The organism is Longimycelium tulufanense, assembly GCF_014645795.1.
GTDB lineage: Bacteria > Actinomycetota > Actinomycetes > Mycobacteriales > Pseudonocardiaceae > Longimycelium > Longimycelium tulufanense.
This window is the reverse complement of record NZ_BMMK01000015.1, coordinates 1-115,343: the sequence shown is the minus strand read 5'-3', so window position 1 is coordinate 115,343 and position 115,343 is coordinate 1. Positions and strand designations below refer to the sequence as shown.

Genomic DNA, 115,343 nt, shown 5'->3' with positions numbered 1-115,343 from the left:
ATCACCCGCATGACCTCGTCGTAGATCAACGGATCCCCGGCCTCGATCGCCTCGCGCACGCACCGCTCCAGGTAGTTGCGGGTGACCCGCTCCCCCACCGCGTCCAACGCCTTGTGGATCGCGCTGATCTGGTTGAGCACGTCCACGCAGTACCGTCCCTGCTCCAACATCCGGGCCACGCCCTGGACCTGTCCGGCGACCTTGGCCAATCGACCCAGGCAGTCGGCCAACGTGTCCTGATCCATCATCTCCCGGCCCTGCGCCTGGTTACCCGGCGTCGCCGGCCGCACCTCGCGTCCCATGCCTCCCCTTCGCGCCGTTGACCCAAGTCTACTTCGGGGTAGGACTCACATTTTTCTCTTTTGCCTGCCACGATGACAGCTACGGCTACGGGGTAGAGGTATTTTGGGCCAATGGGCGGAAGGGGCGCCCACCCCTGGAGAGTCAACATGACCGGCCCGCGCCCGCCGCCGTCCGACAAGCTCCACCGGGTACGCCAGGGTAATGGGGGAACCGTCGAAGGTAATGGCTCGACGCTGTGTCCACTCCGCTGCGACGACAGAACCGTTCATCGGGGCAGGCGCGATGGAGCAAGCCCGCAAACATCGCGGTGATGGGGCGGGTCGACTGGTCCGCCCCAACCCTGACGTCAGGGCTCCTGGAGGCGGGCGGTGTATCCGGCCTCGGCGATCGCAGCGATGACCTCGTCGGGGGTGCATGCGGTCGTGTCGATCTCGACGACGCTGTGCCCCTGCTTGACCGAGGTCTGGGTGCTGTGCACACCGGGCAGGTCTTCCAGTGTGTCATCGATCAGCAGCCCACAGCTTCCGCAGTGCATGCCCTCGACATCGAAGGTGTGAGTCGTGATGCCGGACAAGAATCGCTCCTGCTGGTCAGGCGACAGTGATGGTGCCGGTGTACATGCCCATCCCGCACGAGTAGGCGATCGTGCCGGACTGGAGCACACCGAGATCGATGCGGGTCTCCCCCTCCACGGGCAGGATTTTCTCGACGTTGTACTCCGGGACCAGGAACGCTCGCACGCAGCCCCGAGCATCCTCGGAGTGCACCACCAGGGTGGTCGGCAGGCCCCCACTGACCTGAACGTTCTCCGGGGAGTAGTAGCCGGTGCGGGCCGTGATCCGCACGGTCTGCTTTCCCTCCACGACCGAGACCACGGACTCATCCCCCGGGGACTCCCCCGCCACGGTGTGCGCAATGTGGCTGGCGGCCAACGGTGACCCGGCCAGCTCCAGGCCACCGTTGAAGGTGTACAGCCCGGTCGCCAGGACGACGATGCCGGTGAGAACCGAGAGCCGACCCCGCCAGGCGGCCGCGGCCTTGCGCGCGGCATAGCCGAGCACGACGAACAACGGGCTGGTCCCCAGGACGAACATCGCCATGATGGCCACCCCCACCAGGGCTGAGCCGGAGGCAAGCGCCAACGCTTCCACCGACAGCGTCACCCCGCACGGCAGCAGGACCGTGGCCACGCCGAGGACCGTCGGCGCGAAGGTGGCCCGCGACCGGGAACGGTTGCGCACGAACCGCATCCACGACAGAGGCGGCTCGACGGTGATGTTGCGAAACCCGGGCACCCCGAGCTGGGCGAGCCCGAACACCATGATCAGTCCGCCGGCCAGGAGCTGGAGCCACGTGCGGACCCCGGCGGACAGCTGCACCACACTGCCCACCGTGCCCAGCAACGCACCGAGCAGTGCGTGCGAGACGAGCTTGCCGACCAGGAACCCGGTCACGGGGGCAAGGTCATCGCCCAGGTGCGCCAACGTCCCACGCCGAGGTGCGTGTGACGTGATGGTCCCGGCGCGTGCCACACGAGAGGGTGGCTTCTGCGAAACCGTGGTGGTGGCGGCACGTTGCCGCGAGATCAAGCCGGCAAGGAGGCCACCCTGGACCGCAGCGCACGAGACGCCTCCAGCGAACAGACCGGTGACCAGAACAGCAAGCAGATCCACGGACAAGCCTTCCCACACAATGGAAAGAGGAGCGTCGACAGCGCGCACCGGGCGAGCTGATGAGTGCGAACCGGGAGCACGGCGAGAACTGGTCGTGCTCCGGGCAGACGTCTCCTACGTCCGCATCACGCAGAGTTCAGCGAGGCTCACCGGACGGCGGAACGCCATCCGCGAGGCAGCGACACGGGCGGCAGTCAGCACGGTGATGCCCCGAGCCAGTGCCGAACGCAGCCCTACCACGGCGACGAGCACGAACATTACGAACACCAGGCATGCGGTGAGGACCCCGCCAAGGTCCCCGCGATCGGAGGCACGCCCACCCGCGCCGAGGGCGGCTTCCGTCAGCTGTCCCGTCATGCACCCGGCGGTGTGAGCCTGGACGGCCTGTCCGGGACAGGGCACGACGGGCACGGCCACCACCATCGGGGCCGTCCCGGCATGCTCGGACTGGCTGGTCGTCGTGGGCTTGGCCGGGTGGGGCGTCGCGACGCTCATCCCGTCGGCGCAGGACGGAGCGTGCAGTAGCGCGAAACCTGCGATGGCGGCGAAGACCACAACAAACCGCGCGAGGAGTCCTCGCGCGGTCCGGACACAGCGGCTCGCTCCCGCCACGGCGCCACAGATTACGACACTCGTGTGTGGACGGTGTGAACGGAACTCCGGCAGCGCCTAAGGTCGCCCGGAACGGGTGACGCCAGCACGGAAGCCTCGTCGACATCGATCTTCGTCGTCGCGGCCCGGGCGATCAACGCCGAGCACGGACCGATTGTCGCCCACCCAGGCCCGGCATTGAGGTTTTCCTGGATGCACGAGCGGCTACGCAGCTGTCAGCACAGCTCCGGCGAGGCGGCGAGTGCCTCTCCCCGCGGTGCGTCTGCGTACGATTGGACGCGAGCGCGCCATGCGGGCACGCGACCAGCTCACCTATCCAGACTGGCCCCGTCCGGTTTCCGGCAGCAGGGGCGTCGGGGCGAGACAGATCCAGGGCTACGAGGAACGGGGCCGTGTGGCCTCGTCCTCGAGGGTGATCCACTCCAGCGCCCACTGGTTGAGTGTGAACAACACGTCGCCGAGCGACCGCCCCTTCGCGGTGAGCCGGTACTCGATGCGCACCGGCCTGGTGTGGTGGACGTGTCGCTCGACGAGCCCATCCGCCTCCAGGTCCTTCAGCCGCTGGGACAGCAGCCGGTCGGTCATGCCCGGGATCGCGTCGGCGATCTCGTTGAACCGGGTCGCTCCGGTCCACAGCGCGCGCAGCACGGCACCCGCCCAACGGCGGCCGATCATCTCCATCGCCCGTGCGTAATAGGGGCAGTACGGCCTGACCTCCTCGGCCACCGCACACCTCCCGTCCTGGGACCGGCCATCACCACAGCGCGATAGCTATCCAACCGGTAGCAGCTATCCCTTCGAATGATACCGGTCACAGTGCTTGACTTCCCCAACCTTCGTTAGCCTACTTGAGAGTAGCTATCAATTGGATAGCTTCCAGCGGCGCCCAGGGGTGAGCTATCCAACCCGGTGGGCCGTTGGCCTCCAGCCCGGGATCGGCAAAGGCTGATCCGGCGGCCTGCACGGACGCGGCAAGGACGCGCCCCCGGGGACAGATATGGCAGCGGAGCGGCAAAGCGATGACATCCGACCTGACCACGATGCGCAGCGAGTTCGAACGGAACCTCGGCCCCGCCCTGGGTAGCGCCTTCACCTCGTGACCGGGTCCTCGATCGGGTGTGTTGTTCCCGATGCGAGGACCTCGAACAACTGCGGCACAACGGATGGGGCTGCCGGACCCCCACGTATCGGTGCTCCGTGCCCCGGGGCGCCTCGTCCCGTGAGCACACTTGACGACGACTGCCTGAAACGCGGAGGTGCGCTGTGGCGGAGCTGATGCGGTCCCTGTGGTTCGTCGGGCCAGGGCAGCTGGAGTGGCGGGAGAAGCCTGTTCCGGTGATGCAGGGCGCCGAGGATGCCTTGGTGACACCGATCGTGGCGGGGCGTTGCCCCTTCGACGTGCCCGTGTTGGACGGGCGGAGCCCGCTACCGGGCGACTTCGCCTTCGGACACGAGGCTGTCGCGAAGGTGGTGTCCGTGGGTGAGTCCGTTACCAGCGTGCGCCCGGGCGATGTGGTGGTGGTCGCTCCGGCGATCTCATGTGGACGGTGTGAACGATGCCGGCGAGGGTGGACCGCCCACTGCACGTCGGTTCTCTACGGGGCCTTCTACGGGCTGGCGATAAACAGCGATTGGGGTGGACTGTTCGACGACGTGGTCCGGGTTCCCTACGCGGACGCGATGTTGACCCGTATCCCGCCAGAGGTCGATCCGTACGAATGCATAGCGGCGTACGACGTTCTGGGCACCACGCATGATGTCGCGGTACGGCAGGTTCGTGATGCTGGCCGCCGGAAGGTGCTGGTGTTGTCCTGGGGTGCAAGCGGGCTGTACCAGGTTGCTTTCGCTGCCGCCTATGGTGCCGAGCAGGTGGTGTATGTCGACCGCAACGCGGACAACCGAGCGCTGGCCGAAACGCTGGGTGCGACCACGGTGCTCGACTCTCCACCAGATCCCGCCGGAGGACGCTTCGAGCTCGTGATCGAGGTGTCCGGAGGCAACGCCGAGTGGCTGCGTCGCGGGATCGACCTCGCGGCACCGGAAGGTGTCGTCGAGAGTCTTGGCGGGCTCTTCGGCGACGTGTCCGTACCGACCTACCAGATGTTCTACTACGGAATCACCCTTCGTATCGCACGCGCCAACAACGCGCCATACGTGCCCGATGTCCTGACTGCGATCAGGCGCGGCCTGGTCCAGCCCTCGGTCGTCTACTCCCACGACGTCGCATGGCAGGACCTGCCGGAAGCGATGCTCGAACCCGGCCGCAAGCTCGTCGCCACCCGCGACCAGGCATGACATGTCGGCCCGGCAAAGTTTCCAACCTTTCCCCGACCACTCGTGTTGGTGACGCGTGTCCGCTTGCCGGCCCGGGTGTGGATGCCTAGCTTCGAGTCATCTGACCTCGCCCTCGTGAGCACAGCCAGGTACGTGTGTGCTGCTGACGAATCGGATGGTCCACATGAAACCGGGATCCGAAGTGTCTGCCGTTCAGCACGAGATCGGCTCGAGCGACCTGGTTCCGGAGCGGGGCCGGTACATCGTCGACATCGAAGGGACGACGATCGGCATCTTCCGCCTCGACGGCGTGCTGTACGCCTACGAGAACATCTGCGCACACCAGGGCGGCCCGGTCTGCCAGGGGCGCATCGTCCCCCGGGTACGAGAGCGGCTCGACGACGCCAAGCAAGCCATCGGTCTGACCTTCGACGAGACCGACATGCACATCGTGTGCCCCTGGCACGGCTTCGAGTACAGCATCACCACCGGAATACACGCCGGTGACCCGAGCTTCCGGCTCCGCGCGTTTCCGGTCGAGGAGCGAGAGGGAACGATCTATGTCACCTGCTGAGACCAGGACCGGCGTCGACGCCGGCACGCTCGCCCGGCAGCTGCGGGACTTCACCGAGGACGTGCTCGCCAAGGGCACGGCCAACCAGGTGGCCCCGGAGAACCTCCGAGAGTTGGTGAGCAGCGCGGTCCGGCTGTACGCCGCTGCCACGGAGCAGACCGGCCAGGAGATCCCGCCAGTCACCGAGCAGGTTTCCACCACCGAGTGCGTGGTGCTGGCGTGTGCCCTGCTGCGGGCACAGAACCTGACCCCGTTCGAGATGGCGGTCTGGTTCTCCCGCAGCACCCCTGTCCACCACTAACCGGATCCCGTCGCACCTGCCCGAAGGGCGCCGAGCCGAACCCGAGGACACCATGCCGCCGACTGACGGGGTCACACCACATCCCACCCAGGAGATCACCACACGCACCGACACCCGGGACATCCTGGCCAACGCGCGTCGGGACACCGAGTACTACGGCCTGGACGACTATCTCATCGTCGACGTCGACTCCCACCACGTCGAACTGGACTCCTGGCCCGAAATCGTCGACTACCTGGAGGATCCGGTGGTGCGCGACATCGCGCACCAGCTCGTCCTGAACTGGCCGCAGGCCAGCCACCTCGCACTGCACAACCACATGGCCGGGCTGACGCTGCAGGACGTGGCCGGGCGCATCCCGCACCAGGCCGCGCTGGCCGAGCCGGTCGCCGAGACCGACGTGCACCGGGACGTGACCCTGGTCCGCCGGGCCATGGACGCGATGAGCATCGACGTGCAGGTGGTGTTCCCGCAGCCGATGCTCGAGATCGGCCTGCACCCGCACCCGCGGATCGCCACCCAGCTCATGCTCGCCTACAACCGCTGGTTCACCGAGAACATCCTCGGCACGGACAGTCGCATCAAGACCATGCTCGGGTTGCCGTTCGAGGATCCGGACGCCTGCCTGGAAACGATCCGGCGATACGCCGACCACCCCGATGTCATCGGGTTCCTGGTGACCAGCCAGCGGCACACCGGAGTACACCGCAACCAGTACATGAAGGTCTACGGCGAGCTGGAGCGGGTCGGGATGCCGATCGGGTTCCATGCCGGTCCCACCTGGGGCGACTTCATGACCAGCACCATGAACCGCTTCCTGTCGGTGCACGCGATGTCGTTCGTCACCTGCAACATGACGCACCTGACGAACTGGATCATCAATGGGATTCCCGAACGTTTCCCAGGGTTGCGGACCATCTGGATCGAGAGCGGGATCGCCTGGGTCCCGTTCATGATGCAGCGGCTGGACCACGAATACCTGATGCGCCAGTCAGACGCTCCCCTGTTGACGAAGCGTCCCAGCGACTACATGCGGGCGATGTACTACACCGCCCAGCCCCTGGAGATCACCGACATGGGGCTGTTGGAGTCGACGTTCCGTGCCATGGACGCCGAGCACACCCTCATGTACTCCTCGGACTGGCCGCACTGGGACTTCGACGTGCCGGGCCGCATCATGGGCATTCCCTTCCTCAGCGCCGAGGGCAAGCGGAACATCCTCGGGGAGACGGCTCGCCGGGTCTTCAACCTGTGACGGGCCGCTCGGGCGCTACGTGGACTGTCTGGTGGACGGATCCAGGGGGCCCACAGCCGGGTACCAGGCGGCCGCGATTACCGAAGGGCGCGCCACGGTTACCGAGAGCAGCAATTCCACTCCGGTTGATCTCACGCCGGCGGGGGAGTTTGATTGGGGAAACACTGCGGCACTGTGGGTGATGCAGGCTGAGCTGCCCGCGCCTCGACGCCGACGTTGTCATGGAACTGTGGAGAACGTGAGTGGGCAACGTTCCACTTCGGGTCGAGGCGGCCTGCGCTCACAGTGCACCCACCGGATCGAGGTTGGTGGCCAACGGTGAATAATCGCTGTGACAAGTCATGCCCAACAACCCTGTCCAGGTCTCGGCCCCGAACGTCGTGAGATGCGGGTCGGAGCAGGGGACGTGACGCAATCCAACGCCAGACCAAAACGTGAAGGCCGCTGTCTTTTCGGTGGCGGGGGCCGGCGGGCCGGCACCGGTTGGCACCCGGTCGTCACCGGACGTGACCACGGGAGATACAGCCCGAACGGCGGCAGACAGCGTGCCGTCCGGCCTGCCCGTGACCTGCACGTATGGCTGGCAAAACGCTGTCGTTCGGCCCCTGGCCGAGCCACGGTTCCCCCGCTTCGCCCCGTGGTCGTCGTCGGGGCACAGCGGTACGAACGTACCGTTGCCCGACTCCGCCTTCTCGTTGCGGCGTTGGGTGTGTCTCCGCAGTCGTGGTTCCACGAGACCGTTGAGAGGGGAAACGGACGCAGTCACCGAAGGAAGTGGTCCGCAATACGCTCATCGCGGCGACCCGCCTGGGCGAAGATGTGTTGCAGGACCCACCGGATTGGATGAGCAGTTCGACGGGTAGACGGTGACAACGGACTGCCGCCACACCCAGACTCCGTCCACGAGGCCCGAGGGACGAGCGGGCCCAGCACCGGGGAGCACTGATGCGATGTCACATGGACGACACCATTTCCCGGCACACTTCTCACTGCCGAACCAATACGCAGCTACCGGGAAGTGGCCAGCATCCACCAGGTCCGACGCAATGGTGGCTGCGACATCGGACTACCCAGGGGAGTAACATATCCAGGGAACCTACCCCAAAAGCCTGTGGCACCTGTCACAACCGCCTGCCGGGCTGGGGAAGGTTCCGCCCAGCAGATGGAGGATGATTCACAACGTGTCCGCAAAGCCCGATCTCATCGAGCGCTGGTCGACCCTGCCCCGGGAGGAGCTGGTCGACGCGGTGCGTCACCTCGTCAAGCAGCACGACACCGAGGCACGCCGGACCTGGGCCGAGGTCCGCGAGGACGCGGTGCTGGCCGCGCGCGTGCGCTCGGCGTTGTCCACCCTCCGCGCGGAGGTGAACGGCAGTCGCGACGAGGCCATGTGGCTGATGTGGATCAAGCAGGCCCGCCGGGCGCTGGAGCCTACCGAGGCCAGCGACGGCCAGGCCGCGGAGTCCACCGCGCCCGCTGCGACGGCAGAGTCTGGAGAGCCTGAGGAGACACCTGAGCACCGCGTGACCAATCGGCGGGCGGACGAGGCCGAGCCGGCCCCTGCCGTCCACCAAGTCATGTTCCGCGCCCCCGGCCAGTGACGAACCCGCCTCATTGCGGGGCAACCGCACCGGAAAGGCACGAGCACGACAACGCCAGTCGAGGGAAGCCCGACCCGGACGATGTCCGACGCGACTTCCCTCGAGGATATTGCATTGCGTACGACGAATGACGACGGGGTCGCAGCAAGCCCGGCCCTTAGTCGCATGCGGCGATTCAACCCGCCACAAAGGAACGCAGAAAACGACAGGGTGTGCACGAGGCGGGATGTCCAGCACAAGACACGTCAGTGATTGCCACTCACCGGATCGATTCGTATCCTGCGCGACCACCCCTACAACGGCACCGTATCCCTGAGACAGACCGGAACCACCACCGCCTTCCGCTCGGCGCTGAGCAGAATTACCCGATACGCCAAGGGATATCTGCTGGAGCAACCGTACCGCCTGCGGGACGGCACCCGCGACGGTCGCGAGTGGACGCCACAGCTCCCTCGTGTCTCCGGTCTCGCCAGCAGCCCCGAGCTGTCTGGTAGGGGCCGTCGCGGTTCCACGTTGCATCGGCAGTACGGACGGTGTCGTGTGTCTGCCCGCGCACTGCGGTGGTGAGGCCGTTGTCCCGGCCTGGTCCAGCGCTCGAAGGGAGTTTCCGGTCTCGGCTACCGCTCTGTGCGGGTCTGCGAAGACACCGAATGGGACCACCATATGACCTGGGGCATCATGACGTGCCGAAATTCGCTGGCCGGGCGATGCTGGCAGGGTTACCCCTCGCCCGTCCAGGTAGGTGGTCATGGTTGTGGAGCGTCCGTCAGTCATCGCGTTCGACGTCATCGAGACGTTGTTCCCGTTGGAGCCGCTCGGCGAACGACTCCAACAAGTGGGACAGCCACCCGAGCTGCTCCGGCCGTGGTTCACCAGGCTGCTTCGGGACGGCTTCGCGTTGTCCGCCAGCGGGGCCTATCGCCCGTTCGCCGAAATCGCCGTGGACACGCTGCGGGCGCTGGCAGGGGATGCGCTGTCCGCGGAGGACGCGCGTGAGGTGGTGACCGGTTTCGCCGGTCTGGAGCCGCATGCCGATGTCGCGGAGGCGATGCGGGTCGCCCGGGATGGTGGCGTCCGGGTCATCACGCTCACCAACGGTTCCGCGCAGACCACGAGCACGCTGCTGCGCCGCTCGGGCTTGGACGAGCTGGTCGAGCAGGTGGTGTCGGTGGATGCGGTGCGCCGCTGGAAGCCGGCACCGGATCCGTACCGGCACGCCGCGACGGCTTGTGGGGTCGCTCCCGAACGGTTGGCGTTGGTGGCCGCCCACAACTGGGACGTCCACGGTGCCCACCGCGCCGGCCTGCTCACCGGCTGGGTGAGCAGGTTGGAGAGGCGGTGGAGCGAGCTGTTCGACCAGCCGGATGTCACCGGGCCGGATCTGGTCAACGTGGTGCGTGGGCTGCTCTCGCTCGGTGACCCTGGCGCGGCCTGGTAGCCGCGGGCCGTCACGGCCAATGTCGGGGCGGCGAGCTATGGCGTGCCGCTGCTCAACCGACCTCGGTCGAGGTCAGCTGCCGGTGATGGTGAGCCCCTGGCGGAGGGCGCCGCGACGATTCAGGACGTCGACGACGCGCTGGTAGGAGGCGGCGTGTGCGGAACGTTGCGGTGTTGTGGTGTCATCGCGGCCGACCGCGGTGTTGACGATGGTGGCCGGCCCGCCCGACAGCTGGATCCAGGTCGGGATGGCCTCGGCCTTCGTGGTGGTGTAGCGGCCATCGGGGCCGCGGGTGAGGGTGAAGCGGGCCAGGAGTGAGTCCTCGGTGGGGCCGCGGCCCTGTTCGGCGACCTGGTTGCCCAGACCGTAGATGACCCATTTGCCGTTGATCCGTTCGAACGGCTGGACGACGTGCGCGTGGTGGCCGAGGACGAGGTCGACATCGGGTGATCCGAGGAGTCCTCGGGCGATGTCCAGCTGGGCCGGTCCCGGGTCGTGGGTGTACTCGGTGCAGCAGTGGACGCTGGCGATGACGATCTGGGCCCCGGCGCGACGGGCCCGGGCGGCATCGGTGAGCAGGCCGCTGAGGTCCGGCGGCCCGGCGTCGAAGACGTTGACCGCCCACTCCTTGCCCTCGGGCTTGGGGATGCCGTTGAGCCCATAGGTCCAGGAGATCTGGGCGACCTTGACCCCGCGGATGTCGAGCAGCAGCGGCCTTCTGCTGTCGGCCTCGGTACGGAAGCTGCCGGTGTGTCGCAGCTGCTTGGCGTCGAGGATGTCCAGGGTCCGGGTCAGGCCGGCGAAGCCGGCGTCGAGGGTGTGGTTGGACGCCGTGGAGCAGGTGTCGTACCCGGCGGCACGGAGGGCGTCGACGATCTGTGGCTGCACCGAGAAGGTCGGATACCCGGTGAAGGGGCCATGGGCGGGTGCCAGCGGGGTTTCCAGGTGGCAGATCGCGAGGTCGGCGTCCCGCACCAGGGGCGCGATCTGCGCGTAGACGGGATCGAAGTCGTAGCCGGTTCCCTTCTGCCGGCCGGCGGCCGCGGCCTGGCGAACCAGCACACCGCCCTGGTGGATCAGGACGTCACCGCTGGCCACGATCGTGATCGACTCGGCGGCCCCGCGCAGTCCCGGGGCGGGGACGGGCTCCCCCATCTCGCTGGGCCGGGGGGCGGGAGCGCAGCCGAGGAACAGCAGGGCCACCACCATCGGCAGACCGCAACGTGCTCGGCGCACCCGTCTGGCCGGACGCATGAGCCAGGGATAACTCGAATGCCACTCATCCCTGCGGACCGTCGCTGGAACACGCCGAGGTCTTCCCTCGGAAGAGTGAGCTCTGTGCCCGATCAGACGCTCTCGTGTCGGCGCTTGGGCGTTATGGGACGTGGCGGAACAGCAAGGCAGGCGCCCGCTACTCCGCCACGTTGTGGAGGATGTCGGATGGTGTTCCTGCCGGATTGTTCCGGGCCTACTCCACCGAGCCGTTGCGGATTGAGTGCGCGTGAGTAAGTACACCCGCTCCACAGTCCACCGTTACCAGTGGATGGTCCCCGTCTGATGCGCTGACGCGCTGCGGGGTGGACGCGTCAACGCCGTCTGCCCCGCATGGCGGGGTCTTACGTCGGCTCCGTCGTCCGTTCGACACTTGCGTGTCCGGGTCTGCGGCCACTCCGGTACCCGACCCGCCCACCTGCACGAGGCGGGCGAGGTTGCATGCGGCGTTGACGTCCCGGTCCAGGACCAGGTCGCACTGTTCGCAGTGGAAGGCACGGACTCGCAGCGGCAGCTTGGCTTTCACCGCGCCGCAGCCCGAACACATTTTCGAGGAAGGAAACCAGCGGTCGGCCACGTGAAGTCGGCCACCACGCCACCGGGTTTTGTAGTCGAGCTGACGCCTGACCTCGCCGAAACCCGCGTCGGCGAGGTGTCGCGCCAAGCGCCGGTTCTTGAGCATCCCGGATACGTTCAGGTCCTCGACCACGACCGTGCCGAACCGGGACGTCAACGCGGTGGTGAGCTTGTGCAGGCCGTCCCGACGCAGGTTCGCCACCCGGTGCAGGAGTCGGTTGCGGTCGTGGTTGGCCTTGCGCCACCGGTTCGACGGCTTTCGTCCGGTGCGTGTGTCCGGGCCACAGCGGCGGGATACCCGCCGGCTGGCGCGACGCAGCCGCTTCTGCGCGGCGTCCAGGTGTCGCGGGTTCGCGACGAACCCGTTCTCGTCGGTCACGTCGGGCACCGGTGTGGAGAGCACCGCAAGGTGGGAAATGCCCAGGTCCACACCCACCGACTCGCCCGGACGTGCCGGGACAGGGTCGGCGCGTTGGACCTCGACCTGGAAGGACACGAACCAGCGACCCCGCTCGAACCGCACCGTCGCCGACAGGACGCGCGGTGGGCGGGAGCCCGCCGCCGCCACGCACCACGAACCCGGTGATGGGTGGCGGCCAGAACACCGCAACCCGAAACTCGGGCGGCTGCGGCGGATCGGCCGCCGCCGGCACCGCGGCGCTCCACGGCAGCACGAGCGCCATCAGCACGGTCATCACGCGGGCGAGCAGGCCGCCGACTCCTGTTCGTCTGTGTCGCATCGGTGACGCCTTCTTGTCGTGCGAGGACCTCACGGAACGGCGCTTGCCGTCCACCGCCGCGACAAGCCGCGCGTCTGCGCGCAGCAGGTCCTCACCCGCCGGCTGAGGTGTTCGAGCGATATTCCTTGTTCACGAAACCCACTGGCGCGCTGGGGAATTCCCTCTTGGCGGCAACTGGAATGGTCGATCGAGTCGATCGCGAAGTCATTCAGCAGCAAGGAGCGGGGCCGTGGACGTGCCCGACCTCGCTCGCCGTACGGTACCGGTATTGCTGCGTTGGCTGGCTGTCCGGGCCTGCCCTCTCAGGCCGCGACCATCGGCGTAACGTCGAGGCGTGTCTTGAGCATCCCGAAGTCCCGCATGAGGTCGGCGACGCGCTGGAGCCGGGTCACGCTCGTTGACAGGGGAAACTCGCCGATCTTCATCAGACGCGTGATGTCCTCGTCGATGTTGATGCGTTGCTGCATCGCCTCTTCGACCTTGACGCGCTTCTCGTTGGCCACCTGCCCGGCCCGCATGAGCGCGCGTCGGAACGCCACCAGGGTGCGAGGGTTGTCCTTGACGAACTCCTCACCGCTGATGTAGCCGACGATCGGCATGCCCTCGGTGGGACCGCTACCCGGGTCCAGGATCGGGATCACGCCGAGCTTCATCCGCGCGCCGGTCAGGAACGGTTCCGGTAGCCAGGCCGCGTCCACCACGCGCTTCACCATCGCCCCGGGCATCTGCGGGAAGGGCACCTCGACGAAGCGCACGTCGCGGTCGTCGACGTCGTAGATCCGCAGCAGCGACTGGATGGTCAGGGTGCCGATGTTGTTCAGTTGGTTGACCGCGATCCGCTTACCCGCCAGCTCGGCCGGTCCCCGGATCTGGGAGTTCGGCAGGACCACCACGGGCGCGAGGTTCGGCAGCGCCTGGTAGGCGTCGGCGACGATCCGCAGTGGGGCGCCCTTGCTGTATGCCTGGAACGCGCTGACGTAGTTGACGAAGGCGAGGTCGAGACCTCCCTGGGTCAGCGGCTTGAGGGCGTCGGCGCCACCATCCATGGGCAGCAGCTCGACCTCCAGCCCTTCGGTGGCGAAGAGGCCCTCGCTCACCGCGAGGTACATCGGCACCACCGCGATCACCGGAACGACCCCGACCTTGAGCTTAGTCCGCTCCAACCGCTCGCCGGAGGCCGCGGGTTCACCCTCACCGCACCCGCCCACCGTTGCCGCGGCCCCGAGGGCCATCGCCGCCTTCATCAACGCCCGGCGGGACACCACGGACGTCTCACCTCCGAACCTCGCACGAAAGCCTGGGGCGCGGCGTGGTACCGCCGACAGGACCAAATCGTCTGGTTCGGACGGGCTCCGGGCGATGGATACGGCGACAAGATCGCGTCGCCACCGTTGTCCGTGCGGACAATATCCCCGGCACGCTCAGGCGTGCCGACCACCCGGCTCGCCGACCAGCCCCGGGAACAGCCGTAGCGCGTGCAGCGCCGCCGCAAGCTCGGCGACGGCGGTCGGCCGTTCCAGGGGACGTCCGGTCTCCCTCTCGATGCGCCGCAACCGATAGCGCACCGTGTTGGGGTGGCAGTAGAGCCGGTGCGCGGTCTCGGTGGCCGAGCCCCCGGTGTCCATCCACGCCTGGAGAGTGTTGAGCAGGCTGGCCCGGTCGTGGTCGGGCAGCTCCAGCAACGGGCCGAGCACCACCTGGGCCAGTCGTTGCGCCGCGTCCGGGGCCGCCGCGGTGAGGGTGGCCAATGGCGTGGCGTCGAACTCTGCGACCTGCGGCTGCCCCCCGGGGACGCTGGCCATCGCCACCCGCGCGTAGTGCACCGCCTGCACGGTCTCGCGCAGGGCACGGAAGATCGGGCTGAGCCCGATACGGTCGGCCGTGGACCGTTTCAGCAACGGGATCGCGGCCCGCAGGTCGGGGCCGCGCAGGGACAGCAAGCCGAGCTGCACGTCGGGAAACCACCGCCACGCGGAGGTGATGTCGTGGGCGCGCAGCATCGACTCCAGGCGGGGCAACGCGTCCTGCCGAATCCCGGCGGGCTCGGCGGCGACCGCCACGAAGGTGCCCTCGTAGGGCAACCGCAGCAAGCGGGCGATCTCCCAGAGCGTTGCGGTATCGGTGATGCGCCCGGTGAACAGCAGCTCGACCAGTGCCGAGCGTTCCTGTTCCTGCTGCAGCACACGCTCGGTGGCGGCGGCCCGGTAGGCGGTGCTCAGCGCCTCGCTGTGCAGGTCGCACAGCCACCAGACGACGCTGGCGGCCGAGGCGAGCGTCTCCGGGGCTCCCCCGACCCGGGCCGCCTCCCCAGCCAGCTCGCTCCACAGGAACGAGAAGCCGATGCGGAAGGCGCGCACGACCTCGGTCAGCGGCGCGCCCTGCCGGGCCCGCAACCGGCCGGTCTCGGCGGGTCGGGTCAGGTCCGGAGGCCGGGTCTCGCCGAGGTGGTCGATGGCCAGCCCCAGGTTGGCCCGGACCGACGCGTGCAGGTCGTCGGCGGCCACGATGTCGCCGGTCCGGTAGAACTCGACCTCGCTCAGGATGCGGTCGGTCAGCCGTCCGGACAGCTCGGGCAGCCGGTCCTGCAGCGCCGCCGCGAACCTGGCCATGTCGTCACACTGCAGTTGCGAAGTCATAGCACGATGCACCAGCTCGAAGGGTGTCCTGTTTGCCGTACCGGTGGTCGTGGGCACCACGTCCAGCCACTGCCACTTTTCGCATCGCGTCACCATTGACCAGGGTCGTGTTCGCCCGACGCGGGTGGCGCGTGCGTGCCCGTGCCGGCGCCGCGGGAAGGTCGGGCGTGACGGTGGTCCCCACCCGCCGTCCGTCGTGGCCCCACCAGGCGAACTGGTTGCTTCGACCGGTGGAACATGGCCGCGGCTAGGCCGCGGAACTTACCAGCGAGTTCACCTGGCCGGAACCCACTGGGCCGCCTGCATTGATGCCGGTCGCCAGCGGCGTTACCGGCGAGTTGGGATGCTTCCTTTCGTGCAGCTGGCGGACCACATCAGGGGACGCCGGGATGCTTCTTGATGCGTGCTTGTGTCCTAGCGGCACGGCGTGCCTTACGACCGGGCCCGGGGTGACCACGCTGTCCGGCGGTGAGCAGAAACGGCTCGTCCTGGAGGCGTCGCTGCGTGGCCCCGAGCAGGTCCTGCTGCTCGACGAGCCGGACAACTACCTCTACGTCCCGGGCAAGCGTTGGCTGGAGGGCAGCCCGTCCGCACCGGCAAGGGCGTGCTGCTGGTCAGCTCCGGTTGATCGGGCTGACCGAGGCGTTCGACCTGGAGTTGTTTTCGGTGACCGCTACCTGCTGTTCCGGTCCGACGGGCGCGTGATGGAGACGGAGGCTCCGGTCTGGGACGAGCCGCGGGTGCAACGCGCGGGTTGACCCCGGCTCGTCCCTCGTGCCGGCTGCTAACGGTTCTGCGTGACGTCGCCGGTGCGGGCGTCGATCTTGACCTCGATTCGGGCGCCGTCCTGCCGGACGAGGTCGACCTCCCACACCAGGGTTCCGTCGCCGAGGGTGTCGAGGTCGACATCGGTCACCCGGCCACGTTCCCGCTCGGCGGCGGACTCCGCCGCGGTGGCGGCGTCGACCTGGGTCTGGGCGACCTTCTGCACATCGTCGTCGGGGTCGTTGTCCTCGTCCCGGGACACCACCTGGGTGCCGTCGGCCGAGACGTCGAGGGTGAACTCACGGCCCTCGGAGGCGACCTTGACCTCCCAGACCCGCTCGCCGTTCCGGGTTTCCTGCTCCAGGTCGAACGCCCGGCCGTTGGGGAGGGCGCCGGCGGCTGTGCGGAGCGCCCGCGCGACCTCGACGGCTCCGTCGTCCTGCCCGCGGGTCCTCGTCTCCGGGGTGGTCGTGGTGACGGTGGGTGGGGGTGGCTGGTCCTGCCCGGCGGGCGGCGTCCCGCCTCGGTCGCACGCGGTGGCAACGGTGGCCACGGCGGCGACGATCAACAGGCTCGCACGGGTTCCCTTCCTCATGATCCAGTCTTACCCCCTCAGCGCCCCGAGCATGTGTCGGGTTGTGTCGGTGATCCCCTGCCCGGGTGACAGAAACGGACGGGCTCCGCTCAAAGTGTGAACTGCCGAATCATGTCGTGCGAGGACAGGATCGATGGGGAGAACGATCTTCGGGACTAGACTGAACGAGTGAATTCGGAAAGTTACGAAGCATTCGAGATCCCCAATTTCGAGTTCGAGCACGGCGGTACCCTGCGTCCAGCCCGACTGGCCCACAAGACCTGTGACCCGCCCGCGCTTCCGTAGACCATCCGCAGAACCGCACGTTGCGGCGGCCTTTGTTGTCCTTGTTCTGCTTGGTCTCGAGCCGCTGCGCCGAAGAAGGTTATTCTTGTCATCACTGAAACTATAGGCACAGAAGATCCCACGAACTGTCCGCTCGCACGCGACCTCGGCCTCGCCCCCGGCGCCGTGGCGCGGGCGTCTTGCGAGCTGGCGACCACCGGCGTGCTGCACACTGCTCGTTGCTGGGGAACCCGCGCCGCCGCGTCCGAGACGCTGGGCCAGCCCGATCCCCTTACCGGGGCCACGCACGATTTCGCGGGCCGGGCGCGGGGGCTCGGCGTCGACGTCGACACCGCGTTGGCCGCTGTGCGTGCGACCTACGCCGAGCAGGCCGCAACGCCACGACCGTTCATCCCGACACACTCGACGACACCTGGTTGACCGGGTCGGGCCGGCTCATACCTCCCGCCGTGGGACTTGTCGTGCGTCGGTCGGAGCGGTGGGGAAAGCTGGGCCGCGGGCGTGTTCCAGGTCGTCGAGCCGAGGGAGGCGTTCGTGGGCAGCGACGGTTTCGAGTACCTGTGGCTGATGGCGGGCTGCGTCCTGATCACCCTGCCGCTGGAGTTCTTGGGTGCGGGCGTCTACCGGCGTCCCGAGCGCCTGGCGCGAACGTTGCTTCCGGTGATCGGTGTCTTCCTGGCGTGGGACCTCATCGGCTTCGTCCGCGGCCACTGGGGTTTCAACCCACAGTTCGTCACCGGTGTCACCCTCCCCGGTGGTCTCCCCGTGGAGGAGCTGGTCTTCTTCGTGGTCATCCCGCTATGCGCGTTGCTGACCTACGAGGCTGTCAGTGGCCTGTTCGACCGGCGTCCGCAACCGCTGACCGGCTTCGGCGTGGGCGGAACGTCATGAGCCCGGAGTACCTCATTGCCGCAATCGTCGTCGCGGTGCTGGTCGTGCTGCTCGAGCTGCTGGTCCTGCGCACCGGGTTGTTCCGCCGGCGGGCCTACTGGCTCAGCCTCGGCATCGTGTTCGCCTTCCAGGTCCCGGTCGACGGGTGGCTGACGAAGCTGAGCGCGCCGATCGTCCAGTATGCCGACTGGGCCATCCTCGGTGTCCGCGCCCCCTGGGACATCCCGGTGGAGGACTTCCTGTTCAGCTTCGCGATGGTCACCGCCACGCTGGTGTTGTGGGAAGCCTCCCGGATCCGGGAGGACGCACGGTGACCGCGGCGAAGGTCCCCCGGGCCTGGGTACCAGGTGCCTTCGACGCCGCGGCACGCGGCTACGACCTTCTCGTCGGGGCCAACCCCGGCTACCACCGCCACCTGAGGATGTCGGCTTTGCGGGCCCGCACCGGCCCCGGATCCGGGCTCCGGATCCTGGATCTGGGCTGCGGTACGGGAGCTTCCACGGCGGCTCTACTCGCGGTGGCCCCGGCCGCCCAGATCGTGGGGGTGGACGCTTCGGCGGGGATGCTGGCCCGCGCCCGGGCGAAGACGTGGCCGGACAATGTGCGGTTCGTACACGCCAGCGCCGGCCAGCTCGCCGAAGCCGACATGGACGCCCCGTTCGACGTGATCTTTGCCGCCTACCTGGTGCGCAACCTCGACGATCCGGACAGGGCATTGCGCCGGCTGCGCGGGATGTTGCGGCCGGGCGGGCAGCTGGTGGTGCACGAGTATTCGGTCCGCGACTCATGGTGGCACCGTCTGGTGTGGACTGTGGTGTGCTGGTCCGTGATCGTCCCGCTGGGAACGGTCGTGGCGCGCGATCCTCGACTCTTCGTCTACCTGTGGCGGAGCGTGCTCAGCTTCGACGGTGTGCAGACATTTCGAAATCGATTGTTCGGCTGTGGATTCGACCCGGTGGACGTCTCGCCGGTGACCGGGTGGCAGCGGGGCATCGTGCACACATTCGTGGCGTGCCAACCACAACCGGAGGTGACGCGATGAGGTGGTGTCGCGGACGCGGCGGGACGCTCCGACCGGGCCGGGATCGGCGTGCGGTGCATCTGCCCGGCCCCGAGGGGCGTGCCGACACCGAGCATCTCGACCGGCGGCCCCGGGTCGTTGTGGCCGGTGGCGGGATCGCCGGTCTGTCGGCGGCCACCGTCCTGGCCGAACGTGGCGTCGAGGTCGTACTGTGCGAGCGCGAGTCCTATCTGGGCGGACGTGTCGGGAGTTGGTCGACGCGACTTGCCAGTGGCAGCACTGTCACCATGTCCCGCGGGTTCCACGCGTTCTTCCGTCAGTACTACAACCTGCGTCGCCTGCTGCGCCGTGCGGATCCCGCGGCGGCCGGTTTGATCGATCTGCGGGACTATCCCCTACTGCACGCCGACGGCCACCGCGACAGCTTCTCCCGCGTTCCGCGCACTCCTCCGTGGAACGCACTGGGATTCCTCCTGCGCACACCAACGTTCCGTTGGCAGGACCTCGCCCGGGTGGACACTCGGGCAGCCCTTCTGCTGCTGGACGTCGCGGTTCCCCGCGTCTACGACAGGCTCGACGGGCTTGACGCCGACAGCTACCTGCGCGCACTGAGGTTCCCGGCCACCGCGCGCCACCTCGCGCTGTCGGTGTTCTCCCGGAGCTTCTTCGTCCCGCCCGAACAGCTCTCGGCCGCCGAGCTGGCCACCATGTTCCACATCTATTTCTTCGGTTCCGCCGAAGGGTTGGTCTTCGACACCGCCGCCGGCCCGTTCGGGCAGGTGTTGTGGGACCCGTTGCGTCGTCATCTGGAGAACAACGGCGCGGTTGTCCGCAGTGGCACCGTCGTCTCCGCGGTCACGCACAGCGGGCCACGCCGTTACCAGGCACGGACCGCAAACGGCGAGGCGATCGACGCGGACGCGGTGGTGCTGGCACTGAACGTTCGCGGGCTTCAGGCGGTCTGTGCGGCGTCCCCGGACCTCGGCGACCCTGAGTGGCGAGCCCGGATCGCGGCGCTGGGCTCGGCTCCACCGTTCCTGGTCTCCCGGTTGTGGTTGGACCGCCCCATCCGCGCCGACCGTCCCGCGTTCCTGGGGACCGCCGGTTTCGGAATCCTGGACAACGTCAGCGTGCTCGACCGCTACGAGCGGGAAGCCCGGGAATGGGCGAGGCAGCATCGAGGTTCGGTCGTGGAACTCCACGCCTACGCCCTTCCCGAGGGAACGGACAAGGCGTGGGCGCGCCGGGAGTTGGTCCGGCACCTGCACCAGGTGTATCCGGAGACCGCCGGCGCGCACACCATCGACGAGCGCCACGAGTGGCGCACCGACTGCCCACTTTTCCCTCCGGGCAGCTATTCCCGACGGCCCGATGTGTGTACCACCGAGGACTTCCTGGTCCTGGCCGGCGACCTGGTGCGCGTGGACCTGCCAGTGGCGTTGATGGAGCGCGCGGCCACCAGTGGTGTGCTGGCCGCCAACGCGTTGCTGTCGCGCTGGGGCGTCCAGGGTGAGTCGGTGTGGAGTGTGCCCACCACGGGCCGGGTCCGGCTGCTGCGGACGCTGGCGTCCCGGCTGGGCCGGGTGCCACGGTTCGGAGCGGCTCAACCGGGCCAGCGTCCGGTGGTACGTAGCTCGTAGCGACGTTCGGCGTAGGCAAGGTCGTCCCGCCACAGCCGCCGGGCGGCCCAGCGCATGACGGGTCGTAGCAGCGGGCTTGCGTGTCGGGCGAGAGCGAAGCCGCGACGCTCGGAATGTGCCACGCTGGCCTCGATCACCGCCGTCCGCGGCGTGCCGTCGGGTGTGGGCCCCAGTGGCGTGGCGTGGGTTTCCACCACGCTGCTCTGGCCTTCGCCTTCCACGATGCGCATCACGACGGTGCGTGGTTCGGGACAGGTGAACTCCGCGACCACCGGTACCCCCACCCGGCCGGCGAGCCGGAAGGTGACCCGCACCAGCATGCGGTCGGCATCCGCCGCCAGGTCGGATTCCTCGGGTGGGGCGGAAAGTACCGTGAGGTTGGCGAATGAGTACGGGTGGAACCAGGCGCCGTGCCACGGATCGAGCCGGTTCGCCACCACGTCCTCCGGCTCGCAGCGGCCGATCATCGTGGCCACGGCGGCGATCGCCCCCGCACCCGGACGCTTCGGCAGCAGCGGTTGTGGTGTGGGCTGCTCGGCACCGACCTGGTCGAGCCGGATCCAGGCCAGCACGCCGTCATCGTGGGTTGGGAAGGGCTGCCAGGAGGCGATTCGCCGCTCCCCCAACGCCAACCCGTGCCACCGACACACCAAACTTCCACTATGGACAACTGCGTCGCACAGCGGCGCGCCTAGATGGGGGCAGGCGCCCGGGCCGGCGCGCAACGCGCCTTCGGTGTCGCGCCAGGCCACGATCTCGTGGCCGGCGACGGTGCGGGCGAAGGGCCGTTCGGCGCGGATCTCGTTGCTGGCGGCCAGTACGAACCAGTTCCCGGACGGTCGTGCCTGGGCCCGTTTGAGTGCCGCCTCGATGAGCGAGGGTTTCGCGTCCCGCCAAGTCGGCCGCTGTTCCGCCCAGGGCGCGGCGGTGAACCACCGCAGCGGCCAGTGGCGGCGGAGGGAAGGGGAACCGAACATGGGCGACTCCCTTCGGCGAAGGCTGCGCGCATGCCCACCGTAGGGCTGATCGCCCGATCCCACCGGCCACACGCCGGTGGCCCCGTGATGGCTTCACGGGGATGATCAACAAAGCCCACCCCCTAAGTTTCCAGTCTCATTGATCTTGTGGCGGGCGAGCAAGATCACGAAAGCGGGGTCTCGGTGACCGGTGGGTGGGGGGCGGTAAGCGGATCCGCAGCCGGCGGACCCGGGCGTCACTCGTGGAAGGCGGCCAGGATGCGCTGGGCGGCCAGGGCCGGGGTGAGGCTGCCCTCGGCGACCTGCTGGTCCAGCTCGGGCGCGAGCGCGCGCACCGTGGGGTGCTCGTGCAGCTCCTGCAGCAGCCAGTCGTGGGCCATGGCCCAGGTCCAGCCGTGCAACTGGCGACGCCGCTTGTCGGCCAGTTCCCCGGACGCCGACAGCTGTTCCTGGTGCCGCACGACGTTCTCCCAGACCCGGTCCACGCCGACGTTCTGCAACGCGCTGCAGGTCAGCACCGGGGTGTGCCAGGTGGCGTCGGCCGAGCGCAGCAGCCGCAGCGCGCCGGCCAGCTCGCGGGCGGCGCGGGTGGCGTCGCGCTCGTGTGGCCCGTCGGCCTTGTTGACGGTGATGACGTCGGCCAGCTCCAGCACGCCCTTCTTGATGCCCTGCAGCTGGTCGCCGGTGCGGGCCAGGCTGAGCAGCAGGAAGGTGTCGACCATGTCGGCCACGGCCACCTCGGACTGGCCGACGCCCACGGTCTCGACCAGCACCACGTCGTAGCCGGCGGCCTCCATGACCACGATGGTCTCCCGGGTGGCCTTGGCCACCCCGCCGAGCGTGCCGGCGGTCGGGGACGGCCGGACGAAGGCGTTCGGGTCGGTCGACAGCCGGCTCATCCGGGTCTTGTCACCGAGAATGCTGCCGCCGCTGCGGGTGGACGAGGGATCCACGGCCAGCACCGCCACCTGGTGGCCCCGGCCGGTCAGCAGCGTGCCGAGGGTGTCGATGAAGGTGGACTTGCCCGCCCCGGGCACGCCGCTGATGCCCACCCGCCGGGCCTTGCCGGTGTGGGGCAGCAGCTCGACGAGCAGCTGCTGGGCGGCGTCGCGGTGGTCGGGGCGGCGGGACTCCACCAGGGTGACGGCGCGGGCGATCCAGGCCCGCGAGCCGGCGCGCACCCCGTCGGTGTACTGCTGGACGTCGATGGTGCCCGACATGTCAGACGGTGTGTCCAAGCCGGCCGGACAGGGTCTGCAGCAGCTTCTCCGCGGCATCGGGGATGACGGTGCCGGGCGGGAAGATGGCGGTGGCGCCCGCGGCGAGCAACGCGTCGTGGTCCTGCGGTGGGATGACCCCGCCGACCACGATGAGGACGTCCTCGCGGCCGAGCGCGGCCAGCTCCTCGCGCAGCGCCGGTACCAGCGTGAGGTGGCCGGCGGCCAGCGAGGAGACGCCGACGATGTGCACGTCGGCCTCCACGGCCTGCCGCGCGACCTCGGCCGGCGTCTGGAACAGCGGGCCGACGTCGACGTCGAAGCCGAGGTCGGCGAACGCCGAGGCGATCACCTTCTGGCCGCGGTCGTGCCCGTCCTGACCCATCTTGGCGACCAGGATGCGGGGACGCCGACCCTCGGCGCGCTCGAACTCCTCGGCGGCCTTGCGGGTACGTTCGACGGTGTCCACGCCTGTTGCTTCCTGTCGGTAGACCCCGGAGATGGTGCGGATCTGCCCAGTGTGTCGACCGTAGACCTTCTCCAGGGCATCGGAGATCTCGCCCACGGTGGCCCGGGCGCGGGCGGCCTCGATCGACAGGGCGAGCAGGTTCTGCTCCAGCCCGGGGCCGCGGCGGCCGTGCTGGGCGGCCTCGGCGGCGCGGGTCAGCGCCTCCAGTGCGGCCCGGCAGGCCGGCTCGTCGCGTTCGGCGCGCAGCCGCCGCAGCTTGTCGATCTGCTGGGCGAGCACGGTCTTGTTGTCGACCTTGAGCACCTCGATCGCCTCGTCGGCGGCCACCTGGTACTTGTTGACACCGATGACCGGTTGCCGGCCGGAGTCGATGCGGGCCTGGGTACGGGCGGCGGCCTCCTCCACGCGCATCTTGGGGATGCCCTCGTCGATGGCACGGGCCATGCCGCCGGCCGCCTCCACCTCCTGGATGTGCGCCCAGGCACGGCGGGCCAGGTCGTGGGTGAGCCGCTCGACGTAGGCGCTGCCGCCCCACGGGTCGATGACCCGGGTGGTGCCGGACTCCTGCTGCAGCACCAGCTGGGTGTTGCGGGCGATCCGGGCGGAGAAGTCGGTGGGCAACGCCAGTGCCTCGTCGAGTGCGTTGGTGTGCAGCGACTGGGTGTGGCCCTGGGTGGCGGCCATCGCCTCCATGCAGGTACGCACGACGTTGTTGAACACGTCCTGGGCGGTCAGCGACCAGCCGGAGGTCTGGCAGTGCGTGCGCAGCGACAGCGACTTGGGGTTGGTGGCCCCGAACCCCTTGACCAGCTTGGCCCACAGCAGGCGGGCCGCGCGCAGCTTGGCGACCTCCATGAAGAAGTTCATGCCGATCGCCCAGAAGAACGACAGCCGCGGCGCGAAGGCGTCGATGTCCAGCCCGGCGTCCCGGCCGGCCCGCAGGTACTCGATGCCATCGGCCAGGGTGTAGGCCAGCTCCAGGTCGGCGGTGGCCCCGGCCTCCTGGATGTGGTAGCCGGAGATGGAGATGGAGTTGAACTTCGGCATCCGCTGCGAGGTGAAGGCGAAGATGTCGGAGATGATCCGCATCGACGGCTGCGGCGGGTAGATGTAGGTGTTGCGGACCATGAACTCCTTGAGGATGTCGTTCTGGATGGTCCCCGACAGCTTCTCCGGTGCCACCCCCTGTTCCTCGGCCGCCACTATGTAGAGGGCCAGAACCGGGAGCACGGCGCCGTTCATGGTCATCGACACGCTCATCTTGTCCAGCGGGATGCCGTCGAAGAGCTGCCGCATGTCGTAGAGGGAGTCGATGGCGACCCCGGCCATCCCGACATCGCCGGTCACCCGCGGGTGGTCGCTGTCGTAGCCGCGGTGGGTGGCCAGGTCGAAGGCCACCGACAGGCCCTTCTGGCCGGCGGCAAGGTTGCGCCGGTAGAAGGCGTTGGACTCCTCGGCGGTGGAGAAGCCCGCGTACTGGCGGACCGTCCACGGCTGGGTCACGTACATCGTCGGGTACGGCCCGCGCAGGTAGGGCGCGATTCCCGGGTAGGTGCCCAGAAAGTCCAGTCCGGTGAGGTCATCGGCGGTGTAGAGCGGTTTGACGGCGATGCCCTCCGGGGTGTCCCACACCAGCTGCGCGGGGTCCTCACCGGTGGTGTCCCGCAGCGCGGCACGCCAGCGGTCGGGATCGGTCGTGCCGTGCGCCGGGCCGAGCTCGACGTCACCGAAGTCGGGAATCAGGCTGTGCGGCATCAGGCCACTCCCAGGTCGTGCAGGGTCGTGCGGAGGATGCCGAGAGCGTCGCATCCGGTGAACACGTAGTCGTCGACGCCGGCAGCCGCGTCCGAGGCGGCCCGGTCGCCGGGCTTGCCGGCCAGCCAGACCCGCTGGGCGCCGGCCTCGGTGAGCGCGCGGGCGACCGGGGCAGCCAGTTCGGCGTAGGTCTTCGCCGCTCCGCACAGGCAGGCCACGGTGGAGCCACTGGCGGTGAAGGCCGCCGCGATCTCGGCCGGGTCGGTGGCCGGGCCGCTGGTGGGGGTGGCCAGGCCCGCCGCCTGGAACAGGTTGGCGGCGAAGGTGGCGCGAGCGGTGTGCGCGGCGATCGGGCCGAGGGTCGCCAGGAACACCGCGGGCCGGCTGCCGGTGGTGGCCGTGTGGGCGTCGACCCGATCGCGCAGGGCCTCGAAATCCTGGGCGTAGCGCAGGCGGGGCAGCCCACCGCCCGGGGCGGGCGGGGCAGGGGTGCGTGCCGGGAGTTCCTCGTCGAGGTTGGGGAACTCGCTGACCCCGGTGACTGGGTCGCGGCGGTGGGCCAGTTCGTCGGCGCGGCGGGCGGCGGTGGCGGCCAGCCGGCGCGCCACCAGCCCGTCGGCCAGGGCGCGGGCCAGGCCGCCGGCCCGCTCGATCTCGGTGAACCACGCCCACGCGGCGCTGGCGAGGTCCTCGGTGAGCCGCTCGACGTACCAGGAGCCGCCCGCGGGGTCGATCACGCGGGCGACGTGGGATTCCTCCAGCAGCAGGGACTGGGTGTTGCGGGCGATGCGACGGGCGAAGTCGTCGGACAGGCCCAGGGCGGTGTCGAACGGCAGCACGGTGACCGCGTCCGCCCCACCCACACCGGCGGCGAAGCAGGCGACCGTGGTGCGCAGCATGTTCACCCACGGGTCACGACGGGTCATCATCGCCGGCGAGGTGACCGCGTGCTGACGTTGGGCCCGGTCGCTTTCCTCGGCGCCGCACACCTCGCCGACGCGGGCCCACAGTCGCCGGGCAGCGCGCAGCTTGGCGATGGTGAGGAACTGGTCGGCGGTGGCGGCGTAGCGGAACTCCAGTTGCCGCAGTGCCGTGGTGAGGTCGAGTCCTCCGTCGGTGAGGGCACGCAGGTAGGCGAGGCCGGCGGCGAGGGTGCAGCCCAGCTCCTCGGTGTCGCTACCGCCCGCCTCGTGGTACGGCAGCCCGTCGACCGTGAGGGCGCGCAGCCCGCCGAGCTCGGTGGCACAGCGGGTGGCCCAGGTGGTGGCGATGGCCACGTCGGGTTCGCCGCCGGTACGGGCGGCCAGCCCGAGCGGGTCGAGGCCGAGGCCGCCCCGCAGTTGGGCCGGGTCGGCGCCGCGGGAGCGAGCCAGCTCCAGCAGGGCCTCGGCGGCGGCCGGGCCGGTCGTGCCGCCGTCCAGCACGACACCGGCCAGGTCGAGGTAGACCTCGGCGAGGACATGGGGCAAGGCGGTGGCGGGAAGGCCACCGTCGCCCACGGCCAGCCACAGCGAGCTGACGCCGTTCTCCAGGTCGGCGAGCACCGCCTCCCGCGTCACCTTCGGGTCGGGGTGGGCGTGCCGTTGCCGGACGTCCCAGCCGCCGACCACGGCGCCCTGCGGGCGGCTGCCGCGCACGAACGGCGCCAGCCCGGGCAGCCCGGTGGTGGGCAGCGGATCCTCGGCGGTGTGGAGCGGGGCGACGGTGACCCCGTCGTAGGTGGTGGTGGCGAGCAGCTCCTCGGGCTCCCGCGGGGTGTCGGTGCCGTCCGGATCGACCGCTCCCGACTTGCGCAGCACGCCGAGTACCAGCTCACGCCACTGGTCCCGGCTGGCCGCCGGGAAGTCAGCGGCCAGGGTGAACTCGTCCGACGACACCGTCATGTCCCGGATAGTCCCATGCCCTCACCGGGTGAGATCGTTCAACGTGTCGGTGGTCACTGCCAGCGATGAGTAGTGGCTGCCGGTGAGGACCCACTCCCCCGTGGCGGGATTCTGGAGGTGGTCTCCATGATGGAGGTGCACCTTCACATTTCGGGGGAGCCGGGGGGAGCAACCGGGATGGCACTACGGACGATCGCTCTCGAAGAGCACTACGCGACCCCGGCGTTTCTGGCCGGTCCCGGGCGTCAGCTCACCGGGCAGTTCGAGGCGGCTCGCGCGCATCCGGTGGCGGCGGGCTTGACCGGGCTCGTCGAACATTTGTGCGACACGGTGTAGTGGACGTTCTCCCTCAGGGAGGCGCCGACCCGGCGATCCAGCCCTGTCATCTCCCTCGGGAAGGTCAGCTCCGTTCCTCGACCTGCTGCTTCAGGTCGGTGCGGACCGGATCATGTTCTCCACCGACCACCTCTACGGATCGACGCAGCAAGCGCGCACCTTCTTGGATCAGCTTCCGGTGAGCACCCGGACAAGGAGCGGATCGCGCACCACAACGCCGAACGGCTCCTGCCACTGTGAACGGCGGTGCGGCTGTCCCGGCGAACGAGAACGCCACGACCGGCGCCCCGCCAGGTCCACCACACCCGGTAGGAAGGCATGGCGGGGCGGCGCGGTCGTAGCCCGGAGCCGAGGAGTGGCATCGCAGGGACGTCAGGGTGGAACGCTCCCCGCGGCTCACGGTCTTGCTGACACACCCTGGTTGCCGTGTCCCTGCGGTGTTTCCGTGTCACCGCAGGGTATTGCGATCGTTACTGGGTGGCCAGGGTGAGCCCGAACGTCTGCAACGCCTTGCCGACGGGCTGGAAGAACGTGGTACCGCCGCGCTTGCAGTCCCCGTCGCCGCCGGAAGTCATGCCCTGGGCCTGGTTTCCGCTGATGAAGGAACCGCCGGAGTCGCCCGGCTCCGCGCACACGCTGGTGCGGGTCAGCCCGCTGACGACCTTGCCGTTGCCGTAGTTGACGGTCTGGTTGAACGCCTGGATCTCGCCGCAGAAGAAACCGGTGGTGGAGCCCGACCGGCACACCGAGGACCCGACCGGCGCAACCTGTGCGCCGCGAACGGCGATCGCTCGCCCGTCGTAGTGGTTGACGCCCGGCATCAGCCGGGAGGACCTGTTGGTGACGTCGACCAGTCCGAAGTCCCCGAGCCGGTTGAAGACGCTGCGGCTGATCCGCCCGATCTCCTGGCCGTCAGCGCCGATGGCCGGGCCGCCGGTCTCGGTGCAGTGGCCGGCGGTGAGGAAGTGCCGTTGCCCGTTGCGGCCGGTGGCGGCGAACCCGATGGAGCAGCGGCCCCCCTGGCCGCCGGCCGCGCCGAAGGTGAAGGGATTACCGCCGACGACGTCGGACAGCGGACGCGGTGCGTGATCGGTCTCCACGATGCGGACGGTGGTGCCGCTGGCCCGTGCCTTGGCCAGGAACCGTTGGGTGGCCTGGTCCTTGCGGGCGCGGTTGACCTCCACGACGACGCTGTTGGTGCGGGGCTGGACGTACCAACCGGTGACCGCGGACGGCGCCTCGGCGGGTCCCCACTGGTCGATCTTGGTCTTGGCGGTGTTCAGGCTCGCCATGGTGTGCTGGACGACCTTCGGCTCGGCGCCGGCCGAGCGCACCTTCCCGGCGAGGTCCGCCTTGGTGATCGCCACGACCGGGCGCTTGCGGCCGGCGTCGAACCATGCCCCGGCGTAGGCGTCCCCGAGCGTGCCGCGCAGCGTGGAGACGGTGGCACCGGCCCGGTCCTCCTCGTCCAGCCGCTGACGGGCGCGCTCGGAGGTCAGGCCGAGATCGCGCTGCAGGGCGGAGAGCATCTCGGCCGGGACCTGGGCCCGGTGCCGGCTCGCGGCGTTGCTGGGCTGGTGGCTGGACCCGCTGGCCACCGGCGCGGGCTCGGCGTTGCCCCATTGCGGCACCGCGACCGCCACCGCGATCCCGGTGAGCATGGCGAGCGTGCCCGCTAGGGGCACGACGGCCTTGCGGTTGTACCGGTGTCGACCCACCCGGCTGCCTCCTCGACGCGACGTCACGAATCCGACCCCGCGGGTTGTCGCCGGTGCATCGCTTCCGGTGCACCGCGCCCACAGCAGGTCACGTTTTGGTCTACGGAACAGGGGCGGATTCGGTTCAGTGGTTGCGGCCCGGGATCGGTCCCCGGCGGTCGCGGTGACGCCGCGCCCGGCCGGCGGCGGAGCATATTTGCGTTGATCACTGGCCATCCGCCGGGTACGGTCGGGTCCATGCGCTAGCTGTACTTCTCCGCGACTTTCCCGTTATCCGCGCACGGTCGTGCGCCGCCCTGCCGCCTTTCCCTTCCGTGGCATCAGTCCAAACCGGTGGAAAGGCGTTGGAAGTCATGCCCGATCACGTGCGCACGCTGCGGACCTTGCCGTCGACGGAGACGGTGTCGTGGGTGTGTCGGAGTCTCGGTGGGGCGCGAATTCTGGCCAGCGAGTTCCTCCCGGGCGGGAACTCGCACGCCAACCATGCCCTCCTGGTCGACGGGCCGGTGCCCTACCAGGTGGTGTTACGGCGTTGGGTGCGCCCGGGCTGGTGGGTGGCGGACCCGGACTTCACCGTGGAGCGGGAGGTGGCGGCGCTGGCCCTGCTGGAGCGGGCCGATGTGCCGGCACCGCGGGTCATTGCCGCGGACCCGACCGGCGAGCACGGGGACGCGCCGGCGTTGCTGATGACGCGCCTACCGGGGTCATCCCCTGACGGCAGGACGGCGTGCTCGCCGGAGTTCCTCCCGCGGCTGGCCCTCGCCGCGGCCGCGATCCATCGGATCACCCGGCCCTGGCCGGGGATTCCGGACTACCGCCCGTACAATGATCTGCACCACCCCTGCCCGCCGGCCCGCAGCAGTCGGGCCTGGCTGTGGGAGCGGGCCTTCACCGCCCTGGCCGGTACGGCACCGGCGGGGCAGGAGGCGTTCGTGCACCGGGACTTCCACCCGGACAACACGTTGTGGCAGGGCGCACGGTTGACCGGCGTGGTCGACTGGACGACCGCCTCCCGCGGCGTGGCCGGGGTCGACCTCGGCCACATGCGGTGGAACCTCGTGTTGGACCGCGGGGAGCGGCACGCCGACCAGTTCCTGACGCACTACGCGCGGGTGTCGGAGGTCGACCTGGGCTGCCAGGCGTACTGGGATGTGCGCACCGTGGTGGATCTGCTGCCCGACGACGGGCTGACCGTCGCGGAGCTGGCCTTGCTCGAGCCCTACCTGGCCCGGTGTCTGGCCGAGTTGTGAGTCCCACGACGGCAGTCGGGGTGCCGTGTGGCTGACCGTCGAACGGGGGGTGCTGTTACGGGGTGGTCGTGCTGCGGGACCGGGTGGTCCGGCAGGCCCATCGCCCCACGGCCCGCAGGGTCAAGGCCAGGACCACGAACAGCCCGATCAGCACGAGGGCTGTGACCATGTCACTCATCGACGGAACTGCTTCCTGGGAGGCTCATCGGTACTTCGCCGGCGACGCCGGATACCCCAGCATCGGCACGAGGAGCCCGGTTGCACAGGGTGGGCCACGGAAGGTTGACACCGAAGCACCTGGTTGTTGACGCGGTCTTGACGTCTGCGTGCATCTTCCGGCTTCGTACAACAGGAGCAAGGGTGATCCGAGTCACGAAAGCGTAGCAGTCGAGTGGTGGCCGACATACCGATTTCGTGCGAACTGGGCGGCCGGGAAGGAAAGGAGCGAAACGAACCGCCGAACGACCCGCGTCGCACAGCCCATGCCATGAGTAAGACCAAGACGCAGTGTGACCGGGTGACAGGTCCGCCAAAACCAGGGTTGTAACGCTCGGGCGAATGCGGACCCGATGCCGGGGTACCGGTTCGGTGCGCAGGAAACGCCCTACCCGAGCGAGAAGTCGCCGTGCCGGCCGGCGCCCCCGGCGAACCGGGCGGCGCCGGGAAGCGCGTCGGTCGCCAGGGACGTCAGGCCGTGTCGCAGCTCGTTGGCCAGTGCCGCCGGCTCGGTCATTCCCTCCTGCTCCAGCAGGGAGAGCCGGTCGTGCCGCAGGCACGTCTGCGGGAACGCCGCGATCCGGGTGGCCAGTTCCTCGGCCTCGGCCCGTGCCCGGCCGGTGGGGACGACGCGGTTGACCAACCCCATCTCCAATGCCTCCGACGCCGGGACTCCGCGCCCGGTCAGCACCAGGTCCATCGCCCGGCTCGAGCCGATCAACCGCGGCAGCCGCACGGTCCCGCCGTCGATCAGCGGGACCCCCCAACGCCGGCAGAACACACCCAGCACGGCGTCTTCCTCGGCTACCCGCAGGTCGCACCACAACGCCAGTTCCAGCCCGCCGGCCACGGCGTAGCCGGAAATGGCGGCGATGACCGGCTTGCCCAGCCGCAGCCGGGTCGGGCCCATCGGCCCGTCGCCGTCCTCGGCGACCCGGTTGCCCCGTTCGGTCCCGATCGCCTTGAGGTCCGCGCCCGAGCAGAACGTGCCGCCCTCACCCCACAGCACCGCCACCGCGGCGTCGGGGTCGGCGTCGAAGGCACGGAGGGCCTCGGCCAACTGCTCGGCGGTCGGCCCGTCCACCGCGTTGCGGGTCTCGGGCCGGGACAACACCACCGTGGTGACCGGGCCGTTGCGTTCGCTGCGTACCGCCATGGCTCTCGCCTCCCGGACCGGGCGGATCGGCACGCGGGCGCCCGGTGTGACGACGAGTAACACGTTCGTGGGGTGCACGGCAAGAACTCCCGGCTCCACCGTCCGGCCCAGCGGCGACCTCTTGCCACAAGTGGTGAACCGTGGTTCATTGCTTGCGTGCCCTATCGCCGCACCCCCGCCGTGCAGGCCCGGCTCGACGCGCTCCGTGCCGGGATCCTCGCCGCAGCCACCGCCCAGATCGCCGAGCACGGCTACGCCGGCTGCATCGTCGCCGCAGTCGCCCGCCGCGCCGGGGTCGCCACCGGCACCGTCTACCGCCACTTCCCCGCCAAGGCCGACCTGCTGGCCGAGGTCTTCCGCAGCGTCGTCACGCGCGAGGTCGCCGCCGTGGCCGAGGCCGCCCGCCGCCCCACCGGCACCCTCACCGAACGCATCACCGCCGTGGTCGAGACCTTCGCCGGCCGCGCGCTGAAGGCCCCCCGCCTCGCCTACGCCCTGCTCGCCGAGCCGGTCGACCCGGCGGTGGACACCGAGCGCCTCGCCTTCCGTGAGGCATTCCGCGACGTCATCGCCACCGCCGTGGCCGAGGGCGTCCGTACTGGCCACCTGCCCCCACAGAACGCCCGACTCACCGCCGCCGCGCTGGTGGGCGCCATCGGCGAGGCCCTCGTCGGCCCGCTGGCCGCCGGCACCCCCGACGTCGACACCCTCCCCGCTCTGGTCACCTTCTCGCTCCGCGCCCTGGGAGTTCCCGATGCCCACCCATGAGGTCACCAACCAGGTTCCCCCGCTCACCGGTCACGACGTCGCCGCCGACCCCGCGCTCGGAGAGTCGCTGCACCGCGAGGGCGCCGGCTGGGCCTCCGAGGAGCTGCACACCCTCGGCCGCCTCGCCGGCACCGAGCAGGTCCAGGACCTCGGGCGCCTGGCCAACGCCTACCCGCCCGTCCTGCGCACCCACGACCGCTACGGCCACCGCATCGACGAGGTCGAGTTCCACCACGCCTGGCACGAGCTGATGACCACCGCCGTCGCCCACGGGCTGCACGCCGCGCCCTGGCGCGACACCCGGGCCGGTGCGCACGTGGCCCGCGCCGCCAAGGTTCTGGTCTGGAGCCAGGTCGAGCCCGGCCACATCTGCCCGATCTCCATGACCTACGCCGCGGTGCCCGCACTCCGGCACACCCCTGACCTCGCCGCTCGGCTCGAACCGCTGCTCGCCGCCCCCCATTACGACTTCGGCCTGCGCGAACCCACCACCAAGCGCGGCCTCATCGCAGGCATGTCCATGACCGAGAAGCAGGGCGGCTCCGACGTTCGTGCCAACACCACCACCGCCACCCCCACCGATGACGGCGCCCACCTGCTCACCGGGCACAAGTGGTTCACCTCAGCGCCGATGTCCGACGTCTTCCTCACGCTGGCCCAGGGCCCCGAAGGGCTCACCTGCTTCCTGCTCCCCCGCGTCCTGCCCGACGGCACGCGCAACCGCATCCACCTGCAACGCCTCAAGGACAAGCTGGGCAACCGCTCCAACGCCTCCGCCGAGATCGAGTACGACCAGGCACTCGGCTGGCTCGTCGGAGAGCCGGGCCGCGGCGTGCGCACCATCATCGACATGGTCAACATGACCCGCCTGGACTGCATCCTCGGCGCCGCCGCCGGCATGCGTTGGGGCCTCGTTCAGGCCGTCCACCACGCCACCCACCGCCGGGCCTTCGGCCGCCACCTGATCGACCAGCCCCTGATGGCCAACGTCCTCACCGACCTCGCCGTCGAGTCGGAGGCCGCCACCGTGCTGGCCCTGCGCCTGGCTGGCGCCACCGACCGCGCGGCCCGCGGCGAGGAGGCCGAGGAGACCTTCCGCCGGCTCGCCCTGGCGGTCGGCAAGTACTGGGTGTGCAAGCGCGCACCGGCGCACGCCGCCGAAGCCCTGGAATGCCTGGGCGGCAACGGTTACGTCGAGGAGTCCGGCATGCCCCGGCTGTACCGGGAGGCGCCGCTGGTCTCCATCTGGGAGGGCTCCGGCAACGTCGCCGCCCTCGACGTCCTGCGCGCCATGGCCACCCGCCCGGACACCGCCGAGGCGTTCCTGGCCGAGATCGACTTGGCCGCCGGCGCCGACCACCGGCTCGACGCGGCCATCGGCCGGCTCCGCGCCGAGCTCACCGATCTCGAGCACGTCGAAAGCCGCACCCGCCGCCTGGTCGAGCTCATGGCCCTGGTGCTGCAGGGCGCCCTGTTGGCTCGGCACGGCCACCCGGCTGTCGCGGACGCCTTCTGTGCCTCCCGCCTCACCGGCGACCACGGACTGGCCTTCGGCACCCTCCCACCCACCGCGGACACCAAGTCCATTGTGGACCGTGCTCGACCGGAGCCGGCCTGACGGAAGGAACCCGGCGATGTCCGTTCCCCTGCGCTCCGAAACCGAGGCGGGCGTCCGCTCGATCATCCTCTGCCGCCCCGAGCACTACAACACCATCACGCTCGAGCTCCGGGACGCGCTGGGCACCGCCATCGACGAGGCCGACGCCGACCCGGAGGTCCGCGTCATCCTGCTCCGCGCCGAGGGTCCGGCCTTCTGCGCCGGATACGGGCTGGACTGGTCCACCGAGTTGCAGGCCACGGAGTCCACAATGGACCGCGTCTGGGACTCCGAACTCGACATGCAGGTCATGTCGACCTTCGTGAACACCTATCTGAAGCTCTGGTACGCCGCCAAGCCCACCATTGCGGCCGTGCACGGCTGGTGCATCGCCGGTGGAACCGACATGGTGCTGTGCTCGGACATCATCGTCGCCGGGGAGAGTGCCGTCTTCGGCTATCCGCCGGCCCGGGTCTGGGGCACACCCACCACCGCGATGTGGGTCTACCGCCTCGGTTTCGAGAAAGCCAAGCGCTACCTGCTCACCGGCGATGAGATCCCGGCCCGTACTGCCGCCGACATCGGGCTCGTCGCCGAGTGCGTCCCCGACGAGAACCTCCTCGACCACGCCACCGGGTTGGCCCGTCGGATGGCGATGTTGCCGGGGAACCAGCTACGCATGCTCAAGCTGTTGTGCAACCAGACCGCGGAGAACATGGGACTGTCCTCCAGCCGGGTCCTGGGCACGTTCCTCGACGGCGTCGCCCGCCACACCCAGGAAGGGCGTGACTTCGTCGCCAGGGCGACCGCGGTCGGTTTCCGGCAGGCCGTCCGGGAGCGCGACGATCCCTTCGACGACTATGGATCGCGTCGCCGCTGACCCCGCGCGAGGCGGTTCGCCCCCGCTGCGGGCTACGCGGCGGCCTCGGCCATGGAGGGGTAGACCAGGAACAGCCCGTCCAGTCCGCTGGCCACCAACGCCCGGGCCACCGCACGGCCGTTGTAGACCAGGCACAGTTGACAACCCAGCCGCTCCGCGTCGGACTGCCCGGCCACCAGCACGGCGAGCCCGGCGGAACCGAGGAACTGCACCCCGTCCAGGTCGAGCACCAGCCGCTCGCACCCGTGGCTGAGCTGCTCGGCCATCACCGCGCGCAACAGCGGTGCGGTCAGGAGGTCGATCTCGCCGTCGACCACGACGGCCCGCACCCCCGGGCGGGGACACTCGATGCAGAACTCGATCAGCTCACCCGCTTCGTAGCTCCGCCGTGGTTGGCTCTCGACACCCACCACCCCACACACCTCACGGTCCCGCTGTGGGCGGGCGCGGGTCTCCCCGACTCCGGCAGCCCCCTCCGACCGGCCACGGTAGGCCGGCTGCCCGCAGCTCGGCAACGCGGCACTCACCTCTTCGGGGCATCGCACGTGCCTGACCTGGACGGGGCACACCGGGTTTGGTGGTCCTCGGGCACGGGCAGACCCCAAGCACCGTGGTGGGAGGAGCGATGGCCCACAGACACCTGGAGAGACGCCCGCTGGGCCTGGTCAGCAGCATGGTGACCGCCCTGCGGACCGGGGACGCCGACGGCCTGGCCGACGGGCTCGTCGCGCTGGCCCGCGCCGACCGAACCGCACCGGGACGCTCGCTGCGCGCCTGCTCCGCCATGGTGCTGCGGGGGTGCGGGATCATGCTCCTGACCCTGGCGGCGGCAAACCGCGGGGACGCCGTCCACGTCCGGGTGCGCGCGCCGGACGGCACGGCGATCCGGCCGCGGCAGGCCCCGCCGATGCTGCGTCACCTCTTCCGCGCCCTGGTGGCCGAGTCCGAGGGCAACCGCGAGGCGGCCGACAACGCGCTGGACGCGGCGTTCCTCGCAGCGCCGCCGCAGGAACGCACCGCGGTACTGCTCACCCTGCTCGAGTGGGCCGTCGAGCTCGTCGAGTCCTGCGAACGGCACGGCCTGCCCCGGCCGCGCTGGCTCGTCGACTCGCCGACCGGGCGGCACCACAAGCCGGACGGCCTGGTCCCCGTCTGACCTGCGGTGGTCTTTGCCGGAGCGCTCCTTTGCCGAGGACGGCGGCGCGGGCCGTCCAGATCGCCGCCGTCCCCACGGGCCGGTATCCGCAACGACCCGCCTTCCCCGCTGACGCAGGAACCCGAACGTTCCGTGTGTAGCTCGCCGATCAGGGCCGTCGCGTTTCCGGGCGCGCTCCAGCCGCGGATCGAGGTCATCGTCGTACAGGGGGAGAACCGCTCGCCGAACCTGCTCGATCCCGTTCCAGGGCACCCACTTCCGGATCAGCTCACCGGTGGTGGTCCCAGTCGCCCGCCGAGGAACCCCAACAGCCCGACGGCCGCGCCGACACCGATCATCCCGAACAGGACGGCCGCGCCGTTGGACACCATGATCCCCAGGAAGAAGGACAACACCGCCATCACCAGAAACGTCCAGGACAGCCGTCGGCCCAGCCGCCAGCCGAACCCGGGCAGACCCTCCCGCAGGTCCCGGGCCAGCTCGGGGTCGTCCTCCTGGAGCCACCGCTCGATCTGCTCCAGCTGGTGCTTCTCGTAACGGCTCAGCATCCCGAACCTCGCCACGTCCGACCGCCCCGGCCGACGCCCGCGCCGCTCCGCCGACGTTGCCGCGCCCCGGCCGGGGTTGTTCTCTCAGGACACGGCGATGCTGCCGCTGACTACCTCACGCGGTGACCTTGCGGCCCGCCGTACGGGTCGCGAGCAGCCCGAGCAGGACCATGCCGACACCGAGCACCAGGTGCAGCCAGTTGTCCGCGTCGTTGACGGGGACGAAGTTGGCCGCGGCGTGTCGGTCGACGATCAGGCCGTACACCCACAGCACCAGGTAGATGACACCGCCGCCGATCAGGAATGTCCGTGCTGCGGTGGCAGTACGGGCCATCGCCAGGCCGGCCACCCCGAAAGCCAGGTGCACAATGTTGTGCAGCACCGACACGGCGAAGACACCCAGCAACAGGGCGTTGGACTCGTGCCCGGCGAACGTCATCTGGTCGTAGTTGGTCGTCACGCCGGGGATGAACCCCAGGATGCCGACGACAAGGAATACCGCGCCGACAATCGCCGCCGAGCCACGGGCGAGTCGGTTCACGTCGGTCGTGGTCGCTCGCGGTGTCGTCATCGCTGTTCTCCCACGTTGTGGCGAGCGGTTCGGACACCCTTGGTTACCCAGCCGCGGGAACCGGGAAAACGGACATTTAAGTCAACCGACTTGGCCGAGCTCACTCTTTTGAGTGAGTGTGCTGTTGGGCCACCGGCCTCCCCAGATCCGCGACGGTGGTGTCGCCTGGCGTTCCCGCAGCGCACGGCCGGCACCGTGAACAACTGGCCGACGCCCAGCACCCGCGACCGCGGCGAGAACACCCTGCGGGCAGGTGCGAGCACGGGGAGCACACGGCCTGGTACGCATCGTCGCCGAAAGTTGCGGCGCGCATGGGGTTGGCCACCCCCGCGTGAAGGCGCCGGGCCCGGCCAGGCACGATCGAGGGTGCCATGACGCTCACCGACCATCTGCCGGACACCCCCGACCCCGACTCCCTCTTCGACGCCTTCGCCACCTGGGCCGCCAGCCACGACCTCGAGCTGTACCCGCACCAGCAGGAAGCGCTGATCGAGGTGGTGTCGGGCTCGAACGTCATCCTCAGCACCCCCACCGGGTCCGGCAAGAGCCTGGTGGCCACCGGCGCCCACTTCACCGCGCTCGCCGAGGGACGGCGCACCTTCTACACCGCCCCCATCAAGGCGCTGGTGTCGGAGAAGTTCTTCGACCTGTGCGCGGTGTTCGGCCCGTCCAACGTCGGCATGATGACCGGTGACTCGAGCGTCAACCCCGGTGCCCCGATCATCTGCTGCACCGCCGAGATCCTGGCCAACATCGCGTTGCGCGACGGTGCCGACGCCGACGTGGGCCAGGTCGTGATGGACGAGTTCCACTTCTACTCCGAGCCCGACCGCGGCTGGGCCTGGCAGGTGCCGCTGCTGGAGCTGCCGCGTGCCCAGTTCCTGCTCATGTCGGCCACCCTCGGCGATGTCACCCGCTTCGAGGAGGACCTGACCCGGCGCACCGGTCGTGCCAGCGCGGTGGTGCGGTCGGCCGAGCGGCCGGTGCCGCTGCACTTCCGTTACGTCACCACGCCGATCCACGAGACGATCGAGGACCTGCTCTACACCCGTCAGGCGCCGGTCTACGTCGTGCACTTCACCCAGGCCGCGGCGCTGGAGCGTGCCCAGGCGTTGATGAGCGTCAACGTGTGCAGCCGCGCGGAGAAGAACGAGATCGCCGAGATGATCGGCGGGTTCCGGTTCTCCGCCGGGTTCGGCAGGACGTTGTCCCGGCTGGTACGGCACGGCATCGGCGTCCACCACGCCGGCATGCTGCCGAAGTACCGGCGGCTGGTGGAACGGCTGGCCCAAGCCGGGCTGCTGAAGATTGTCTGCGGCACCGACACCCTGGGTGTGGGCATCAACGTGCCGATCCGCACCGTGCTGTTCACCGCGCTGAGCAAGTTCGACGGGACAAGGGTCCGGCATCTCAAGGCGCGTGAGTTCCACCAGATCGCGGGTCGTGCGGGTCGCGCCGGCTACGACACGGTCGGCAACGTGGTGGTGCAGGCACCCGAGCACGTCGTCGAGAACGAGCGGGCGTTGGCCAAGGCCGGTGACGATCCGAAGAAGCGGCGCAAGGTGGTGCGCAAGAAGCCGCCGGAGGGCTTCGTCTCCTGGAGCGACAAGACGTTCGAGCGGCTGATCGCCGCCGAGCCGGAGGCACTGACCTCCAGCTTCGCCGTCAGCCACTCGATGCTGCTCAACGTCGTCAACCGGCCCGGGGACGCGTTCACCGCGATGCGGAAGCTGCTGACCGACAACCACGAGGAGCGGGCGGCGCAGCGGCGGCACATCCGGCGTGCCATCGCCATCTACCGGGCCCTGCTGGCCGCGGGCGTGGTGGAGCGGCTGGACTCCCCGGACGAGGAGGGCCGGACCGTCCGGGTCACGGTGGACCTGCAGCTCGACTTCGCGCTGAACCAGCCGTTGTCGCCGTTCGCGCTGGCGGCGATCGAGCTGCTCGACCCCGTCTCCCCCGGCTATGCGCTGGACGTGCTCTCGGTGATCGAGGCAACGCTGGACGACCCGCGCCAGGTGCTGTCCGCGCAGGAGTTCAAGGCCAAGGGCGAGGCCGTGGCGCAGATGAAGGCCGACGGGATCGACTACGACGAGCGTATGGAGCTGCTGGAGTCGGTCACTCACCCCCGCCCGCTGGCGGACCTGCTTCAGGCCGCGTTCGAGACCTACCGGCGCGGGCACCCGTGGGTCGCCGACCACCAGCTGGCGCCCAAGTCGGTGGCGCGGGACATGTACGAGCGGGCGATGACCTTCACCGAGTACGTGGGGTACTACGGCCTGGCCCGCTCCGAGGGCCTGGTGCTGCGGTACCTGGCCGACGCCTACAAGGCGCTGCGGCAGACCGTGCCGGAGGATGCCCGCACCGAGGAGCTGGCCGATCTCACCGAGTGGCTGGGCGAGGTCGTGCGGCAGGTCGACTCCAGCTTGCTCGACGAGTGGGAGCGGCTGCGCAACCCCACCGACGAGCCGGAGACCGCTGCAGTCGACCAGACCCCGCCGGCGGTGACCGCGAACAAGCGGGCGTTCCGTGTGCTGGTGCGCAACGCGCTGTTCCGCCGTGTCGAACTGGCTGCGCTGCGCCGCTACGAGGAGCTCGGTGTACTGGATGGTGACTGCGGCTGGGACGCCGACCGGTGGGAGGAGGCGCTGAACGCCTACTTCGAGGTGCACCCCGACATCGGAACCGGACCCGACGCGCGCGGGCCCGCCCTGCTGATCATCGACGAGCAGCCGGGTAAGTGGCTGGTCCGGCAGATCTTCGACGACCCGGCCGGCGACCGGGACTGGGGCATCAGCGCGGAGGTCGACCTCGCAGCCTCGGACGAGACGGGCACCGCGGTGCTCACCATCACCGCGGTCGACCAGCTCTGACGCCCCGCGATCTGTCGGCCCCCACGCACCACGCCGGGCGAGGGCCGGACACGCCGGACTACTTCCCGGGGTTCCTCACGGTGGGAGTCGATGATCGGCGGGGCCGGCAGCGGCCGGTGCGCCGGCGGAGAATGACGCCGGCGGAAGTGGACCAAGGAAGCGGAACAGGAACGTGGCAACGTCTCTCTACCAGCGGATCGCCGACGAGCTCGGTGTGCGTGAGCGGCAGGTGAAGGCGGCCGTCGAGCTGCTCGACGGCGGGGCGACCGTGCCCTTCATCGCCCGCTACCGGAAGGAAGCGACCGGAATGCTCGACGACGCGCAGCTGCGCGCGCTCGAGGACCGGTTGCGTTACCTGCGGGAACTCGAGGAGCGGCGCACCGCGATCCTGGAGTCGATCCGCGGCCAGGGCAAGCTCGACGACGAACTCGAGGCACGAATCATGGCCGCGGACTCCAAGGCGCGGCTGGAGGACATCTACCTCCCATACAAGCCCAAGCGGCGCACCAAGGCGCAGGTGGCCCGGGAGGCCGGGCTCGAGCCGTTGGCCGACGGCCTGCTCGGCGATCCCACGCGGGAACCGCGGGAGGCCGCGGCCGACTTCGTCGACGCCGACAAGGGGGTTCCCGACGCCGCCGCGGCGCTGGAGGGGGCGCGGGCGATCCTCGTGGAGCGCTTCGCCGAGGACGCCGACCTCATCGGCACGCTGCGGGAGCAGGTGTGGGCCCGCGGCCGCCTGGTGTCGCGAGTGCGGGAGGGCAAGGCGGACAGCGGCGGCAAGTTCGCCGACTACTTCGACTTCGCCGAACTGTTCACCACGCTGCCCTCGCACCGGGTGCTGGCGTTGTTCCGCGGGGAGAAGGAGGAGGTCCTCGACCTCACCTTCGAGCCGGAGGAGACCCCAGCGGACCCGACGACCACCGGGCGGAGCGACTTCGAGCTGCAGATCGCGCAGCGCTTCGGCATCGCCGACCAGGGGCGGCCCGCCGACCGCTGGTTGCTGGACACGGTGCGCTGGGCATGGCGCACGCGCCTGCTGGTGCACCTGCGCATCGACCTGCGCATGCGGCTGTGGCAGGCCGCCGAGGACGAGGCGGTGCGCGTGTTCGCCGCCAACCTCCGCGACCTCCTGCTGGCCGCGCCCGCCGGCACCCGCGCCACGATCGGGCTGGACCCGGGCTACCGCACGGGCGTGAAGGTGGCGGTGGTCGACGGCACCGGCAAGGTGGTGGCGACCGAGACGATCCACCCGCACGCGCCGCAGCAGCGGTGGGACGAGGCGATCGCGGTGCTGGCGAGGCTCGCCCGCGAGCACCGCGTCGAGCTGGTGGCCATCGGCAACGGCACCGCGTCCCGGGAGACGGACAAGCTCGTCGTTGACCTGGTCAAGCGGCACCCGGAGCTGAAACTGACGAAGGTCATGGTGTCGGAGGCGGGCGCATCCGTTTACTCGGCCTCCTCCTACGCCTCCCAGGAACTGCCGGGCCTCGACGTGTCGCTGCGCGGCGCGGTGTCGATCGCGCGGCGGCTGCAGGACCCGCTGGCCGAGCTGGTCAAGATCGAACCGAAGTCGATCGGCGTCGGCCAGTACCAGCACGACGTCTCGGAGACGAAGCTGTCCCGCTCGCTGGACGCGGTCGTGGAGGACTGCGTCAACGCGGTTGGAGTGGACGTCAACACGGCCTCGGCTCCGCTGCTGACCCGGGTGTCCGGCATCACCGAGAGCCTGGCACACAACATCGTCAAGCATCGCGACACCAACGGGCCGTTCCGGACGCGACAGACCCTGCGGGACGTCTCTCGGCTTGGCCCCAAAGCGTTCGAGCAGTGCGCCGGCTTCCTGCGGATTCCCGGTGGTGATGACCCGCTGGACGCCTCCAGCGTGCACCCGGAGGCATATCCGGTGGTGCGGCGGATCCTGTCCGCGACCGGCACCGACATCACCGCCCTGATCGGGGACACCAAGGCGCTTCGCGCGCTTGATCCCGCGCGGTTCGTCGACGACACCTTCGGCCTGCCGACAGTCACCGACATCCTCGGGGAGTTGGAGAAGCCGGGGCGGGACCCGCGGCCGGCATTCCAGACGGCAACCTTCGCCGAGGGCGTGAACACGATCCAGGACCTCGAGCCCGGCATGGTCCTGGAAGGTGTGGTCACCAACGTCGCCGCGTTCGGTGCCTTCGTGGATGTCGGCGTGCACCAGGACGGGTTGGTCCACATCTCGGCCATGTCGCGGTCGTTCGTCAAGGACCCGCGCGACGTGGTGAAGCCGGGCGATGTGGTGCGGGTGAAGGTGCTCGACGTCGACGTCCCCCGCAAGCGCATCGGCCTGACGCTACGGCTGGACGACGACTCCAACCGCCAGCCCGAGAAGCGCGTGGCCGGCAACGGCTCCCGGCGGGACCGCAACAGTGGTGGCCGTCGTGGGGACCAGCAACGATCGAACCGCGGTGCGCCCTCCGGTGGTGCGCTCGCCGACGCGCTTCGCCGCGCCGGGATCGACAAGAAGATCGGGCGCGGCTGACTGTTCCTGCTCGAATCCTTGGCTGAACTCGCCGGGAGGAAGCGCTGCGCAGTGCGGCACTTCCTCCCGGCCTCGCCACCCGAGCCCAGCTCGATGTGGGTGAGCACAATGGAGATCATCAGTCCCAATCGACACCCCCGTCGACCTCGCGCTACCCGCGATGATGCGCGTCGCGGCTTCGATGTCCGTGGTGTCTCACTGTCGTGCTGGACGAGCGGTGACGCTGAGGATTTCTGTTACTGGAAGCTCAAGCCGAAAGGCGTGGGCTACGTCTGCGTTGCCGTCCTGGCGGCCTTCTCGATGGCCCGGATGGTGGCCGCCACCGCCGGAACGCGGAGATTGTCCGGCCAGGTGACCATCTCGATCTTCCGATGGGTGGCAGGTTGCAGTGGCCGCACCACCAGATCGTCCCGGCGAACGCTGCTGAGCAGCAGCCGGGGTACCACCGCGACCCCCAGACCGGCGGCCACCAGACTCTGCACGGCAAGACTGTCGTCAGTGGCGAACACGATGTCCGGGGTGAATCCGGCGGCACCGCACACCTGGACCAGGTGCTCGCGGCAGCGTGGACAACCGGCGACCCAGGAGTCCCCCGACAGCTCGGCCAGCCCGACCGCGGCGCGTTCGGCTAGGGCGTGGTCGGCCGGGAGCATCGCGGCGAACGGGTCGGACAGCAGCGGGATCCGTTCCAGCTCGTCGAGATCGTCGCTGTCCTCGGGGTAGGCGAAGGTCAACGCCAGGTCGCACTCGCCGTGCCGGACCAGCTGGACGGACTCGGGTGGCTCGGCCTCGGTCAGCGACAGCCGGACCCCGGGATGCCGGCGGTGCAGGTGGGCCGCGGCGGCGGGCACCAGCGTGGCGCTGACACTGGGAAACACCACCAGCCTGACGTGGCCGGCCTGCAGGTTCGCCACCGCGGTCACGGCGGCCTCGGCCTCGGCCACGTCGCGCAGGATGTCCTGGGCGTGCCGGACCAGCTCAGCACCGGCCTCGGTGAACCGGATCCCCCGCCCCGCGCGGACCACCAGCGGGGTGCCGTACCGCCGCTCCAGCGCCTTCATTTGCTGGCTGATGGCGGGCTGGGTGTAACCGAGATTGCGCGCGGCCGACGAGTAGGAGCCGGTGCGCGCGATCTCGCGTAAGACCCGCAGGTGGCGAAGTTCCAGCACGTTCTGATGATTACCACGGTTGGTAGGCCATCCGGCAGCCGTCAGCCGGAGCAATGCGTTCGCTGCCGGGAGCGAAACATAAGCGGTTCTTGGGGAAACGGTTCCTGATCGTCATTGGACGGCCGATCCCGCGGGTTTCATGCTCGGAGTCGGCCGATCTTCGCCTAGCCCAGGGATTCGGGATGTTGACTGAACCGATGCGGAACTTCGTCCGGGAACTCGACCGGCTCCACCGCGAAGCCGCGGACCCGCAGGCGCGTGCCGAGCGGGTGTCGGAACGGCTCCGTTCCCTGCTCGCGGCCGATGACGTGTTGGATCCCCGACACACCGAGCCCGATCCCCGTGCGTACCGGCAGCACTTGGTGCACGTCGATGCGCAGGGACGTTTCTCGGTGGTCGCGTTGGTGTGGCTGCCGGGGCAGGAAACGCCGATCCACAGTCACGTGTGTTGGTGTGTGGTGGGAGTACTGACCGGCCTCGAGGCGGAAACCCGCTACCAACTCGATCCGGTGACCGGAGAGCTGGCCGAGACGGAACGGGCGATCAACATGCCCGGAGACGTGTGTTGGCTCGTCCCACCCGACGAGGACATTCACAAGGTGCGCAACGACGGACAGTCGATCGCTGTTTCGCTGCATGTCTACGGTACTGATATCGGTCGTCTGGGTTCGAGTATCAACCGGACTTACCGGGAGCCGATTCCGGTCGCTTCCTCGAAGGCGTGAGGAGTTGGCGCCGGGTCCACCGGGCGTCGGGCTGCGGCGCCCGTCATACTCACGGGCATGCGGAGCCGCGAACCGTCGCCCACGCTTCGGGAGATGCTCGGGGTCGCGCTGGCCGAGGCGCGCGCGGGCCACCAGGAGGGCGGGATCCCGATAGGGGCGGCGTTGTTCGGTCCAGGTGGCGAGCTCCTCGGCCGCGGACGAAACCGGCGGGTACAGGATGGTGATCCGTCGCTGCACGCCGAGACCGCGGCGTTCCGGGCGGCGGGGCGACGCCCGCACTACCGGGACACCACGATGGTCACCACATTGTCGCCGTGCTGGTATTGCGCAGGGTTGGTGCGGCAGTTCGGTATTCCCAGGCTGGTCGTGGGTGAGGCGGACACGTTTCCGGGACAGCACGAGTGGCTCGCCCGGCACGGGGTCGCGGTGACGGTGCTCGATGACGAGACATGCCGCGACCTGATGGCTACCTTCGTGCGCGAACAGCCGCAACTCTGGAACGAGGACATCGGAGCCCTGGCCGACAGTTGACTCGAGTCCGAGTGTTCGCCCGGTATGTGGGTGGTCCGCCTTGCGCGCGGGATGGTGAGGCCAACCGGGATGGCCATACGCAGGGAGGGGCCGCCCCGAGAAAGCCGTCGTTGGTTGCCGCCCAGCCATGCCGCAGAATTTCCCTCCGCTGTTGAGGCCGAAGGGCTGGGGCTCGGACAACGCCGAGTGCGCCTCGTCACCGTGCGGCTCGTAACAGAGACAAGCATCGAGCGATTACGGTGGGGCTGCGAGGCCCCGGGAAGGAGAGGAGGGTGCGGTGCGACCGTTCAACGGCTTCGGCACGATGCTCGTCGTCGCCGTCCCCGGCCTCTACACCGGCGCGGTGGAGGCCCTCGGCAACCCGGCCAACCTGGTGGCCCTGGCGTCGTTCCTGGTCGCCGGGCTGGTCGTACTGGCCGTCTGCCAGGGCTGGGTCGTCCGGCTCGGGGCGAGCCCGGTCCCGGCCCGGGTACGGGCCGCGGCGATGCGGGCGCGGTCCCGCCGCGCCGCCTTCCTCCGCCAGCGCGACCCCGGTGCTCCGGGCCGCTCCCGGCCCGCGCTCCCTCGGTGAGCACCCAGGCCGCGTGAGTACACCAGAGCTGCCCTCGGTGGGCGTCTGGTCTTCCCTCCGTTCTGGCATCAGCCTGTCTGCTCGCTGACCGCTCGTCGGCTCCTCGCCGGTGCGACACAGTCGCTAGTGCTTCACGCGGCCACCAGTCCTGCCCGATTTCTCTTTCCCAGGCCGGAGTGTGCTCGTGTTCACCCTTCTCGAAACGCCGGTCGTCGGCGCCTACCACCTGGTCACCGCGCTCGTTCATCTCACCCAGCCGCTTCTCGGGCCGGCCGGCGCCGGGGCGGCCATCGTCCTGTTCACCGCCGCCGTGCGGCTCCTGCTCCTGCCATTGGGCAGGGCCGCCATCCGGGGCAGCGACGCCAAGGCCGCACGGATGCCGGAAGTCCGCGAGCTGCAGGAACGACACAAGAAAGATCCGCACCGTCTCCGCGAAGAGGTGACGGCGCTCTACCAGCGGTCCGGCACCAGCATGTACGCCGGGTGCCTCCCCATGTTGCTCCCAGTCCCGGTCTTCACGCTGATGTACCAGCTGTTTTCCGCACCGACGATCAGCGGTGCGCCGAACACCCTGCTCGGGCAGGAGCTGTTCGGCGTACCGCTGAGCCAACACTGGTTCGAGCTGTTGCGCGACGGCGCCGTGGGCGGCGGCGGAGTCTTCCTCCTGCTGTTCGCCCTGCTCGCCGTGACGGCTTGGCTGTCGTCGCGGCGGCAGGCCCGACTGATGCAACACTCGGGCACCCAGGTTCCGGGGTTGGCACTCCTTCGCTGGTTGCCCTACGGCACCGTCCTTGCCGCGGGGGTGATCCCGCTGGCCGCCGGGGTCTACCTGCTCACCACGACAACCTGGACCCTCGTGGAGCGGATGCTGTTCAGCCCGGCTCCAGCACCGGAAGATCGACAGCGCGACGCCTCCCGGTCCACGTGAACATCCGAATGTCCTGGCCCTTCAGGATTGTGTCGTCGGGGCGTGGAGGTCAGCGAGTGCGGATTGCACCTCGGGGAAATATGGGCCGTAGAAGCCGAGTTCGGTCGCCCTTGCGAAGTTGGGGTGATCGACAAAACGATGCATCTCCCCGAGCTGGGCCATCCCGTAGTAGCCGCTGGTCGACTGGTTCAAGGTCCTCGGGGCGACCGTGCCCGTGGCAACGGCGTCCAGATTCTCCTCGAAGAGGCGCTGGCAGGCCCGAAGCCCTTGGGACATCACCTCGTAGTAGGTCGCCGCCGAGGAAATCGGGTACGTCGTCGTAGCGACTACTTGGCCCGTGTCGATCCCGGCGTCCACCTCGTGCAGTGTTGCGCCGTACCCGGTCTCCCCGTTCAGGATGGCGAAGATCATCGCAATCGATGGAAGCCCTCGGTAGGCGGGTAGGGGTCCGTTGTGGACGTTGTAGACCCGCAACCCCGATTCCAGCACCGGTGCCCGGAAGATCATCGGGTTGTTGATGGACCACACCAGGCCGTCGCTGCTTCGGTCGACCATCGTCCCCGCCGCATCGTTCACGTTGCCGGTCACCGCCACTGAGTAGCCGGCTCCGTCGCGTTCCACCTGCCGGTCATTGCTCACCACGAGATCAACCGGATACCCCCTGCTGTCGGCAAACCGCACGGCGCGCCACAGCAACGCACCCTGCCCGACGAAGATCACGCGGGCCGTCCCTTCGTTGTCGATATGGCGCGCCGAGCGGCATGGCATACCTGGCCGAGGGTGGGGTTGCGGATCACGTGCTGCAGATCCGACATGAACGCCGCCTCCCCGGCGGGGCCGACCACCGTGCGTGCCACGGCGGCGAACATCTCCACCAACGCAAGGGAGTCCCCACCCAATCGATGGAAGTCGCTGTTGTCGTCGAGCCCCGTGTCCTCGACCGACAGCAGATCGGCCCAGATGTGGGAGACCGCCCCGGTCACCTCGTCCCGCTCCACGGCATCGGCGGCAGCCTGCTCCTGGTCCGGAGCCGCCTCCGGCAGTGCCGCAACGTCCACCTTGCCGTTGATCGTGGTCGGAAACTCCGGAACCAGGCAGATCGCCGACGGCACCATGTAGTCCGGGAGCCGTTCCACCAGGTACTCGCGAGCCTGCCGCACCGAGAACTCCGGCTCGGCGACGACATAGGCCCACAGGGCCTTCTCCCGACCGTGCCCACGTGCCACCACCAGCGCACCCCGCACCCCGGGGTGCTCGGCCAGTACGGACTCCACCTCGGCGGGCTCGATCCGGTGCCCCCGGATCTTCACCTGGTCGTCGACCCGGCCCACGAACTCCAGCACACCGGTGGGCAACAGCGTGGCCAGGTCTCCGGTGCGGTAGACGCGGGTCCCGTCGGCGAGCCGCACGAAACATGTCCGGTCGAGGTCGGTCCGCCCCAGGTAACCCCGGGCGAGCTGTGCTCCGGCCAGGTGGATCTCCCCCACCTCACCCTCGGCAACGTGCCGGTGGTCGGGGTCGAGGAGGAAGACCCTCATGTTGTCGACGGGGACTCCGATGGGTACCACCGCCGACGTGGCGTCCCGCTCCGGGTCGAAAACATGTGCTGTGCAAACGATTGTGGCCTCGGTGGGGCCGTAGACGTTGACGATGCGGCAGTCCGGGCCGAACGCCTCTTGTGCACGGGCGGCGATCGTTCCCCGGAGTTGCTCGCCTCCGACGGCCACGATGCGAACACCGCGCGATGTGAAACCGAGCCGCAGGATCAGATCGAGGTGCGTCACGGTCACCAGAAGCGCGTTCGCTTCCGAGCGGTCAAGAAGGTCGCGCAGTTTCACGTGGTTGAGGTGCCCCGGTGCCAGGGCCACGCTGCCGCCCGAGACCAGCGGGACGAAAACCGAGTGCCATGTCCCGTCGAAGGCGAACGACCCGATGACACCGAACCTCATCGTGGTGTCCACGCCGAAAAATCGGCGCGCCCACAGCACGTAGTTGACCAGGTTCCGGTGTTCGATCTGCACTCCCTTAGGCTTGCCGGTAGAGCCCGAGGTGTAGATGACGTAGGCGAGATCCGTCGGAGTCACGGTGTCGTCGGGTATGGGGGCGGAGGCTGGCAGGTCCTCCAGCACAATCGGCGTGCAGCCCTGTCCGGACGGAACACGTCCCCGATATTGCTGTGTCACCAGGCAGAACACGACCTTGGCGTCGTCGAGGACGTCGGTGATCCTGCGGTCGGGATGGTTCGGGTCGACCGGAACGAAGGCCGCACCCGCTTTGAGCACGCCCCAGATTCCGACGATGGCCGCGGTGGTCCGCTCCGCGAGGAGCCCGACGACGTGTCCCGCGCCTACTCCCCTGCTGATCAGCTCGTGCGCGACCGCGTCGGAGCTCCGGTCCAGCTCGGCATAGGTCAATGTCCGGTCGGGATCAGTGAGCGCCACCGCATCCGGTGTGCGTGCGACCTGTTCACGGAACAGGCCGGTGACGGTCAGCCCGGTAGGAAGCGCGGTCGTCGTGTCGTTCCCGCTCCACGTCCGCGCCGTGTTCCGGTGCAGGCTCTCCTCGAGATGATCCAGGAACCCCTCGGCTCGTCGGGCCACCTGCATGTCGCCGCGACAGGCGAGGATCAACTCCGTCCGGTCACCACACTCCACCGCGGCGAGCGACACCGGCGTGACCGGGTCGTGCACTGGAAGGGCGTAGACGGTTGTCGGCCGGAACGAGTCGGTACGGAACTCGGTGCGGTCAACCTTTCCGAGGTGGGAGACGATCGCCGACATTGCGTAGCGGCCACGCAACGTCGAGCACGCGCCGAGTGCACCCACCATCGCGCGTACGGCGACGAGGGGCAACGCGGGGACGAGCCGCTCGGCCCCGCCCCAGGTGACCTCCTGATGCTCCGCGAGTGCCGCGAGTAGCCGCTCGTGGATCTGCTCCCATGTCTCTCCCCGGCGCGCGTCGAGGAAGATCGGTAGGGTGAGGTTCGCGGTGGAGGCCAGGCCGGGGTCGTGCCGGCGCAGGTCCACCGGCACCATGACCCGGCACGCCGGCCCGGGCGCCAGCTCGGCGACCGCGGAGGCCAGCCGGGCGACCAGCCCGGGATGGTGCCCGTCGACGGGACGCCGCCGCCACATCATCCCGGGGGCGCGGGTTCCGTTGCCGCCCAGTGGTGATGGCCAGCGGAAGCGGAGCCGGGGTCGCCGGCCTGGGGCCGCCAGGCGCGAGACCATGGTCTGATCGGTCGTCGGTGACATCGCACCCACGGGTTGCGCACCGCGCAGGACGCGGAACACGTCCGACATCCACGTGAGCACTCCCCTTCCGTCCATCACGCCGTGGAACGCGCGGAACACCACGGTGTGTGGGTCTCCGTCCAGCAGCAGTACCTCGCAGGTGGGTCCGGCGAGGGGGTCCAACCGTCGCCCCAGGGCCGGCACCCCGACCAGGCTCGTACGGTCGAGCAGCGCACCGTCCACCACCCGGACCGGCGGCGGAGAACCACTGTCCACCCACAGTCGGCCTCGCCGGACGAGTCGGGTGCCGGGGCACGCCTCCGCGGTGCGGGCCACGGCGTGGGTCAACGCCTCGGGGTCGAGCCTGCCCTCCCCCTCGATGACGACCTGTAGGGCGAACGGTGGGGTGAGTGCCTCGCCGGCCAGGTAGAGCCGCTCGGTCGGGGAGATCGGCCGCCGGAAGGCCGCGGACGTCTGGTTCTCGTTGGTCGTCTGGCTCATCGCGTCACCTCACGTACTGGGTGAACCGGTCGACGCCGCCGATGTCGGCCACCCACCGCACCAGCTCCCGCAGCCCGGCTTCCTGTGAGACCACCGGGCGGTAACCGAAGTCCCGTTCCGCGGCCGAGGTGTCGTAGGTGGTCGAGCGCGTCAGGAGAGCGAGCGAATAGCGGGACAGCGGCGGCGAGTACCGGTGGGCGATGTAGGGCACCCGCCACACCAGCTCGACAAGTTCAACGAAGGTGTTGACAAGCAGGGGTGGGACGCGCCGGTTCGGCGGCGTGCAACAAAACATCCGGGCCACCTCAGCCAGCAGTGCCCACACGTCGGTCCGCTCGCGGTCGGCAACGAAGTAGGCCCTGCCACCCACCTGTTCCGACTCGGCGGCCTGGACACAGCCCAGTGCGGCGTTGCGGCAGTGGCACAACGACGTCAGGACCTTTCGTCCACCCGAGAGGTCGGGGAGCCGTCCGGCCCGCATCTTGGCGACGAGCCGCGGCATGAAGCCGTGCCAGTCGCGCGGTCCCCAGACGCCGCGAGGCCGAATGGCACAGGTCCTGAACCCGGTGTCGTTGGCCTGGAGCACGATGCGCTCGGCCGCAGCCTTGGTCTCGGAGTACAGGTTGAGGTGCCGCTGCGGATACGGCTGGTCCTCGGTGATGTCCAACTGATCTCCGCCGGTCATGACGGCGCTGGGCGTACTGACGAAGACGAACGTGCGCACCCCGTTGTCGCGAGCGGCGTTCAACAACAGGCGGGTTCCCAGAACGTTGGTGTCCCAGAACTGTCTTCTGCTTCCGTAGTCCGTGACCCGGGCCGCACTGTGATGGACGACGGAGACACCTCGGGTTGCCTCACGTACGGCGACCGGATCGGTGAGGTCGCCGTAATGGAGTTCGACATCGCGCAGGGTGCTGAGATAGCTACGGTCACTGGAACGCTTCACCAGGGCCCGCACCTGGTGACCGGCCTGCAGGCACTCGTCGACGATGTGGCTACCGAGGAAGCCGGAGGCACCTGTCACCAGCACCCTCATCCGTGTTCCCCCTTCCGCCCGGAGTCGGCGCGCGGTGGGAGGCTCCTCCACCACGTTGCTCCGTACAGCAGCGTCCGCCACACCACGGATGTCCTGGTGAATCCGGCCTTTCTCGCACGACGCAACGCCAGTGGAATCTGTGCTGAATGAACGATCACACTCAGGAACGCATCAACCCAGAACAGCTTCCGCAGCAACGGCGCCCGGTACGGGCGAACCACGCCGTAGAGCAGGAACAGCCAGCCGGCGACAGGCACGGCACAGAGAACCCGGTCCCGCCTGGTGGATCGCCCTGCCGGCGAGATCTGGCGCTCCGCCCACGAAGCCAGCGCACGTCGGTTGATCTTCGCATTGTGCCGGATGTCGACCGGGAACTTCGGCGGGAACAGGAAGTGGTCGATCCCACTCGTCATGGCATGGCGTTGCGCGATCGCACGCAGCTCACGCCGGACCCGGCGCTGTTCGTCGTCCGACAGCTCCGGGCGAAGCTCCACACAGATCACCGGGGTTTGGCGTTGTCGCTCACCAATCCCGACGAGCGCGGTCCGGTGCACATCGGGGTGCGCATTGAGGATGCCTTCACAGCGAGCCGTATCCAGTGGCCCAGAAACGGTATATACTCGTTCGCTTTTCCGCCCGCAGAACCAGATGCGGTTGTCTTCGTCGATCCAACCGAGGTCGCCGGTGCGATGCCAGACCCGGTCTCCCTGTCGGATCTTGGCGAAGGCGTTCGCATGCAGCGGAGCGTGGTACCGGCGGCTCACCGAGGAACCGGAGAGGGTGATCTCCCCCACCTCTCCGCGGTCGACGACCAAGCCGTCCGACCACTCGGGTAGCGGATCCTCGGTGACCCGGACAACCGTGGCCTCCACGCCCGTGACGGGTCGACCAACACACGTCCCACTGCCCTCGTGTGTTTTCACCCGCGTCCCGGCCACGATCTCCGCGGCGTCGATGGCTGCGATCGGCAATGCCTCAGTTGCCCCGTAGGTGGCGAAGAACCTGTTGTTGACGGGTGGTCCCAACGTCTCGAGCATCGAGGCCACGATCGCGTCGTCCACCGGTGCTCCACCGGACACCACGCAACGCAGGTTGGAGAGCTGAAGCCCGTTGTCACGCGTGTGACTGCTGAGTCGGGCGAGCAGCGCGGGCGAGGCGAACATCGTGCTGACCCCGAAGCGGTTGATCGCCTCCACGAGCACCTGCGGGTCCGCCTTGGCGACCTTGGTGGGGTTCACCGGGGGAAGGACCGCGGTGGCGCCGAGGAGCAGATCGAAGATCCCGAACAGCGGGAGTGTCACCAGCGAGACGTGATCGCTTCCGTGTCCGTGTGTATCGATGATCTGCCGAAGCATCGCGTCGAGCATGCCGTGGGTGTATTCCACCCCCTTCGGCGCACCGGTGGAGCCGGTGGTGAAGTTGATCGCGAGTAGGTCATCCGGAACCATCGCGGTGTAGGGCGGTGTGCACCGTCGGGCCGCCAGGTCGCGAAGGCTCGGACCGTTCCAGAACCACCGCGATCCCGCGGTCACGTTCACCTTGACCGAGGAGAACGTGGTCCGGTTGAGGACGCGGACCGCGTGTGCCTCGGGAATCCCGATGAATGCTTCGGCCCCGACGGTCCGGTAGCAGTGCAGCATCCGACGGACACCCATGCCCGGATCAACCATCACCGGGACGGCACCGATCTTCAGTAGCCCGAAAACAACCGCGAACAGTTCGGGGGCCGGGCGAAGCATGAGGATGGTCTTCGTGCCCTGACCTATGCCGAGGTCGGAAAACCCCGCGGCGTAGGCGTCCGACTCATGGTCGATCTCGCGATAGGTGCGGTGGCTGTACACCACACGTCCTCCGCGCTCCCCGTCGGCGTAGATGAGGGCTTTCTTGTCAGGTAGTTCCCGTGCGTGACGTCGCAGCCGTTCCGGAATGGCTAACTCGCTGCTCGAGTCTTGTGTGGCCTCGGTCATCAGCTCTGCGGCTCCGGACGGTAGAGGGCACACGCCGTGGTCATCCCGGCCCCGGCGGCGACGAACAACAGTTGTTCGTGCGCACGCACTTGTCCGCTGGCAACCGCCTCCTCGTAGGCGAAGGTCAGTGCCGAGGAGTGCGGGTCGCCCTCGACCCCCGTCGCGGTGAGGGCGGACTCCTCGGGTACGCCGAGACGTTGCGCCAGTTGGATGGCGAAGTCCGGGGTGGGCCTTGAGGTGACGAGCAAGGTGCCGGTGAGGTCGACGTTCTCCACCTGGACGTACTCGCGGACGGCCTCGGCGGCCAGCGCCACCAGTTGGTCCACGTAGTCGTCATCCTGCTGCACGGTGATGCGGCGGCGTCCCTCTGTGCCCATCGTCGAGACGGGGAGGTAGCCCTCGACACCCCGTCGTGCACCGGCACTGACCCTGACCCGTACCCGTCCGAATCCAGCTTCGGTGTCCAGACCTCGCTGGAGCAGCATGGCGGCACCGGAGGCGGCGTAGGGGAACTGGTGCGTGTCCTTGTCCCGGGCGGAGCCGTTACCGGGGTGTGCGTCGCCGGACACCACGAGCGCGTACTCGGCGTTCCCGGATCGCAGGTAGGCATCGGCGACTTGGACCGCGTTGAGCATGCCGCAGGCACCGTTCATCAGGTCGAAGGAGAACCCGGGCGTCGGAGTGGGGTGTTCGATGTAGTCGAGGTTGATCCCCACCTCCTTCTGGATCAGCGCGGCCATGGCGGGCTCTGCCATGTTCCGGTCGCGGTACACGCCCGCGTTGATGAGCAGGTCGACCTGGTCGGTGCTGATCCCGGCGCGCTCGAGGCACCGGGTCGCGGCGGTGGACGCGTGCCGGATGGAGCTGTTGAGGGCCGGGTCCGCGCTCACCGCGGTGGCCTTGATGGTGGTTCCCACATCACACCTCGAGAGACGACACGGTGGCGGACAGGCAGCCGGTGACCACACCGGAGGCGGCCGGGACGAGCAGGAACTTGGCGCCGGGCCGCACCCGGCCCGCCTTCAGGTACTCGTGCAGCACCACGAAGTGGGACGTCGACGAGGTGTTCCCGGTGTCGGAGACCACCGCGGGAGACTCCGGCATGGGGCTACCGAACGCAGCCTCGCCGAACCGGTTGATCTTCGCGATGAAGCGGGTACCGACCTGGTGGTGGATGACGTAGTCGAACTGCTCGTCAGCGAAGGTGCGGCCCATCTTGGCCAGCAGGTCGCCCTGGAAGCTCGGCCACAGCCGCAGCCGGTCCTCCTTGTGCATCTGCTGGTTGTCGGTGTAGAGGGCGATACCCTGGTTGGCGTCGCTGGGCATCCCGATGCACAGGTGGGAGTACTCCGCGCAGGTCATCAGCTCCACGTAGTGGATGCGGTCGTTCTCGTCGGTGGACTCGTCGAGAATGGCCGCCGCTGCCGAGTCCCCCACGGTCAGCGAGGCGAACTGCGGGTCGTAGGGATCGGTGATCTCCCGCACGGCCGTCTCGGCAATCGCGGTGATCTGCTCACCACTGACCACCATGCCGTTGCGCACCACGCCGGCCTTGATCAGGCGGTCCAGTATCTGGACCCCGGTGATCATGCCGGCGCAGGCGTTGGAAACGTCGAAGTGGATGGCCGAGCGCGCACCGAGTTCGTCGGCCAGCATGAGTGCGAACGAGGGTTCGAAGTAGAACCGGTCCGGCCCGCGGAACCGGGTGATCGACGTGGAGATGATCACATCGAGATCCGCTGCCGCGTACCGGGATCGACCCAGGCACTCGCCCGCGGCGCGCAGGGCCATCGTGAAGGAGTCCTCATAGGACTCCGATGTCGTGTCGTGGACGTGTCTTCTGCGGATCCCGGTGACTGTTTCCAGGTCGAACGGCGGGGTGTGTTTCATCCGTGCCACGAGATCCCGGGTTGGTACCACCGTGGATGGCAGGTAAGCCCCGATCGACTCGAAACGGGTGTGCGTCATCGCCTCCTCCTTCGGACCGCCGGTCGTCGGCCAGCCGTGACCCACCCCGGGCATGCCCGGCAGCGGGCATGACGGGTCCGGTACTTGCCACAGCGGCGGACGACACTGACCGCACTCGGTCGTGACTTCGGTCTTCAGGGGACTCAGCGGAACGACTGTGTCCCGGTAGGTCGACCTCCGGCCCGGGGAGGTGCCTCACGCTGAGTAGGTAGACCGACATTCATAGTTATAACTAGGGTGATCATGTCCGTCAACTCGCTGTGATCAAGGAGGGTCTCGTGCCCAGGCCGCGGTCGGACTCCAAGGACCGGATCCTCGCCAGTGCCCGTACGTTGTTCCGTCGGCACGGCTACCAGGGCACCGGCCTGGCGCAGGTCATCGAGCACAGCGGGGCACCGCGCGGATCGGTCTACTTCCTCTTCCCCGGTGGGAAGGAGGAGATGGCGGTGGCGACGGTCACCGAATGGGCCCGCGAGCTCCGCCAGTTCATCAGGCACCACCGCCGGGAGTGCGCCACGGCGCGGGAGTGGATCAGCACAATGGCCAACCACTTCGCCGAGGAGCTGCGTGCCTCGGGATTCCTCGAGGGACTTCCCCTCACCACGATCGCGCTCGACTCCGTGCCGCGGTCCACGGCGCTCACCGTTGCCTGCCGCGCGGCGTACGACGGCTGGGTGGCGGAACTGGGGGATGGCCTGCGGGCACACGGGACCCCCGCGACGCAGGCACGAAGCCTGGCCGAGTTGATGCTCGCGACCCTGGAAGGCGCCGTGCTGCTGTGCCGGGTCGCCCAGTCCACCGAACCGATCGACCGCATCCTGCCGCACATACTGGCCGCGGTCGAGAACGCCTGATTCATTGTGATCAATACCAACCCGCGTGGGGACGCGGCCAAGCCGCTGCCACTACGAGGAAACACCACGAGTTGAAGCTGGCCGAACGTGGCCGGTCGGTGCGTACCTCGCTGGCCGCGCGGTCACTTCGGTCGGGACACCGCCGAGAAACAGTGGGGCGCGCAGACCGCCTACAACACTATGAGCAGCGCGAGGACAACCACCCGACGCGGTCGGTGTTGCCCGCAAACTCCGCATCCCCTTCAGGGCATGCCGTCTTCAGGGCATGCCGCGAAGACCGATCGTGGCGCTCGCCCGGCGCACGGTGGCGCAGCCGTGCCGGGGAAGCAACTCGTCGAGGAACGCATAACGCTTCAGGCTCTCCCCTTCTCGCCGGCCCATGTGCCGCCACCATGCGGCGATGTCGCACCAGCCCGGTGCGGACAGCGAGCCGCCGAAGTGCTGCACCGACAACGCCGCGCATAGGTTGGCGAAGTGCACCCGGTCGGCCAGTGGCCAGCCCGCCAGCGTCCCCAACACGAAGCCGGCGCCGAAGACATCCCCCGCACCGGTGGGGTCGAGGGCGTTGACGTTGAGGCCGGGCACGTCGACCTCCTCGCCGGTCCGGGAGTCGAGGGCGTACGCGCCGGCGCTGCCCCGAGTCACCACCACCACGGGCACGATCTCGGCAAGCACGGCCGCCGCGCTCCGCACATCCTCCTTGCGCGTGTAGCGGGTGGCCTCGACGGCGTTGGGAAGGAAGACGTCGTAGCCCCGCAGCTCACGGAGGCGGCTGGGTTCCCACTGCTCGGTGGGGTCCCAGCCCACGTCGGCGAACAGCAGTGCCCCCTGCTCCTTGGATCGCCAGACCCACTTGTCGTTGTGTAGGTCCACGTGCACGAAACAGGCCCGGGTGAGCGGTGGTGGTCGGAGTAGGTCGTCCGCACCGACCGGCGCGGGATGCCCGTGGGTGACCATGCTGCGGTCACGGTCCAGGGACAGCGACACCGTGACCGGGGAGTGCCAGCCGTAGAACCGGCGCGAGTGGCTGAGGTCCACCCCTTCCTGGTGCGCGAGGACCTCCCAGCAGAAGTCTCCGTAGACGTCCTCGCCGAACGCCGCGGCAAGGCCGGTGCGCAGTCGCAGCCGGCTGAGCGCCACCGCGAGGTTGGCCACCCCACCGGGGCTGGAGCCCAACCCGCTGGCCCACACCTCGGTCCCGGCCGTCGGGGGCCGGGACAACCCGGTGAAGATGATGTCCAGGAAGACGGTGCCGGACAGCAGAACGTCGAGGTGGGGCTGCCGCCCCGCGGGACCGTTGCGGCCGGCCTCGGCCACGCCCGGTAGGCCGGTGACCGACTCCGCCATGGCACTCGCCTCCCGCGGTCACGGACGGTGCTGGTTGGTGGAGTCTCCCCCCGTCATGTCGGGCGCGACAACTTCGTGGGCGAGGATGCGCCGGACGGGCTAACCCGATGCCACGGGCCCGGGCCGCGGGCCGCGATGTCGTTCGCGACTGTTAGGGTCCGCCCGACCTTTCTCCTTACGGGAGGCCGGACTTGAGGCTCGTCATCCTGGGTGGCGGGGGCTTCCGGGTGCCCGTGGTGCACGGTCGCCTGCTCGACGACCCGCAACGGCTGGTGGCAGAGCTGGTGCTGCACGATGTGGACCGATCCCGGCTCGAGGCGATTCGTGCCGTGTTGGACCAGCAGGCCCGGGACCGGCCGTGGCGGCCGCGGCTGTGCGTGACCACCGACCTCGACCAAGCTCTCGACGGCGCCGACGTCGTCTTTTCCGCGGTGCGGGTGGGCGGCCTGCAGGGGCGGGCGCTGGACGAGCGGATCGCGTTGCGGCACGGCCTGCTCGGGCAGGAGACGGTGGGCGTGGGCGGGATCAGCTTCGCGCTACGCACCGTCCCGGTGGTCCTGACGGTGGCGCGGCGGCTCGCGGCCGTGGCTCCCGCTGCCTGGCTGATCAATTTCACCAATCCCGCGGGTGTGGTGACCGAGGCGATGTCGGCGGTACTGGGTGACCGGGTGGTGGGGATCTGTGACTCCCCCGTCGCGTTGTTCCGCCGGGTGGCCGCCGCGCTCGGGGTGGGGATGGACCGTGCCTGGTTCGACTACGTGGGGCTGAACCACCTCGGTTGGCTGCGCCGGGTTCTGGTCGCGGGTCGGGACGAGCTGCCCCGGCTGCTCGACGATCCCGAGGCGCTGGCCGGTGTCGAGGAGGGGCGGCTGTTCGGCGCGTCCTGGCTGCGCACCTTGGGTGCCATCCCCAACGAGTACCTGCACTACTACTACTTCGCCCGCGAGGTGCGGGAGCAGGTGCTGGCGCAGGAGATCACCCGGGGAGAGTTCCTGCGGGACCAGCAGGACCGGTTCTACGAGCAGGTCCGCGGGGCCACCGACCGGGCCCTGCAGCTGTGGACCGAGGTTCGGCAGGAGCGGGAACGCACCTATTTCGCCGAGGGGCGGGCCGTCGCCGGGTCTGGTAAGCGGGCCACGGAGGATCTGACCGGTGGCGGGTACGAGGAGGTGGCGTTGCGGCTCCTGCGTGCGGTCGTCACCGGGCACCGGGACACTTTGGTGCTGAACGTGCGCAACCGGGGCGTGGTCGCCGGCCTCGATCCGGACGCCGTGGTGGAGGTGCCGTGCCAGGTGGACGGCAACGGCCCAAGGCCGGTGGCGCTGGGGCCCGTGGAGCCGCACTTCCTCGGACTGATGCAGCAGGTGAAGGCCGCCGACCGGGCGACGATCGCGGCGGCCGTGCACCGGTCGCGCCGGGATGCGTTGCTGGCCATGGCGGCACATCCGCTGGTCGACTCGGTGCGGGCGGCCGAGCGCGTCCTTGACGACTACGTTGCCGCCCTACCGGGGCTGGCCGACCTCGCGTGACGGACGCGCGACCGATCTCGCGGGGAGGACCACGGACCGGGTTGAACCGGTGGCCGGGTTGGGAACCGGGGCGTGACCAGGTGGCCGACGACGGTTCGGAGTGGGCCGACGCACAAGCGCGTCGCTCGTGTCGCGGTCACCACCAGCCGTGCGAGGAGCGTCGGGCGCGGGTTCGCCCCAGATGGCCGATGGCGTCGAGCAGGGCCATGCAGCGCGCCCGGGTGTCCGGCACGGTGTGACCGCCGTCGGCCAGCTCCTCGCGGGACAGCACGACTCGCTCGGGGTCCACCGCCGGGTCGAGGTCGGCCATGTTCACCAGCTCCTCGAGGTTGCCGACAACCGTCGAGGCGGTGTCGTGCTCCCGGATCCAGCGCCGGTACTCGTGCGGGAACCGGAGCAGGCACTGGCCGAGGAAGAACGGTTCCAGCCGGGACCCGGGTTCGGGTGTCCAACCGTCGCCGGCGAGCACGGTGTCCCGGAACCACCGCAGGGCGACCGCGACCGTGATGCCGGCCAGCTCGTCGGCGGCGTCGGGATCGTCGAGCGCCGGGTGCCTGGTCAGCTCGACCGACGTCGCGTCCCGGACCCGCTGGAAGATCGTGCCGGTCGCGATCCAGTCCGCCAGCACCGCGTTGGCGTGCCGGGCCAGTTCGGACAGTCGGGCGGGCCAACAGACCTCGTCGGTGGAGCGGGCCCGCTGCCGCGGGACGGTGACGCCGCCGCGCAGGACCGGGGCGGGACGGAGGGTGGTGTCCTCGTGCGACGGAGCGACCATGGCTACTCCCAACAACATCACGTTGCGCTTCCGAATCAGTCACAAACTGTGACAGGCAGGGTCCGGTCGAGGACAGGTGCGGCGGCCGAGGTCATCACCTCGGGGCGGGGAATGACGCGATGAGAGCACCCGAGGTGTCCCTGGGTGGCCGGGGTGGGGCGGGAAATCCACCCGGCCAGCCGTGTGCGCGAAATAAATCGAGTGAACTCGCCGGGCTGCCGTGCCCGCGGACGTGAACATCTCCCGCCCTTCGCCGAGGGCGGCCGCACAGGGAAGACCCGCGAACTCGCGGGTAGGCTCGCCGGGAACGATGTCCGGCGAGCGCGCTGTTGGTAGGTCATGTCACAACCTGGACCGACGATCCACACGATCAGGCGTGCCGGCGAGCACGAGATCGAGATCAGGAAGTCGCGGTTCGTCTGTGCCCTCGCCCGGGTGCATGACGAGGCGGAGGCCCGTGCCTTCATCCAGGCGCGCCGCAAGCTCCACTTCGACGCTCGGCACAACTGCTCGGCCTACGTCCTCGGGGAGGACGGCGGTACGCAGCGGTCCAGCGATGACGGGGAACCTGCTGGGACCGCGGGGGTGCCCATGCTGGAGGTGCTGCGGCGGCGGGGGCTGACCGACACGGTCGCGGTGGTGACGCGCTACTTCGGTGGGGTACTCCTCGGCGCGGGTGGACTGATCCGTGCCTACAGCAGCGCCACGGCCGAGGCGATCGACCGGGTGGGGGTGGCCGAGCGTCGTCCGGTGCGCGTGGTGTCCACCGTGGTCGACCACGCCAGTGCCGGCCGGTTCGAGAATGATCTACGCGGGGCCGGCTATCTGGTCCGGGACGTGCACTACGGGGACCAGGTTCGTTTCGAGCTGGCCGTCGCCGAACCCGAGATCGCCTCCTTCGAGTCGTGGCTTGCGGAAACGACCAGCGGCCGCGCCTCGGTGATACTCGGCGAGCCGACCTTCGTCGAAGTCGACGTCTGACCGAGCGCTCAGGATCGTGGCTGGCAGCCTCGGGTAGATACCCCTACGCCGGTGCCGCGTGCACCCGAGAGTCACGGCCACCGTCGACGAGGAACGCCGTCCTCGGCATGGTCGTGCACCACGACGAGAACGGCGTACCAAACAGTCTTGTTGTCAGCTGGCGAGCCGAAGCTCCCGCCCCGGCAGTCTGGAGCCTGCCGTGCCAGCCAGGGTCCAGGCACCGTGCGCTGCGGCGTTGGTGCTGGTTGCCACCACGTTCGCACCGACGTTGTTGATCGTGTCGCAGCGCGCGTGGTAGCAGGGGTCGTTCCCGCTGGCGATGCCACTCACCGGTACCCCGATATTCTTGAACGAGGCGTGGTCGGAGCGGCCACCGATATTCATCGGACGGGTCTGGACTCCCTTGCTGCGGAAGTGGTTCTCGAACATCCGGCGCAGGTTCGGGTCGTCGTTGTAGACGCCCCACGTCCTGGTGTTCTTCGCCCCCACCATGTCGAAGTTCAGGTATGCCTTGATCTTCGACCGCTCGGCGGCCGGCAGGTTACCGGTGTAGTAGCGGGAGCCGATGAGGCCCAGTTCCTCCGCGCCCCACCAACCGAACCGCAACCGCTTCTGGGTCTTGAGGTTGGTGCGGGCGACCGTCAGCGCGGTCTCCAGCACTGCGGCCGATCCGGAGGCGTTGTCGTTGATGCCGGGCCCGGCTGGCACGCCGTCCAGGTGTGCGCCGAGGAACACGACCTGGTTGGGGTCCCCGCTGGGCCAGTCGGCGATCAGGTTCCATCCGGTGGCGCCGCGGTAGGAGAACGGCTGCAGGCTGGTGCGGAAGCCGGCCGCGTCCAGCTGGGACTTGACGTAGTCGACCGAGGCCCGGTAGCCGGGTCGGCCGTGGGCGCGGTTACCACCGTTGCGGTCGGCGATCGCCTGGAACTGGCGCAGATGCCGCATGATGTTCTCGGCGGGGATCTGCGGTGGCGCGGAGAGTTCGGCCCGGGCCGGTGCCGCGCCGAACGCCGGTGCCGGGCCGAGTAGCGCCCCGGCCACGCCCACCAGCAGGGCGAGCACGACGCCCAGCAATGCCTTGACGGACTTCATGTGGATCCTCCGGATCGCAGGGGTGTGGCGGCGGCACGACTGAGGCGCCGGTGCGGCCGGCGGGAGCGCGCCGTGCGCCGACCGCACCGGCAGCACGGGGATCTACGACCGCGCGTTCGCGTCGTAGAGGCGCTTGGCGGTGGCGCCGAACACCGAGCCGCGGGCGTAGCTGACGCCGTCGCCCGCGGTGTGGTTGGCCCAGAGCTGGCCCAGCCCGGTCGGGGAGCTCGCCCCGGTCACGTAGCCACCCCCGCTGCTGCCCGGCTGGGTGGCGCAGGAGGTGGTCGCGGAGCCGCCGTTGACCCGGACCGGCTGGTGGCAGTAGGTCAGGTCGCGCCCGGTCCAGCCGCGTTGGCCGGGGTAGCCCCAGATCGTGGTGCGCCCGTCGACCGGCCCGTTGAAACGGATCCCGCTGGCGCCCACCACGTCCTGCAGGAACCGGCCGTTCAGCCGGTTGACAACGACCACCGCGTGGTCATTGCCACTGGTCGCCACCCTGCGGGCGGACCATCGTCCGTAGGGTGCGTCGCCCTTGCCGGCGGAGTTGTAGGCGGGGACGAAGGTGACGTTGCCGGCACCGGCGACACAGTGTGCCGCCGTCCAGACCAGGCTCTTGTTCGGCGCGGTCGCCACAGCGGCGGAGCACCAGCTGTTGCGGCCGTTCTTGGTGTAGAAGACCTTGCCGTGGACCCGCTTGTCGGGGTCGGTGTACGGGCGTGCGACGGCGGTCAGCCTGGCCACTTCGGTGGGCTCGACGCTCGCGTCGACCGGGGGATCGGAGACGTGTTCGGTGTGGGGTGGCGCGGGTTCGGGAACGGCCCCGGCCATCCGTTCGGTGGTCCAGTACCGCGTGGCGTCGTCGGTGGGGTCGCCGGCCGCGCCCGCCGCGGGCGCGCCCAGCAGGAACGCAGCCACGGCCGCCAGTGACGCGGCCGCCCGCCAGCCGCCGCTCGTACCGCCCATGGAATGCCTCCTCGTCGCGGACATCCGTGCAGGGGTGCGGCGGCTGGGCTTCGACGCTGGACTGTAGAGCCGATCCCGCTCGGACGGTCGTCGCTGGCGGATTGCCGCCTGACCGGCTCCCGTCGAACGGCCCTACTGCGGCGGAACCGATCACTGGTAGGACTGTGCTGGACGACGGATTCGCCGCTGCGGCAAGGAGTTCGCCACGTGTGGGAGGCCCTCGGACTGAGTGCGGACGAGGAGCGGGTCCACGAGCTCGTCCTCGCCCGACCCGGGCTGACGACGGCCGAGCTGGCCGCGGTGGCTCGCCGTGATCGCGCGGCTACAGAGGAGGTGCTGCGGTCGTTGGACGCCCGTAGCCTGGTGACCCGTGACCCCCGCCGACCCGACCGGTGGGTGCCGGTACCGCCGGAGGCGGCCGTGGAGGCATGCCTCGGCCCGTTGCAGGAGGGGTTGGCCCGAGCCCGCGCGTTGTTGCCCGGGCTCATCGCGTCCTACTCGCGGGGGCGGGAGGGTCCGGCCCCCGTGCAATTGATCCGTGGCCTGCCCGCGATCGCCGACTGCTGGGCGCACCTGCAGCGCTGCGCCCGTTACGAGGTCTGGCAGTTCGACAAGCCGCCCTACGTGGGCACGCCCGCCAACCAGGCCGCCCGGGCGACGCCCAGCGGGGGCGTGGTGTACCGGACGGTGCACGAGGAGTCCGGCGTCTGTGACGAGACCATGCCGGAGCTGGCCAACCGCAGCCGCCGGGGCGAGTTGATCCGGGTCCTGCCCGACATCCCCACCAAGCTCGCGTTGGTGGACCGGCAGTGGGCGTTGCTGCCGGCGACCACCAAGGGTGATCCGCCGGATGCGTTGCTGGTGCGGGTGCCCACTCTCGTCTCGTTGCTGGCCAACCTGTTCGAGGCGTGCTGGCGGCAGGCCACGCCGCTGGTGAGCCTGCCCGACCGGGGCGGTGCCGATCCGAGCCTGAGACGCCGGGTGCTGGCCTTGCTCGCGACGGGGATGACCGACCGCAACATCGCGTCGCAGTTGGGGATCGGGCTACGGACGACGCAACGGCACGTGCGTGCGTTGATGGACGTGCTGGGGGCCCGCAGCCGGTTCCAGGCCGGGGTGCTTGCCGCGCAGCTCGGCCTGCTCGAGCCCGGGGAGGCCGTGGCCCGCCGGCGTAACGGGGCCCGGCTCACCCCCGCCCAGAAGGACACCCAGGTCCGGGACGTCAACGCTCAGGTCAACTGAGCGACACCGGCGTCGGCTGTCCCGAGACCTCCCTGGTTTCGGGACAGCCGACGTTTCCCTGTCACATCGGCATCCGGCGAAGCCGGAACGGTTGCTCGGCCTGCCCGACCGGACCTCGGCGTGCTGGGCTCAGGCGGCGCGCAGCCGGCCGGAGAGACCGACGATGGCCACCGCGCAGGCGAGCACGACAACGAGGCCCACGCGCAGGTTGAGCGCGTGGGAGACGTAGCCGATCAACGCCGGTCCGAGCAGGAAACCCAGGTAGCCCACGCTGGACACGGCGGAGATCGCTGCGGCCGGCGCGTGGAACCGGCGGGCGACCGAGGCCATCACCTGGGGGAACACCACCGAGGCTCCCGCGCCGAGCAGCCCGAACCCCACGATCCCCACCGCCGCGGTCGGCGCGAGCAGCGTGACCAGGACGCCGGCGGAGGCGACCACGCCGGCCACCCGCACCACCGGGGACTGGCCGAACCGCCCGGCCAGCCAGTCACCGGCGAACCGGCCCCCGGCCATGGTCAGCGCGAAGCTGGCATAGGCCAGGCCGGCGGTCCCGGGGCTGGCGTGGAGGACGTCGCGGAGGTAGACCGCACTCCAGTCGGTCGCGGCTCCCTCCCCCAGCAGCACGGCGAAAGCGAGGACGCCGAACGCGACCAGAGTGCGGTTGGGTCGGGCGAAGGGCCGGGCACCGGGTGCGGGCGGGTTGCGCACGAAGTGCGGGGCGAACCCGACGGTCAGGGCGAGGAGGACAACCGCGACGCCGACCAGGTGCCAGTGCACCGGGAGACCGGCATTGGCGATCGTGCTGCCGGTGAGGGAGCCAGCGAAGGCGCCCAGGCTGAACACCGCGTGGCAGGTGGACAGCACCGGCCGGCCCAGGACACGCTCCAGCAGGGCGGCCTGTCCGTTGAGCACGACGCCCAACGCGCCGTTGGCCGCGCCCAGCAGGAACAGGGCCAACCCGAGCGAACCGGCGCCATCGGCCCACGGCGGGATGGCGATGCTGACGGCGAACAGGCCGAGGCAGCCGATGGCGAGCACGGCGGCGTCGAGCCGGGCCGCCAGCGCGCCGGCCAGCGACATGCCGGGCAGCGAGCCGACGGCCAGCATCAGCAGCAGGGTGCCCAGCTCCGCGTGGTCGAGCCCGAGCCGGTGGGCGACGTCGGGGACGCGGACGGCCCAGTTGCCGAAACCCACTCCCAGGGCGAGGAAACCACCCGCCACCGCGAGGAAGGCGAGCCGGCGCCGCCGGGCGGTCGCGGTGGGGGCGGGGCGCGGGACCGGGCCGGAGGTGGCGGCGGTCCCGGGACGGCGGTCAGCAGGCATGGCTGTCCCTTCACAGCGCGCGACACGTCGGAGGAAGTTTTCGAAATATGTCGAAGAGGGGAGGACCGTGTGACAGCTGGCGACGCTGTCCAGCCGAGTCCAACGATACGAGCGACCTGGATCGTTTCCCAACCCGGATCTACGGTGAGAGACCTATTTCACCGTGAATTTTTCGGCAATCCGCGGGCAATGAGGACGCAATGATCACCTGGCCGGACCCGGAGGTGGCGACGCCACAGGTCTGCTGCGGAAACGCCTGGGACCATGATCGGCGCCCGGATATGGCGGCCTGCCAGCGAGGTGGACGAGGCTGGTTGCCCTCCCCGGCCTGGCACTGAGCCCAAAACTCGCGGCAGGCACAGGCATGCGGTGGGTTTCTCGCCCTCGTCACAAGGTTCGATGGACGGTGACAAAGGCTCGGTGGGCAAGACCCGAAGCCCTCTTCGGGTCCATGCCGTGTGTCCGATCACGACATCGTCCGGAATTCCTGGGGGCGACGGCTCGCCGCTGCCACACAGTCGGACGACACCGAACCGGTCTGGCGGACGTGCTGGTCCCAACGGAGACGGACGATCGACATTCTTCCGGCAGCGGGCAGGATGGCGGATCCGGGTTACCACCAACCAGCGCAGCGCGCGGCAAAGTCGGCCACGAGGGAGCGGGGCACGGTACACAGGTCGGCCGCTCCACCCCAGCAGCGCTCGTCCAGCTCGTCCCGGGCCGGCGACCGGTCGGCCAGGGACAGCATCTGCGCGAATCGGGTCGCCACGGCGTGGTGTCGTGGGGAGCCGGTTGTCCACTTGGTGTGGGGCCGCCGGGCGTAGAGTCCCACGACGTGCGGCCCGCTGCCGTCGGCTCGAGCGGTCAGCCCGGCGAGCTGGGTCAGCCCGTGGTCCGTACCGATGACCAGCTCAGCAGCCGCGAACAGGTCCACGCATTCCGCCGGGTCGGGGGCGTGCACCAGGGTCACGGGCAGCTCGTCGAAGCCGGGGACGGACCGGTAGGTGCGGGGCAGGACCACCGTGAAGCGCCACGGGGCACTGCGGGTGCGCATCAGCTCGCTGGCGACCGCGGCGAAATCCGCGGGGCGGTAGTCGCGGTAGGCCGGGTCGGCCTGCGAGATCACGAACACTACGTGCCAGGGGATCGTGGTCACACCCGAGGGGAACAGCGGGGCGGGCGTGTGGTCCCGGGACAGCCGGGCACCCAAGGACTGTTCCATGGCGAGGTAATGCCGCATCGGCAACGCCGAGTGCACCTCGACCACCCCGGGTGCCACGTGGTCGAGCCAGGCGGGTGGTTCCTCGGCGTTGATCCGGAACCGGACCGGTGACCGGCTCTCGGTCCGCACGATGTGCGGGCCCCACGCCTCGGTTGCGGTCACCGGGAGCGCGCATCTGCCCATCAGTCGCGCCCGGCGTCCGCTGTAGTGCAGCCGGAGGTTCGGAGTGATCTCGTGCAGGGCGGCCACGGCCGCCAACCCGAGTAACAGCTCCGCCAGCCCGCCCTGGCCGAGATCGGCGAGCCAACCGCGGGCCCGCACCAACGGCAGGCATCCCGGAGGCGGTGACTGGCCGGCGCTGCGCCGGTAACGCAGCGCCCGGCCCAGGGGTGCGTGTTCCACCGGCAACCGCTGCGGTCCGCCCCGACGGCAGCGGATGTCCCGTACCTGCCATTCGACCTCGTTCGTCGGTGCCATTTCGCGCGTTCGCACCGTGCCCACCTCCCCGGTCCGGCAAAGCCCTTGGCGGCGGGCCGGACGCGTCTAGAACTGTGGGACCGGCACCGGCGACAGCGCGTCGACGATCACGGACATCTGCCGGACATCGTCCGGACATCCTCCGTTAGCACGCTGGTAAAGATCTGGTCGATTCGTACTGTTGGCGCGAACCCGACTCCGCGAGCGTCCCGACGAGGGGGTGCAGCCGTGGCCGGCCCCAGTCCCGTTCCCCGCACCAGAGTCGAGCAGCTGGTCCGCCAACGCCGGTTGACCACACAGGAGTTCTGTGCCGAGTTCCGGGCGGCCTCGCAACAGATCGGCCGCACCATGGCGGTCTCGGAGCGACACGCGAGCCGGTGGCTGGCCGGCCGGCTCGGCGGGTTGCCGCACCCGGCGACGTGCCGGGTGCTGGAGCACATGTTCGCCGAGCCGGCCGAGGAGCTGTTCGGCCCGCCGCGGCTCGACCCGGTCGTCGGTGCCCGGGAGCCGGTCGTCGGCCACCAGGACGGTCCGCCGGAGGAGGCGACAGCGAGGTCGTTGGAGAGGGAGATCGCGATGGCAGCCACCGAGTCCGCCCGGTTCGGGCAGTTCGCCGAGCAGACCAACGTGGGCCCGCACACCCTGGAGCAGTTCCGCGCCGATGCGGCGCGCATCGTGGCGACCTATCCCAACCGCCCGGTGTATCCGGTTTTTCTGGAGTTGCGGGAGTTGCGCGACCGGGTGTTCGAGTTGTTGGAGGGGCGGCAGCATCCGAACCAGACCCGGGAGCTGTACCTGGTGGCGGGCGTGTTGTGCGGTGTGCTGGCGAACGCCTCGTTCGACCTGGGTTGGCTGGCTGCGGCCGAGACCCAGGCGCGTACCGCGTTCCTGTGTGCCGAACTGGCCGGCAGCAACACGTTGCGGGCGTGGGTCCGCGGCACGCAGGCGCTGATCACGTACTGGGACGACCGGCCGCGGACCGCGGTGGACCTTGCCGCGGACGGGTGGCGTTACGTGCCCGAGGCCGGCACGGCGCGGGTGCGGCTCGCGGCGATTGAGGCCAGGGCGCAGGGCCGGCTGCGGGACCGGCGGGCCACCGAGGGCGCGTTGCGTCGGGCCGAGCAGGCCCGTAACGAGGTGGCCGGCGAGGACGACCCGGGTGGCATGCTCGCCTTCCCGGTGGCGAAGCAGATCTTCTACGCCGCAACCGCCCGGCTGTGGCTGGGCGGGGCGCCCGATCTGGTGTCGGCTGAGCGGCACGCGCTCGAGGCGGTTGAGCTCTACCACGCCGAGCCGCCGGAGCGGCGGCGGCTCGGTGAGTTGTGCCTGGCTCGGCTGGACCTGGCCGCGGCCCGGCTGGGCCGGCAGGACCTGGAGGGTGCCGCCGACGAGGTGCACGAGGTGTTGCAGGTGTCGGCCCGGCGCCGCACCGACAGCGTGCATCGCCGGCTGCGGCAGGTGGCCAACGCGCTGCGCCGACCGCACTACCAGACCTCCGCGCTGGCAATGGACCTGTGGGACGAGATCATGAGTTTCTGTGGCGCACCAACCGTTCCCGCCCTTCCCGGCGTCGCCGGATGAACGCCGTGGTGGTGCTACGGCCCGGGCGTACCGTGCCGTGCTGGCCTGCGGGTGAGGCCGGCCGGCGCGCGGTGCTGGCGGCCGGGTTTCCCGTCGTGGACCTGCCCACCGCGTTGTGCCGCGTGGGGATCGCGGTGTCACTGGGTCCGCCGGCGGGCGTCGAGACGGTGGCGCGTCGGATCGCCACGCACGGGTTCGCGGGCATCTGCGTCGACGCCGGCCCGCCCAGCCCGGGGCGGGCGCGGCTGCTCGCGGCCATGCTGTCCGCGGCCGGTGCCACGGTGGTGGACGCCGCGGTCATCGGTCTTCTTGCCGAAGGGTTGGGTACCGCTCGGCTCTTTCTGTCCGGCCCTCGGCTTGCGGTGCGGTCGGTGGCGCGGCTGGTTGACGGGAGCCGCGTCGAGCGGGCGCGGTTGGGTGAACAGCTCGGGTGGGCGGGCGTGTTGCTGATGGCGTTCGCCTCCTACGAGACCGCGAGCCGTGCGTTGGCGGCGGCGGTGCAGGCCCTGGCCGACCGCCACGGTGTCACCGAAGCCCTACTCACCGAGGCGCTGCGCCTGCCGAGCTCGCTGGCCGACCCGGACTGTCGGCCGACGCTGGCCAAACGTGCCTGGCAGTCGGCGCCGGAGATGTATGAGGTGGCGCGCACTTTGGACGCTCCAGCGCTGCCCACCGTGTTGGCACCCGCGACCGCCGGAGTCCTTGCCGTCTGGGACACCGGCCCGGCCTGGCATACCGGTGACGCGCGGGTGGCTGGCCCACGGAGGGACGACACAGTCCTGCGGCCGGCTCCCCCTCTCGAAGGCGGGTAGATCGCCATGCCACGGACGGTGCCCCCGCTCCCCTGCAAGCAGGGGCGCCGTCCGCGCGGGCAGCGGGAGCGCGCCGGTATCGGGCGCCGGGCCGCTGCGGGGAGGAGCTTCCCCGGGAGCACGAGGCGGGTCCGCGGCGCTTCGCGGTCGACAGACCGGCGGGCCGGTTTCACGCCAACGGGGCCGTTCATCTCGTTCCCGGGCTCCCGTGTTCTGTACGCGCCAGCCCTCCCGGACCTCGCTCAGTTCGTCGCATCAATGTTGTATTACGCCGGAAGGGGGTGGGTTGCTCTCTCGTCCCCGCGGGCGCTGGTGGCAGCACATGGTTGGCCATCGCGGCTGTTCGCCGGTTGCTTCGTACTGGTCAGCACCATCTTGGGAGTCACGGGATGGTCGCCGTGGCCTGTTGCTGCCCGGCCACGACCGTCGACGTCGCGGGCCTCGGGTCACCGGTTCGTCGTATGCGGCGATGGTCCGGTATGGGGTCGCACGGGACCTCGTTGCCCCTGCCCTAGGTCCGTGCATCTCGGGACCAAATTCCCTGGCGCGGCCGCCGGCCGCGACCAGGATGGTAGTGGTAGCCGATGGGTGGACAGCGGCGTTTCGTCGCCACAGGTGCGGGCTGGCCGCAGGACCGATGTGGGGTGTGCCCCGCGGGTGCGTCGGGTGTGGGCCGCGGAATGGGGGCTGGGTGCAAGCCGTGCTGGTGACCGTCCAGACCGGGTTACCGTTCGTCTGGCTGGGCTTGGTGTTGGGCATTTCCTTCGTGGAGGCCCCGCTCAAGTTTCGTGCTCCGGGGGTGACCCGGGCTCTCGGGCTGGGCATCGGGCGGATTGTCTTCCGTGCGCTCAACCGGGTGGAGATGGGCTGTGCGATGCTGCTGTGGGTGGTGCCTGCGGTCGCCGTGCTGCTGGAGCCGGTGGCTACGGTTGGCCCATCCCCTCTGGTTTCCGCGCGGGTCATGATCTTCCAGGTGCTGGTGTCCGTGGTGTTGCTGGCCCAGGTTGCATGGCTGCGGCCCGCGCTCGACGCGCGTGCGCAGCGTTGGCAGGCCGAAGACCCGCCGCCGCCTTCGCGGCTGCATCTTTGGTACGTGTTGCTGGAAACGCTCAAGGTGATGCTGCTGGTGGCTCTCGGCGCAGTTCTCGTGATCGGTGGCAGGGGTGCTTGATCCCTCACCACAGCCGGGACTCACCGTTGCCGCGACTATGTCGAACCGCTGTCGGATCCGATGCCGCGGAGAAGCGATCACCAGGGGATAGCAACCCCGATGGACGTAGCGGACTCGGTAGGGCCGGGCCCGAGACGGCAGCGTTTGGCACGGAAGGCACCAGTATTCTCTGGTTCGCTCTCCGGTGGGCGTCCGTTCGGCTTCACTTGTGCCACCGTTCGGCTCTTCCGCCCGCTTCCGGTTGCCATGCGAGGACAATCCTCGGCAGGGTGACGGAAAGTGATCGCAACATGCTCCGGCGGCCGCCGGCCATGCGTGTGATCCTCTCCTGATCGGGGCGGGCGAGGCGGCCGGATGTCCGGCCCCGCGGGGACGGGCGGTGAAGGACAACCGGCCACCCCCACCCGGCTTGCCTGCTTAATCGACCAGATGGGTGAAGATCGACAGATTTTCTCCGCGACGCTAACCATACCCGGCTGGAGCAGCGATAGTCGGGACGGGGGAATTCGCACGGAGTAACCCGGGAAACTACTTACGAAACATTCTCACATCAGCTCGAGATGAAGTCACGAAGGGGGTGAATCGCAGGAGGAGCAGGCGAACCCGCGTGCAATGCCCCAGCGGGCCGGGGCGGTGAACAATTTTCCACTAGGGAGCGTGGGAATGGCAGTCACGCACGAGTACAGCGGCGCGACGCGGCTGCAGAACCGGGAGCAGGCGACGCCCCGAAACTTCGGGGTGACCGTTGCCGTGGTCGACGAGAGACCGGTCATCCGGCGGGGAATCCCCTCGATGTTTGCCACCACCCCCGACGTCCGACTGGTCCGGTGCTTTTCCGACGTCCCCGATCTGGAGGAGCTGACCAAGTACGACGTGCTGGTGCTGGGCATCCACTCCCGGCACGGCGTCGGTCTGCTCCGCCTCACGCACGATCTCGCCGGGCACTGCCGCCTGGTACTGCTGTCCAGCTCGCTGACCCTGGCGGCCACGTTGGTGCTGCTGGACGCCGGGGCGGACGGCTATCTCACCACCGACGCCAGCGAGCAGGTGTTCCGGGAGGCCATCCTGCAGGTCGCCCGGGGTCACCTCTACCTGCACGGGCCGGTGGCCGAGGTGATCCGGCGCAGTGTGCGCGCCCCCGCCCCGCGGCTGGCGCCGCGGGAGGCCGAGCTGCTGGGTCACCTGGCCACCGGGCTCACCCACGCGCAGGCCGCGCGGCGGATGGGAGTGGCGGTGGGAACGGTGGAGACCTACGTGCGGAGAATACGAGCAAAATTCGCGATAAGCGGTCCGGTACAACTGGCTCGGCTCGCCCGTCAGGCGCGGCTGCAGCGAATGCTGTCCTGACCCGCCTGCGCCAGTCCACAAATCTGGGGACTGGGCGACCGGCCCTCCGACGGCGCATCGTTTCAGTCGACCCGGCGAGGAACCAGCAAACTGGGACCTGGGAAAGCGGGGAGCTATTGATGGAAATGGCCGCGCGCTACCTAACGCACTGCCTGGCCGACCCGCATTTCTACGACTCCCCGCACCGCTGGGACGACTCCGCGAGCACGTTCGGTTTGGCCACCCGCGAGCCGCCCGCCGGATGGCGCCGGACCGAGCACGGGCTCTGGATTCGGCTGTCTCCCATCGATCGCACCCTTCCCGATCAGGGCTGGAAAGTGCACGTGGCCGCGGACACCGGCAATGCGGAGCACATCCTGACGACGGTATGGCGCTACTGCCTTCGGATGCGTCTTCCGGTCAGGTTCCTGCGCAGCAGGGCGGCGCTGCGGCTCACCAACTCCCGGGAGGCCGACCGCACCGCGGCCGGCCGGTTCTGCGTGATCTACCCGACGACCTGTGCGGAGCTGCACCATACCCTCACCGCCCTGGGAAACGCGTTGTCCGGGCAGACCGGCCCCACCGTGCTCGGCGACCTGCCGTGGCGGCCGGGGCCGCTTTCGGTGCGGTACGGCGCCTTCCGGCACCGGCATCGTTTGGACGACGACGGTGAGCTGGCGCCCGCGCTGGTCGACCCCACCGGTCGGCTCGTCCCGGACCCCACCACGACGACGTTCCGGGTGCCGCCGTGGGTGGAGGTGCCGCCGTTTCTCGCCGAACGGATGCCGGCCGCGGGGTCCGGGGAGGACTGCCTGCCTTACCGGGTGCAGCGGCCGGTCCGGTTGGTGAACGGCGGGGGGGTGTATCTGGCCCGGCACCGGCGCACCCGGCGGCAGGTCGTGCTCAAGGAAGCGTGGCCGATGGCGGGCTTGGACGCCGACGAGGTGGATGCGGTGGCCCGCCTGGACAACGAGCGTGCGATGGCGGCCCGCCTCACCGATCTCGACGTGGTGCCCCGGGTGCTCGGGTCGTTCACCCACGACACCCGGCACTTTCTGGTCCAGGAGCACGTGGAGGGTGAGCCGTTGACCCAGTTGGCCGCTCAACGGCACCCGCTGGGCCGGCCGGCGCCCACCCCGCGGGAGGTCGCCGTCTTCACCGCGTGGGTGGTCGATGTGGTCGGCCGCCTGCGGTCGGCGCTGGCCGCCATCCACGAGCGCGGTGTGGTGGTCGGGGACGTCCGTCCGTCCAATGTGGTCGTTCGTCCGGATGGTGGTGTGGTGTTGGTCGACCTGGAGCTGGCCACGCCGCTCGTGGCAGCAGACCGGGTCCCGGCCGCGACCCCGGGGTTTGCCGCGCCGGCCGGGCATACCGGCGCCGCGATCGACCGCTACGGCCTGGCGTGCACCGCGCTGTGGTTGTTCCTGCCGTTCGCGCCGTTGCTGTGTGCGCGTGACCCCGGCAAGACCGAGATGTTCCTGCGGGTGTTGGGTGAGCGGTTCGGTGTGCCGGAGACCTTCGTCGCGCGGATGCGTCGTGACCTGCGGGCTGGCCGCGGCAACGAGAGCGGCTCCCACCGGCCGGGCCGGGACGTGTTGGCCGCGCCGGAGCCGGAGGACTGGCCCCGGCTGCGCCGTTCCCTGAGCGAGGGCATCCGCGCTACCGCGACCCCGGACCGCTGCGACCGCCTGTTCCCCGGTGATGTGGCGCAGTTCCGGTCCGGTGGGCTCAACCTCGCGCACGGTGCCGCCGGCGTGCTGCTCGCCCTGGCCACGGCGGGGACCCCGGTCGACTCCAGGCACGTCGACTGGCTGCAGCGAGCTGCCCGGCGCGCTGACACCCATCCCGTCGGCTTCTACAACGGCTTGCACGGCATCGCCTACGCCCTGGACCAGTTGGGGCGGCGGGCGGCTGCGCTGTCCACGCTGGATCGTGCGATCGAGATGATGAGCTCGGGCCTGCTAGCCCGCAGCCTTTACGGCGGTCTCGCTGGCGTGGGGCTGAACCTGCTCTACTTCGCGCACGCCACGGGGGACAACGGGATTTTTCGCAGCGCGATGGCGATCGCGGACCGACTGGCCGATCCGATCCGTTCGGACCGACCGGGCCCTTCCAGGGCTGCCGGTCTGCTGCACGGCGCGACCGGGATCGGGTTGTTTTTTCTTCGCTGCCATCGGGAGACAGCCGACAGTGCGTTCCTCGATCTCGCGGCGGCCGCGCTGCGTCACGATCTCGATCTGTGCGAGGTCGGCCCGCGCGACACGCTGCAGGTCGCCGCCCGGCGCCGGCTCGTGCCATTTCTCGGCACGGGTACGGCCGGCATGAGCCTGGTGCTGCGGGAGTTCCTCCGCCACCGCCAGGACGAGCGGCTCGCCCTGGCCTACGGTCGGATCCGCCGCACCTGCCGCAGCGAGTCGGCCACCTTTCCGGGGCTGTTCACCGGCCAGGCCGGGTTGCTGGCCTGCCTGGCGGCCACCAGCGACCGGCCCTGCCTGGCCGACCCCGACATCCGGACGCACCTGCGCCGCCTGTCCTGGCACGCGGAGTTCCACCGCGGCCGGCTGGCCTTTCCCGGCGACCAACTGCTCCGGCTGTCCACCGACCTCGCGACCGGGGCGGCGGGCGTGCTGCTCGCCCTCACCACGGTCTTCGAAAGCCGACGGGACTTCCTTCCCTTCCTGCCGGCCGACCTGGTCTGCCGCCGTCCGGCGGCCTGTGGCGCCGCTCCGCGCTGACCACCGCCCAGCGCGGGGCGGCGCCACCCCCACCCGGTCCTTCCCCGGCACCACATCCGGTGTCCGGGGGCACGGCGTCCCCGAACCCACCGGCAGGAGGTCATGTATCTACTCATCCCACGTCAGCACCCGTCTCCGCCCGACTCGGCACCGACGCCCTGCACATCAGCCCCGTCCTCCCTCGGTCCCCCTCCCCCCACCCCCTCCCGCCCCTTCCCTCCAAGCCCGCCCACACCCCGCGCGTCCCCTGTGGAAGGCCAACCCATGAGCCCGCAACCACTCCCCGAACCCGAGACTTCCTCCCCTCGGCCCCGCACCTCCGCACCTCCCAGCACCTTCCGTCGGCCCGCTCATGCGCCGGGCACCGCGACGTCGTCCCGTGAGCCCAGCCCCACCAGCGGCCGGGCTGGTGGCATCACCGACCAGCACGCCAGCCTGCCCCTTCCGAACTACCTCGGGCGTGGCCCTCGTGTGTTCGGCCATCCCGTTCCGCCGGACCGGATTACCCGGTTCCGTATCAGCGTCACCACCTTCTTCCGTCCACATCGGACCTAACCAGATCCGTCCACCATCCTGATTCCTCGGAGGTCGCGATGCCCGCTCTGCTCCGCTACCCGGTCACACCACGCCGCCCGGAGCCCAACCGCATCGGCGGCCTCGAGTTCGAGGACGACTACCAGTGGCTGGAGCGCGCCACCCCGGAGGTGTTCGCCTGGCAGGCCGCCCAGGACAGGTTCGCCGCCCGCCGGCTGCGTGCCACGCCCGTCTGGTCCACGGCGATCGACGCGGTGCGTCGGTTCACCGCGCTCCGGCCGGACCATCCACCGGAGCGGTACGGACGTCGCTGGTTCCGGGAGCGGGTTCCCACCGGGGCGCGCCACCCGGTCCTGGAGGTGTCGGACATCCCGACCGGACCCGGCCGCGTCCTGGTGGACCCGAACCTGCTGGGTCCCACCGCAACGGTGGCCCTGGACTGGCAGCCCTCTCCCGACGGATGGCGGCTGGCCTACAGCCTGACCAGCCCGGACCGGCTTCCACTCTTTCGCGTGCTCAATGTCAACTCAGGGGAGACCGTGGTCGACGGGCTGCCCGAACTGGGCACCTACCGGGTGACCTGGCTTCCGGACAGCCGTCGGTTCTTCTGCGTCGTCCTCGACCGGCAGCAGCCCCGCCGAGCCAAGGGGGTCTTCCTCGCCCGTCTTGCCCAGGCGGGCGCGTTGCTCGACCTGGAGCGGCAGGCGCTCCCGCCCGCCTTTCCGGTCCGTCGGATCAGTGTCTCCCCGGACGGCCGCTGGGCCCTGGCCTACGGACCGGGCCGGCCGTTCTACCTCCGTGACCTGTCCGCCTGCGTGTGCTGGCGGCCGTTTCTCCGCGGCCTGCGCGGTACCTTCCGCGGTGTCATCGTCGGTGACGAGCTGATCGCGGTCACCGACGATGGCGCGCCCCGGGGACGGGTCGTCGCCATTCCCCTGGCGGGCCGCTCCGAGGACCGGTCCGCCTGGCGGGAGCTCGTCCCGTCGAGCAACGCCGTGCTCGTCTCCATCACCACGGTCGGCACGGATCTGGTGCTCTCCGAGTACGTCGACGGCGCCACCCGGCTACGCCGCATCTCGCCCGGTGGGGAGCCGCGCGGCGAGATCACCCTGCCGGAGCCGGGCATGGTCCGCCCTGCATCGACCCGCGCCGCCAGTCCGATCAGCCCCGCCGGGAACGGCTGCACGTTCGCCTACTCCTCGATCACGCGCGCACCGGCCACCTACCGGTATGACTTGACCACCTCCTCCCTGGAAGAACTCACCCGACCGCAAGCTGCGGTACCCAATGTCGTCGTGCACAACGAAACCGCGCGCGGCGCGGACGACACACCCATTCCCTACAAGATCGTTACGCGCTCGGATATCCGGGACGTTGTCCCTCGGCCCCTGCTCATCGGCGCCCACGGTGCGCGCAACCTCGCCTGGCTACCGGCCTACCGCTCCGCGATCCCCGCGGCATGGGTACACCTCGGCGGGATCTACGTCCATGCCCACCTGCGTGGGGGCGGCGAGTATGGCAGCGAGTGGTGGCGTGCCGCCCGCCGCCGTACCAAACACGTCACCTTCGAGGACCTGCACGCGATCGCGAGCGACCTCATCCGTCAGGGATGCACAACGTCGGACAGAATCGGAGTGCTGGGTACGGCGCTCGGTGCCCTTCCCGCCGCAGTCGCGGTGACCCGGTGGCCGGAGCTGTTCCGCGCCTGCGTGCTCGACGCACCGGTGCTCGACCTGCTGCGGTGTAAGCACGATCCCGCCACCATGGCCATGGTCGGTGTCGAGCTCGGTGACCCGGACGACCCGGGCGACGCCGCCACCCTCCACGACTACTCGCCCTACCACCGGATCCGCGACGGCGTCCGATACCCGGCGGTGCTCGTCGACTGTGGCGCCGCCGACCGGACCTGCCCCGCCTGGCACGGTCGCAAGGTGGCGGCCCGGTTGCAGAGCGCCACCACCGCGGAGTATCCGGTTCTGCTGCGGGTGCGTCAGCACCATGCGGAGACCGAACCAGCGGACGTGGTTCTCCGCGAGACCGAACAGCTCGCGTTCCTGATGGCCGAACTGGGGTTACGGGCCACGGCGAGCCGTGGTGGGCGCGAGAGTGCCGCGCTTCCCCTGCCTCGGAGGTCTTCCTAACGTTTCGCATGGGACCAGGCTGCCAGCAGGATCTCTCGATGTCGAGCAATCTTCCCCCGGAGCATGGCTTCAAGGCACAAAACACCCGGTCAGAAGGCTGGCAGCCAGCACAAGATCACCCAGTCAGGGAACCGCGACTGCCTGGGTCCAGCCCTGGAGGACGTTGCGGGAAAGCGGCCGGAGAGTGCTACACCAGCCGCAAACGAACGGCTCGGGGTACGGTAAATACCGCATACTTAGGCGATCACACAGGCTACGAGCGCCCACGTTTCCGCACCTCACCGCCCGACTGGTTGATCTCGGCTCGATCCCGAGCCAGCGGCGTTGCGGGAGTGGAGCGAGGGGCCACGATTGACCGGTCACCGTGCCCCGCCGAGACTTTCCCAACGCGCTCAAAGAAACTCGGGGTCCCGGTCTGACCGGGACCCCGACCAACGGGCGGACAGGGCCTCAGCGCACCCCGACGGCACGCAGCCGCTCCGCCCGCAACGCCTCGACCTCGGGGATCGACAACGACGCCAGCTCGGTCCCGGTAACCCAGGTCAGCAGCTTGTCGGCGAACCGCGGGTTGCGTGCCAGGCAGGGACCGTGCAGATAGGTACCAACCACCCTGCCCTGGACCGCACCGTCCACGCCGTTGACACCGTTGCCCACGCCGGAAACCACCGCCCCCAGCGGGCTCGCGTCCGGGCCGAGGTAGGTGCAGCCGCCGTGGTTCTCGAACCCGGTCAGCAGCTCGTCACCGAACAACGAGGTGGGCCGCACGACCAGCTCACCTATAGCGCGCTTGGGCATCGGCCGGGTGCTCACGTCGAGCAGCCCCAACCCGCCGTGCACGACACCCTCCGTGCCGACGAAGGACGTGCCGATGATCTGCATGCCCGCGCACACCGCGAGCACGACCGCACCCCGCTCCACCGCCGCCGCGAGCGTGCCCTGCCGGCGAAGGTGACGAACCGCCACGAGCTGTGCCACGTCCTCGCCGCCGCCGACCATGTAGATGTCGCAGTCGGCGGGCACGAAGTCACCCACGTTGCATTCGATGACCTCGCTGTCGACTCCGCGCAGCCGCAGCCGCTCGGCAAGCACCGCAACGTTCCCGCGGTCCCCGTAGGTCCCCAACAGGTCGGGGAAGACCAGTGCGATCCGGACCGACGACGTCCCACCCATCAGGCCTCACCCTTCAACCGGAGCATGCGGAAGGCGGTGTAGTTGGCGACCACGTCCAGCTCGCCCGGCGGGGCCAGCCGCACCGCCGCCACCGGATCGGACTCCATAACAACCTCGACGCGCGCGTAACGCAGCCGCACCGCCATGTCGGCCGCCCGCTCCCCCGCGACCACGATCGTCATCCCGGCCAGGTGCTCGAACGGCACGTCCCACAGCCAGGACAGGTCGAACCCGTCGGCCTCCCGGGCGTTGACCACGAACATGGCCGGCCGGCCGCTCGTGCGCACCAGCTCCATCATCTCGTGCCAACCCGCGGGGTTCTTGGCCAGCAGCAGCCGCACCTTCCGGCCGCTCAGGGTGAGGTCGCCGTAGCGGCCGGCGACCTGCGTCACCTCCCGGATCCTGGGCAGCGCGGCCTCCGGTACCACCCCGAGCTGGGCCGCCGCCGCCATCGCCAGCGCGGCGTTTCCGTCGTTGACCGAGCCCGGCAACTTCAGGTCGAGCGCCAGCTCCCGACCGCCGTCGGTCCGCACCGCGTGGTCACGGACGCTCCAGGTCGGGTCCGGCCGACGCAGCCCGCACGAGCACGCCCACCCGTCCCCGGCCAGGTCGAGCCGCTCACCGCACTGCGGGCAGCTCATCGCGTCGCCGGTCCACCGCCCGCCACCGACCGACACCCACACCGCGCGCTGCGCCGGGGACGCGGCGAACACGATCATCGGGTCGTCGGCGTTGGCCACCACGACGGCCTGCGGGTTGGCCAGGACCACCTCCCGCAGCCGCGCCGCCACCGTCCGCACCTCGCCGACCCGGTCGATCTGGTCCCGGCTGAGATTGAGCAGCACGATCACGGCGGGCCTGGTCTGCGCGGCGGCGATGTCGAGGTGCATCTCGTCGACCTCGAGCACGGCGTACCGGGCCTGCGGGTCGGCCATCAGCGCGGCCACGTGGCCGTCCGGCATGTTCGCACCGGTGGCGTTGGTGGCTACCGGGCCGGCGACGGACAGTGCCCGGGAGACCATGGAGGTCGTCGTGGTCTTGCCATTGGTGCCGGTGACCAACACCACGGTGCGGCCGCGGGCGAGCCCGGCCAGCACCTCGCGGTCCAGGGCCATCGCGACCCGGCCACCGATGATCGCGCCTTCGCCGAGGCCGGCCGTCCGCGACAGCCAGGCCGCGCCCCGGCCCAGCTTGGTCGCCGCGATCGTCCGCCGTCGCCTGCCACCCGGGTCGCGCGAACCCACCAGGCCCACCACCATCTGCCGTCCCATCCGTCAGCCGCTGGGCACCGCGTCGCGTTGCGACCACGTCCCGTCGGGGAGGACGCGCGTCGACGCGCGGGGTTGCCAGCTCCGTCGTGTGCTGCCGTCCAATTGTTGCCGATCGTGCCATCCGCTCCCCGGGTGCAGGGACCGTGGCGGCGTGTCCCCCGTTCGGGGGCCGTACCGTGGGCGCGTGGCTCCACGAGCGCATCCCCGGCACGACCGCGACGCGGGCGGTCCACCCGAGCTGCTCGCGGCCAAGGCGGACCTGCGCGAGCAGGTCTGGGCCGCCCTCACCGACGCCCGGGTCACCCGGTTCCCCGGCGCCCGCGGGCGCATCCCCAACTTCACCGGTGCCGAGGCCGCGGCCGGGCGGCTCCGGGACACCGCGGTGTGGCGTGGGGCACGCACGGTCAAGGCGAACCCCGACTCCCCGCAGTGGCCGGTCCGGCAACGTGCGCTCGAAGACGGCAAGACGGTATACATGGCGGTACCGCGGCTGGCCGATCCGGCGCCGTTCTTCCTGCTCGATCCCGCACATCTGGCGGATCCGCCACGCAAGGCGTCCTCGATCAAGAGCGCTTCCCGGTCAGCGCGGCGGGTTGGGGTGGCGGAGCTGGAGTCGGTGGATGTGGTGGTCACCGGATGCGTGGCGGCTGCTCCCGACGGCGCCCGGCTGGGCAAGGGTGGGGGTTTCAGCGACCTGGAGTTCGCCATCGCGACCGAGGCCGGGCTCATCGGTCCGGACACGGTGGTGGTCACCACCGTGCACGAGCTGCAGGTGTTGCCGGAGGGAGCAATCCCGACCGTGGAGCACGACGCGCGCGTGGACTACATCGTCACGCCGGAGCGGGTGATCAACTGCCAGCACGACGGGCGGCGCGCACCGGCGCGGGTCCGGTGGCCGGAGCTGACCGAGGAGAAGATCGCCTCGATCCCGTTCCTCGCCGAACTCCGCGCGAGGCGGTGACTCTAGCGGTTCCGCGGTCGCGTCACCGCGAACTCCGGCTCATGCGCAGGCACCGGACCAGCCGGGTGGCCGGCCGACCGTCCCCACACGTGGTGATCTCGATCTCGCAGAGCGGTGTGGCCGACTGGCCGTCGTCCAGCCGCGAGACGCGGATGGCCCACCGCTCCCCGGCGGGTCTGCCCTCCCGCTCGAACCACTCGTCCGCGACGGCTTTGGTGTACTCGGCCACGGGATCGTGGTTACGTCGCCGCCACAGGTAGAAGCCGTGGTCGTTGATGCGCTGCGTGTACCAGAGAAGACGCCGCCCCCGTAGGACGCGGAAGAACTCCACCCGGTGCCAGTCGTCCCAGTTCGGCATATGGGACCACCCCGACCTTTGTTGTCGCCCTCATTGTGCGAGCAAACGTCGGAGCCTGGGCGGCGGCACGCCGACACTGTGTCGATCGCTGTCCACGTTGATGGCTCTGATTACCGTGCCAAGTCAGGGAATCACGCAGCGTGATCTAGTACGTGAAACTCACGACGAGCAGTCTCATGTTTGACGGTCTGGGCGTGGCCAGGGAGCGGTTGCGCGTCCCTGCCGCTGCTCGACAGTTCCGAATGTCAGCTGTGGTGCTGGTCGGGCGGACCCGGTCATGCAGTGGGCCGTCAGAACTTACGTATGGTCGCGGCGTTGTCCGATGTGGGGCTGCCGAACCGGCTGTACACACAGCCGTAGTCCCGGTGTCGGCTCACGATGGCCCAACCCTGGGGGGCGGACCAGGCTCCGCAGACGGCTCGGATGCTTCCGGAGGGAAGCCCGTTCAGGTTCACCAGCATCTGTTGGGTGTTGTTGTTGCTGCTGCCAAACCTGCTGATCTCGCAGCTGGAGACGTAGCGGTAGCGGGTGACCGCCCATCCGGCGGGACGCGGGCTGGATGTGCAAGCGGCGACCGTTCCGCCCGGAGAGACGCTCGTGACCTTCCGAATCGTCTTGGCATTGTGCGTGCTTCCGGGACGGCCACACCTATAATTGGTGCTGTATTTCACTTCAACCCATCCCGACGGGGTGGGGCTACCCATGCAGACCGTCATGGTGTCGGACGCGGTGGCCGGTAGCGGTAACCCAACGACGAGACCGGCGACAGCAGCAGCACAAGCGGCAAGGCGGAGCGGGACGCGGGAAGGCATCGAGACCTCCAGGACCGGACGACTGCGTCGATGGAACACTCACCGAGCCGATCCATTGGAACACCGAGGAAAACCTGCACCTACCGCCTCATGATCTAACGTTCGGCTGCGCCGAGTTCGCTGGCGGAGCAACGCTTTCGATCCTCTGGACCCGCGAGCGTGTCGCCGGCCTCCTCAACGCACCGAACCCGGGACGGGCCTGAGCCCGCGAGCGCGCCGGGACGGCCTTGACCAAGTTCAGCCTGACACGTCGCAGACCCAACCGACCGCGGGTGTCGTCACCGGAACAACCAACGCCCGGATGCTTGGTGCCGTCGAAGCCCGGGGCCGTAACCATGATTCTGGGACGCTGCAACCGGAAAGCCCACCGCTCCACGCCCGAGGCCCGTACGGCGGTTACTCCTCAGCCCTGCTGATGGGGTGGCGCCGAAGTACCTTCGGCCCCTCACGTCCCACCAGCACCACATACCTTGTCCAGCTCGAGGAGCAGGCCGTCCCTCGACGACCCGACGGAGTCAGTGCGCTGCGAGGCCGAGGCCGTACGCCTCGGCAACGGCTTCCCGGCACCAGCGCATCCGGGTGACCGTGATCTCCGGGTACTCGCCGTATGCCTGGGCGAGCTCGCAAGCGCACAGGCCGGGGTCGTTGCTGTGCGCGAGCAGGCTGGCGCGCACCGCAGCGCGCACCTGGTCGGGGCTGGGGTGGTCCGCAGGCCGCAGCGGACTGCAGAACAGGGCCTCGGCGAGCTCGGCGAGGTTCTCCTCGCGGCCACCGGGGGGCGCGTCGTTGCGCATCGTCATCACGGTGCTCTCCCTCCCCATCGGGTGGGATAGGTGTCTGCCGTCGTAGGGACGGAGCAACACCCGTCGGGTGACGGACTCGCGGCAAGTATCCTCGCAACGCCACCGGTTTGGGGACGACACGCACAAAATTCTCCCGACTGATCGCCTACCCGCCGTTCGAGTGGCCTTGGTCGAACCGGGAGGCTTGCGGCGAGCCGGACGTCGAGGCCACCTGCCCCTTCCGGGCGGTGATCTTCACTCGTTCCGCCGCAGGTCAGCGCCCCGGGGCCCAAGCCCAGGTATGGAGAAGGCGACCACCGGGCGCAACGACGCGTGTCCCCAAAGCCCCCAACCGGTAGACCCACCGAGTCCTGGTATTCCTCACACCGCGTGCGCGGGGACCGCCTTTCGGACCAGCGGGACCAGCGTTGTCCGGCGCCTCGGCCGGTGCCGGGAAGCCACTCGCCACGGCGATGGGGTCGCCGCGCAGGGACCCGGTGACCACAGGTCACCGTTGCCGGCCTCCCGACGTAGCCAGCCGGTCGTGAGTGTTCGCGGGCGAGGGTGTCTTCGCCGAGATCTCGGGATACGCACCGACGACGGTGTGAACAGCGTTTGCACCGCGTGTCCCTCCTCCGCACCCAACCAGCGTCGTGCAGGCCGTCTCACTCGGCGACGTTGTCAGGGGCGGTGCCGCCACGGGAGCCGACGTTGCTCCGCGCGGCGGTCATCGTGGGGCGAATTTTGGCCGCGCAACTGTCACCGGGCCCATCCGTGTCCGACACAGCGCAGAGCTGATGACCAGCGGTGGTCCCCCAGAAAGTCGCCGCAACAGCAGGGCCGACCACCGGGACCGGCGACGGGACCCCGGGCCGGTCGTGTTTCTGGGCCCACGCGCGTCTCCGCTGGCTCAGCAGGTTTCCCCGCGTGCGGACCTGACCTTCTGTCAAACCTCTTGCCCCGACACCTTGACCACTCGGGCTACCGGGACGAACCTCGCGCGTTGCTACGGTTGCGCTGTGTGTGCTGGGGGCTCTGCCGGAAAGAAGCGCGTGCTCGCGAAGGAACGACTGACCGAGTTGGTCGAGCAACACGGTCCCGGGGAGGTCCTTCCGCCCGAGCGGGTCCTCGCCGAGCAGTTCGGTGTCTCGCGGCCGACCCTGCGCACGGCCCTGGCGGAGCTGGCCCGGGCTGGCCTAGTGGTGCGCCAGCGTGGCCGCGGAACCTTCACCACCGCACGGAGCACCGCGCCGGAGTTCGTCCCCGCCGTGCACGACTCGATTCTCTCGCCCGCGGCCGAGGGTGAGTGGACCAGCCGGGTCCTCCGGTTCGAGAGTGTTCCGGCCGGCGCCCGGCTCGGCCAGCGGCTGCAGGTATCGCCCGCGACCGAGGTGCTGCGGGTGACCCGGCTGCAGCTGGTTGGCACCGAGCCGATGGCGCTGGAACGGCTCCGACTACCGCTCCTCCTCGTGCCCGACCTGACCGCCCGGGACCTGGAGGTCGGATCGTTCTATCGGTTGCTGCGCATGCGGTACGGGATCACGGTCGCCGATGCCGTACAGACGATCGAGTCCACGGTGGTGGATCCGGTCGAGGCGGAGTCGCTCACGGTGCCACCCTACTCCCCCGCCCTGCTGTGCGAGCGGGTCACCAGGGACGGCGAGGGCCGGGTGGTCGAGTTGGCGAGGTCGGTGCACCGTGGCGACCGTTACCGGATCACCTCTCGGTTAACCTTTGGCCAGCAGGGCTGAACCAAGGTCCGACTCAGCGGTTCCTTTTTCGCACCAGGAGACCAACCGGACCGGACCATCCCGAATAGCGGTGACGGTAAACCGATAACGCGGGCGTCTATTATACACCCCCTTCCCGGCAACCGCCGAACGGCGACACATGTCCGTTTCGGGCTTTCCGGGAACGCGAAAACCTCACCCGGACTTCACCCGCGGATACCCACGGGTTTCGAGACTCGTCCAATTCACCGCCGACTGCCCCGTTCCGCGCTCAACAGATACGGCCGATCGGCGGTACAGCATACCCCATAAACATGCCTACACCCCCGCTCGAGCACGGAAAAGCCGGTTCGTGGACCGTTCGCCGCGACCGGGTAACGGGTGCCGGCCAGGCGGGCATCCTGGCCCTGTCGACCCGCTAATAGAGCCGGCGCTGGAACCCGATAGTCGCTTCCTAAAAAAGCTCCGCGTACCCCACCGAGAGCATTAGGCCGACCCGGTGATCCCGCTTGCCTCAGTCAAGCGATCAAGCTTAAATCGGCTCGGGTCGCTCAATTGAGGCCGACGGTTCGACGCCGGACACAAGCGAGCGACCCGTACTGGGGATACTGGGGAGACTCGACGGAACCGATCGAGACGGTCGCGTCCGGCGAGTCGGAACTTGGTTGGGGAGACCAAGATGCTCACGACTGTGGACAGGGACGAGGTGCAGCTGGTGCGCTGGCCGGCCGAGGCGGCCCTGCGGGACCACTGCCGGGCGATGGGCGTGCCCCGGCTGCTCGTCGTCGAACGCGGCGCCACCGCTCCGATCTGCTCGGACGTCCGGGAGGACTGGGTCCGGGCACCGATCTGCAAGTCCGACCTGAAGGCCCGGGTGGCCGCGTTGCGGGCCAGGGTTAGCTCGCACCGGATCCCGCAGCTGGATCCCAGCGGCGTGCTCCGGTTCGGCGCTCGGTCGGTCACCATTTCGCCGACCCAGGCCGAGCTGCTCGACCTGCTGGTCACGCACTTCGGCCAGCTCGTTCCGCGCAAGGCGCTGGCCGCGCGGCTGCCCGCGCGGGCCGGCAACGCCAGCCGTAACGCGCTCGACCTGCACATCATGCGGCTGCGCCGGCGGATCACCGCACTCGGCCTGGTGGTGCGCACCGCGTGGGGGCGGGGCTACCTGCTCGAACGGACAAGCGAAGGGAACTGACGGTCCTGGTCACCGGGGACCGCGCTGGGTCGGTAGAGCGTCGGTACCGACCAGCGCGGCGCCCGGGTAGGAACCAGCGCGCCCTTCGGCGTCGGCTCGCCGCCGACGCCCGCAACAGCTCCCGTCCTGGAGTGAGCCGAACATCGTCGAGCTCCCTATCCCTCGGGAACTGACCTGCGTGGAGGAGTCATCGAACTCAGCCCGACCCACACAGGTTCGAGGCGCGAAGCCTTCGGACCGGAACGCAGCCAGCGCTACTCGGGTAGTGCTCGACCCCGCTCGCCGCACCCGGGCGCGCCGCAGCAGGAGAAGGCTGCGCCCGGAGCACCCACGGGAACGAGGTCCAGGCACTTCCGGGCGTCACCTGAGCTGCCTGGCCAACGCGAACTACGTCGGCCGGGGTGCGGCTTCTGCTGACGCCGCGGTGAGTGAGGAGATGAACTCGTTCGTCAGCACGGACCACAGTACGTGGTCTCGCCATCGGCCCCCTACGTGCATGTAGTCCCGCATGACGCCCTCTCGCTTGAACCGGTGCGATGCCGCGAGAACGGCCGCCGCCCGGTTGTTCACCGCGATCGGAGCGACCAGGCGGTGGAGGTCCAACGGGCCGAAGGCATGACTCATGATGAGCTGAAGTGCGTGACTGGCCACCCCGCTGCCATGATGCTCCGCCGCAATCCACATCCCTGCCTCGCCCGACCTTTGTGTCCGATCGATGCGATCGATGACCACCTCACCCGCAAGCCGGCCATCGACCTCGATCACGGCAGGAAGGCTGTACCCACGTCGGGCCGACCACCGGAGCCGGGCCCACCGCTCGTACCACGTCCTGGTCGTGAAGCGGTCCTCCCAGGGCAGGACACTGGTGGGCCACCATGGTTCCAACGCCATCCGCTCCCGACGAACCAGTGCGCTCCACTGCTCCGCGTCGGCGAGTCGCGGTGGCCGCAGTCGGACCGACCGGCCGTCACGGGCAGTTCGCGGTCCCAGCGCTGTCGGCCACCCGGGGTGATCCGGGTACAGCCGCGACTTCAGCGCCTGGTAAAGCTGTCCTTTCGAACCAGCTCGCATCCTGTTCTCCCTCCTCTCCCGCGTGGTCCACACCGACCGTGACCTCGTCCAGTGCGGCGCCTGCCCGCCTCCCGGCGCGAATCCAGGCGCAGCCGACCACGACACCGGTCAGCAATCCACCGACCAGGATGCTGGGCATCGCTTCCGGTAGCAGGGTGCGGATACCGAACAGGACGATCGCGAGCACGACCGCGACCAGCACGGGAGCGACAACCGCCTTCATCATGGTCAACAGCTGCACGCCGGCACGGCCCAGGGCCCACAGATGAACGGGAACCGCAACGAGAAGCACCGCGGCGAGCTGCGCCCATCCGACTCCGGCGACGCCTCCCCATTCCGCACCGACGATGGTGCAGGGCACCAAGGCCAGCAGCCAGGCGATCTGCGGCAACACCGCCGACATGACCTTGCCCATGGCGATGAGCAACGCGAGCATCAGTTCGGTCAGCAGGCCGACAGCGGCGGCCACGGCGATGAGACCCAACACCGGAGCGGCAGCCATCCAGCTCGGGCCGTAGGCGAACCACACGATCCGGTCCGACAGCATGACAAGTCCGGCCGCACCGGGGAGCACCACGGACGCCACGATCCCCAGCACGCGGCCGGCGACCTCACCCAGGTTCGCACTACCGTCCCGTGCTTGGGCGAAGGTCGCTACAGTGATCCGCTCCATGGTGGAGCGCATCATCGAGACGGGCCAGTTCGCCACCGTGTTCGCCAAGTAGAACAGGCCGAGCGTCGTGGCACCGAGCAGTCTTCCCGCGACCGCCTGCGGAACGGTCTGCAACCCGATGAGCATCAGCGACGACATCACGACCGTCGATCCGTACCGAGCCACGCCAAGATACTGCGTGCGGTCGAAGCCGAGCCGCGGGTACTCACCGGACAGCGCGATGAGAAGCACGACCGTCAAGGCGGTGCCCGCAACGTTTCCCACCGCCAACGCCCACGGACCCCATCCATGAAACGCGAGTACAGCGGTCAGCACCAAGCCGAGCACGATGCCCGAGAGGTCGGACACCAGCCGCCGATCCTGTGCCAGCCGCCGCGCGAGCATGGCACCGGGAACACCGGCAAAGCCATCCAGCAGAACATTGGTGGCGATCAGCCGCACCACCCCGGTCGCTTGTGGTGCCCCCAGCGCCGACGCTATGAACGGCGCCGCCAAGAGGCATGCCAAGAACACGAGCGCTCCGCCAATGATCGACATCGTCCAGACTGTCGGAAGCATCGGACGCACGTCGCCCTCGTGCCTGACGACCGCGACGGCAACGCCGAAGTCGTTGAAGGTCAGCAACAGGTTCAGCGTGAGCAGGGCGACCGCATAGACACCGAATTCCTCCGGCGCCAGCAGGCGTGCCAACACCATGCCCAAGAGCACCGAGCCCGACCGCGTAAGCATTGTGTTGAGTAAGCTCAATGACAGGCCGCGCCGGAACCGGCTACCGAGGGTGAGAACGTGGGCCATCAGGTCAGTCCAGCCCGAAGCCAGCTCCAGTCCTGGTAGTAGCTCCCGTCGTGCACCGTATAGTTCACGGTCACCTCGGGTACGTACACGGTGCGCATCCGTTTGGAGAGTCGGTGGACGAACTCCCAGTCCTCCCGGGCATACACGTCGTTGGGACGCCGGGCGGGATCGAACCTCACCTTAGGGCAGCGACGAACGACGATGCTGCTGATGTCGATCCACGGCAGGTGTGCATGCTGGCGGCGATCGAAAGGTCTGCCCAGAATGTCCACTATGGATCCATCACGTCGGCTCCGCTTCACCCCGGTGTAGACCAGGCCGGGACCATCCGGCATTGCGGTGAGCGCTTCCTCCAGGTGGTTGGGGCGCCAGGTGTTGTCGTCGTCGAGGAAGGCGACGAACGGCGAGCGACTCAGCCGAATCCCTACGTTCCGTACCAGGCCGCAGCTTCCATAGTTCCTGCTCAATGACAGGACCGTGATCCGTGGGTCCTCCGGAAGGAGTCCCACCATACCGCCACCATCGTCCACCACGATCACGGCGAGGTCGGTAACCGTCTGTGCAAGCGCGCTGCGCACCGCCTCGCTGAGCTGCTCCGGGCGCCGAAACGTCGGGATCACCACCGCCACCAATGCCGACGGGTATGTCCCCCTTCGGGCGTGGAGCCTTGCCACCTCGTCGTACTCTGCGTTGGTCGCGTTGATACGCGCCTGCAAGGATCGCACCCGCCACAGACGCTCGCTCAGTGCACTACGACCGCCGAGCAGCTGGAGTGCGTTCAGACCCACTTGGCGCACCACCGGGTGCCGTCTCAAGGCACACATCAGGAAAGGCTCCTGTTCGGCTGGCTGAGGAACTCCGTTGGTGCTGCGGGATGCGTGGGTTCACCGCGAAGCAGGAGCTGCCGCCCGGTCCAGAGCGCTGCCAGCGCCTGCCGGTGGATCTGCCTTCCCAAGGGCATCAGCAACAGTTGGCGCAGTGCCAGTGCGGACCAGGTCAAGATTGTTGCGCGACGCCCATCCCACCGTGCCGTGTGCACGACCCGGTTGGTGACCAGCTGCGCCCACAGGGAAGGGGAACGCTTCCGATGCCCACCACGGTGCACCGCGCGAGCATCAGGAACCCTTCGCACCCGCCACCCGGCGTCCGTGACCCGCCGGCAGTAGTCGGTTTCCTCCCAGTAGAGGAAGAGATCATCGCGCCACGGTCCGACGACCCTGCGTACCTGCGCCGGTACCAACAGGATGGCACCCCACGCCCAGTCAGCCCACCTCGCGTCCTCGGGCATCTCGCTGCCCAGGGCGGGTACGTACCTGCCCAGGGCAGGTCCGGTCAACGTGCGGAGCGGAGTGGGGCGACGCTGCAGCGTGGGTTCCGCAGAGCCGTCCGGTCGCCTGATCTCCGGAACCGCGACTCCGATCGAGTCATCGCGTTCGCAAGCGTCCAGCAGCGTACGCACCATCCCGGGCTCCAGGACCACGTCGGTGTTCAGCACCAACAGCGCCTCGTCTGGATCGGCGAGCGCCGCGCAGGCATTGATCCCGGCGGCATAGCCGAGGTTGCCGCCCATATCCACCACGACCGACTCCGGCGCAAGGGAACGCACGACGTCGGCGCTACCGTCAGTGGATCCGTTGTCCGCCACTACGAGACGCCATCGGGAGACACCTTCGAAACCCGCCGGCATGCTGGCTATCAGGTTGGGAAGATGTGCGGCGGATTGATAACTGACTACCGCAGCCATGACCGGTGGTGTCATCCGTCCAACCCTCCTTTCTGGCTCATCACTCGTCGAGCGCGCTGGTCACGCAAGGATCGACCACGAAGACCCACCAGTTCGAGCACACCGTCCGTCACACCACGGGCCAGGTGGTAGCCCACCCGCATCCAGTTGTCGCGCAGCCAAGGGCGTAGGGCGGCGAGTGTGCGAACCCGATCCCGACCACGGACCGGGGAGCGGAGTACGGCCCGGAGGTACCAGTAGCCTTCTTCGGCGCTGGGGGCGACAATGCGCGGGATATTCATCCGCTGTGTCGCGTAGAATTGACGGTGGGTCAGGCTGGCACTCACCCTCCGGTCGTGGAGTCGGTGCCAGAGAAGCTCTTCCGCCACCTCGACGAATGGGCCGTGCAGCGTCAGCTCCGCAACCAGGATCCGGTCGCTGTTCCAGACCGGTGGTTCCAGCATCGTCCGAAGCATGACATTCCTGCGGACCAGCCCGTAGCAGTGATAGTTCTCGTGCACCAAGGCGAGAAGGTCGTACAACCGCACGGCAGGATCGGGATGAGCAGTTCGGCAGGGGTTGTGCCACGAACCGACCTGCGCATCATTCTCGTCGATCTGTCTCGCCCAGGTGAACGCCAGCACCGCCTTGTCGTCGTTCTGCAGGGCGACGTACATCCGCTCGATCCGCTCCGGCGCGTAGGCGTCGTCGGAGGATGCCCAGGTGAAGAACGGGCTGCGTGCGTTCCGGACGAGCCAGTTGTGGTTCTCGATCACACCTACGTTGCGGTCCTGGCGCTCATAGCGGATCCGCGGATCGCTTCGGGCAGCCGTACGACAGATCTCCTCTGTAGCGTCATCCGAGCAGTTGTCGGAGATCAGCAGTTCGAAGTCCTCGTACGTCTGCGAGAGCAGGGAAGCCAATGAGCTTGAGAGATAGTGCTCCCCGTTGTAGACCGGAAGCCCCACCGTGACGGGGGGTGGCGCCGGGCCGATCAGTGCCGGCATGCCGATCGCGTTCTCCGCGCTCGCCATCGCATCTCCCGACGTTCTCTCCACCGGTCCTGTCTTGCTCATGGGAACGTCCTCCAGTCGACGTGATGACGTCGTTGCGGCGAACTGGTTCATCCGGCTTTGGTCGGCGTTGTCGCTCGTGCTCGCTCCGTCCGGCACGGATCCGTACCCCGGATACTGGTGTACTCGCCGTGCCCGTGGGTGATCCTGAGCGGGAGTTGTTCCTTCGCATGAGCCTGCGGCGAACCCGATTCGCATCGGCCTGGCCTCGGGAACAGGGGATCGACGTCGATCGCGGCCGCTCATGACTGCCGTCCCCGGGTCAGCACGACCAACGCTCCCGTCACGCCGATCAGCGTGAAGATGAAGCCCCTCATCTGGGGGAACGACAGGGCATCGAAGGTGCCGAAGCTGACCGCACACACCAGAAGCGCGGTTCCGATGGCCCAGCCTGCGTCGGAGAGGGCGAGGCGCTCGCGCCTGGCAATGGTCTCGGAGTGCGCCCCGATCCGCCAAACCCGGTGTGCCCACCAGAGCGGAACAGCGAGGAACACCATCATGGCCAGGAGACCGGGTATCCCGGACTCGACGGCCGTGAACAGGTACTGGTTGTCCAGGTACGGCTGGGCCGGTTGGGTGTAGGTGCCGAAGCCCTGGCCGCTCAACGGCCGGGCTGTCACCTGCTCCGCCACATAGTCCCAGACGGAGGTTCGGTGCAGCACCGACGTGTCCTTGTTGGCGTCCAGCACGACCTGGCTCCACACGTCGGCGAGCTTGCCCGTCAGTGTCATGGCGAACACGCCGATTCCGCCGAGGGTGGTGACCATGAGGGACCATCGTGCCGATCCCCACCGTGGCAGCAGCGCGAGCATGACCAGCACGAGGCCGAGCAGGCCGGTGCGCGAGACGCTGACGACCGGTCCGGCGACGAGAACTGCGGCGCAGCAAAGCCAGAACATCCGCCACGACGCAAACTTCGCCAGGTGCAGGGCGAGGGGAACGCAGGCTGTCGACACCGCGGCGAGCTCGATGGGGTGGTTTGCGAACCCCAGAGATCGTTTGAGCCCGCCACGTTCGGTGATCACCGGGGTCAGGTCGCGCAACTCCAGCCCCGGGAACACGAGGAGCCCGCGGAGGTCGAAGGACACCGCGTATTGGAGGACGGCGGCGAACGCCGAGAGGGTCGCCGCGATCACCAACGCCCCCATTACGGCCCGTACCGCATTGAGACGATCCAACCCGTCCGCGGCAAGAAGCGCCAACCCGACGTAAACCACGAAGGCCGCCAGTCGGGAGTCACTCTGAGTGATCTTGAGGTCGACAACGCCGCTTGCCAACGCGATGGCATGGGTGACAAGCAGAACCCAGATCATGAGCAATGTCGCCGCACGTACCGGGTTGCTCCCCCGTCGCAGGCCCAGTCCACCCACCAGGCGCGCCACTCCCCACCACAGCAGGCAACCCACGGCCACCACGCGCGCCGGTGTGATGGGAGAGTCGAGACCGGCTACGGCGAGGTCCTGTGGCAGCGCCAGGCACGCACCGAACACCACCAGGGCCGTATGCGGTGCGAACCGTGGGCGGTGGGCCGGGGCGAGGGTGGCAACCGCGGTCACTGCCGCACCCGCCCGTTCGCGCGGGTCTCCCGGTCCGCTCCCGAACGTGTGGTTGCGGTGATGGCTTTCGCCTTCCGTTCCTCCGGACCGGGTTCCGACGTCGGTCCCCCCTCTTGCGGGCCGCTATCGCTGCTCCGGGTGGGTTGGCGTCGACCGGCTGCACGGTCCACGAGCAGCACCGTCAGCACGAGACCAACAAGACCGGCAAATCCGGCAATACCGGCAGACCGAAGCTGACCGGCGCGGGTGACCGTGACCGAGTCCGGCGCGACGACCCCGTCGAGGACGATGCGTTGGTCCGCCGGCACCTTGGCGTCGGCCTGTCGACGTTCCAGCGCCTCACCGGCACGCTTGCGGAAGGCTTGGGCGACCTCGCGGACGTCGTCCGGATTCGTGCCGCTCACGGTGACGGTGAGCAGCCTGCTCGTCGGCTCGAGCGTGCTGATCTCGTTGGAGATCTCCACCTCTCCCACGGCGCGGTCCCTGGTGAGGTCTTGCTCGACCCTGGGGGACTTGAGCAGGGTCACGAGCATCGTGGCCAGCTCCGTGTTGGCCCTGTCGCTGTTCGCGTAGGGGTTGTTCTGATCCGGGCCGGTCCCGGTTCCCTGCTTACGCATCACCATGTCGACCGACGACACCCGGTACGTCGGTGGCGTCGCGGTCATGATCGTGAATACGCCGACAATCAGAGCGACCAGCAGCATGCTTGTGAGGAGCCAACGAGCTCGGAGGATGCGAAAGATATCCAGTGCGTCCACTCAATGCCCCCTGCTAGCTGTGCTCATATCGCGCCTTCGGATACTGGTTGAGACGCCGGCGCGGACGATCTTGGATAGACGTCTTCGCTGGCGTCCTGCTCGATTCCGCACGGATGTGGTGCGAGGGCTCCGCACGCACCATGGGTCATGACTGTCGAGATCAGCCCAACGCAACATCGGGTCGGGCATCGATGTGCTGTAAGCACGCACGATCACGGGGTCGGTGGTGTCCAACCCTGCTTAGGGTATCGCGGTACTAGTTGTTGTCCCCCTGCCCAGTGCAAGCCTCAACCACCCCCGCACACGCCATTTCCACCGGGGCTATCGGTGTCATGACCAGGGGACGACGCCGCGGGTCATCGCCCACGCGAAAAAGCTCGCATCTCCCCTCTGAGGGGGATTTCCGGGTGCCTCGACGTTCAAGATGGGGAACCTATCGGTTCTCGCAATGAGTCGTTCGCCGTGCCACGACCCTGTCCAGATAGCACCGGCGCGGCGGTCCGGGGCTTGCTCTCGCAATGAGAGACCGAGAAGGGGAGGAGGTGCGCTCGGCCGCGGAACCCATTCACCCGCCGAGCCTGGGGCCGCGGGGATGCACCAGAGGTGCGCTGAGAGACACAGGGGAAGACTGCACCGAGTCAGGAGCCAATCGATCACGGCTTCCGCAGAACCACACGTCTGCCGCGGTGGCCCAACCAGACAAAGAATCCGAAAATTTTCGTTTTCACAACAGTTAAGGGGCCATTCGACGCAGAACCGCTCAAGAATCGGGGGCGACGGACGACGCCCCGCAGCCCGTCGTGCCCGGGAACTGACACCGGCGGCTGTAACCACGTGACTGACAGGCGTCTGACCAGCACACACCAGCCGCAGGCGAGACAGGCGTCGTGTGGTGGATGGCCGGGAATCCCACGATCAAACCGGTCACACCGGTCAAGCCAGACCTTTCCTGCTCCTCGGGAACATCCGCCGGCTGGCCGGGGCCGGCTTCGAGTAGTCGGGCAACGGCTCGGGTGATGCAGGTATGGAGCCGCGGTCAACTCGTCGGCCAAGATCGGGTCCAGTGTCCACCCGCGCCGCGACATCCGGCAAACCACGCATACTCCGCATCAGGGACCGGCCCACCGGTAGCAAGACCTCGCCAGACACTGCAACGCCCCACGAACTATCGGCTCCCCACCACGATCCACCAACAACGGCGAGGACCATTGCACCGATCCCCCGGAAAACCCCGCTGCGACGCCAAAGGCGCCTCGCCCGCCCGTCCCACGGAACCGGCTGGCCGTCGAGCGTCGCGGCGTTGGCCGGGCCAACCGCGATCGCAGAAGCGGGCCGGAACCACTGGTCCCGGCCCGTCACGCTCAGCAGCTTCACCGCGACGCCCGCCCGGAGGCCGCCGATGCCTGTCGTTCGGCGAGGAACACCAACCCGGCGCTCACGAGCTGAACCAGTCCCACCATGAGCAACACCGCCGCAAACCCCGTGCCACTCCCCCACGCCACCAGCTGTGGCCCGAGGGTGGCACCCAGCAGCGCCACGAGCACCAGCAGGCTGGTCAGCGGCCCCGTCGCCTGACCCACCATCGAGAGTGCCGCCGACACCAACGCCGAAGGTACGACAGCGGTCGCGGCCACGAGCGTCAACACTGCCAGCACGGCAACCGGGACGGAACGCCCACCCAGCGCGAGGACGACAGTGGCCAGTGCGGCAACCAGGAGCGCGACAACAGCAAGGCGTGTCGGTGGCCAGCGTCGCAACCACACGGTAGCTGCCGCCACGACGACGATCACCGCCGCGGAGCACGCGCTGAGCGTATAAGTCGTGTCGGTGTTCCAGTCGGTCGGAGCTGCCAGCTGCGCAACGGTGAAGACGCTGCCGAGGCTGGCCAGCGTGGCGAGCATGACCAGGCTCAGCAGGAGGACCCGGCCACGGGCGACAAAGTGACCCAGAACCCGGACGGACGTGGTGGGTTCCTCGCCAGCCGGCACATCGGGGAGCATCACCAGCCTGACCAGCATTGCGAGCAGCACGCTGGCCACGGCGCTGGCCCCGAACACTCCTCGCCATCCGACGATCGCCGCCAGGAACTCCGCCGCGGCCTGTCCGGCGGGCAGGGACGCGAACGCGGCGGTGGTGATGGCCGACCACGCGGCCCACCGCCTCCCGGGCACGACCCGCTCACCGAGATAGGTCAACGCCACCCGGGAGAACGCCGCCGCACCGATCCCCTGCGCCACCCGCGACCAGACACCGACCTCCAGCGAGGGAGCGGCCGCCAGCACGGCACTGGCGAACGCGACCACGGCCAGACCGGCGATGACCACCGGTCGACGCCCGAACCGGTCCGCCAACGGACCCGCCACCACCGCTCCCATGACGAAGGCCAGCCCGAACGCGGTGAGCGTCCAGACCATCCGCTGCGGGTTGCCACCCCAGTCCCCGGACATTCCGGTCAACAGGGGAAGAACCACGTACATCTGGCCCGGAACCAGCAGGGCGGCGAGTGTCATCACGAGGACCGTGCGACCGAACGGCGCCAGTTCGGCCCCCGGTCGTATCGGTACCGACCGCATGGGTGTCTCGCGCGGACTCGGCGGGGATGGTGCGGACATCGCGACTCCTTCACCCGTCATACTCACCCGTCCGTCGCCGGGTGCCCCGGTTTCGCCACCCGGCGATTCCCGCGCTCACGCTAGGAACCCGCTCCCAGGAACTGAAGGCTTCCCACGCTCCCGGACCAGCCGGTTGACCGCTTCGGCCGGCACTCGACGGGGTTGGAGGGGACCGCTCGGGTCATGATCGGACCCGACGGAGTGACGTGCTCGACACCGCAATCGCAGTAATGGCACGTGATCCGAACCAGGTACCCAGCACGGCGGTGCGGGGGCCGGGCAACCGCGACGCGGCCTCGTTCTCACCATTCCACCGCGCAACCTCTTAGTGTCCAAAGAGGACCTTTGCAGTGCCCCTCGGTCCCTGTTGCTCGAGGAGCACGGGCGTTCCGGTCCGCCGGGCCGCGGTATCGTCGGCCAGAGGCAGGAGCGATCCCGGTGAGCCTGCACCGGATAATCATCGGAGAACGGGAGCGGACCACACCACGGAATCGGCTCCGGTACCCGATCAGGGACGACGAAGCACGCCGGTGGACCGGACCACACGGGAAACCATTCGTACCTGGGCTCGGTAATCCGACCGTGCATACGGACGTGCGCGGTAACCTTTCGTTAGCAGTCAACGGAAACGGACGTGCTCGACGGCGAAACTCGATGTAAGGTCGACGTGAGTCGAGGTTGAAGCGGGAACAGTCGACGGACGTGCCCAGGAACGCCGACAGTGTGCCGTCACGGGGGGTAGCTCGACCGTGCACCCGTCGTGTGATCCCTTCCGGCCCAAGTAGAAGAATTGGCGAGTAGTAGCCGTTCTCGGTGACCCGCGGTGGGGACGTAACCCTTGGGGGAGGTCACGTCCCCACCGCTCATCCCGCCCGGTACGCGCCGCGCGAACCACAGGGGCAGCAGTTCTTTATCGCCTCCGGGCGGGCGGAACCCGTCCCACTCGTCGTACCCGATCCGGACCGGACCCAATCACGCACAGGAGAAATCTTCCCAACACACATTCCCGTTACAGCGCCGGAATCGCAGGGCAACGAGCCAGATCCGCTGGTGGACGCAACCGAACTGCGGCCGAACCACCGAGGACATGCCGGCCGCGCGGCCGGCACGCGAGCCGGCTGCCCCGCCCACACGAACCGGAGAACATGCTGGTCAAACCGGACGTCCGCAAGCGATACCCGGGCGTTCGACAACGGCCGGGAGTGTCCTCGCGTATCTCGGCCGAGCACCACCCGAATCGCTCAACCACGACAACCTCATCAGCACCACCCCGCGGTTGGTGACAAGCCTTACGGCTACCGCGCCATCCCGCCCAGCGGCCATCGCGAGGCGGGGGGAAGCGGCACGCCACAATGTCGGGTACTACAGTTGGCGTAATGCTGGCTTCGGAGCACGCACAGGTGGACGATCTCCGCGTGATCGGCCTGTTGGCGGTCGCCCTGGCACTCTCGACGCTCGTCGGATTCGAGCGGGAGTTCCGGGCAAAGAACGCCGGCATGCGCACGCACACCCTCGTCGGCCTCGGCGCCTGCGCGTTCATGCTCGTCTCCAAGTACGGGTTCGGGGATCTGCTCGGGGTGCAGAGCGTGGCGCTGGACCCCTCCCGGGTCGCCGCACAGATCGTCTCCGGTATCGGTTTCATCGGGGGCGGGCTGATCTTCGTCCGGCGTGACGCCGTGCGCGGCCTGACCACCGCGGCCACCGTGTGGGTCACCGCGGCCATCGGCATGGCCTGCGGTGGCGGCCTGTTGTGGCTCGCCCTCGCCATCACCGGGACGCACTTCCTCGTGGTGCTCGGGTATCCGTGGTTGCTCCGTGGCGCCATGCGGACCCGGCACCAACTGCACGAGGTACGGCTCACCTATCTCGACGGCCACGGGGTGCTCCGACGGGCACTGGCGACCTGCACGCACAGCGGCTGGGTGGTGGTGGATCTGGAGGTCGAGCGGGAGCAGCGGGAGATCCCCGCCGTCGAGGAGCGGGTTGCCGCGGTGTCGCTGCGGCTGCGCGGGCGACAGTCCATCACCCAGCTGGTCGAGCGCCTGCGGGGGCTGGACGGGGTGCTGCACGCCTCGACCGGGATCGCCGAGGACGCCATCTTCTGATACCAGAGCCCGGCGACACGCGCACATGTTGGGGTTGCTTGCCGGGCCAACCCCAGGATGTAGTCTCTCCGGCGCTGGTGGTTCGCTCCACCCGTCGGCCGGGCGGAGCGAGGCAAGAGGGAACCCGGTGTGACTCCGGGACTGCCCCGCAGCGGTGAGCGGGAACGACCGCCGTCACCCTTCCGGAGTATCGGGAGGGTCGAGCACTGGACGCGCAGGCGCCCGGGAAGCGACGGCCAGTAGGTCCGCCGGGTCGAGGTCGGCCCGGCCCGCCCGCGAGTCCGAAGACCTGCCACCGGTGCGCGCACCGCCGGTGCGCGCTGGTCCGGGGTCTCGCGGGTGGGCCCGAGCGGACGCCAGACCGGCACGCCGCGCAAGCCGGCGGTGCCGGCCCGGTTCCGCGTACCCACCTTCTGCCCCGGACGACGGCTGTCGAGCTCGCGAGGAGAGAGCGTGACCGTTGTCGCCGCCGGGGTGACGGTTCCCCCGGCACCGGAACGAGACCATTTCGCCGCGGTGCGGGTCGAGGTAAGCGACTGCGCCCGGGACCTGCCCGACACCGACCCCGAGCGCGTGCTCTCCGCGGTCCGCAGCGGCGGACGCGCCGGGGCGGACCGGGTGGAGCTGCGCGACCTGGCCGTCCGCGCGGCCGCGGCGTTGATTGGCGAGGACCCGCAGTACTCCCGGCTGGCCGCCCGGCTGCTGGCCCGGCAGATCCGGGACGAGGTCGCCGAGCACGGGATCGTGGACTTCCCGTCGGCGATCGCCGTGGCCCGGACAGAGGGGCTGCTGTCGGTGCGCACCGCCGAGTTCGTGGCCGCGCACGCCGGAGAGCTGGCCGCGCTCGTCGATCACGCCGCCGACGACCGGTTCGAGTACTTCGGGCTGCGCACCGTCTACGACCGGTACCTGCTGCGGCATCCGCGTACCGACCGGGTCCTGGAGACCCCGCAGTTCTTCCTGCTGCGGGTGGCGTGCGGGCTGGCCGAGTCGGTGGCCGAGGCGGCCGAGCTGTACGCGTTGACCAGCCGGCTGGCCTACCTGCCCAGCTCGCCCACGCTGTTCAACTCCGGCACCAGGCATCCCCAGCTCTCCTCGTGCTTCCTGCTGGACTCCCCGCGCGACGAGCTGGAGTCGATCTACCAGCGTTACGGCGAGGTGGCCCGGCTGTCCAAGTACGCCGGTGGGATCGGCATCTCGTGGACCCGGGTTCGTTCCCGGGGTTCGCGGATCCGTGGGACCAACGGGCGTTCCAACGGCATCGTGCCGTGGTTGCGTACGCTGGACGCCTCGGTCGCCGCGGTGAACCAGGGCGGCCGCCGCAAGGGAGCGGCGTGCGTGTACCTGGAGCCGTGGCACGCCGACGTCGAGGAATTCCTGGAGCTGCGGGACAACACCGGGGATGAGGCGCGGCGCACGCACAACCTCAACCTGGCGATGTGGGTGCCCGACGAGTTCATGCGCCGGGTCGAGACCGACCAGGAGTGGTCACTGTTCGATCCGGCGGACGTGCCGCAGCTGACGGACCTGTGGGGTGAGCGGTTCGACGCCGCCTACCGGGAGGCCGAGGCGGCGGGCAAGGCGGCGCGCACGGTGCCGGCGCGCCAGCTGTACGGGCGGATGATGCGCACGCTGGCGCAGACCGGCAACGGCTGGATGACGTTCAAGGACGCGGCGAATCGGGCCTGCAACCAGACGGCGCGTCCGGACAATGTCGTGCACCTGTCCAACCTGTGCACCGAGATCCTCGAAATCACCAGCGATGACGCCACGGCGGTCTGCAACCTGGGCTCGGTGAACCTCGCCGCGCACCTGGACCGGGACGAGCTGGACTGGGTGGGGCTGGCGGACACGGTGCGCACCGCCGTGCGTTTCCTGGACCGCACCATCGACCTGACCTACTACCCCACCGAGGCGGCCGCGCGCAGCAACCGGCGCTGGCGTCCGGTCGGGCTGGGCGTGATGGGCCTGGCCGACGTGTTCTTCCGGCTGCGGCTGCCCTTCGACTCCCCGCAGGCGCTGGCGCTGTCGACCCGGATCGCCGAGGAGATCGCGCTGGCCGCCTACGAAACGTCGGTGGGGCTGGCCGAGCGGCACGGCCCGCATCCAGCGTTCCCGGATACGCGCGCCGCGCGCGGCGTGTTGCATCCGGACCACTTCCCGCAGGCCGACCCCGTGCATCCGCAGCGGTGGGCGGCTCTTCGGGAACGGGTGCGGCGTTCAGGACTACGCAACTCGCTGCTAGCCGCGATCGCACCGACGGCCACCATCGCCTCGATTGCCGGCTGTTCGGAGTGCATCGAGCCCCTGGTGTCCAACTCGTTCAAACGCGAGACGCTGTCAGGTGAGTTCCTCCAGGCGAATCCGTATCTGGTGGCGGACCTGAAGAAGCTGGGCCGGTGGGACCGGGCGACCCGGAACGCCCTCAAGCAGTCCGACGGCTCGGTGCAGGGGCTTGACCTGCCCGAGGAACTGCGCCGGCTCTATCGCACCGCCTGGGAACTGCCGCAAAAGGCATTGATCGACCTCGCCGCAGCGCGCATGCCCTACATCGACCAGAGCCAGTCACTGAACCTGTTCATGGCCGCGCCCACCATCGGCAAGCTCTCCTCGATGTACGCCTACGCGTGGCGGGCCGGTCTGAAAACCACCTACTACCTGCGATCCCGGCCGGCAACCCGGATCGCGCTGGCCACCGTGGCCGGCGCCGCGCCCGCGGGGGCATCCCCCGCCGACGACGTGACCTGTTCCTTGGAAAATCCCGATATCTGCGAGGCGTGCCAGTGACCACCCCGACCACCGAGACGACCCCGGCCCGTACGCTGCTGCTCGACCCGGGCATGGACCTGACGCTGCGGCCCATGCGGTACCCGGCCTTCTACGAGCAGTACCGGGCCGCCATCCGCAACACGTGGACGGTCGAGGAGGTCGACCTCGCCACCGACGTCAGCGATCTGGGCAAGCTCAGTACTGGTGAGCACCACCTGGTGAAGCGGCTGGTCGCGTTCTTCGCGACCGGCGACTCGATCGTCGCCAACAACCTGGTCCTCAATCTGTACAAGCACATCAACGCGCCCGAAGCGCGGTTGTACCTGTCGCGGCAGCTGTTCGAGGAGGCCGTGCACGTCCAGTTCTACCTGACATTGCTCGACACCTACCTTCCCGACCACGAGGAGCGCGCCCAGGCGTTCGCGGCGATCGAGCACATTCCCTCGATCCGGCAGAAGGGCGAGTTCTGTTTCCGCTGGATCGACTCCATCGACGCGCTGGACGAGCTGCGGACGGTGGAGGACCGGCGGAAGTTCCTGCTGAACCTGATCTGCTTCGCCGCCTGTATCGAGGGCCTGTTCTTCTACGGTGCCTTCGCCTACGTCTACTGGCTGCGGTCCCGTGGCCTGCTCGACGGGCTGGCGACCGGGACGAACTGGGTCTTCCGGGACGAGTCGATGCACATGAACTTCGCGTTCAGCGTGGTCGACACGGTGCGCTCCGAGGAGCCAGAGCTGTTCGACGAGGAGCTGGGACGCCAGGTGACGCAGATGCTGCGGGAGGCGGTGGAGTGCGAGCTGCAGTTCGCCCGTGACGTCTGCGGCGACGGCCTGCCCGGAATGAACGCCGAGGACATGCACCGGTACCTGCGTTACGTCGCCGACCAGCGGCTGACCAGGCTGGGATTGCCCGCGGTGTTCGGCGATACCAACCCGTTCCCGTTCATGGAGCTGCAGGACGCCCAGGAGCTGACGAACTTCTTCGAACGCCGGGTTTCCGCTTACCAGGTGGCGGTGAGTGGCTCGGTATCACTGGACGAGGAGTTCTGACACCGCCGGCGGTGGGGGCTCCCACTCCGCGCCGTGGGGCCTCCACCGCCGTGGCATCGTGGTCTGCCGTGCCCTTCGACCACAACGATCACTACCACCGGCTGCTGTTGCGTCAGGTGCCCAGCAGGGCGCGTCGCGCTCTCGATGTGGGTTGCGGTGTCGGGCTGTTCGCCCGAAAGCTCGCCGCACGGGGGCTCGAGGTGGACGCGATCGACAGTTCAGCGGAAGTGATCCAGGCTGGGAAGCGTCTCTCAGCCCACTGTGTGTCCGTGCGGTTCCGGTGTGCGGAGGTCACCACGGTCGCCTTGCCCAAGGCCGGCTACGACTACATCTCCTGCCTGGCCAGCATCCACCACGTCCCCTTCGACACCGTGACCCGGCTGCGGGACGCACTCGCACCTGGCGGGGTACTCGTCATCCTTGGCTGCTATCGGGAGAGCACGCCCGTGGACCACCTGATCAGCCTTCCCGCGGCGGCGATCAACCTCGTCGCCCGCGGTGTGGTCGCGTTGCGCGAGGAGCTATCGCGCCAGGACGCCGCAGTGATGCAGGCACCGGTCTGTCGCCCGACAATGGCGTTGCCCGAGATCAAGCAGCAAGCTGCGAATCTTCTTCCGAGCTGCACCATCACTCGGCTCCTCTTTTGGCGTTACTTCCTGACCTACCGGCAGGCTATGTGAGCGGCGTGTAGCATCCAGCGATCACACGTCAGCGAGGCCGGAACCTGATGGGCAGATGCTTGATCCCGTTCTGGAAGTTCGAGCGAAGCCGCACCACCTCACCGGCAAGCTCGACCTTTGACCACAGGTCCGACACGGCGGCGAACAGGGCACGCATCTGCACGCGAGCAAGGTGTGCGCCAAGACAGAAGTGGGGCCCGTAACCGAACGTAAGGTGATCGTTCGGGCGGCGGGCGGGGTCGAACCGGTCGGGCTCGTCGAACACGCGTTCGTCGCGGTTGGCCGAGGAGAACCAGACCACGACCTTCTGCCCGGCTCGGATGGTCGCGCCACCCAGCTCGACGTCACGGCTGGCCGTGCGTCGGAAATGCATCACCGGCGTCCACCAACGCAGCATCTCCTCCACCGCGGTGGACAGCAGCGCCTGTTCCGTCCGCAGGCGGGCGAATGCCTCGGGGTGTCGGAGCAATGCCAGCAGGCCACCAGGAAGCCCGTTGCGCAGTGTTTCGTTACCGGCGACGGAGAACAGCCAGAAGAGGTTCTCGAACTCCTCGAGGCTCACCCGCCCGCCGTCGGCATCAACCTGCCCCATCAGCACGCTCATCACGTCGGCACCGGGATGGCGTCGCTTGTACTCACCGAGTTCGTGTGCGTACGCGTAGAGGTCCGGCATGCCGGATCGGGTACGTGGGTTGGGCATACGTCCCCGTGCATCGGGGCGTGGGCGTAGGGCGAGAGCTCGACGAGCCATCGGAGTCGCTCCCGCCCCGCCGTCGAACACCGCGCTCACCGCGTACTCCGGGTCCTGGTACCCGATGACACGGTTGCTCCAGTCGTACATCAGCCACCGGTCGGACTCGGGGACACCGAACATTTCGGCGAGGGTGAGCAGGGGCAGGTCCGCGGCGACCTCGGTGGCGAAGTCACACTCGCCGCGCTCGGTGACGGCACGCACGAGCTCGTAGGCGCGATGCCGGATCCGCTCCTCCAACCGTGCAACCGCCCGCGGAGTGAACGCGGCCGTCAGCAGACCCCGGAGCCGGGTGTGTTCGGGAGGGTCCAGATTGAGCATCATCCTGCGCACATAAGCCAGTTGGGCCGGGGTGGCTGGGTCACGGATCTGGGTTGCGCCCAGTTGCGACGAGAAGGTCCGGGACGCGCGCAGCACGGTGCGGACCTCGGCATGACGCAGCACCGCCCAGAACCCTGGACCGGCCGGCCAGGAGTCCACCGCGGGCTCCTCGCACCACACCACCGGTACCCGATAACGCAACGCTGCCAACGCAGCGTGAGGCACTCCGTGGACGTACGTGTCGGGATCAACGATCTGGCGCGTCAGCCTCATCGTCCTGCCGCCCCAGGAACTCCTCGATGCTGCTCAGCAACGCGATCGGGGTCTCCTCCATCGGGTAGTGACCGGCACCGGCCAGCACCTCCAGCTCGGCACGCGGGTAGTGGGTCAGCCAGGTGGCGCGCATGAACTCGGCGGGCAACGCCGGGTCGCGCTCCCCCACGAGCACCTTGACCGGCAGGCGACTACCACTGATCGCGGAGGCGAAGTCCGCGTGTGCCCACTGCGGAAGATAGGCGGCTACAACATCCGGGTGTGCGGCCTCCAGCGAAGCTTGCACCATCCGGTCCAGCCAGCGGCCGGAAAGCTGTCCCCCGGTGGTGAGGTCGATGATCGCGCGGCGCCGGTCCGGATCGTTGGGTGCTGCCGCAAACAACGCCCAGCCCTGCTCGTCGAAGGGAACTCCGTTGGCCGGCACGGGAGTGACACCCACCAGCCGGCGGACGCGCTCGGGTACGTCGGCGATCACCCGCTGCGCCGCGACCCCACCCATCGAGTGACCGACTAGGCTGAACCGTTCCCAACCGAGGTGGTTGGCCAGGGTGAGCACATCCGTGGCGATCTCCTCCAGCGTGTGCTCCCCCGCCAGGTCACGGCTTCCGCCGTATCCGCGGTAGTCCAGGAAGGCCCACGTGAACCGTTCCTGGTCCAGGTCTGTCCATAGTGGAGCAAAGCTACGGTGATCGCCGAACCAGCCGTGCAGCGCGATGACGCCGTGGGGTCCCTCGCCGAGCAGCCGATAGCTGTTGACCATGCCCGGCAAGTTAGCGCGTTCGGCCTCGTCAATCGACGAGCGAATGGGTGGCACCGGCCGCAGCACAGTCCACGCTCCATTCTGACGTTCGGGGTCGGTTTCACGCGAACGGGACCGGCTACGGGAGTCCATCCAGGATGGCTCCCCCACCACCGTCAGACAGACTCATCGCTCGGTGCGGCGCGACCGGCTACCGCGGCGCGCCCTGCCGCGAGCCGCGCAACCGGTACCCGGAACGGGGAGCAGGAAACGTAGTCCAGGCCGGCCCCGGCGAAGAACCCGACCGAAGCCGGATCCCCACCGTGCTCCCCGCAGACGCCGATCTCCAGGTCCGGCCGGGCGGAGCGGCCACCGCGCACCGCCGCCCGTACCAGCTCGCCCACGCCCGTGCGGTCCAGCGTCTCGAACGGCGAGTCGGCGAAGACGTCCAGTTCCAGGTAGCGGGCGAAGAACTCGGCCTCCACGTCGTCCCGGGAGAACCCCCACACCAGCTGCGTCAGGTCGTTCGTACCGAGGCTGAAGAAGTCGGCGTGCCGGGCGATCCGGTCGGCGGTGACCGCCGCGCGCGGCACCTCGATCATGGTGCCGATCGGGATGTGCAGGTCGCGTCCGGTCCGCCCGGCGACCTCCGCCAGCACGCCCGCGATCTCCCGCCGGGTGAGGGCCAACTCCGTGGCATCGGCCACCAGCGGCACCATGATCTGCGGCCGCGGGTCAGCGCCGGCCGCGATCCGGTCGGCGGTGGCCTCGGCGATCGCTCGCGCCTGCATCGTGTAGAGCCCGGGCAACACCAACCCGAGCCGGACCCCACGCAGCCCCAGCATCGGGTTGTGCTCGTGCAGCCGGCGGACCGCCCGCAACACCCGCTCATCCTCGGTCGCGTCCTCACCGCGGGTGCGGGCGACGGCGACCCGGGCGGTCAGGTCGGCAAGATCGGGCAGGAACTCGTGCAGCGGCGGGTCAAGCAGCCGGATGGTGACCGGCAGCCCATCCATCTCGCGGAGGATCGCGACGAAGTCCTCGCGCTGCTGCGGCAGGAGCTCCGCCAGTGCGGATTCCCGCTCGGTGTCGTTGTCGGCCAGGACGAGCCGCTCGACGTGCTTGCGCCGCGGGCCCAGGAACATGTGCTCGGTCCGGCACAGGCCGATGCCCTCCGCACCCATGCGCCGGGCGCGCGCGGCGTCGGCGGGGGTGTCGGCGTTGGCGCGCACACCCAGCCCACGAACCCGGTCGGCGTGCCGGACCAGGATGTCGACCGCGCACACCAACTCGTCGCCGTCGCCCTCGGGCCGGCCGCCCCGCTCGAAGTACTCGGCCACCGCGGAGGGCACCACGGGCACCTCGCCGAGGTAGACGGCGCCGGTGGAGCCGTCCACCGAGATCACGTCGCCCTCGGGCACCACCACGTCGCCGGCCGCGACGGCCCGGCGGGCGGCCGCGTCGACCTCCAACGCGTCGGCACCGCACACGCACGGCTTGCCCATCCCGCGCGCCACCACGGCGGCGTGCGAGGTCTTGCCGCCACGGCTGGTCAGCACGCCCTGGGCGGCGACCATGCCGGGCAGGTCGTCGGGGTTGGTCTCGCGGCGGACCAGCACGACGCGCTCGCCGGCGCTGGCCAGCTCGGCGGCGCGGGCGGAGTCGAAGACCGCGCGGCCGACCGCCGCGCCAGGGCTCGCGTTGATCCCGGTGGCCAGTCGTCGCCGGTCCGGGCCGGGGTCGAAGCGGGGGAACATCAGCTGTCCGAGCTGGGCTCCGCTGACCCGGGTCAATGCCTCGTCCCGGTCGATCACGCCTTCCTCGGCGAGCTGCGCGGCGACGACGAACGCGGCCGCCGCGGTGCGCTTGCCCACCCGGGTCTGCAGGATCCACAGCTCGCAGCGTTCGATCGTGAACTCGATGTCGCACAGGTCCCGGTAATGCCGTTCCAGTGTGGTCATCGCGTCCAGCAACTGCCGGTACGAGCGTGGGTCGCGGTCGGCGAGCTCGTGGAGCGGCACCGGGGTCCGTACACCGGCCACCACGTCCTCGCCCTGGGCGTTGGGGAGGTAGTCGCCGTAGACGCCGCGGGCCCCGGTGGCGGGGTCCCGGGTGAAGGCGACACCGGTCCCGGAGTCGGGGCCTGCGTTGCCGAACACCATGGCCACCACGCTCACGGCGGTGCCCTGGTCATCGGGGATGCGCTCCTGGCGGCGGTAGAGCACGGCCCGCGGGGCCCGCCAGCTGTCGAACACGGCCCGCACGGCCAACTGGAGCTGTTCCCACGGGTCCTGCGGGAAGTCCCGGCCGGAGTGCCGGCGGACCAGGTCCTGGTAGGTGCGCACCAATCCGCGCAGGGTGGTGACGTCCGACTCCCCCGCGCCGGTCGCATCCAGCGCGGCGGCGAACGGCTCGTTGGGGACGCCGAGGACGGTCGTGCCGAACATGTGGACCAGCCGCCGGTAGCAGTCCCAGGCCAGGCGCTCGCCGTAACGATGCGCAAGTCCCTGTACGGAAGCGTCGTTGACGCCGATGTTGAGGACGGTCTCCATCATGCCGGGCATGGAGAAACGCGCCCCGGAACGCACCGACACCAGCAGCGGGTCGGTGGCGGCACCGAGACGCCGGCCCATCCGCTGCTCCAGCCCGGCCAGGTGCTCCCGAAGCTGGGGCCACAGCTGCTCGGGTGGATACCCGGTGCTCAGGTACGCACGGCAGGCCTCGGTGGTGATGATGAAGCCCGGCGGGACCGGCAGGCCGAGCCGGCTCATCTCGGCGAGGTTGGCGCCCTTGCCGCCGAGCAGGTCCGCGAGGTCCTTGTGGCCCTCGGCGAAGTCGTAGACCCACGTGGTCGCCATGGCGGGCCTCCCGTCGGGCCGTGCCGTCGACCAGACGACCATTGTCCCGTTACTCGAAGTATCGGCAAACCTCAGTCCATCGAGCGTCGAGCAGCCGGCGCCTTGCGGCACCGGCACTGGCCCGCGCGGGGGTGGGTCTTCCCGTGGCAGTACCACCGCCAGCCAAGCTGGTCTTACACGGATTCCAGCGGGTCTGTTTGACTCCCGACGCAACTAACCGTGGACGCCGCCCGAAGGCGGAACACCAGGCAACGTACCTGGTCGGCGTGTTCCACCTGCCGCCGCAGGGTGTCGCTGGCTTGGCTCTCACCGAGAGAAAGGTGATCTTAGTGCACCCCGACGGGCACCGACAAGGCGCCCAACAGCTGGGAACCCTGCGCCCGCGCCCGCGGCGCAGGGACTGACCTCCGTGGCGGGCGACACGCTCGACAGAGGGATGGCAGCCGCGTCGCTGGCCCTTATGGTCGAAGGCATGTTGATCAGAGCGTGCCGGGTGGGGGCCCGGCCCTAGCCCGGCAGCGGCTCGGCGCACGACTCCCACCATCGCCGCCACCCGGCGGCCCGGGCCGGGGTGCCGACCGGCACCGCGGCGCCCACCCACTCCACGACGGGGCGGATGCCATGCAGCGCGTTGGCCACCCAGACCTCCCGCCCGGCCAGCTCGGCGAGCCGGCACCGGCGGGGCCGGACGTCGATGCCGCGCCGCACCGCCTCCTCCTGCAGCAGGGTCGTGGTGACACCCGGGAGTACGGGCAGTTCGGGGTCGGGCACGCACAACACGTCGCCCTCCCACCACAGCAGGCTCGCGTTCGCCGCCTCCAGGACCAGCCCGTCGGGGCAGGTCAGCAGCGCCTCCTGGGCGTCCAGCTCGGCCGCTGCGGCGCGCAGGGCGGCCAACGCCTCCAGGTCCGGGCCCTTGCGCCGGGGTGCGTGCCGGGGATCGGGTGGGGCGGTCGCCCAGACGCGGGCCCGGTCGGTGCGCCGGGGTGCGGGGCGCAGCCGCAGCCGGGGGTACGGGCTGCCCGCGACGAGCTCGACGCGGGGGAACCATGCGCCGTGGCGGGGCAGCTGGGCCAGCGTGGCCGGCCAGAACTCGGCGACCTCGTCCACGTCGGCCCCGGCGGCAGCACACCCGGCCAGGAAGCGGTCGCGGTGCCGGCCCAGGCCCCGGGCCGTCCCGTCGCACACCAGCCAGGAGTCCGCGGCCAGCAAGCGCGGCGGCTCGGGGTCGGTGTCGGGCGCCAGGCCGGTGCGTGGATGCCAGGCCAGCAGCTGCTCGGTCACGGCTCCGATCCTCCCCCGCGGGCCCGCACCCGTCGTAGTGGCCACGCCACTCGCGCGGGACCGCTACCGCTGGTAGCCCACTCGATCAGGCGGTGCACAACCGGACCAAAGGTGACGTACGGTGCGAAATGTACGCGTCTCCTCTCCCGAGAACGCGTGCTGCTCCCTCCAATGAACGGGGACTGATCAATGTCCGGAAACGGTACGAACATCACTGCTCACCGCGATGAGGGTTCGGTTCCGCTCGGACGGGTGCCCTTGCCCAGACGGGGAGCACTGCGTGTCTACTGCCTTGCCGAGCAGCTCGGGATCTCTCTCCCCGAGCTGCTCGAAGAGCTTCACGACCTGGGCATCCGCGGCTGTACCCCATCCTCGTTGGTGGATGAGTGGATCGCGGCGGAGGTGTGCGAGCGGCTGGGTCGACAGCCCGTTCGCTAACCCCGTCGGGGTCGCCCGCCCCGGTGAGGGGCGCAACGTTCTCCTCGGCCGCTGCCGGGGAGAACGTTTGATGTCGGATCCCGCTCCGCTGCGGTACCGCCACCGGCGCCGGTCGGTGTCCGAGCGGCCAGCACCGCCCACCGCCGAACGCAGGCGGCCACGGCCACGGGCGACGCCGGACCACCCGCCGCGGAAGGCGTGCGCGAGCGCGCCGCGAGGCCGTCCCGTAGGGACCGCTTACCGGAGTTCGCGGGGTCGGACTGCCTGGTCGCCCCCGCCGATCGCCCACACGGCCCGGCCATGGACACGGGCGTCCCACATGTACATCACTCTCTGCAGCGCCTGCGTGGTGATCCGGACGCGGCGTGGATCACGAGCTTCCCGCCGGTAGGAACAGGGCAACCTTCGTTATTTTGTACGGCGGGTCTTCGGTCCGCGGTCCCGGGCCGCGTGGTTCACCTGCCGCCGTCCTGCCGTCCCGACCGGATACCGACCAGGCCCGGGCCGGGAAAAGCGGTTCGCACCGGACGGTCCGTTTCCTATCCTTGCCAACCGTAATGGGGACGCTGCCTGTGACACCCTCGCCTGCCGACCTGCGGGGACGCCTGCCCGAGCTGACGTTGCGCGACGAGCGCCGGCTGCGGCGCCGGCTCGACGGCGTGCGCCAGGTGCGGGACGCCGAGGCCAGGCGGGCGGTGTTGGACGAGATCGCCGCCGACCTGGACGCGGCCGAGCTGCGGTTGCAGCGGCGGCGGGCGGCCGTGCCCGAGATCACCTACCCCCAGGCGTTGCCGGTCAGCCGGCGCAAGGACGACATCCTGGCGGCGATCCGCGACCACCAGGTGGTCGTGGTGGCCGGGGAGACCGGTTCCGGCAAGACCACGCAGATCCCGAAGATCTGCCTGGAACTGGGCCGTGGGGTGCGCGGCATGATCGGGCACACCCAGCCCCGCCGGCTGGCCGCCCGCACCGTGGCCGACCGGGTGGCCGAGGAACTGGGGACCCCGCTGGGCGATGCCGTCGGCTACAAGGTGCGCTTCACCGACCAGGTCGGCGCCGACACCCTGGTCAAGCTGATGACCGACGGCATCCTACTGGCCGAGGTCCAGCAGGACCGCCAGCTCGCCCAGTACGACACACTGATCATCGACGAGGCGCACGAACGCAGCCTCAACATCGACTTCCTGCTCGGCTACCTCAGGCGGCTGCTGCCCCGACGACCCGACCTCAAGGTGGTCATCACCTCGGCGACGATCGACCCGGAACGGTTCTCCCGTCACTTCGGTGACGCCCCGATCATCGAGGTGTCCGGTCGGACCTATCCGGTCGAGGTGCGGTACCGCCCGATCATCGACGACGAGGCGGAGCAGGTCGACCGCGATCGGGACCAGACGCAGGCGATCTGCGACGCCGTTGACGAACTTCGCGTCGAGGGGTCCGGCGACATCCTGGTCTTCCTCAGCGGCGAGCGGGAGATCCGTGACACCGCTGACGCGTTGCGGAAGATGCAGCTACCCAACACCGAGATCCTGCCCCTGTATGCGCGGTTGTCCTCGGCCGAGCAGCACCGGGTCTTCCGGCCCCACACCGGACGTCGGATCGTTCTCGCCACGAACGTTGCCGAGACCTCGCTGACGGTTCCCGGGATCAAGTACGTGATCGATCCCGGCACGGCGCGTATCTCCCGCTACAGCCACCGGCTGAAAGTGCAGCGGCTGCCGATCGAACCGGTCTCACAGGCGTCGGCGAACCAGCGCAAGGGTCGATGCGGCCGGGTGTCGGAGGGTGTGTGCATCCGCCTGTACTCGGAGAAGGACTTCGAGAGCAGGCCGGAGTTCACCGACGCGGAAATCCTGCGCACGAACCTCGCCTCGGTCATCCTGCAGATGACCGCGCTGGGACTGGGCGACATCGCGGAGTTCCCGTTCGTGGACCCGCCCGAACGCCGCAATATCTCCGACGGCGTCGCACTGCTGCACGAGCTGGGAGCGCTGGACCCGAGCCAGTCCGATCCGCGGAAGCGGCTGACATCACTGGGACGCAAGCTCGCGCAGCTCCCGCTGGACCCGCGGTTGGCCCGGATGGTTGTGGAGGCCGACCGCCACGGCTGCGTGCGCGAGGTGATGGTCATCGCGGCCGCACTGTCCATTCAGGACCCAAGAGAGCGGCCTGTGGACAAGCAGCAGGCTGCCGAGCAGCAGCATGCCCGGTTCCGGGACAAGGACTCGGACTTCCTGTCCTACCTGAACCTGTGGGAGTACCTACGGGAGCAGCAGAAGACGTTGTCCTCCAGCCAGTTCCGCAAGCTGTGCAGGACCGAGTTCCTCAACTACCTGCGGGTGCGGGAGTGGCAGGACATCTACAGCCAGCTTCGCCAGGTCGTGCGGTCGCTGGGAATCGCGGTCAACTCCGCCCCGGCGGACCCGCGGCAGGTCCACCAGTCGCTGCTGGCGGGCCTGTTGTCGCACCTGGGGTTGAAGGATCCGCAGAAGCAGGAGTACCTGGGCGCGCGCAACGCCCGGTTCGCCATCTTCCCCGGCTCGACGTTGTTCAAGAAGCAGCCGCGCTGGGTGATGGCCGCGGAGCTGGTGGAGACCTCCCGGCTCTGGGGGCGCGTGGCGGCGCGCATCGAGCCGGAGTGGGCCGAGGACCTGGCACAGCACCTGGTCAAGCGCACGTACAGCGAGCCGCACTGGGAGAAGAAGCAGGGTGCGGTGATGGCCTACGTGAAGGTGACTTTGTACGGGTTGCCGATCGTGGTGTCGCGCAAGGTGAACTACGGCCGGGTGGACCCGGAGCTGGCGCGTGAGCTGTTCATCCGGCATGCCCTGGTGGAGGGCGACTGGGACACCCGGCACGCCTTCTTCCACCGCAACCGCGAGCTGTTGCGGGAGGTCGAGGAGCTCGAGCACCGCGCACGGCGCCGGGACATCGTCGTCGACGACGAGACCCTGTTCGAGTTCTACGACGAGCGCGTCGGCGCCGAGGTGGTGTCGGCGCGTCACTTCGACACGTGGTGGAAGAAGGTTCGCCCCAAGCAGCCGGATCTGTTGACCTTCGACAAGTCCATGCTGGTCAACGACAGTGTGGCCGACGTTGCCGAGCAGGACTATCCCGACTACTGGTCCAGTGGGGACCGGCAGCTGCGGTTGTCCTACCAGTTCGAGCCGGGCAAGCGTGCCGACGGCGTCACGGTGCGCCTGCCGCTGGCCGTGCTCAACCAGGTCGACGGCGACCATTTCAGCTGGCAGGTTCCGGGCTTGCGGGAGGAACTGGTGTCGGCGTTGTTGCGCTCACTCCCCAAGGCGCTGCGCCGCAACTTCGTCCCGGTCCCGGAGTACACCAAGGCTGTGCTGTTCCGGATGGGGCCGGATGCCGGTTCGCTGCTGGACGCATTGGAACGTGCGCTGCGGGAGCTGACCGGGGTGGCGGTGCCGCGCGAGGCGTGGCAGCTCGACCGGATCCCGGAGCATCTGAAGATGACCTTCGAGGTGGTGGACGAGAAGAACCGGGTTGTGGCCGAGGACAAGGACCTCGACACGTTGAAGCAGCGGCTGCGGAGCGAGGTGCGGGCCACGCTTTCCGCCGCCGGCAACGATGTCGAGCAACGTGGGCTAAGTTCCTGGAGCTTCGGCACGCTTCCGCGCACGTTCGAGCAGCGGCGTGAGGGTTTCGTGGTGACCGCCTATCCGGCGCTGGTGGACGAGGGCGACAGCGTCGCCATCCGCGTGCTCGACACCGAGGCCGAACAGCGTCGGTCGATGTGGGAGGGAACGCGACGGCTGTTGCTGCTGAACGTGCCGTCGCCGGTCAAGGGCCTGGTGGCCCGGTTGGACAACAAGGCGAGGCTGACCCTGGGCCACAACCCGCACCAGGGCGTGCCCGAGCTGCTCAACGACTGCATCGCCTGTGCCGCGGACAGGTTGATGGCCGATGCGGGCGGGCCGGCCTGGGACGAGAACGGCTTCACGGTCTTGCTGGAGAAGGTCCGCTCCGGGCTTGCGGAAACGGCGTTCCAGGTGATCACCCACGTCCGACAGGTGCTCGCCGCCTGGCACGACGTGGAGAACCGGCTGCAGGCCGTGCGCGGGCCGAACCTGGACGAGTCGCTGGCCGACGTCCGCGAGCAGGTGTCCGGCCTGGTGTACCGCGGATTCGTGACGGCCACCGGCGCGGTCCAGCTCCCGCACCTGGTCCGCTACCTGCGGGGTGTCGAGCGGCGGTTGGAGCGACTGCCGGAGAATTCCGTCCGGGACCGGGAGTGGATGTACCAGGTTCAGCAGGTCCAGGACGCGTTCGCAGAGCTCAAGGCGAAGGTGCCCGCCGGGTCGCCGGCGGCCGAGGGGGTTCGGCGGATCCGCTGGATGATCGAGGAGCTGCGGATCAGCTACTTCGCACAGATGCTCAAGACCGCCTACCCCGTGTCGGACAAGCGGATCTACCGCGCGATGGAGCAGTTGGGCCGCTGACAGGGCGGTCACGTCCGTCATTCTCCGATGCGGTGGGCATCGCCTCCTCGGCGCCTCCGATGGGCGGACGGGTGTGCCGCCGCCACAGAGCTCAGCCTCCTTCACGGCGGCCGGCCGTCAGCCCAGGAAAGCGGCTCAGCAGGAAGCACGTTGAGGTACACCGCTTCGGGTTGTTGTTGCTGACGAGTCACGACAGTGTGAATCCGTCCAAATGCCTGCCGAGATCAGAATCACTGCGGGCCGCCGGCCTCAATGTCGACGGCTGATGGGTTGGACGAGCCCGCCGTGCTGACTGATGAAGTCCAGCGTGACGTTCGTGTGTTCACCGGTGAGTCCAATCCGGAACCGCGCCACCGGGGTCTCACCGAGCCGGGTGAGTCCGCCCCCCAACAGGGCGAGGTTGACACGGAATCGACTGGTTGCTTCCGGCAGCAAAGCGCCGACTGCCGCAAATCCTACGAGGATCAGGTCCACAACTCTGTCGTACGACCCGGATGCTTCCCCGCTGCCTACCCCGGGTTCGGTGACGGCGCTGACCTCGGGCAACAGCATGGCCGCGACGCGGCTCTCGGTCTGGGTCACCAAGTCGAGCACGCTGCCGTGTTCGATGATCCGTCCGTGTTCCAGCACGGCGGCCCGGTCACAGACACGCCTGAGGACCTCCATGTCATGTGTGACGATCAGAACCGTCACACCCAGCTCGGCACGGACACGATCGAGCACGCCGAGCACCATCGCGGTGGTTTGTTTGTCGAGTGCCGATGTCGGATCGTCAGCCACCAGGACCGACGGCCGAGCCACCAAGGCGCGGGCGATCGCCACCCGTTGCCGCTCGCCGCGCGAGAGCTGGTCCGGGTAGGCGGCGGCCTTGTCCGCCAAACCAACCAGGTCAAGCAGATCCAGGACGCGCGCACGGCGCTCGAGGCGTGCTGTGCGAGCTACCTCCAGCGGGAGCGCGACATTACCGGCGACCGTACGCACCTCGAACAGGATGTCCTCTTGCTCGACGAGCGCGATCTGCCGGCGTGCGGAACGTAGGTCGGCGCCGTTGAGCCGGACGAGATCGGTGCCGTCGACCCGGATGGCGCCGGAGTCGGGCTTCTCCAACAGGGCGATGCAGCGTGCCAGGGTCGACTTGCCCGCACCGCTCTGCCCGACGACGCCGCACACGGTGCCCTGCGGCACCTCCAGCGACACGCCGTCCAATGCCACGACGTTCCCGCTCCGGCTGGGGAAGGTCTTCACCAGGTTCTCGACACTGATCATGTCATCTCCCCAGCAATGCGAGGATCGTGCTATGCGTCAGCGAAGCGCACCTCCCCTCGCACGGACACCATGGCCATAGCCAAGAAGGAAGGGGCACCCGCCGCAATGAACACGGTGTCTCGACTATAGGTTAGAAATGGGATGAGACGGGAGGACTAGCTTGTGCCAGCATCGCCGTTGCCAGATCGCGACTTCGGCAACGTGCCGTGGATCAGAACCCGGCACCTCGCTCACGGTGTTGCGTTTTCGGGCACGTCATGATCTTGCTCCCGAGGGACCGTGTCCAGTTCCGGGCCTCTGCCTTTGCTCGGCGCGAGCGCAGCATGATTTGTCACCCTGAGACGGCATGGGCACGGTGGAAACGTCTCAGGGTGGAGGGGCTTGGATCGCCTGGGATTCGGGCGGCGCCGGGTTGACCAAGATGAAGCGGAGCCGCCAAAAGCAAGGCGGCAGCAACCACCCTTTCTGCGCACGCACCGACCGCCGAGCGGGTGGTGATGCGGGTCAACGGCCGGCGCCCGCGACGAAGCTCGCCACGGGCGCCGTAGTTGGGCGAGCAGTCGTGCGTTGAGCGCTGTTGGTCGTGATCGCTGGTGACCCCCGCGGCCAGGCGCGGGGGTCGTCTACTCGGTTTCAGCGGGCTCTGCTATCTGGCCTCGGCTACGGCATGGGCCGGCTCCGCCGATCGGGCAGGGGTGTCAACGTCCTCGTCGTGCTC

At 69.3% G+C, this 115,343-nt stretch carries 93 protein-coding genes and 1 riboswitch (1 of these 94 running past the window's edge); of the genes, 43 read left to right on the top strand and 50 right to left on the bottom strand.

Annotation, left to right across the window (positions count from 1 at the left end; genetic code table 11):
- The 5 genes from IEY55_RS16740 to IEY55_RS16720 all read right to left on the bottom strand — a co-directional run.
- Positions 1–302, bottom strand: the 5' portion of a protein-coding gene (locus IEY55_RS16740) for a metal-sensitive transcriptional regulator (RefSeq protein ID WP_229686462.1). Its footprint begins 19 nt before the window's first position; only the first 302 of its 321 coding nucleotides appear in the window; the start codon lies at positions 300–302; the stop codon falls past the left edge of the window.
- A 347-nt stretch (positions 303–649) separates the two neighbouring features.
- A complete protein-coding gene (locus IEY55_RS16735; RefSeq protein ID WP_229686461.1) occupies positions 650–877 on the bottom strand; it encodes a heavy-metal-associated domain-containing protein in 228 nt (75 codons plus the stop codon).
- A gap of 16 nt (positions 878–893) precedes the next feature.
- On the bottom strand, positions 894–1,976 hold the full coding sequence (locus IEY55_RS16730; protein WP_189058868.1) for a sulfite exporter TauE/SafE family protein: 1,083 nt from the start codon (positions 1,974–1,976) through the stop codon (positions 894–896).
- Positions 1,977–2,090: 114 nt separating this feature from the next.
- Entirely contained in the window at positions 2,091–2,588 is a 498-nt protein-coding gene (locus tag IEY55_RS16725) for a hypothetical protein (RefSeq protein WP_189058866.1), read from the bottom strand.
- A gap of 375 nt (positions 2,589–2,963) precedes the next feature.
- The gene (locus IEY55_RS16720; protein ID WP_229686460.1) at positions 2,964–3,314 is read right to left on the bottom strand and encodes a winged helix-turn-helix transcriptional regulator; all 351 of its coding nucleotides are present in this window, start codon (positions 3,312–3,314) and stop codon (positions 2,964–2,966) included.
- Positions 3,315–3,851: 537 nt separating this feature from the next.
- Between IEY55_RS16720 and IEY55_RS16715 the strand changes: the two genes are divergently transcribed.
- The 6 genes from IEY55_RS16715 (at position 3,852) to IEY55_RS16690 (ending at position 10,031) form a co-directional block, all read left to right on the top strand.
- Positions 3,852–4,883: a zinc-dependent alcohol dehydrogenase gene (locus tag IEY55_RS16715; protein ID WP_189058864.1), complete on the top strand. Its 1,032-nt coding sequence runs from the start codon at positions 3,852–3,854 to the stop codon at positions 4,881–4,883.
- Positions 4,884–5,064: 181 nt separating this feature from the next.
- Positions 5,065–5,436, top strand: a complete 372-nt coding sequence (locus IEY55_RS16710) for a Rieske (2Fe-2S) protein (protein WP_229686459.1) — start codon at positions 5,065–5,067, stop codon at positions 5,434–5,436.
- A complete protein-coding gene (locus IEY55_RS16705) occupies positions 5,423–5,737 on the top strand; it encodes a hypothetical protein (RefSeq protein ID WP_189058860.1) in 315 nt (104 codons plus the stop codon). Before IEY55_RS16710 ends, IEY55_RS16705 begins: the two co-directional genes overlap by 14 nt.
- A gap of 52 nt (positions 5,738–5,789) precedes the next feature.
- A complete protein-coding gene (locus IEY55_RS16700; RefSeq protein WP_189058858.1) occupies positions 5,790–6,992 on the top strand; it encodes an amidohydrolase family protein in 1,203 nt (400 codons plus the stop codon).
- A gap of 1,181 nt (positions 6,993–8,173) precedes the next feature.
- Entirely contained in the window at positions 8,174–8,593 is a 420-nt protein-coding gene (locus IEY55_RS16695; protein WP_189058856.1) for a hypothetical protein, read from the top strand.
- A gap of 748 nt (positions 8,594–9,341) precedes the next feature.
- Complete coding sequence (locus tag IEY55_RS16690) at positions 9,342–10,031, top strand: haloacid dehalogenase type II (protein ID WP_189058853.1); 690 nt, start codon at positions 9,342–9,344, stop codon at positions 10,029–10,031.
- A 72-nt stretch (positions 10,032–10,103) separates the two neighbouring features.
- Here IEY55_RS16690 and IEY55_RS16685 read toward each other — a convergent pair whose 3' ends face one another.
- From IEY55_RS16685 to IEY55_RS16670, 4 genes are all read right to left on the bottom strand, one after another.
- Positions 10,104–11,240: a CapA family protein gene (locus IEY55_RS16685; protein ID WP_189058851.1), complete on the bottom strand. Its 1,137-nt coding sequence runs from the start codon at positions 11,238–11,240 to the stop codon at positions 10,104–10,106.
- Between the two features lie 259 nt (positions 11,241–11,499).
- On the bottom strand, positions 11,500–12,447 hold the full coding sequence (locus IEY55_RS16680) for an RNA-guided endonuclease TnpB family protein (protein ID WP_189058850.1): 948 nt from the start codon (positions 12,445–12,447) through the stop codon (positions 11,500–11,502).
- Positions 12,448–12,921: 474 nt separating this feature from the next.
- On the bottom strand, positions 12,922–13,884 hold the full coding sequence (locus IEY55_RS16675) for an ABC transporter substrate-binding protein (RefSeq protein ID WP_189058848.1): 963 nt from the start codon (positions 13,882–13,884) through the stop codon (positions 12,922–12,924).
- A gap of 156 nt (positions 13,885–14,040) precedes the next feature.
- Complete coding sequence (locus IEY55_RS16670) at positions 14,041–15,228, bottom strand: PucR family transcriptional regulator (protein WP_189058846.1); 1,188 nt, start codon at positions 15,226–15,228, stop codon at positions 14,041–14,043.
- A gap of 476 nt (positions 15,229–15,704) precedes the next feature.
- Between IEY55_RS16670 and IEY55_RS33225 the strand changes: the two genes are divergently transcribed.
- Positions 15,705–16,013: a P-loop NTPase family protein gene (locus IEY55_RS33225; protein WP_444543292.1), complete on the top strand. Its 309-nt coding sequence runs from the start codon at positions 15,705–15,707 to the stop codon at positions 16,011–16,013.
- Between the two features lie 26 nt (positions 16,014–16,039).
- Here IEY55_RS33225 and IEY55_RS16660 read toward each other — a convergent pair whose 3' ends face one another.
- A complete protein-coding gene (locus IEY55_RS16660; protein WP_189058844.1) occupies positions 16,040–16,615 on the bottom strand; it encodes a PepSY domain-containing protein in 576 nt (191 codons plus the stop codon).
- Between the two features lie 450 nt (positions 16,616–17,065).
- On the opposite strand from IEY55_RS16660, the gene IEY55_RS16655 reads away from it, so the two are divergent.
- The 5 genes from IEY55_RS16655 to IEY55_RS16635 all read left to right on the top strand — a co-directional run bounded on the left by IEY55_RS16655 (position 17,066) and on the right by IEY55_RS16635 (position 20,452).
- On the top strand, positions 17,066–17,320 hold the full coding sequence (locus IEY55_RS16655; protein WP_189058842.1) for a hypothetical protein: 255 nt from the start codon (positions 17,066–17,068) through the stop codon (positions 17,318–17,320).
- An 81-nt stretch (positions 17,321–17,401) separates the two neighbouring features.
- Positions 17,402–17,791: a lycopene cyclase domain-containing protein gene (locus IEY55_RS16650; protein ID WP_308424767.1), complete on the top strand. Its 390-nt coding sequence runs from the start codon at positions 17,402–17,404 to the stop codon at positions 17,789–17,791.
- Positions 17,788–18,105, top strand: a complete 318-nt coding sequence (locus tag IEY55_RS16645) for a lycopene cyclase domain-containing protein (protein ID WP_189058840.1) — start codon at positions 17,788–17,790, stop codon at positions 18,103–18,105. The genes IEY55_RS16650 and IEY55_RS16645 overlap by 4 nt, the downstream gene beginning before the upstream one ends.
- Entirely contained in the window at positions 18,102–18,833 is a 732-nt protein-coding gene (locus IEY55_RS16640; protein ID WP_189058838.1) for a class I SAM-dependent methyltransferase, read from the top strand. The genes IEY55_RS16645 and IEY55_RS16640 overlap by 4 nt, the downstream gene beginning before the upstream one ends.
- On the top strand, positions 18,830–20,452 hold the full coding sequence (locus tag IEY55_RS16635) for a hydroxysqualene dehydroxylase (RefSeq protein WP_189058836.1): 1,623 nt from the start codon (positions 18,830–18,832) through the stop codon (positions 20,450–20,452). Before IEY55_RS16640 ends, IEY55_RS16635 begins: the two co-directional genes overlap by 4 nt.
- On the opposite strand, the gene IEY55_RS16630 is transcribed toward IEY55_RS16635, so the two are convergent.
- The 4 genes from IEY55_RS16630 to mutA form a co-directional block, all read right to left on the bottom strand.
- Positions 20,416–21,429 carry a Rieske (2Fe-2S) protein gene (locus IEY55_RS16630; protein WP_189058834.1) on the bottom strand — a complete coding sequence of 338 codons (1,014 nt, stop codon included), beginning with the start codon at positions 21,427–21,429 and terminating at the stop codon, positions 20,416–20,418. The two genes, IEY55_RS16635 and IEY55_RS16630, sit on opposite strands and share 37 nt — an antisense overlap.
- A gap of 236 nt (positions 21,430–21,665) precedes the next feature.
- Complete coding sequence (gene meaB / locus IEY55_RS16625) at positions 21,666–22,649, bottom strand: methylmalonyl Co-A mutase-associated GTPase MeaB (RefSeq protein ID WP_189058832.1); 984 nt, start codon at positions 22,647–22,649, stop codon at positions 21,666–21,668.
- Between the two features lies 1 nt (position 22,650).
- Positions 22,651–24,870 carry a methylmalonyl-CoA mutase gene (gene scpA / locus IEY55_RS16620; protein WP_189058830.1) on the bottom strand — a complete coding sequence of 740 codons (2,220 nt, stop codon included), beginning with the start codon at positions 24,868–24,870 and terminating at the stop codon, positions 22,651–22,653.
- The gene (gene mutA, locus IEY55_RS16615; protein ID WP_189058828.1) at positions 24,870–26,753 is read right to left on the bottom strand and encodes a methylmalonyl-CoA mutase small subunit; all 1,884 of its coding nucleotides are present in this window, start codon (positions 26,751–26,753) and stop codon (positions 24,870–24,872) included. Before mutA ends, scpA begins: the two co-directional genes overlap by 1 nt.
- Positions 26,754–26,930: 177 nt before the next feature.
- On the opposite strand from mutA, the gene IEY55_RS16610 reads away from it, so the two are divergent.
- Positions 26,931–27,089, top strand: coding sequence for a hypothetical protein (locus IEY55_RS16610; protein WP_189058826.1), 159 nt, complete (start codon positions 26,931–26,933; stop codon positions 27,087–27,089).
- Positions 27,090–27,559: 470 nt separating this feature from the next.
- Here the strand turns inward: IEY55_RS16610 and IEY55_RS16605 are convergent, their stop codons facing one another.
- Positions 27,560–28,807, bottom strand: coding sequence for a S1 family peptidase (locus IEY55_RS16605; protein ID WP_189058824.1), 1,248 nt, complete (start codon positions 28,805–28,807; stop codon positions 27,560–27,562).
- A 353-nt stretch (positions 28,808–29,160) separates the two neighbouring features.
- Between IEY55_RS16605 and IEY55_RS16600 the strand changes: the two genes are divergently transcribed.
- The gene (locus tag IEY55_RS16600; RefSeq protein ID WP_189058822.1) at positions 29,161–30,057 is read left to right on the top strand and encodes a phosphotransferase family protein; all 897 of its coding nucleotides are present in this window, start codon (positions 29,161–29,163) and stop codon (positions 30,055–30,057) included.
- 55 nt (positions 30,058–30,112) lie between these two features.
- On the opposite strand, the gene IEY55_RS32560 is transcribed toward IEY55_RS16600, so the two are convergent.
- On the bottom strand, positions 30,113–30,235 hold the full coding sequence (locus IEY55_RS32560; RefSeq protein ID WP_268239322.1) for a hypothetical protein: 123 nt from the start codon (positions 30,233–30,235) through the stop codon (positions 30,113–30,115).
- 426 nt (positions 30,236–30,661) lie between these two features.
- Positions 30,662–31,429: a crotonase/enoyl-CoA hydratase family protein gene (locus tag IEY55_RS16595; RefSeq protein WP_189058947.1), complete on the bottom strand. Its 768-nt coding sequence runs from the start codon at positions 31,427–31,429 to the stop codon at positions 30,662–30,664.
- A 156-nt stretch (positions 31,430–31,585) separates the two neighbouring features.
- Between IEY55_RS16595 and IEY55_RS16590 the strand changes: the two genes are divergently transcribed.
- Genes IEY55_RS16590 through IEY55_RS16580 form a run of 3 tightly spaced genes read left to right on the top strand, consistent with a single transcriptional unit; the run spans position 31,586 to position 34,674 of the window.
- Entirely contained in the window at positions 31,586–32,197 is a 612-nt protein-coding gene (locus IEY55_RS16590) for a TetR/AcrR family transcriptional regulator (RefSeq protein ID WP_189058820.1), read from the top strand.
- On the top strand, positions 32,184–33,815 hold the full coding sequence (locus IEY55_RS16585; RefSeq protein WP_189058818.1) for an acyl-CoA dehydrogenase family protein: 1,632 nt from the start codon (positions 32,184–32,186) through the stop codon (positions 33,813–33,815). The genes IEY55_RS16590 and IEY55_RS16585 overlap by 14 nt, the downstream gene beginning before the upstream one ends.
- A gap of 16 nt (positions 33,816–33,831) precedes the next feature.
- Entirely contained in the window at positions 33,832–34,674 is an 843-nt protein-coding gene (locus IEY55_RS16580; RefSeq protein WP_189058816.1) for a crotonase/enoyl-CoA hydratase family protein, read from the top strand.
- 32 nt (positions 34,675–34,706) lie between these two features.
- Here IEY55_RS16580 and IEY55_RS16575 read toward each other — a convergent pair whose 3' ends face one another.
- Positions 34,707–35,084, bottom strand: a complete 378-nt coding sequence (locus tag IEY55_RS16575; RefSeq protein WP_189058814.1) for an STAS domain-containing protein — start codon at positions 35,082–35,084, stop codon at positions 34,707–34,709.
- Positions 35,085–35,299: 215 nt separating this feature from the next.
- On the opposite strand from IEY55_RS16575, the gene IEY55_RS16570 reads away from it, so the two are divergent.
- Positions 35,300–35,830: a hypothetical protein gene (locus tag IEY55_RS16570; RefSeq protein WP_189058812.1), complete on the top strand. Its 531-nt coding sequence runs from the start codon at positions 35,300–35,302 to the stop codon at positions 35,828–35,830.
- Positions 35,831–36,093: 263 nt separating this feature from the next.
- Here the strand turns inward: IEY55_RS16570 and IEY55_RS16565 are convergent, their stop codons facing one another.
- Both IEY55_RS16565 and IEY55_RS16560 read right to left on the bottom strand, forming a co-directional pair.
- Positions 36,094–36,378: a DUF3040 domain-containing protein gene (locus IEY55_RS16565; RefSeq protein WP_189058810.1), complete on the bottom strand. Its 285-nt coding sequence runs from the start codon at positions 36,376–36,378 to the stop codon at positions 36,094–36,096.
- 115 nt (positions 36,379–36,493) lie between these two features.
- Positions 36,494–36,949, bottom strand: coding sequence for a DUF4383 domain-containing protein (locus IEY55_RS16560; RefSeq protein WP_189058808.1), 456 nt, complete (start codon positions 36,947–36,949; stop codon positions 36,494–36,496).
- Between the two features lie 371 nt (positions 36,950–37,320).
- Between IEY55_RS16560 and IEY55_RS16555 the strand changes: the two genes are divergently transcribed.
- Positions 37,321–39,822, top strand: coding sequence for a DEAD/DEAH box helicase (locus tag IEY55_RS16555; RefSeq protein WP_189058807.1), 2,502 nt, complete (start codon positions 37,321–37,323; stop codon positions 39,820–39,822).
- A gap of 172 nt (positions 39,823–39,994) precedes the next feature.
- On the top strand, positions 39,995–42,346 hold the full coding sequence (locus tag IEY55_RS16550) for a Tex family protein (protein WP_189058805.1): 2,352 nt from the start codon (positions 39,995–39,997) through the stop codon (positions 42,344–42,346).
- Positions 42,347–42,612: 266 nt separating this feature from the next.
- On the opposite strand, the gene IEY55_RS16545 is transcribed toward IEY55_RS16550, so the two are convergent.
- Entirely contained in the window at positions 42,613–43,515 is a 903-nt protein-coding gene (locus tag IEY55_RS16545) for a LysR family transcriptional regulator (protein WP_189058803.1), read from the bottom strand.
- A gap of 182 nt (positions 43,516–43,697) precedes the next feature.
- On the opposite strand from IEY55_RS16545, the gene IEY55_RS16540 reads away from it, so the two are divergent.
- From IEY55_RS16540 to IEY55_RS16525, 4 genes are all read left to right on the top strand, one after another.
- The gene (locus IEY55_RS16540) at positions 43,698–44,240 is read left to right on the top strand and encodes a cysteine dioxygenase family protein (protein ID WP_189058801.1); all 543 of its coding nucleotides are present in this window, start codon (positions 43,698–43,700) and stop codon (positions 44,238–44,240) included.
- A gap of 57 nt (positions 44,241–44,297) precedes the next feature.
- Entirely contained in the window at positions 44,298–44,771 is a 474-nt protein-coding gene (locus IEY55_RS16535) for a nucleoside deaminase (RefSeq protein WP_189058799.1), read from the top strand.
- Between the two features lie 277 nt (positions 44,772–45,048).
- The gene (locus IEY55_RS16530; protein WP_229686458.1) at positions 45,049–45,342 is read left to right on the top strand and encodes a DUF6412 domain-containing protein; all 294 of its coding nucleotides are present in this window, start codon (positions 45,049–45,051) and stop codon (positions 45,340–45,342) included.
- 184 nt (positions 45,343–45,526) lie between these two features.
- A complete protein-coding gene (locus IEY55_RS16525) occupies positions 45,527–46,270 on the top strand; it encodes a YidC/Oxa1 family membrane protein insertase (RefSeq protein WP_189058798.1) in 744 nt (247 codons plus the stop codon).
- A gap of 21 nt (positions 46,271–46,291) precedes the next feature.
- Here the strand turns inward: IEY55_RS16525 and IEY55_RS16520 are convergent, their stop codons facing one another.
- The 6 genes from IEY55_RS16520 to IEY55_RS16495 are packed head-to-tail and all read right to left on the bottom strand — an operon-like array spanning position 46,292 to position 54,975.
- The gene (locus IEY55_RS16520; RefSeq protein ID WP_189058796.1) at positions 46,292–46,990 is read right to left on the bottom strand and encodes a formyltransferase family protein; all 699 of its coding nucleotides are present in this window, start codon (positions 46,988–46,990) and stop codon (positions 46,292–46,294) included.
- Positions 46,987–50,004: a non-ribosomal peptide synthetase family protein gene (locus tag IEY55_RS16515; protein ID WP_189058794.1), complete on the bottom strand. Its 3,018-nt coding sequence runs from the start codon at positions 50,002–50,004 to the stop codon at positions 46,987–46,989. The genes IEY55_RS16520 and IEY55_RS16515 overlap by 4 nt, the downstream gene beginning before the upstream one ends.
- A gap of 4 nt (positions 50,005–50,008) precedes the next feature.
- Positions 50,009–51,040, bottom strand: coding sequence for an NAD-dependent epimerase/dehydratase family protein (locus IEY55_RS16510; protein WP_189058792.1), 1,032 nt, complete (start codon positions 51,038–51,040; stop codon positions 50,009–50,011).
- A complete protein-coding gene (locus IEY55_RS16505) occupies positions 51,037–53,007 on the bottom strand; it encodes a fatty acid CoA ligase family protein (protein WP_189058790.1) in 1,971 nt (656 codons plus the stop codon). The genes IEY55_RS16510 and IEY55_RS16505 overlap by 4 nt, the downstream gene beginning before the upstream one ends.
- Positions 53,007–53,924: a 3-oxoacyl-[acyl-carrier-protein] synthase III C-terminal domain-containing protein gene (locus IEY55_RS16500; RefSeq protein WP_189058788.1), complete on the bottom strand. Its 918-nt coding sequence runs from the start codon at positions 53,922–53,924 to the stop codon at positions 53,007–53,009. Before IEY55_RS16500 ends, IEY55_RS16505 begins: the two co-directional genes overlap by 1 nt.
- 1 nt (position 53,925) lies before the next feature.
- Positions 53,926–54,975 (bottom strand): 3-oxoacyl-ACP synthase III family protein, encoded by a 1,050-nt coding sequence (locus IEY55_RS16495; protein WP_189058786.1) that lies wholly within the window; start codon positions 54,973–54,975, stop codon positions 53,926–53,928.
- Between the two features lie 278 nt (positions 54,976–55,253).
- On the opposite strand from IEY55_RS16495, the gene IEY55_RS16490 reads away from it, so the two are divergent.
- A complete protein-coding gene (locus tag IEY55_RS16490; protein WP_189058784.1) occupies positions 55,254–55,829 on the top strand; it encodes a TetR/AcrR family transcriptional regulator in 576 nt (191 codons plus the stop codon).
- Between the two features lie 258 nt (positions 55,830–56,087).
- Here the strand turns inward: IEY55_RS16490 and IEY55_RS16485 are convergent, their stop codons facing one another.
- Positions 56,088–57,176 carry a carbohydrate kinase family protein gene (locus tag IEY55_RS16485; RefSeq protein WP_189058782.1) on the bottom strand — a complete coding sequence of 363 codons (1,089 nt, stop codon included), beginning with the start codon at positions 57,174–57,176 and terminating at the stop codon, positions 56,088–56,090.
- Positions 57,177–57,367: 191 nt separating this feature from the next.
- On the opposite strand from IEY55_RS16485, the gene IEY55_RS16480 reads away from it, so the two are divergent.
- Positions 57,368–58,705, top strand: a complete 1,338-nt coding sequence (locus IEY55_RS16480; RefSeq protein ID WP_189058780.1) for a 6-phospho-beta-glucosidase — start codon at positions 57,368–57,370, stop codon at positions 58,703–58,705.
- Between the two features lie 136 nt (positions 58,706–58,841).
- Here the strand turns inward: IEY55_RS16480 and IEY55_RS16475 are convergent, their stop codons facing one another.
- On the bottom strand, positions 58,842–59,480 hold the full coding sequence (locus IEY55_RS16475) for a hypothetical protein (RefSeq protein ID WP_189058778.1): 639 nt from the start codon (positions 59,478–59,480) through the stop codon (positions 58,842–58,844).
- A gap of 339 nt (positions 59,481–59,819) precedes the next feature.
- Here IEY55_RS16475 and IEY55_RS16470 point away from each other — a divergent pair, with 339 nt between their 5' ends.
- Positions 59,820–60,461 (top strand): YigZ family protein, encoded by a 642-nt coding sequence (locus tag IEY55_RS16470; protein WP_229686457.1) that lies wholly within the window; start codon positions 59,820–59,822, stop codon positions 60,459–60,461.
- Positions 60,462–60,614: 153 nt separating this feature from the next.
- Here the strand turns inward: IEY55_RS16470 and IEY55_RS16465 are convergent, their stop codons facing one another.
- Together IEY55_RS16465 and IEY55_RS16460 are read right to left on the bottom strand one after the other, a co-directional pair.
- A complete protein-coding gene (locus IEY55_RS16465; protein WP_189058776.1) occupies positions 60,615–61,553 on the bottom strand; it encodes a M20/M25/M40 family metallo-hydrolase in 939 nt (312 codons plus the stop codon).
- 102 nt (positions 61,554–61,655) lie between these two features.
- On the bottom strand, positions 61,656–62,516 hold the full coding sequence (locus tag IEY55_RS16460; protein WP_189058774.1) for a trypsin-like serine peptidase: 861 nt from the start codon (positions 62,514–62,516) through the stop codon (positions 61,656–61,658).
- A gap of 207 nt (positions 62,517–62,723) precedes the next feature.
- Here IEY55_RS16460 and IEY55_RS16455 point away from each other — a divergent pair, with 207 nt between their 5' ends.
- Positions 62,724–63,758: a helix-turn-helix transcriptional regulator gene (locus tag IEY55_RS16455; RefSeq protein WP_189058772.1), complete on the top strand. Its 1,035-nt coding sequence runs from the start codon at positions 62,724–62,726 to the stop codon at positions 63,756–63,758.
- Between the two features lie 129 nt (positions 63,759–63,887).
- On the opposite strand, the gene IEY55_RS16450 is transcribed toward IEY55_RS16455, so the two are convergent.
- Together IEY55_RS16450 and IEY55_RS16445 are read right to left on the bottom strand one after the other, a co-directional pair.
- Complete coding sequence (locus IEY55_RS16450) at positions 63,888–65,084, bottom strand: MFS transporter (RefSeq protein ID WP_189058770.1); 1,197 nt, start codon at positions 65,082–65,084, stop codon at positions 63,888–63,890.
- Between the two features lie 613 nt (positions 65,085–65,697).
- On the bottom strand, positions 65,698–66,798 hold the full coding sequence (locus IEY55_RS16445; RefSeq protein WP_189058768.1) for a glycosyl transferase family 9: 1,101 nt from the start codon (positions 66,796–66,798) through the stop codon (positions 65,698–65,700).
- 213 nt (positions 66,799–67,011) lie between these two features.
- Here IEY55_RS16445 and IEY55_RS16440 point away from each other — a divergent pair, with 213 nt between their 5' ends.
- From IEY55_RS16440 to IEY55_RS16415, 6 genes are all read left to right on the top strand, one after another.
- Entirely contained in the window at positions 67,012–68,364 is a 1,353-nt protein-coding gene (locus IEY55_RS16440) for an NsdA family TPR-like regulatory protein (protein ID WP_189058766.1), read from the top strand.
- Positions 68,361–69,176: a DUF1932 domain-containing protein gene (locus tag IEY55_RS16435; RefSeq protein ID WP_189058764.1), complete on the top strand. Its 816-nt coding sequence runs from the start codon at positions 68,361–68,363 to the stop codon at positions 69,174–69,176. The genes IEY55_RS16440 and IEY55_RS16435 overlap by 4 nt, the downstream gene beginning before the upstream one ends.
- Before the next feature lie 700 nt (positions 69,177–69,876).
- Complete coding sequence (locus IEY55_RS16430) at positions 69,877–70,347, top strand: hypothetical protein (RefSeq protein WP_229686456.1); 471 nt, start codon at positions 69,877–69,879, stop codon at positions 70,345–70,347.
- 663 nt (positions 70,348–71,010) lie between these two features.
- Positions 71,011–71,694, top strand: coding sequence for a LuxR C-terminal-related transcriptional regulator (locus IEY55_RS16425; protein WP_189058760.1), 684 nt, complete (start codon positions 71,011–71,013; stop codon positions 71,692–71,694).
- Between the two features lie 119 nt (positions 71,695–71,813).
- Positions 71,814–74,408, top strand: a complete 2,595-nt coding sequence (gene lanKC, locus IEY55_RS16420; protein ID WP_189058758.1) for a class III lanthionine synthetase LanKC — start codon at positions 71,814–71,816, stop codon at positions 74,406–74,408.
- Positions 74,409–75,001: 593 nt separating this feature from the next.
- The gene (locus tag IEY55_RS16415; RefSeq protein WP_189058756.1) at positions 75,002–77,083 is read left to right on the top strand and encodes a prolyl oligopeptidase family serine peptidase; all 2,082 of its coding nucleotides are present in this window, start codon (positions 75,002–75,004) and stop codon (positions 77,081–77,083) included.
- Positions 77,084–77,533: 450 nt separating this feature from the next.
- On the opposite strand, the gene IEY55_RS16410 is transcribed toward IEY55_RS16415, so the two are convergent.
- Both IEY55_RS16410 and IEY55_RS16405 read right to left on the bottom strand, forming a co-directional pair.
- On the bottom strand, positions 77,534–78,253 hold the full coding sequence (locus IEY55_RS16410; RefSeq protein WP_189058754.1) for a type 1 glutamine amidotransferase: 720 nt from the start codon (positions 78,251–78,253) through the stop codon (positions 77,534–77,536).
- Positions 78,253–79,524 (bottom strand): Mur ligase family protein, encoded by a 1,272-nt coding sequence (locus IEY55_RS16405; protein WP_229686455.1) that lies wholly within the window; start codon positions 79,522–79,524, stop codon positions 78,253–78,255. The genes IEY55_RS16410 and IEY55_RS16405 overlap by 1 nt, the downstream gene beginning before the upstream one ends.
- A gap of 184 nt (positions 79,525–79,708) precedes the next feature.
- On the opposite strand from IEY55_RS16405, the gene IEY55_RS16400 reads away from it, so the two are divergent.
- Complete coding sequence (locus IEY55_RS16400) at positions 79,709–80,485, top strand: 5-formyltetrahydrofolate cyclo-ligase (RefSeq protein WP_189058961.1); 777 nt, start codon at positions 79,709–79,711, stop codon at positions 80,483–80,485.
- Positions 80,486–80,507: 22 nt separating this feature from the next.
- On the opposite strand, the gene IEY55_RS16395 is transcribed toward IEY55_RS16400, so the two are convergent.
- Both IEY55_RS16395 and IEY55_RS16390 read right to left on the bottom strand, forming a co-directional pair.
- Positions 80,508–80,843: a hypothetical protein gene (locus IEY55_RS16395; protein WP_189058751.1), complete on the bottom strand. Its 336-nt coding sequence runs from the start codon at positions 80,841–80,843 to the stop codon at positions 80,508–80,510.
- Positions 80,844–82,170: 1,327 nt separating this feature from the next.
- Positions 82,171–82,455 carry a hypothetical protein gene (locus IEY55_RS16390; protein WP_189058749.1) on the bottom strand — a complete coding sequence of 95 codons (285 nt, stop codon included), beginning with the start codon at positions 82,453–82,455 and terminating at the stop codon, positions 82,171–82,173.
- Between the two features lie 1,001 nt (positions 82,456–83,456).
- Between IEY55_RS16390 and IEY55_RS16385 the strand changes: the two genes are divergently transcribed.
- Positions 83,457–84,188, top strand: coding sequence for a GntR family transcriptional regulator (locus tag IEY55_RS16385; protein WP_308424766.1), 732 nt, complete (start codon positions 83,457–83,459; stop codon positions 84,186–84,188).
- 658 nt (positions 84,189–84,846) lie between these two features.
- Positions 84,847–85,362 carry a winged helix-turn-helix domain-containing protein gene (locus IEY55_RS16380; RefSeq protein WP_229686454.1) on the top strand — a complete coding sequence of 172 codons (516 nt, stop codon included), beginning with the start codon at positions 84,847–84,849 and terminating at the stop codon, positions 85,360–85,362.
- A gap of 387 nt (positions 85,363–85,749) precedes the next feature.
- Here the strand turns inward: IEY55_RS16380 and IEY55_RS16375 are convergent, their stop codons facing one another.
- From IEY55_RS16375 to IEY55_RS16340, 8 genes are all read right to left on the bottom strand, one after another.
- On the bottom strand, positions 85,750–86,433 hold the full coding sequence (locus IEY55_RS16375; protein ID WP_189058745.1) for a GNAT family N-acetyltransferase: 684 nt from the start codon (positions 86,431–86,433) through the stop codon (positions 85,750–85,752).
- The gene (locus IEY55_RS16370; RefSeq protein WP_268239320.1) at positions 86,330–87,901 is read right to left on the bottom strand and encodes an oligosaccharide flippase family protein; all 1,572 of its coding nucleotides are present in this window, start codon (positions 87,899–87,901) and stop codon (positions 86,330–86,332) included. Before IEY55_RS16370 ends, IEY55_RS16375 begins: the two co-directional genes overlap by 104 nt.
- A complete protein-coding gene (locus tag IEY55_RS16365) occupies positions 87,901–88,689 on the bottom strand; it encodes a glycosyltransferase family 2 protein (protein ID WP_189058741.1) in 789 nt (262 codons plus the stop codon). The genes IEY55_RS16370 and IEY55_RS16365 overlap by 1 nt, the downstream gene beginning before the upstream one ends.
- 35 nt (positions 88,690–88,724) lie before the next feature.
- Complete coding sequence (locus tag IEY55_RS16360; RefSeq protein ID WP_229686467.1) at positions 88,725–89,645, bottom strand: glycosyltransferase; 921 nt, start codon at positions 89,643–89,645, stop codon at positions 88,725–88,727.
- An 11-nt stretch (positions 89,646–89,656) separates the two neighbouring features.
- Positions 89,657–90,700, bottom strand: coding sequence for a glycosyltransferase family 2 protein (locus IEY55_RS16355; protein ID WP_189058737.1), 1,044 nt, complete (start codon positions 90,698–90,700; stop codon positions 89,657–89,659).
- 239 nt (positions 90,701–90,939) lie between these two features.
- A complete protein-coding gene (locus tag IEY55_RS16350) occupies positions 90,940–92,253 on the bottom strand; it encodes an O-antigen ligase family protein (protein WP_189058735.1) in 1,314 nt (437 codons plus the stop codon).
- On the bottom strand, positions 92,250–92,957 hold the full coding sequence (locus IEY55_RS16345; RefSeq protein ID WP_189058733.1) for a YveK family protein: 708 nt from the start codon (positions 92,955–92,957) through the stop codon (positions 92,250–92,252). The genes IEY55_RS16350 and IEY55_RS16345 overlap by 4 nt, the downstream gene beginning before the upstream one ends.
- A 1,424-nt stretch (positions 92,958–94,381) precedes the next feature.
- The gene (locus IEY55_RS16340; RefSeq protein ID WP_189058731.1) at positions 94,382–95,623 is read right to left on the bottom strand and encodes an MFS transporter; all 1,242 of its coding nucleotides are present in this window, start codon (positions 95,621–95,623) and stop codon (positions 94,382–94,384) included.
- A gap of 1,376 nt (positions 95,624–96,999) precedes the next feature.
- On the opposite strand from IEY55_RS16340, the gene IEY55_RS16335 reads away from it, so the two are divergent.
- From IEY55_RS16335 to IEY55_RS16320, 4 genes are all read left to right on the top strand, one after another.
- The gene (locus IEY55_RS16335; protein ID WP_189058729.1) at positions 97,000–97,728 is read left to right on the top strand and encodes an MgtC/SapB family protein; all 729 of its coding nucleotides are present in this window, start codon (positions 97,000–97,002) and stop codon (positions 97,726–97,728) included.
- A 61-nt stretch (positions 97,729–97,789) separates the two neighbouring features.
- Positions 97,790–98,039, top strand: a riboswitch (cobalamin riboswitch).
- Positions 98,040–98,181: 142 nt separating this feature from the next.
- Complete coding sequence (locus IEY55_RS16330; protein WP_229686453.1) at positions 98,182–100,515, top strand: ribonucleoside-diphosphate reductase subunit alpha; 2,334 nt, start codon at positions 98,182–98,184, stop codon at positions 100,513–100,515.
- A complete protein-coding gene (locus IEY55_RS16325; protein WP_229686452.1) occupies positions 100,512–101,546 on the top strand; it encodes a ribonucleotide-diphosphate reductase subunit beta in 1,035 nt (344 codons plus the stop codon). Before IEY55_RS16330 ends, IEY55_RS16325 begins: the two co-directional genes overlap by 4 nt.
- A 68-nt stretch (positions 101,547–101,614) precedes the next feature.
- Positions 101,615–102,226 (top strand): class I SAM-dependent methyltransferase, encoded by a 612-nt coding sequence (locus IEY55_RS16320; protein WP_189058727.1) that lies wholly within the window; start codon positions 101,615–101,617, stop codon positions 102,224–102,226.
- 28 nt (positions 102,227–102,254) lie between these two features.
- Here the strand turns inward: IEY55_RS16320 and IEY55_RS16315 are convergent, their stop codons facing one another.
- The 4 genes from IEY55_RS16315 to IEY55_RS16300 all read right to left on the bottom strand — a co-directional run bounded on the left by IEY55_RS16315 (position 102,255) and on the right by IEY55_RS16300 (position 108,452).
- The gene (locus IEY55_RS16315; protein WP_189058725.1) at positions 102,255–103,571 is read right to left on the bottom strand and encodes a cytochrome P450; all 1,317 of its coding nucleotides are present in this window, start codon (positions 103,569–103,571) and stop codon (positions 102,255–102,257) included.
- The gene (locus IEY55_RS16310) at positions 103,546–104,331 is read right to left on the bottom strand and encodes an alpha/beta fold hydrolase (protein WP_189058723.1); all 786 of its coding nucleotides are present in this window, start codon (positions 104,329–104,331) and stop codon (positions 103,546–103,548) included. The genes IEY55_RS16315 and IEY55_RS16310 overlap by 26 nt, the downstream gene beginning before the upstream one ends.
- 155 nt (positions 104,332–104,486) lie before the next feature.
- On the bottom strand, positions 104,487–107,168 hold the full coding sequence (gene ppdK, locus IEY55_RS16305) for a pyruvate, phosphate dikinase (RefSeq protein WP_189058721.1): 2,682 nt from the start codon (positions 107,166–107,168) through the stop codon (positions 104,487–104,489).
- 507 nt (positions 107,169–107,675) lie between these two features.
- Complete coding sequence (locus tag IEY55_RS16300) at positions 107,676–108,452, bottom strand: aminotransferase class IV (RefSeq protein WP_229686451.1); 777 nt, start codon at positions 108,450–108,452, stop codon at positions 107,676–107,678.
- Positions 108,453–108,704: 252 nt separating this feature from the next.
- Here IEY55_RS16300 and IEY55_RS16295 point away from each other — a divergent pair, with 252 nt between their 5' ends.
- Both IEY55_RS16295 and hrpA read left to right on the top strand, forming a co-directional pair.
- On the top strand, positions 108,705–108,890 hold the full coding sequence (locus IEY55_RS16295) for a translation initiation factor IF-2 N-terminal domain-containing protein (protein ID WP_189058719.1): 186 nt from the start codon (positions 108,705–108,707) through the stop codon (positions 108,888–108,890).
- A 557-nt stretch (positions 108,891–109,447) separates the two neighbouring features.
- Positions 109,448–113,359, top strand: a complete 3,912-nt coding sequence (gene hrpA / locus IEY55_RS16290) for an ATP-dependent RNA helicase HrpA (protein WP_189058717.1) — start codon at positions 109,448–109,450, stop codon at positions 113,357–113,359.
- Between the two features lie 249 nt (positions 113,360–113,608).
- Here hrpA and IEY55_RS16285 read toward each other — a convergent pair whose 3' ends face one another.
- Positions 113,609–114,625, bottom strand: a complete 1,017-nt coding sequence (locus tag IEY55_RS16285) for a methionine ABC transporter ATP-binding protein (RefSeq protein ID WP_189058715.1) — start codon at positions 114,623–114,625, stop codon at positions 113,609–113,611.
- Positions 114,626–115,343 lie beyond the last annotated feature (718 nt).

Excerpts from the sequence above, each read along its gene's own strand:
- hrpA (WP_189058717.1), top strand. The coding sequence starts at position 109,448 with ATGGGGACGCTGCCTGTGACACCCTCGCCTGCCGACCTGCGGGGACGC.
- IEY55_RS16700 (WP_189058858.1), top strand. The coding sequence starts at position 5,790 with ATGCCGCCGACTGACGGGGTCACACCACATCCCACCCAGGAGATCACC.
- IEY55_RS16540 (WP_189058801.1), top strand. The coding sequence starts at position 43,698 with ATGTTGACTGAACCGATGCGGAACTTCGTCCGGGAACTCGACCGGCTC.
- IEY55_RS16410 (WP_189058754.1), bottom strand. The coding sequence starts at position 78,253 with ATGGGTGGGACGTCGTCGGTCCGGATCGCACTGGTCTTCCCCGACCTG.
- IEY55_RS16435 (WP_189058764.1), top strand. The coding sequence starts at position 68,361 with ATGAACGCCGTGGTGGTGCTACGGCCCGGGCGTACCGTGCCGTGCTGG.
- IEY55_RS16635 (WP_189058836.1), top strand. The coding sequence starts at position 18,830 with ATGAGGTGGTGTCGCGGACGCGGCGGGACGCTCCGACCGGGCCGGGAT.
- mutA (WP_189058828.1), bottom strand. The coding sequence starts at position 26,753 with ATGACGGTGTCGTCGGACGAGTTCACCCTGGCCGCTGACTTCCCGGCG.
- IEY55_RS16510 (WP_189058792.1), bottom strand. The coding sequence starts at position 51,040 with ATGAGGGTGCTGGTGACAGGTGCCTCCGGCTTCCTCGGTAGCCACATC.
- IEY55_RS16395 (WP_189058751.1), bottom strand. The coding sequence starts at position 80,843 with ATGCCGAACTGGGACGACTGGCACCGGGTGGAGTTCTTCCGCGTCCTA.
- scpA (WP_189058830.1), bottom strand. The coding sequence starts at position 24,870 with ATGCCGCACAGCCTGATTCCCGACTTCGGTGACGTCGAGCTCGGCCCG.
- IEY55_RS16630 (WP_189058834.1), bottom strand. The coding sequence starts at position 21,429 with ATGTTCGGTTCCCCTTCCCTCCGCCGCCACTGGCCGCTGCGGTGGTTC.
- IEY55_RS16315 (WP_189058725.1), bottom strand. The coding sequence starts at position 103,571 with ATGAGGCTGACGCGCCAGATCGTTGATCCCGACACGTACGTCCACGGA.
- IEY55_RS16460 (WP_189058774.1), bottom strand. The coding sequence starts at position 62,516 with ATGGGCGGTACGAGCGGCGGCTGGCGGGCGGCCGCGTCACTGGCGGCC.
- IEY55_RS16685 (WP_189058851.1), bottom strand. The coding sequence starts at position 11,240 with ATGGTGGTGGCCCTGCTGTTCCTCGGCTGCGCTCCCGCCCCCCGGCCC.
- IEY55_RS32560 (WP_268239322.1), bottom strand. The coding sequence starts at position 30,235 with ATGAGTGACATGGTCACAGCCCTCGTGCTGATCGGGCTGTTCGTGGTC.
- IEY55_RS16515 (WP_189058794.1), bottom strand. The coding sequence starts at position 50,004 with ATGAGCCAGACGACCAACGAGAACCAGACGTCCGCGGCCTTCCGGCGG.
- IEY55_RS16670 (WP_189058846.1), bottom strand. The coding sequence starts at position 15,228 with ATGGCCAGGTTCGCGGCGGCGCTGCAGGACCGGCTGCCCGAGCTGTCC.
- IEY55_RS16485 (WP_189058782.1), bottom strand. The coding sequence starts at position 57,176 with ATGGCGGAGTCGGTCACCGGCCTACCGGGCGTGGCCGAGGCCGGCCGC.
- IEY55_RS16390 (WP_189058749.1), bottom strand. The coding sequence starts at position 82,455 with ATGACGATGCGCAACGACGCGCCCCCCGGTGGCCGCGAGGAGAACCTC.
- IEY55_RS16565 (WP_189058810.1), bottom strand. The coding sequence starts at position 36,378 with ATGCTGAGCCGTTACGAGAAGCACCAGCTGGAGCAGATCGAGCGGTGG.
- IEY55_RS16370 (WP_268239320.1), bottom strand. The coding sequence starts at position 87,901 with ATGGCCCACGTTCTCACCCTCGGTAGCCGGTTCCGGCGCGGCCTGTCA.
- IEY55_RS16310 (WP_189058723.1), bottom strand. The coding sequence starts at position 104,331 with ATGGTCAACAGCTATCGGCTGCTCGGCGAGGGACCCCACGGCGTCATC.
- IEY55_RS16535 (WP_189058799.1), top strand. The coding sequence starts at position 44,298 with ATGCGGAGCCGCGAACCGTCGCCCACGCTTCGGGAGATGCTCGGGGTC.
- IEY55_RS16465 (WP_189058776.1), bottom strand. The coding sequence starts at position 61,553 with ATGAAGTCCGTCAAGGCATTGCTGGGCGTCGTGCTCGCCCTGCTGGTG.
- IEY55_RS16505 (WP_189058790.1), bottom strand. The coding sequence starts at position 53,007 with ATGACCGAGGCCACACAAGACTCGAGCAGCGAGTTAGCCATTCCGGAA.
- IEY55_RS16555 (WP_189058807.1), top strand. The coding sequence starts at position 37,321 with ATGACGCTCACCGACCATCTGCCGGACACCCCCGACCCCGACTCCCTC.
- IEY55_RS16660 (WP_189058844.1), bottom strand. The coding sequence starts at position 16,615 with ATGAGGAAGGGAACCCGTGCGAGCCTGTTGATCGTCGCCGCCGTGGCC.
- IEY55_RS16335 (WP_189058729.1), top strand. The coding sequence starts at position 97,000 with ATGCTGGCTTCGGAGCACGCACAGGTGGACGATCTCCGCGTGATCGGC.
- IEY55_RS16355 (WP_189058737.1), bottom strand. The coding sequence starts at position 90,700 with ATGAGCAAGACAGGACCGGTGGAGAGAACGTCGGGAGATGCGATGGCG.
- IEY55_RS16645 (WP_189058840.1), top strand. The coding sequence starts at position 17,788 with ATGAGCCCGGAGTACCTCATTGCCGCAATCGTCGTCGCGGTGCTGGTC.
- IEY55_RS16595 (WP_189058947.1), bottom strand. The coding sequence starts at position 31,429 with ATGGCGGTACGCAGCGAACGCAACGGCCCGGTCACCACGGTGGTGTTG.
- IEY55_RS16690 (WP_189058853.1), top strand. The coding sequence starts at position 9,342 with ATGGTTGTGGAGCGTCCGTCAGTCATCGCGTTCGACGTCATCGAGACG.
- IEY55_RS16600 (WP_189058822.1), top strand. The coding sequence starts at position 29,161 with ATGCCCGATCACGTGCGCACGCTGCGGACCTTGCCGTCGACGGAGACG.
- IEY55_RS16495 (WP_189058786.1), bottom strand. The coding sequence starts at position 54,975 with ATGACGCACACCCGTTTCGAGTCGATCGGGGCTTACCTGCCATCCACG.
- ppdK (WP_189058721.1), bottom strand. The coding sequence starts at position 107,168 with ATGGCGACCACGTGGGTCTACGACTTCGCCGAGGGCCACAAGGACCTC.
- IEY55_RS16470 (WP_229686457.1), top strand. The coding sequence starts at position 59,820 with ATGTCACAACCTGGACCGACGATCCACACGATCAGGCGTGCCGGCGAG.
- IEY55_RS16360 (WP_229686467.1), bottom strand. The coding sequence starts at position 89,645 with ATGGCTGCGGTAGTCAGTTATCAATCCGCCGCACATCTTCCCAACCTG.
- IEY55_RS16705 (WP_189058860.1), top strand. The coding sequence starts at position 5,423 with ATGTCACCTGCTGAGACCAGGACCGGCGTCGACGCCGGCACGCTCGCC.
- IEY55_RS16375 (WP_189058745.1), bottom strand. The coding sequence starts at position 86,433 with ATGCGAGCTGGTTCGAAAGGACAGCTTTACCAGGCGCTGAAGTCGCGG.
- meaB (WP_189058832.1), bottom strand. The coding sequence starts at position 22,649 with ATGTCGGGCACCATCGACGTCCAGCAGTACACCGACGGGGTGCGCGCC.
- IEY55_RS16610 (WP_189058826.1), top strand. The coding sequence starts at position 26,931 with ATGGCACTACGGACGATCGCTCTCGAAGAGCACTACGCGACCCCGGCG.
- IEY55_RS16560 (WP_189058808.1), bottom strand. The coding sequence starts at position 36,949 with ATGACGACACCGCGAGCGACCACGACCGACGTGAACCGACTCGCCCGT.
- IEY55_RS16450 (WP_189058770.1), bottom strand. The coding sequence starts at position 65,084 with ATGCCTGCTGACCGCCGTCCCGGGACCGCCGCCACCTCCGGCCCGGTC.
- IEY55_RS16380 (WP_229686454.1), top strand. The coding sequence starts at position 84,847 with ATGCTCACGACTGTGGACAGGGACGAGGTGCAGCTGGTGCGCTGGCCG.
- IEY55_RS16570 (WP_189058812.1), top strand. The coding sequence starts at position 35,300 with ATGGCCCACAGACACCTGGAGAGACGCCCGCTGGGCCTGGTCAGCAGC.
- IEY55_RS16285 (WP_189058715.1), bottom strand. The coding sequence starts at position 114,625 with ATGATCAGTGTCGAGAACCTGGTGAAGACCTTCCCCAGCCGGAGCGGG.
- IEY55_RS16475 (WP_189058778.1), bottom strand. The coding sequence starts at position 59,480 with ATGGTCGCTCCGTCGCACGAGGACACCACCCTCCGTCCCGCCCCGGTC.
- lanKC (WP_189058758.1), top strand. The coding sequence starts at position 71,814 with ATGGAAATGGCCGCGCGCTACCTAACGCACTGCCTGGCCGACCCGCAT.
- IEY55_RS16585 (WP_189058818.1), top strand. The coding sequence starts at position 32,184 with ATGCCCACCCATGAGGTCACCAACCAGGTTCCCCCGCTCACCGGTCAC.
- IEY55_RS16345 (WP_189058733.1), bottom strand. The coding sequence starts at position 92,957 with ATGCTGCTGGTCGCTCTGATTGTCGGCGTATTCACGATCATGACCGCG.
- IEY55_RS16425 (WP_189058760.1), top strand. The coding sequence starts at position 71,011 with ATGGCAGTCACGCACGAGTACAGCGGCGCGACGCGGCTGCAGAACCGG.
- IEY55_RS16580 (WP_189058816.1), top strand. The coding sequence starts at position 33,832 with ATGTCCGTTCCCCTGCGCTCCGAAACCGAGGCGGGCGTCCGCTCGATC.
- IEY55_RS16405 (WP_229686455.1), bottom strand. The coding sequence starts at position 79,524 with ATGGGACGGCAGATGGTGGTGGGCCTGGTGGGTTCGCGCGACCCGGGT.
- IEY55_RS16340 (WP_189058731.1), bottom strand. The coding sequence starts at position 95,623 with ATGTCCGCACCATCCCCGCCGAGTCCGCGCGAGACACCCATGCGGTCG.
- IEY55_RS16415 (WP_189058756.1), top strand. The coding sequence starts at position 75,002 with ATGCCCGCTCTGCTCCGCTACCCGGTCACACCACGCCGCCCGGAGCCC.